General features: G+C 61.9%; 121 protein-coding genes, 3 tRNA genes and 2 pseudogenes (1 of these 126 running past the window's edge). 57 read left to right on the forward strand and 69 right to left on the reverse strand.

Annotation, left to right across the window (positions count from 1 at the left end; translation table 11 throughout):
* A protein-coding gene (locus tag AC2CGW_RS20960) for an MFS transporter (RefSeq protein ID WP_484574529.1) crosses the window boundary here: on the reverse strand, positions 1-645 show its 5' portion. 555 nt of this gene lie to the left of the window's left edge; the window shows 645 of its 1,200 coding nt (coding positions 1-645); it begins with the start codon at positions 643-645; its stop codon lies beyond the left edge, outside the window.
* Positions 646-758: 113 nt separating this feature from the next.
* Complete coding sequence (locus AC2CGW_RS20965; RefSeq protein ID WP_186711253.1) at positions 759-1,658, reverse strand: LysR family transcriptional regulator; 900 nt, start codon at positions 1,656-1,658, stop codon at positions 759-761.
* A 73-nt stretch (positions 1,659-1,731) separates the two neighbouring features.
* Between AC2CGW_RS20965 and AC2CGW_RS20970 the strand changes: the two genes are divergently transcribed.
* Entirely contained in the window at positions 1,732-2,070 is a 339-nt protein-coding gene (locus AC2CGW_RS20970) for a cupin domain-containing protein (protein ID WP_186663872.1), read from the forward strand.
* Here AC2CGW_RS20970 and AC2CGW_RS20975 read toward each other — a convergent pair.
* Positions 2,067-2,609: an RrF2 family transcriptional regulator gene (locus AC2CGW_RS20975; protein ID WP_186663871.1), complete on the reverse strand. Its 543-nt coding sequence runs from the start codon at positions 2,607-2,609 to the stop codon at positions 2,067-2,069. The genes AC2CGW_RS20970 and AC2CGW_RS20975 overlap by 4 nt on opposite strands.
* A 278-nt stretch (positions 2,610-2,887) precedes the next feature.
* Between AC2CGW_RS20975 and AC2CGW_RS20980 the strand changes: the two genes are divergently transcribed.
* Positions 2,888-4,090: an NAD(P)/FAD-dependent oxidoreductase gene (locus AC2CGW_RS20980; RefSeq protein ID WP_484574530.1), complete on the forward strand. Its 1,203-nt coding sequence runs from the start codon at positions 2,888-2,890 to the stop codon at positions 4,088-4,090.
* 247 nt (positions 4,091-4,337) lie between these two features.
* Positions 4,338-5,948 (forward strand): methyl-accepting chemotaxis protein, encoded by a 1,611-nt coding sequence (locus AC2CGW_RS20985; protein WP_484574594.1) that lies wholly within the window; start codon positions 4,338-4,340, stop codon positions 5,946-5,948.
* A gap of 43 nt (positions 5,949-5,991) precedes the next feature.
* Here AC2CGW_RS20985 and AC2CGW_RS20990 read toward each other — a convergent pair whose 3' ends face one another.
* Positions 5,992-7,395: a purine-cytosine permease family protein gene (locus tag AC2CGW_RS20990; RefSeq protein ID WP_186669146.1), complete on the reverse strand. Its 1,404-nt coding sequence runs from the start codon at positions 7,393-7,395 to the stop codon at positions 5,992-5,994.
* 318 nt (positions 7,396-7,713) lie between these two features.
* On the opposite strand from AC2CGW_RS20990, the gene AC2CGW_RS20995 reads away from it, so the two are divergent.
* The 10 genes from AC2CGW_RS20995 to AC2CGW_RS21040 all read left to right on the forward strand — a co-directional run bounded on the left by AC2CGW_RS20995 (position 7,714) and on the right by AC2CGW_RS21040 (position 17,376).
* Positions 7,714-8,199 carry a flavin reductase family protein gene (locus AC2CGW_RS20995; RefSeq protein ID WP_186669144.1) on the forward strand — a complete coding sequence of 162 codons (486 nt, stop codon included), beginning with the start codon at positions 7,714-7,716 and terminating at the stop codon, positions 8,197-8,199.
* 141 nt (positions 8,200-8,340) lie between these two features.
* Positions 8,341-9,384 carry an LLM class flavin-dependent oxidoreductase gene (locus tag AC2CGW_RS21000; RefSeq protein ID WP_484574531.1) on the forward strand — a complete coding sequence of 348 codons (1,044 nt, stop codon included), beginning with the start codon at positions 8,341-8,343 and terminating at the stop codon, positions 9,382-9,384.
* Positions 9,385-9,610: 226 nt separating this feature from the next.
* A complete protein-coding gene (locus AC2CGW_RS21005) occupies positions 9,611-10,207 on the forward strand; it encodes an amino acid synthesis family protein (RefSeq protein WP_054892016.1) in 597 nt (198 codons plus the stop codon).
* 60 nt (positions 10,208-10,267) lie between these two features.
* Positions 10,268-11,101, forward strand: a complete 834-nt coding sequence (locus AC2CGW_RS21010; RefSeq protein WP_484574532.1) for an alpha/beta fold hydrolase — start codon at positions 10,268-10,270, stop codon at positions 11,099-11,101.
* Complete coding sequence (locus AC2CGW_RS21015; protein WP_186711504.1) at positions 11,098-12,579, forward strand: aldehyde dehydrogenase; 1,482 nt, start codon at positions 11,098-11,100, stop codon at positions 12,577-12,579. The genes AC2CGW_RS21010 and AC2CGW_RS21015 overlap by 4 nt, the downstream gene beginning before the upstream one ends.
* 13 nt (positions 12,580-12,592) lie before the next feature.
* Positions 12,593-13,078, forward strand: a complete 486-nt coding sequence (locus tag AC2CGW_RS21020; protein WP_065862551.1) for a flavin reductase family protein — start codon at positions 12,593-12,595, stop codon at positions 13,076-13,078.
* A 187-nt stretch (positions 13,079-13,265) separates the two neighbouring features.
* Positions 13,266-13,655 (forward strand): carboxymuconolactone decarboxylase family protein, encoded by a 390-nt coding sequence (locus AC2CGW_RS21025; RefSeq protein WP_054892020.1) that lies wholly within the window; start codon positions 13,266-13,268, stop codon positions 13,653-13,655.
* A gap of 86 nt (positions 13,656-13,741) precedes the next feature.
* The gene (locus AC2CGW_RS21030) at positions 13,742-14,488 is read left to right on the forward strand and encodes a GntR family transcriptional regulator (protein WP_054892021.1); all 747 of its coding nucleotides are present in this window, start codon (positions 13,742-13,744) and stop codon (positions 14,486-14,488) included.
* Positions 14,489-14,509: 21 nt separating this feature from the next.
* Positions 14,510-15,073, forward strand: a complete 564-nt coding sequence (locus tag AC2CGW_RS21035; RefSeq protein WP_484574533.1) for an NUDIX hydrolase — start codon at positions 14,510-14,512, stop codon at positions 15,071-15,073.
* A 116-nt stretch (positions 15,074-15,189) separates the two neighbouring features.
* The gene (locus AC2CGW_RS21040) at positions 15,190-17,376 is read left to right on the forward strand and encodes a GAF domain-containing hybrid sensor histidine kinase/response regulator (protein ID WP_484574534.1); all 2,187 of its coding nucleotides are present in this window, start codon (positions 15,190-15,192) and stop codon (positions 17,374-17,376) included.
* 160 nt (positions 17,377-17,536) lie between these two features.
* On the opposite strand, the gene AC2CGW_RS21045 is transcribed toward AC2CGW_RS21040, so the two are convergent.
* From AC2CGW_RS21045 to AC2CGW_RS21055, 3 genes are all read right to left on the reverse strand, one after another.
* A complete protein-coding gene (locus AC2CGW_RS21045; protein WP_484574535.1) occupies positions 17,537-19,765 on the reverse strand; it encodes an ATP-binding protein in 2,229 nt (742 codons plus the stop codon).
* A 99-nt stretch (positions 19,766-19,864) separates the two neighbouring features.
* The gene (locus AC2CGW_RS21050; RefSeq protein ID WP_186669138.1) at positions 19,865-20,497 is read right to left on the reverse strand and encodes a LysE family translocator; all 633 of its coding nucleotides are present in this window, start codon (positions 20,495-20,497) and stop codon (positions 19,865-19,867) included.
* 88 nt (positions 20,498-20,585) lie between these two features.
* Entirely contained in the window at positions 20,586-21,200 is a 615-nt protein-coding gene (locus AC2CGW_RS21055; protein ID WP_186669137.1) for a LysE family translocator, read from the reverse strand.
* A 110-nt stretch (positions 21,201-21,310) separates the two neighbouring features.
* On the opposite strand from AC2CGW_RS21055, the gene AC2CGW_RS21060 reads away from it, so the two are divergent.
* Together AC2CGW_RS21060 and AC2CGW_RS21065 are read left to right on the forward strand one after the other, a co-directional pair.
* Positions 21,311-21,763 carry an Lrp/AsnC family transcriptional regulator gene (locus tag AC2CGW_RS21060; RefSeq protein WP_186711385.1) on the forward strand — a complete coding sequence of 151 codons (453 nt, stop codon included), beginning with the start codon at positions 21,311-21,313 and terminating at the stop codon, positions 21,761-21,763.
* Between the two features lie 392 nt (positions 21,764-22,155).
* Positions 22,156-22,368, forward strand: coding sequence for a hypothetical protein (locus tag AC2CGW_RS21065; RefSeq protein ID WP_484574595.1), 213 nt, complete (start codon positions 22,156-22,158; stop codon positions 22,366-22,368).
* A 105-nt stretch (positions 22,369-22,473) separates the two neighbouring features.
* Here AC2CGW_RS21065 and AC2CGW_RS21070 read toward each other — a convergent pair whose 3' ends face one another.
* Complete coding sequence (locus tag AC2CGW_RS21070) at positions 22,474-23,376, reverse strand: LysR family transcriptional regulator (protein WP_186669135.1); 903 nt, start codon at positions 23,374-23,376, stop codon at positions 22,474-22,476.
* 116 nt (positions 23,377-23,492) lie between these two features.
* On the opposite strand from AC2CGW_RS21070, the gene AC2CGW_RS21075 reads away from it, so the two are divergent.
* The 4 genes from AC2CGW_RS21075 to glcF all read left to right on the forward strand — a co-directional run bounded on the left by AC2CGW_RS21075 (position 23,493) and on the right by glcF (position 28,478).
* Positions 23,493-24,581: an AbrB family transcriptional regulator gene (locus tag AC2CGW_RS21075; protein ID WP_411382753.1), complete on the forward strand. Its 1,089-nt coding sequence runs from the start codon at positions 23,493-23,495 to the stop codon at positions 24,579-24,581.
* Positions 24,582-24,651: 70 nt separating this feature from the next.
* The gene (glcD, locus tag AC2CGW_RS21080; protein ID WP_484574536.1) at positions 24,652-26,151 is read left to right on the forward strand and encodes a glycolate oxidase subunit GlcD; all 1,500 of its coding nucleotides are present in this window, start codon (positions 24,652-24,654) and stop codon (positions 26,149-26,151) included.
* Positions 26,151-27,203, forward strand: a complete 1,053-nt coding sequence (glcE, locus tag AC2CGW_RS21085) for a glycolate oxidase subunit GlcE (protein ID WP_484574537.1) — start codon at positions 26,151-26,153, stop codon at positions 27,201-27,203. Before glcD ends, glcE begins: the two co-directional genes overlap by 1 nt.
* Positions 27,204-27,212: 9 nt before the next feature.
* Positions 27,213-28,478 (forward strand): glycolate oxidase subunit GlcF, encoded by a 1,266-nt coding sequence (gene glcF, locus AC2CGW_RS21090; protein WP_484574538.1) that lies wholly within the window; start codon positions 27,213-27,215, stop codon positions 28,476-28,478.
* Here glcF and AC2CGW_RS21095 read toward each other — a convergent pair.
* Both AC2CGW_RS21095 and AC2CGW_RS21100 read right to left on the reverse strand, forming a co-directional pair.
* A complete protein-coding gene (locus tag AC2CGW_RS21095) occupies positions 28,432-29,172 on the reverse strand; it encodes a hypothetical protein (protein WP_484574539.1) in 741 nt (246 codons plus the stop codon). The genes glcF and AC2CGW_RS21095 overlap by 47 nt on opposite strands.
* An 81-nt stretch (positions 29,173-29,253) precedes the next feature.
* A complete protein-coding gene (locus AC2CGW_RS21100; RefSeq protein ID WP_484574540.1) occupies positions 29,254-29,466 on the reverse strand; it encodes a hypothetical protein in 213 nt (70 codons plus the stop codon).
* Here AC2CGW_RS21100 and AC2CGW_RS21105 point away from each other — a divergent pair.
* On the forward strand, positions 29,465-29,947 hold the full coding sequence (locus tag AC2CGW_RS21105) for an Lrp/AsnC family transcriptional regulator (RefSeq protein ID WP_186721003.1): 483 nt from the start codon (positions 29,465-29,467) through the stop codon (positions 29,945-29,947). The genes AC2CGW_RS21100 and AC2CGW_RS21105 overlap by 2 nt on opposite strands.
* Before the next feature lie 39 nt (positions 29,948-29,986).
* Here the strand turns inward: AC2CGW_RS21105 and codA are convergent, their stop codons facing one another.
* From codA to codB, 3 genes are read right to left on the reverse strand one after another with little or no spacing between them, the layout of a single operon-like run.
* Positions 29,987-31,228, reverse strand: coding sequence for a cytosine deaminase (gene codA, locus AC2CGW_RS21110; RefSeq protein ID WP_288375149.1), 1,242 nt, complete (start codon positions 31,226-31,228; stop codon positions 29,987-29,989).
* Positions 31,229-31,232: 4 nt separating this feature from the next.
* Positions 31,233-32,450: a PucR family transcriptional regulator gene (locus tag AC2CGW_RS21115; RefSeq protein WP_484574541.1), complete on the reverse strand. Its 1,218-nt coding sequence runs from the start codon at positions 32,448-32,450 to the stop codon at positions 31,233-31,235.
* Entirely contained in the window at positions 32,447-33,706 is a 1,260-nt protein-coding gene (gene codB, locus AC2CGW_RS21120) for a cytosine permease (RefSeq protein WP_484574542.1), read from the reverse strand. The genes AC2CGW_RS21115 and codB overlap by 4 nt, the downstream gene beginning before the upstream one ends.
* Before the next feature lie 339 nt (positions 33,707-34,045).
* Between codB and AC2CGW_RS21125 the strand changes: the two genes are divergently transcribed.
* Entirely contained in the window at positions 34,046-35,050 is a 1,005-nt protein-coding gene (locus tag AC2CGW_RS21125; protein WP_484574543.1) for a 5'-nucleotidase, read from the forward strand.
* An 11-nt stretch (positions 35,051-35,061) separates the two neighbouring features.
* Here the strand turns inward: AC2CGW_RS21125 and AC2CGW_RS21130 are convergent, their stop codons facing one another.
* From AC2CGW_RS21130 to AC2CGW_RS21140, 3 genes are all read right to left on the reverse strand, one after another.
* A complete protein-coding gene (locus tag AC2CGW_RS21130) occupies positions 35,062-36,297 on the reverse strand; it encodes a hypothetical protein (protein WP_484574544.1) in 1,236 nt (411 codons plus the stop codon).
* A 135-nt stretch (positions 36,298-36,432) separates the two neighbouring features.
* Entirely contained in the window at positions 36,433-36,807 is a 375-nt protein-coding gene (locus AC2CGW_RS21135) for a DUF3077 domain-containing protein (RefSeq protein WP_186710119.1), read from the reverse strand.
* Positions 36,808-37,026: 219 nt separating this feature from the next.
* The gene (locus AC2CGW_RS21140) at positions 37,027-37,782 is read right to left on the reverse strand and encodes an AraC family transcriptional regulator (RefSeq protein ID WP_484574545.1); all 756 of its coding nucleotides are present in this window, start codon (positions 37,780-37,782) and stop codon (positions 37,027-37,029) included.
* Here AC2CGW_RS21140 and AC2CGW_RS21145 point away from each other — a divergent pair.
* Positions 37,750-38,445 (forward strand): type 1 glutamine amidotransferase domain-containing protein, encoded by a 696-nt coding sequence (locus tag AC2CGW_RS21145; RefSeq protein ID WP_186669118.1) that lies wholly within the window; start codon positions 37,750-37,752, stop codon positions 38,443-38,445. The genes AC2CGW_RS21140 and AC2CGW_RS21145 overlap by 33 nt on opposite strands.
* Positions 38,446-38,642: 197 nt before the next feature.
* Entirely contained in the window at positions 38,643-39,806 is a 1,164-nt protein-coding gene (locus AC2CGW_RS21150; protein WP_186669116.1) for an AAA family ATPase, read from the forward strand.
* A gap of 43 nt (positions 39,807-39,849) precedes the next feature.
* Here AC2CGW_RS21150 and AC2CGW_RS21155 read toward each other — a convergent pair whose 3' ends face one another.
* Positions 39,850-40,368, reverse strand: a complete 519-nt coding sequence (locus tag AC2CGW_RS21155; protein ID WP_484574546.1) for a GNAT family N-acetyltransferase — start codon at positions 40,366-40,368, stop codon at positions 39,850-39,852.
* A gap of 105 nt (positions 40,369-40,473) precedes the next feature.
* Positions 40,474-40,824, reverse strand: a complete 351-nt coding sequence (locus tag AC2CGW_RS21160; RefSeq protein ID WP_484574547.1) for a hypothetical protein — start codon at positions 40,822-40,824, stop codon at positions 40,474-40,476.
* A gap of 153 nt (positions 40,825-40,977) precedes the next feature.
* Between AC2CGW_RS21160 and AC2CGW_RS21165 the strand changes: the two genes are divergently transcribed.
* A complete protein-coding gene (locus AC2CGW_RS21165) occupies positions 40,978-41,526 on the forward strand; it encodes an RNA 2'-phosphotransferase (RefSeq protein ID WP_186720786.1) in 549 nt (182 codons plus the stop codon).
* Between the two features lie 293 nt (positions 41,527-41,819).
* On the opposite strand, the gene AC2CGW_RS21170 is transcribed toward AC2CGW_RS21165, so the two are convergent.
* Positions 41,820-42,185 carry a hypothetical protein gene (locus AC2CGW_RS21170; RefSeq protein WP_484574548.1) on the reverse strand — a complete coding sequence of 122 codons (366 nt, stop codon included), beginning with the start codon at positions 42,183-42,185 and terminating at the stop codon, positions 41,820-41,822.
* A gap of 87 nt (positions 42,186-42,272) precedes the next feature.
* Between AC2CGW_RS21170 and AC2CGW_RS21175 the strand changes: the two genes are divergently transcribed.
* Together AC2CGW_RS21175 and AC2CGW_RS21180 are read left to right on the forward strand one after the other, a co-directional pair.
* Positions 42,273-42,533, forward strand: coding sequence for a DUF7740 domain-containing protein (locus tag AC2CGW_RS21175; protein ID WP_484574549.1), 261 nt, complete (start codon positions 42,273-42,275; stop codon positions 42,531-42,533).
* Positions 42,508-43,105 (forward strand): annotated as a pseudogene (locus AC2CGW_RS21180) (hypothetical protein). The gene AC2CGW_RS21175 and the pseudogene AC2CGW_RS21180 overlap by 26 nt, the downstream one beginning before the upstream one ends.
* 54 nt (positions 43,106-43,159) lie before the next feature.
* Here the strand turns inward: AC2CGW_RS21180 and AC2CGW_RS21185 are convergent.
* Entirely contained in the window at positions 43,160-43,729 is a 570-nt protein-coding gene (locus AC2CGW_RS21185) for a GNAT family N-acetyltransferase (RefSeq protein ID WP_186669103.1), read from the reverse strand.
* 114 nt (positions 43,730-43,843) lie between these two features.
* On the opposite strand from AC2CGW_RS21185, the gene AC2CGW_RS21190 reads away from it, so the two are divergent.
* Positions 43,844-44,389 carry a phiTE_072 family protein gene (locus AC2CGW_RS21190; protein ID WP_484574550.1) on the forward strand — a complete coding sequence of 182 codons (546 nt, stop codon included), beginning with the start codon at positions 43,844-43,846 and terminating at the stop codon, positions 44,387-44,389.
* Positions 44,382-44,615: pseudogene (locus tag AC2CGW_RS21195) on the forward strand (tyrosine-type recombinase/integrase); the annotation flags it as partial. The gene AC2CGW_RS21190 and the pseudogene AC2CGW_RS21195, both read left to right, overlap by 8 nt.
* 69 nt (positions 44,616-44,684) lie before the next feature.
* On the opposite strand, the gene AC2CGW_RS21200 reads toward AC2CGW_RS21195, so the two are convergent.
* The 9 genes from AC2CGW_RS21200 to thrS form a co-directional block, all read right to left on the reverse strand.
* A tRNA-Pro gene (locus AC2CGW_RS21200) sits at positions 44,685-44,761 on the reverse strand.
* A gap of 99 nt (positions 44,762-44,860) precedes the next feature.
* Positions 44,861-45,217, reverse strand: coding sequence for a MerR family transcriptional regulator (locus tag AC2CGW_RS21205; protein ID WP_054892048.1), 357 nt, complete (start codon positions 45,215-45,217; stop codon positions 44,861-44,863).
* Positions 45,198-45,500, reverse strand: a complete 303-nt coding sequence (gene ihfA / locus AC2CGW_RS21210; RefSeq protein ID WP_003250679.1) for an integration host factor subunit alpha — start codon at positions 45,498-45,500, stop codon at positions 45,198-45,200. Before ihfA ends, AC2CGW_RS21205 begins: the two co-directional genes overlap by 20 nt.
* A 4-nt stretch (positions 45,501-45,504) precedes the next feature.
* Positions 45,505-47,886, reverse strand: coding sequence for a phenylalanine--tRNA ligase subunit beta (pheT, locus tag AC2CGW_RS21215; protein WP_484574551.1), 2,382 nt, complete (start codon positions 47,884-47,886; stop codon positions 45,505-45,507).
* Between the two features lie 33 nt (positions 47,887-47,919).
* Complete coding sequence (gene pheS, locus AC2CGW_RS21220; protein WP_054892050.1) at positions 47,920-48,936, reverse strand: phenylalanine--tRNA ligase subunit alpha; 1,017 nt, start codon at positions 48,934-48,936, stop codon at positions 47,920-47,922.
* Positions 48,937-49,046: 110 nt separating this feature from the next.
* Positions 49,047-49,403, reverse strand: a complete 357-nt coding sequence (gene rplT, locus AC2CGW_RS21225) for a 50S ribosomal protein L20 (protein WP_003250671.1) — start codon at positions 49,401-49,403, stop codon at positions 49,047-49,049.
* 28 nt (positions 49,404-49,431) lie between these two features.
* Positions 49,432-49,626 carry a 50S ribosomal protein L35 gene (gene rpmI, locus AC2CGW_RS21230; protein ID WP_003250667.1) on the reverse strand — a complete coding sequence of 65 codons (195 nt, stop codon included), beginning with the start codon at positions 49,624-49,626 and terminating at the stop codon, positions 49,432-49,434.
* 61 nt (positions 49,627-49,687) lie between these two features.
* Positions 49,688-50,239, reverse strand: a complete 552-nt coding sequence (infC, locus tag AC2CGW_RS21235) for a translation initiation factor IF-3 (protein WP_172964767.1) — start codon at positions 50,237-50,239, stop codon at positions 49,688-49,690.
* Positions 50,239-52,161: a threonine--tRNA ligase gene (gene thrS / locus AC2CGW_RS21240; RefSeq protein WP_186720904.1), complete on the reverse strand. Its 1,923-nt coding sequence runs from the start codon at positions 52,159-52,161 to the stop codon at positions 50,239-50,241. The genes infC and thrS overlap by 1 nt, the downstream gene beginning before the upstream one ends.
* Positions 52,162-52,491: 330 nt before the next feature.
* Here thrS and AC2CGW_RS21245 point away from each other — a divergent pair, with 330 nt between their 5' ends.
* The gene (locus tag AC2CGW_RS21245) at positions 52,492-52,794 is read left to right on the forward strand and encodes a hypothetical protein (protein WP_186669096.1); all 303 of its coding nucleotides are present in this window, start codon (positions 52,492-52,494) and stop codon (positions 52,792-52,794) included.
* Between the two features lie 163 nt (positions 52,795-52,957).
* Positions 52,958-53,170: a cold-shock protein gene (locus AC2CGW_RS21250; protein WP_012313861.1), complete on the forward strand. Its 213-nt coding sequence runs from the start codon at positions 52,958-52,960 to the stop codon at positions 53,168-53,170.
* An 87-nt stretch (positions 53,171-53,257) separates the two neighbouring features.
* Here the strand turns inward: AC2CGW_RS21250 and AC2CGW_RS21255 are convergent, their stop codons facing one another.
* The gene (locus tag AC2CGW_RS21255) at positions 53,258-53,581 is read right to left on the reverse strand and encodes an I78 family peptidase inhibitor (protein ID WP_186669093.1); all 324 of its coding nucleotides are present in this window, start codon (positions 53,579-53,581) and stop codon (positions 53,258-53,260) included.
* A 291-nt stretch (positions 53,582-53,872) separates the two neighbouring features.
* On the opposite strand from AC2CGW_RS21255, the gene AC2CGW_RS21260 reads away from it, so the two are divergent.
* Positions 53,873-54,085: a hypothetical protein gene (locus tag AC2CGW_RS21260; RefSeq protein ID WP_186669091.1), complete on the forward strand. Its 213-nt coding sequence runs from the start codon at positions 53,873-53,875 to the stop codon at positions 54,083-54,085.
* Here the strand turns inward: AC2CGW_RS21260 and AC2CGW_RS21265 are convergent.
* From AC2CGW_RS21265 to AC2CGW_RS21295, 7 genes are all read right to left on the reverse strand, one after another.
* Positions 54,057-55,022 (reverse strand): nucleoside hydrolase, encoded by a 966-nt coding sequence (locus AC2CGW_RS21265; RefSeq protein ID WP_186669157.1) that lies wholly within the window; start codon positions 55,020-55,022, stop codon positions 54,057-54,059. The genes AC2CGW_RS21260 and AC2CGW_RS21265 overlap by 29 nt on opposite strands.
* A gap of 136 nt (positions 55,023-55,158) precedes the next feature.
* Entirely contained in the window at positions 55,159-55,563 is a 405-nt protein-coding gene (gene rbsD, locus AC2CGW_RS21270) for a D-ribose pyranase (protein ID WP_426351835.1), read from the reverse strand.
* Positions 55,560-56,468, reverse strand: a complete 909-nt coding sequence (rbsK, locus tag AC2CGW_RS21275) for a ribokinase (RefSeq protein WP_484574552.1) — start codon at positions 56,466-56,468, stop codon at positions 55,560-55,562. Before rbsK ends, rbsD begins: the two co-directional genes overlap by 4 nt.
* Before the next feature lie 9 nt (positions 56,469-56,477).
* Complete coding sequence (locus AC2CGW_RS21280) at positions 56,478-57,500, reverse strand: LacI family DNA-binding transcriptional regulator (protein ID WP_186669085.1); 1,023 nt, start codon at positions 57,498-57,500, stop codon at positions 56,478-56,480.
* 3 nt (positions 57,501-57,503) lie between these two features.
* On the reverse strand, positions 57,504-58,496 hold the full coding sequence (locus AC2CGW_RS21285) for an ABC transporter permease (RefSeq protein ID WP_186669083.1): 993 nt from the start codon (positions 58,494-58,496) through the stop codon (positions 57,504-57,506).
* The gene (locus AC2CGW_RS21290) at positions 58,493-60,040 is read right to left on the reverse strand and encodes a sugar ABC transporter ATP-binding protein (protein ID WP_484574553.1); all 1,548 of its coding nucleotides are present in this window, start codon (positions 60,038-60,040) and stop codon (positions 58,493-58,495) included. Before AC2CGW_RS21290 ends, AC2CGW_RS21285 begins: the two co-directional genes overlap by 4 nt.
* A gap of 101 nt (positions 60,041-60,141) precedes the next feature.
* Positions 60,142-61,095: a substrate-binding domain-containing protein gene (locus tag AC2CGW_RS21295; RefSeq protein ID WP_484574554.1), complete on the reverse strand. Its 954-nt coding sequence runs from the start codon at positions 61,093-61,095 to the stop codon at positions 60,142-60,144.
* Between the two features lie 400 nt (positions 61,096-61,495).
* Between AC2CGW_RS21295 and AC2CGW_RS21300 the strand changes: the two genes are divergently transcribed.
* The 3 genes from AC2CGW_RS21300 to AC2CGW_RS21310 all read left to right on the forward strand — a co-directional run bounded on the left by AC2CGW_RS21300 (position 61,496) and on the right by AC2CGW_RS21310 (position 64,058).
* A complete protein-coding gene (locus AC2CGW_RS21300; RefSeq protein ID WP_186669079.1) occupies positions 61,496-62,584 on the forward strand; it encodes an asparaginase in 1,089 nt (362 codons plus the stop codon).
* A gap of 221 nt (positions 62,585-62,805) precedes the next feature.
* Positions 62,806-63,045, forward strand: coding sequence for a DUF1654 domain-containing protein (locus tag AC2CGW_RS21305; RefSeq protein ID WP_186669077.1), 240 nt, complete (start codon positions 62,806-62,808; stop codon positions 63,043-63,045).
* A gap of 47 nt (positions 63,046-63,092) precedes the next feature.
* A complete protein-coding gene (locus tag AC2CGW_RS21310) occupies positions 63,093-64,058 on the forward strand; it encodes an endonuclease (protein WP_186669075.1) in 966 nt (321 codons plus the stop codon).
* A 3-nt stretch (positions 64,059-64,061) separates the two neighbouring features.
* On the opposite strand, the gene AC2CGW_RS21315 is transcribed toward AC2CGW_RS21310, so the two are convergent.
* Positions 64,062-65,045: an aldo/keto reductase gene (locus AC2CGW_RS21315; RefSeq protein WP_186720998.1), complete on the reverse strand. Its 984-nt coding sequence runs from the start codon at positions 65,043-65,045 to the stop codon at positions 64,062-64,064.
* Positions 65,046-65,150: 105 nt separating this feature from the next.
* Here AC2CGW_RS21315 and AC2CGW_RS21320 point away from each other — a divergent pair, with 105 nt between their 5' ends.
* Positions 65,151-65,606 carry a MarR family winged helix-turn-helix transcriptional regulator gene (locus AC2CGW_RS21320; protein ID WP_186710151.1) on the forward strand — a complete coding sequence of 152 codons (456 nt, stop codon included), beginning with the start codon at positions 65,151-65,153 and terminating at the stop codon, positions 65,604-65,606.
* 49 nt (positions 65,607-65,655) lie between these two features.
* Here the strand turns inward: AC2CGW_RS21320 and AC2CGW_RS21325 are convergent, their stop codons facing one another.
* The 3 genes from AC2CGW_RS21325 to AC2CGW_RS21335 all read right to left on the reverse strand — a co-directional run bounded on the left by AC2CGW_RS21325 (position 65,656) and on the right by AC2CGW_RS21335 (position 67,084).
* Positions 65,656-66,081, reverse strand: coding sequence for a GTP pyrophosphokinase (locus AC2CGW_RS21325; protein ID WP_186669069.1), 426 nt, complete (start codon positions 66,079-66,081; stop codon positions 65,656-65,658).
* A 203-nt stretch (positions 66,082-66,284) separates the two neighbouring features.
* On the reverse strand, positions 66,285-66,854 hold the full coding sequence (locus AC2CGW_RS21330) for an SPOR domain-containing protein (protein ID WP_186669068.1): 570 nt from the start codon (positions 66,852-66,854) through the stop codon (positions 66,285-66,287).
* Between the two features lie 153 nt (positions 66,855-67,007).
* Positions 67,008-67,084: transfer RNA gene (locus AC2CGW_RS21335), tRNA-Val, on the reverse strand.
* 204 nt (positions 67,085-67,288) lie between these two features.
* Between AC2CGW_RS21335 and AC2CGW_RS21340 the strand changes: the two genes are divergently transcribed.
* Entirely contained in the window at positions 67,289-68,572 is a 1,284-nt protein-coding gene (locus AC2CGW_RS21340) for an NAD(P)/FAD-dependent oxidoreductase (protein WP_484574555.1), read from the forward strand.
* 99 nt (positions 68,573-68,671) lie between these two features.
* Here the strand turns inward: AC2CGW_RS21340 and AC2CGW_RS21345 are convergent, their stop codons facing one another.
* On the reverse strand, positions 68,672-69,409 hold the full coding sequence (locus AC2CGW_RS21345; protein WP_484574556.1) for a peptidase C39 family protein: 738 nt from the start codon (positions 69,407-69,409) through the stop codon (positions 68,672-68,674).
* Positions 69,410-69,568: 159 nt separating this feature from the next.
* On the opposite strand from AC2CGW_RS21345, the gene AC2CGW_RS21350 reads away from it, so the two are divergent.
* Positions 69,569-69,748, forward strand: a complete 180-nt coding sequence (locus AC2CGW_RS21350; RefSeq protein WP_186669065.1) for a hypothetical protein — start codon at positions 69,569-69,571, stop codon at positions 69,746-69,748.
* A gap of 62 nt (positions 69,749-69,810) precedes the next feature.
* On the opposite strand, the gene AC2CGW_RS21355 is transcribed toward AC2CGW_RS21350, so the two are convergent.
* A complete protein-coding gene (locus AC2CGW_RS21355; protein ID WP_186669064.1) occupies positions 69,811-70,563 on the reverse strand; it encodes a TerC family protein in 753 nt (250 codons plus the stop codon).
* Between the two features lie 15 nt (positions 70,564-70,578).
* Positions 70,579-70,818, reverse strand: a complete 240-nt coding sequence (locus AC2CGW_RS21360) for a hypothetical protein (RefSeq protein WP_186669063.1) — start codon at positions 70,816-70,818, stop codon at positions 70,579-70,581.
* Between the two features lie 137 nt (positions 70,819-70,955).
* On the opposite strand from AC2CGW_RS21360, the gene nhaR reads away from it, so the two are divergent.
* From nhaR to AC2CGW_RS21375, 3 genes are all read left to right on the forward strand, one after another.
* Positions 70,956-71,849, forward strand: coding sequence for a transcriptional activator NhaR (gene nhaR, locus AC2CGW_RS21365; RefSeq protein ID WP_186722224.1), 894 nt, complete (start codon positions 70,956-70,958; stop codon positions 71,847-71,849).
* A 133-nt stretch (positions 71,850-71,982) separates the two neighbouring features.
* Positions 71,983-73,194, forward strand: a complete 1,212-nt coding sequence (gene sstT, locus AC2CGW_RS21370; RefSeq protein ID WP_186722226.1) for a serine/threonine transporter SstT — start codon at positions 71,983-71,985, stop codon at positions 73,192-73,194.
* 67 nt (positions 73,195-73,261) lie between these two features.
* On the forward strand, positions 73,262-73,909 hold the full coding sequence (locus AC2CGW_RS21375; RefSeq protein ID WP_288375188.1) for a YceH family protein: 648 nt from the start codon (positions 73,262-73,264) through the stop codon (positions 73,907-73,909).
* 1 nt (position 73,910) lies between these two features.
* Here the strand turns inward: AC2CGW_RS21375 and AC2CGW_RS21380 are convergent, their stop codons facing one another.
* The 12 genes from AC2CGW_RS21380 to AC2CGW_RS21435 form a co-directional block, all read right to left on the reverse strand.
* Complete coding sequence (locus AC2CGW_RS21380; RefSeq protein ID WP_186669057.1) at positions 73,911-74,102, reverse strand: hypothetical protein; 192 nt, start codon at positions 74,100-74,102, stop codon at positions 73,911-73,913.
* Between the two features lie 181 nt (positions 74,103-74,283).
* Entirely contained in the window at positions 74,284-75,846 is a 1,563-nt protein-coding gene (ahpF, locus tag AC2CGW_RS21385; RefSeq protein WP_484574557.1) for an alkyl hydroperoxide reductase subunit F, read from the reverse strand.
* Positions 75,847-75,971: 125 nt separating this feature from the next.
* Positions 75,972-76,535 (reverse strand): alkyl hydroperoxide reductase subunit C, encoded by a 564-nt coding sequence (gene ahpC / locus AC2CGW_RS21390; protein ID WP_004375926.1) that lies wholly within the window; start codon positions 76,533-76,535, stop codon positions 75,972-75,974.
* Between the two features lie 152 nt (positions 76,536-76,687).
* Positions 76,688-79,153, reverse strand: a complete 2,466-nt coding sequence (locus AC2CGW_RS21395; protein ID WP_484574558.1) for a fimbria/pilus outer membrane usher protein — start codon at positions 79,151-79,153, stop codon at positions 76,688-76,690.
* Positions 79,150-79,902, reverse strand: coding sequence for a fimbrial biogenesis chaperone (locus AC2CGW_RS21400; RefSeq protein ID WP_484574559.1), 753 nt, complete (start codon positions 79,900-79,902; stop codon positions 79,150-79,152). Before AC2CGW_RS21400 ends, AC2CGW_RS21395 begins: the two co-directional genes overlap by 4 nt.
* Positions 79,903-79,960: 58 nt before the next feature.
* The gene (locus AC2CGW_RS21405) at positions 79,961-80,485 is read right to left on the reverse strand and encodes a fimbrial protein (protein ID WP_186669050.1); all 525 of its coding nucleotides are present in this window, start codon (positions 80,483-80,485) and stop codon (positions 79,961-79,963) included.
* A gap of 222 nt (positions 80,486-80,707) precedes the next feature.
* Positions 80,708-82,063 carry a glutathione-disulfide reductase gene (gene gorA / locus AC2CGW_RS21410; RefSeq protein ID WP_186669048.1) on the reverse strand — a complete coding sequence of 452 codons (1,356 nt, stop codon included), beginning with the start codon at positions 82,061-82,063 and terminating at the stop codon, positions 80,708-80,710.
* A gap of 101 nt (positions 82,064-82,164) precedes the next feature.
* Entirely contained in the window at positions 82,165-83,004 is an 840-nt protein-coding gene (gene galU / locus AC2CGW_RS21415; RefSeq protein ID WP_013973181.1) for a UTP--glucose-1-phosphate uridylyltransferase GalU, read from the reverse strand.
* Positions 83,005-83,052: 48 nt separating this feature from the next.
* Entirely contained in the window at positions 83,053-84,414 is a 1,362-nt protein-coding gene (locus tag AC2CGW_RS21420; RefSeq protein WP_484574560.1) for a UDP-glucose dehydrogenase family protein, read from the reverse strand.
* A gap of 95 nt (positions 84,415-84,509) precedes the next feature.
* Positions 84,510-85,421 (reverse strand): c-type cytochrome, encoded by a 912-nt coding sequence (locus AC2CGW_RS21425; protein WP_288375197.1) that lies wholly within the window; start codon positions 85,419-85,421, stop codon positions 84,510-84,512.
* On the reverse strand, positions 85,418-86,068 hold the full coding sequence (locus AC2CGW_RS21430; protein ID WP_484574561.1) for a c-type cytochrome: 651 nt from the start codon (positions 86,066-86,068) through the stop codon (positions 85,418-85,420). Before AC2CGW_RS21430 ends, AC2CGW_RS21425 begins: the two co-directional genes overlap by 4 nt.
* 145 nt (positions 86,069-86,213) lie before the next feature.
* Entirely contained in the window at positions 86,214-86,573 is a 360-nt protein-coding gene (locus tag AC2CGW_RS21435; RefSeq protein WP_186669040.1) for a hypothetical protein, read from the reverse strand.
* Between the two features lie 163 nt (positions 86,574-86,736).
* Here AC2CGW_RS21435 and AC2CGW_RS21440 point away from each other — a divergent pair, with 163 nt between their 5' ends.
* From AC2CGW_RS21440 to csrA, 7 genes are all read left to right on the forward strand, one after another.
* Entirely contained in the window at positions 86,737-87,039 is a 303-nt protein-coding gene (locus tag AC2CGW_RS21440) for a DUF1883 domain-containing protein (protein ID WP_186669038.1), read from the forward strand.
* Between the two features lie 8 nt (positions 87,040-87,047).
* Positions 87,048-87,218 (forward strand): hypothetical protein, encoded by a 171-nt coding sequence (locus AC2CGW_RS21445; RefSeq protein ID WP_484574562.1) that lies wholly within the window; start codon positions 87,048-87,050, stop codon positions 87,216-87,218.
* Between the two features lie 167 nt (positions 87,219-87,385).
* The gene (gene modA / locus AC2CGW_RS21450) at positions 87,386-88,144 is read left to right on the forward strand and encodes a molybdate ABC transporter substrate-binding protein (protein ID WP_186669036.1); all 759 of its coding nucleotides are present in this window, start codon (positions 87,386-87,388) and stop codon (positions 88,142-88,144) included.
* A complete protein-coding gene (gene modB / locus AC2CGW_RS21455) occupies positions 88,144-88,824 on the forward strand; it encodes a molybdate ABC transporter permease subunit (protein ID WP_484574563.1) in 681 nt (226 codons plus the stop codon). Before modA ends, modB begins: the two co-directional genes overlap by 1 nt.
* A 1-nt stretch (position 88,825) precedes the next feature.
* Positions 88,826-89,917, forward strand: coding sequence for a molybdenum ABC transporter ATP-binding protein (modC, locus tag AC2CGW_RS21460; protein ID WP_484574564.1), 1,092 nt, complete (start codon positions 88,826-88,828; stop codon positions 89,915-89,917).
* A 56-nt stretch (positions 89,918-89,973) separates the two neighbouring features.
* Positions 89,974-90,987, forward strand: coding sequence for a DNA topoisomerase IB (locus tag AC2CGW_RS21465; RefSeq protein ID WP_186711583.1), 1,014 nt, complete (start codon positions 89,974-89,976; stop codon positions 90,985-90,987).
* Between the two features lie 264 nt (positions 90,988-91,251).
* Positions 91,252-91,449, forward strand: a complete 198-nt coding sequence (gene csrA / locus AC2CGW_RS21470; protein WP_186669031.1) for a carbon storage regulator CsrA — start codon at positions 91,252-91,254, stop codon at positions 91,447-91,449.
* A gap of 70 nt (positions 91,450-91,519) precedes the next feature.
* Here the strand turns inward: csrA and AC2CGW_RS21475 are convergent, their stop codons facing one another.
* From AC2CGW_RS21475 to AC2CGW_RS21485, 3 genes are read right to left on the reverse strand one after another with little or no spacing between them, the layout of a single operon-like run.
* Complete coding sequence (locus tag AC2CGW_RS21475) at positions 91,520-91,879, reverse strand: response regulator (protein ID WP_186669030.1); 360 nt, start codon at positions 91,877-91,879, stop codon at positions 91,520-91,522.
* A 12-nt stretch (positions 91,880-91,891) separates the two neighbouring features.
* Positions 91,892-93,337 carry an ATPase domain-containing protein gene (locus AC2CGW_RS21480; protein ID WP_484574565.1) on the reverse strand — a complete coding sequence of 482 codons (1,446 nt, stop codon included), beginning with the start codon at positions 93,335-93,337 and terminating at the stop codon, positions 91,892-91,894.
* A gap of 22 nt (positions 93,338-93,359) precedes the next feature.
* Complete coding sequence (locus AC2CGW_RS21485; RefSeq protein WP_484574566.1) at positions 93,360-94,508, reverse strand: two-component system sensor histidine kinase NtrB; 1,149 nt, start codon at positions 94,506-94,508, stop codon at positions 93,360-93,362.
* A gap of 136 nt (positions 94,509-94,644) precedes the next feature.
* Between AC2CGW_RS21485 and AC2CGW_RS21490 the strand changes: the two genes are divergently transcribed.
* From AC2CGW_RS21490 to AC2CGW_RS21500, 3 genes are all read left to right on the forward strand, one after another.
* Positions 94,645-94,857: a hypothetical protein gene (locus AC2CGW_RS21490; RefSeq protein WP_186669027.1), complete on the forward strand. Its 213-nt coding sequence runs from the start codon at positions 94,645-94,647 to the stop codon at positions 94,855-94,857.
* A gap of 106 nt (positions 94,858-94,963) precedes the next feature.
* Positions 94,964-95,048: transfer RNA gene (locus AC2CGW_RS21495), tRNA-Leu, on the forward strand.
* Between the two features lie 104 nt (positions 95,049-95,152).
* Positions 95,153-95,566 carry a DoxX family protein gene (locus AC2CGW_RS21500; protein WP_186711585.1) on the forward strand — a complete coding sequence of 138 codons (414 nt, stop codon included), beginning with the start codon at positions 95,153-95,155 and terminating at the stop codon, positions 95,564-95,566.
* A 1-nt stretch (position 95,567) separates the two neighbouring features.
* Here AC2CGW_RS21500 and AC2CGW_RS21505 read toward each other — a convergent pair whose 3' ends face one another.
* Positions 95,568-95,762, reverse strand: coding sequence for a hypothetical protein (locus AC2CGW_RS21505; protein WP_054892098.1), 195 nt, complete (start codon positions 95,760-95,762; stop codon positions 95,568-95,570).
* A gap of 237 nt (positions 95,763-95,999) precedes the next feature.
* Here AC2CGW_RS21505 and AC2CGW_RS21510 point away from each other — a divergent pair, with 237 nt between their 5' ends.
* Together AC2CGW_RS21510 and AC2CGW_RS21515 are read left to right on the forward strand one after the other, a co-directional pair.
* On the forward strand, positions 96,000-96,674 hold the full coding sequence (locus AC2CGW_RS21510; protein WP_484574567.1) for a polysaccharide lyase family 7 protein: 675 nt from the start codon (positions 96,000-96,002) through the stop codon (positions 96,672-96,674).
* A 237-nt stretch (positions 96,675-96,911) separates the two neighbouring features.
* Entirely contained in the window at positions 96,912-97,238 is a 327-nt protein-coding gene (locus AC2CGW_RS21515) for a DUF2388 domain-containing protein (protein ID WP_186669020.1), read from the forward strand.
* Between the two features lie 7 nt (positions 97,239-97,245).
* On the opposite strand, the gene AC2CGW_RS21520 is transcribed toward AC2CGW_RS21515, so the two are convergent.
* A complete protein-coding gene (locus AC2CGW_RS21520) occupies positions 97,246-98,115 on the reverse strand; it encodes an AraC family transcriptional regulator (protein WP_484574568.1) in 870 nt (289 codons plus the stop codon).
* A gap of 231 nt (positions 98,116-98,346) precedes the next feature.
* Entirely contained in the window at positions 98,347-98,640 is a 294-nt protein-coding gene (locus tag AC2CGW_RS21525) for a hypothetical protein (protein ID WP_054892102.1), read from the reverse strand.
* Positions 98,641-98,987: 347 nt separating this feature from the next.
* Between AC2CGW_RS21525 and AC2CGW_RS21530 the strand changes: the two genes are divergently transcribed.
* On the forward strand, positions 98,988-99,770 hold the full coding sequence (locus AC2CGW_RS21530; RefSeq protein WP_484574569.1) for an EAL domain-containing protein: 783 nt from the start codon (positions 98,988-98,990) through the stop codon (positions 99,768-99,770).
* Positions 99,771-100,912: 1,142 nt separating this feature from the next.
* On the opposite strand, the gene AC2CGW_RS21535 is transcribed toward AC2CGW_RS21530, so the two are convergent.
* Both AC2CGW_RS21535 and AC2CGW_RS21540 read right to left on the reverse strand, forming a co-directional pair.
* A complete protein-coding gene (locus tag AC2CGW_RS21535; RefSeq protein ID WP_186722248.1) occupies positions 100,913-101,536 on the reverse strand; it encodes a hypothetical protein in 624 nt (207 codons plus the stop codon).
* A gap of 217 nt (positions 101,537-101,753) precedes the next feature.
* Positions 101,754-102,167: a phage tail terminator-like protein gene (locus AC2CGW_RS21540; protein ID WP_186722250.1), complete on the reverse strand. Its 414-nt coding sequence runs from the start codon at positions 102,165-102,167 to the stop codon at positions 101,754-101,756.
* A gap of 73 nt (positions 102,168-102,240) precedes the next feature.
* Here AC2CGW_RS21540 and ssb point away from each other — a divergent pair, with 73 nt between their 5' ends.
* From ssb to AC2CGW_RS21555, 3 genes are read left to right on the forward strand one after another with little or no spacing between them, the layout of a single operon-like run.
* Positions 102,241-102,732, forward strand: coding sequence for a single-stranded DNA-binding protein (ssb, locus tag AC2CGW_RS21545; RefSeq protein WP_186722252.1), 492 nt, complete (start codon positions 102,241-102,243; stop codon positions 102,730-102,732).
* Positions 102,733-102,734: 2 nt separating this feature from the next.
* Entirely contained in the window at positions 102,735-102,929 is a 195-nt protein-coding gene (locus tag AC2CGW_RS21550; protein WP_186720886.1) for a hypothetical protein, read from the forward strand.
* A 41-nt stretch (positions 102,930-102,970) separates the two neighbouring features.
* The gene (locus AC2CGW_RS21555) at positions 102,971-103,486 is read left to right on the forward strand and encodes a hypothetical protein (RefSeq protein ID WP_186722254.1); all 516 of its coding nucleotides are present in this window, start codon (positions 102,971-102,973) and stop codon (positions 103,484-103,486) included.
* On the opposite strand, the gene AC2CGW_RS21560 is transcribed toward AC2CGW_RS21555, so the two are convergent.
* From AC2CGW_RS21560 to AC2CGW_RS21570, 3 genes are all read right to left on the reverse strand, one after another.
* The gene (locus AC2CGW_RS21560) at positions 103,483-103,740 is read right to left on the reverse strand and encodes a hypothetical protein (RefSeq protein WP_186722256.1); all 258 of its coding nucleotides are present in this window, start codon (positions 103,738-103,740) and stop codon (positions 103,483-103,485) included. The two genes, AC2CGW_RS21555 and AC2CGW_RS21560, sit on opposite strands and share 4 nt — an antisense overlap.
* Before the next feature lie 112 nt (positions 103,741-103,852).
* Positions 103,853-104,689: a hypothetical protein gene (locus tag AC2CGW_RS21565; protein ID WP_186722258.1), complete on the reverse strand. Its 837-nt coding sequence runs from the start codon at positions 104,687-104,689 to the stop codon at positions 103,853-103,855.
* A 242-nt stretch (positions 104,690-104,931) separates the two neighbouring features.
* Positions 104,932-105,540 carry a hypothetical protein gene (locus AC2CGW_RS21570; protein ID WP_186722260.1) on the reverse strand — a complete coding sequence of 203 codons (609 nt, stop codon included), beginning with the start codon at positions 105,538-105,540 and terminating at the stop codon, positions 104,932-104,934.
* Positions 105,541-105,714: 174 nt separating this feature from the next.
* On the opposite strand from AC2CGW_RS21570, the gene AC2CGW_RS21575 reads away from it, so the two are divergent.
* Positions 105,715-106,596 carry an adenine nucleotide alpha hydrolase family protein gene (locus tag AC2CGW_RS21575; RefSeq protein WP_484574570.1) on the forward strand — a complete coding sequence of 294 codons (882 nt, stop codon included), beginning with the start codon at positions 105,715-105,717 and terminating at the stop codon, positions 106,594-106,596.
* Positions 106,597-106,849: 253 nt separating this feature from the next.
* Here AC2CGW_RS21575 and AC2CGW_RS21580 read toward each other — a convergent pair whose 3' ends face one another.
* Both AC2CGW_RS21580 and AC2CGW_RS21585 read right to left on the reverse strand, forming a co-directional pair.
* Positions 106,850-107,518: a hypothetical protein gene (locus AC2CGW_RS21580; protein ID WP_484574571.1), complete on the reverse strand. Its 669-nt coding sequence runs from the start codon at positions 107,516-107,518 to the stop codon at positions 106,850-106,852.
* Between the two features lie 80 nt (positions 107,519-107,598).
* Complete coding sequence (locus AC2CGW_RS21585; RefSeq protein ID WP_186722264.1) at positions 107,599-107,841, reverse strand: hypothetical protein; 243 nt, start codon at positions 107,839-107,841, stop codon at positions 107,599-107,601.
* Positions 107,842-107,917 lie beyond the last annotated feature (76 nt).

Genomic DNA, 107,917 nt, shown 5'->3' on the forward strand with positions numbered 1-107,917 from the left:
CAGCCCGCCCAGCGAGGCCATCAACTCGACGTAGCTGGCCTTGTGCTCCGGCACACGTCGCGGCAGGGTCACGGCCAGCAGCACGACGATTGCCGCCATCAGCACCGCCGCCCCCAGGAACACGGCACGCCAGCCGAAGTGATCGGCCACCAGGCTCGACAAGGGCCGTGCCAGCAGGATGCCCAATAGCAGGCCACCCATGATGTTGCCCACCACCCGGCCACGCTGTTGCTCCGGCGACAGATGCGCAGCCAGTGGGATCAGCATCTGCACCGCCACCGAACTGAAGCCGATCAGCAAGGCATAACCGAGAAACAGCTCACCTTGGCCATGCCCGCTGCTGCCCGCCAGGAGCAGGCTGGCGCAAGACAGCACAGCCGTGGCGATCATCAGCCGACGGTTCTCCACCAGGTCGGCCAACGGCACCAGCAACAGCAGGCCCAGGGCGTAACCCAGCTGGGTAAGCGAGACGATCAGGCTGGCACGCTCGGTGGACAGCCCAAGGTCAGGCGCAATCAGGCCGACGATGGGTTGGGCGTAGTAGATGTTGGCAACGATGGCACCACAGCAGAACGCCAGCAGCGTCACCAGGCCTCGGCTCAGTGATGTGCCGGATGTAGAGGATGTCGCTAAAGAAGCAGTCATTTCAGATTCTTCACACATGGCAAGACATGCGACGCACCTTAGCGGCCAGGGCCTGCCGAGGGAATCGGGCCACAGCGCAAAGCGCCGTTGCGCCAGGCGCAACGCCACCACGTTCAAGGCCTGAGCAACGACTCGCAGAACTCGATGAAAGCCGTTACCCGCCGCGACCAACGATGGTTGGGCAGATACAAGGCGTTGATATTGCCACTGGCAGCGATCGGATTGGCCTGCCAGCCCGGGAACAACCGCACCAGACGCCCGGCAGTGACATCGTCACGTACCAACCAGTCAGCCAGCAGGCTGACACCACTGCCCGCCACCGCCGCCTCGCGCAGTAAATCGGAGTTGGCGCAGCGCAAGGGCCCGGTCACATCCACCTCGATCAGCTCATCACCTTGGCGCAGTTGCCACGGTCGCCCCAGGCCACCATAGCGAAAGCGCAAGCAGGCATGCTCGCTCAGTTGCGCGGGGTGCTCGAGCGCAGGATGGCTGGCCAGGTAGTCCGGGCTGGCCACCAGCCAGCGCTCGAAAGTGCCCAGGGTCCGGCTGACCAGCTCGTCGCTCGGCGCCGGATCACCCAGGCGAATGGACAGGTCATAGCGCCCGTCAAGCAAATCGTCGAAGCGATCGCTCAGGTCGATATCCAGCTCCAGCGCGGGGTAGCGGGCCATGAAGCGCCCCAGGTGTGGCGCGATCATCCGCCGCCCGAACTCCACCGGCAGGCACAGGCGGAGCACGCCCACCGGTTCCTGTCCACGATCGGCGACGCTGGCATCGGCCTCGGCCAGGGCCGCAACGATAGCGCGGGCGCGCTGATAGTAGCCGACGCCCGCCTCGGTCAGGCTGACCTGCCGGGTCGAGCGGTTGAGCAGGCTGGTACCCAGCTCGCTTTCCAACGCATCGACCAGGCGCGTCACCGACGAGGTCGCGACCCCGAGCCTTCGGCCGGCAGCGGAAAAGCCCTGAGCCTCAACAGTCGCCATGAACATCTTGATGGCTAGCAGCTTGTCCATTGGCGTGGTTCCGTGCAGAAAATCCCGGAACCTTCCTACAATCACAGTCCGGAATCAAGAAAGGCAAACGTCCATGCCCGACAACCTGTTCAGCCCCCTGCCCCCGCTCGACCCTGCAACAGCCGAGCAATTCGACGAGCTGCTGCGCCGCCCGGGACTGCGCATCGAGCGCATCGTCTCCAGCGGCCAATGCAGCCCGCCCGGTTTCTGGTACGACCAGGCCGAAGGCGAGTGGGTGGTGGTACTCAGCGGCAGCGCCGGGTTACGCCTGGAGCACGAGAGCGAAACACGCATACTAAAGGCGGGCGACCACCTGGATATCCCGCCACATTGCAGGCACCGCGTAGAGTGGACGCAAGCCGATGCGACGACAGTCTGGCTGGCAGTGTTTTACGGGAGCGCCACCGACTAGAGCTGCTTGAGCGCGATTTCCGCCGCCCCACCCTTGCCATCGCGCCGCTCGCTCATCCAGTCGTTGACCTTCTGCCCGAACTCGGCCGGCGCCTTGCGCCCGAAACGCCGCGCCAGGTCGAGGATGGTCTGCTGGGCGAGTGCCTCTTCCATGCGTTTCTGCGCGCTGAGCATCACCGCATGGATGGCACAGGTGCCCTCGGTTGCCCATCCTGGCGCCGTGCCGTCGAACAGCGAGCAGCGCTCGCGGATCTCGCGGCAATCGAAGATCTTCTTCGGCCCATCGATGGCATTGACGATATCCAGCACGGTGATTTCATCCGAAGGCCGGGCCAGGCGAAAACCGCCGCGCACGCCTTCGGTGGCCGCCACCAGCCCGGCACGCGCCAACTTGGTGAAGACCTTGGCCAGGTATTCCTGCGGCACCCCTTGCAGTTCGGCGAGATCGCGCACGCTGGACTCGCGGCTGTCGCCGCGCTCGTCGATGAGAAACAGCAGGCAGTGAATGCCGTACTCGACGCCCGCGCTGTATAACGACATATCAATCTCCGACCAAATTTGTCGCAAATAGTACGCCCTTCTCCAGAAACTGGCAAAGCCGTCGGCCACCACCGGTCGCCCGCCTATTTTTTTCAATCGCCCAGAACCCCTGATTTATCGCTGCTTTACCTGCAAAGCGAGGGCCGCCCGCGACTGCCCGTTAAAAAAAAGCTTGTCGCTTTAAACTACGACCAATATAGTCGTAGTTACTCGGCAAGCGCAGCAATGCACGCCGAACCTCGACCCAAAACCCTTCGACCCTCTCGCGGAGCCTGTCCATGAATCCACACATCCTGATCATCGGTGCCGGTTTTGCCGGCGTCTGGAGCGCCCTGAGTGCCGCCCGCCTGCTCGACCTCGCCAAGCGTGGCGACATCCACATCAGCGTGCTCGCACCGCAGGCCGAGCTGCGCATCCGCCCGCGCTTCTACGAGGCCGATGTGCACTCGATGAAAGCGCCGCTTGGCGAGCTGTTCGAGGCTGTAGGGGTGAATTTCATCCAGGGCCATGCCCAATCCATCGATGCCGACGCACGCTCGGTCACCTATATCGACGCCAATGGCCAGACCCGCCACCTGGGTTATGACCGCCTGGTGCTGGCCGCCGGCAGCCAGGTCGCCCGCCCCGCCTTACCGGGCCTGGACCAGCACAGCTTCGATGTCGACCAGATGGAGTCGGCGATCAAGCTGGAGAGGCACCTGACCGACCTCGCCAGCCTGCCGGCCTCCCCGGCCCGCGACACCGTGGTGGTGTGCGGCGGCGGTTTCACCGGTATCGAGACCGCCACCGAAATGCCTGCCCGCTTGCGCGCAGTACTCGGCGAGCAGGCCAATATCCGCGTGATCGTGATTGATCGCGGCGCACAGGTCGGCGCAGCCCTCGGTGCAGGCATCACCCCAGCCATCGTTGCCGCCTCGCAGCAAGCCGGCGTGCAATGGCTCACCAATGCTTCGGTGATCGCGGTGGATACCGGTGGCGTGCCCCTGGATAACGGCGAGTACATCGCCAGCAAGACGGTGATCTGGACCGCAGGCGTCAAGGCCAGCCCGCTGACCGCGCATATCGCCGGCGAGCGCGATGGCCAGGGCCGCCTGCGCGTCGACGAGCACCTCAAGGTCATCGGTCAGCAGTACATCTACGCCACCGGCGACGTGGCCTGGGCTGCAGTCGATGACCTGGGCAACCACGCGCTGATGACCTGCCAGCATGCCATCCCCATGGGCCGTCACTCGGGCAACAATGCCATGGCCGACCTGCTCGGCGAGGCGCCGGTGGTGTATCGCCAGCCCAAGTACGTCACCTGCCTCGACCTGGGCGACTGGGGCGCGGCGTTCAGCGAAGGTTGGGAACGTGAACTGAAGCTGCAGGGTGACGAAGGCAAGCAGCTCAAGCGCCAGATCAACTCGGTGTGGATCTACCCGCCAGAGGCTGATCGCAGCAAGGCCCTGGCCGCTGCCGATCCAATGATCGCCATCGTTTAAGCGAATAAACCTGACAGATCCGTCAAAAAATGACGGATCTGTTTGTACCTGTAGTTACATTGAATGACTGGTCAATAATAGTGGCACCGTGGCATTATTGACGTCAAAAAACCCACTAAAGTTAAGGATATTGTACTTTCCCGCAGCGCACCGAGACGCCTGGCCCTTTCGCCGGTTCCGGCCCCGCGCCCCAGCGCTTGAAGCCTGCACGCCACATTCAAGGAGTAGCTCCATGCAGTTAAGGAATATGAAGATCGGTATCCGGGCAGCCAGCGTATTTACGCTGCTGGGCGTCCTGGTACTGGTCATGGGCTTGATATCGCTGTACGAAACCCGGCGCATGGACAGCGCCACCGATGAGATCCGTGTCACCTGGATTCCGGCGATCATTTATCTGAACGAGGTCAGCACCAATCTCGGTCGCGCCCGCGCCATGACTCTGCGCAGCGTGATCGAGGAAGACCCCGCCGTCCGCCAGGCAACTCTCGGCCGCATCGGCGAGATCAATGCTTCGCTCGAGGTAGGCATCAAATCCTACGAATCGACCATCATCGAAAAGGACGACCGCGCCCTGTTCGATAACTTCGTCTCCCTCGCCCAGCGCTACCACGGCCTGCAGAAGTCGATCCGCGATGCCGCGGCCAATGGCGACATTGTCGAGGCCAAACGCCTGGTCAACGGCCCGCTGGCCGAATACGCCGACTCGATGATGAAAGCGCTCGGCACCCTGATCCAGTACAACTCCGACGGTGCCGACAAAGCCTCGCAGCGCAGCAGTGACGCCTATGACGAAGCCTTTGCCCTGATCGTGCTGTCGTTGGTGGTGATCATCCTCGCGCTGGTGGCCATCGCCGTGCTGCTGACTCGCAGCATCGTCGTACCGCTGGCCGAAGCCGTGAGCGTCGCCGAGCGCGTGGCCACCGGCGACCTGACCCAGGAAATCCGCATCGTCGGTCGTGACGAGCCGGCGCTGCTGCTGCGGGCCTTGAGCCGCATGCAGGAAAGCCTGCGCGACACCATCCGCAAGATCGCCGCCTCGTCCGACCAACTGGCCTCGGCGTCCGAAGAGCTGCACACCGTCACCGAAGACACCAGCCGCGGCCTGCACCAGCAAAGTGCCGAGATCGACCAGGCCGCCACGGCCGTCAACCAGATGACAGCTGCCGTCGAGGAAGTGGCCAACAACGCGGTCAGCACCGCCGACGCCTCCCAGGGCGCCGACCAGACCACCCGCGATGGCCGCGACCAGGTCAACCAGGCACTGAGCTCGATCCAGCAACTGGTCGAGGACGTCACCGGCACCTCCAGCGAGATCGAACAGCTGGCCAACAGCGCCAACGAAATCAGCCGCGTGCTCGATGTGATCGGCTCGATCGCCGGGCAGACCAACCTGCTGGCGCTCAACGCCGCCATCGAAGCCGCACGGGCCGGTGAGGCCGGGCGTGGTTTTGCCGTGGTCGCCGATGAAGTGCGGGCACTGGCGCACCGGACCCAGCAGTCCACCGCAGAAATCGAACAGATGATCGGGGGTATCCAGACCGGCACCGAGCGCGCCGTGGGCTCGATGCACAGCAGCCAGGGCCGTGCCAGCGGCACCCTGGAGATCGCCCAGGCGGCGGGCCAGGCCCTGGAACTGATTGCCGAGGCGATCGCCGCGATCAACCAGCGCAACCTGGTGATCGCCAGCGCATCCGAAGAGCAGGCCCAGGTGGCACGTGAGGTGGACCGCAACCTGGTGAACATCCGCGACCTGGCGATGCAGACCTCGGCGGGCGCCAACCAGACCAGCGCTGCGGCGCAGGATCTGTCGCGCCTGGCGGTGGAATTGAACGGGATGGTGGCGCAGTTCAAGGTGTGAACTGAAACACCGGGGGCCGCTTTGCGGCCCTCTTGCCAACCAACTAGTCGCTCACACCTACTGCACGTCCCGCCTTCACCGCCGTGCCGCGAGTCGCCAGGCAATAATAGAGCGGCACCGTCACCAGCAACCCGAACAGCCACGACAGGTCCGCGCCCTCGACGATGTTCGAATACGGCCCCACATACAACGCCGTATTGGCGAACGGCAGTTGCACCAGAATCCCGCACACATAGGCGACGATGGCGTGGTGGTTGAAGCGCCCGTAGATCCCGCCATCGGCGCGGAAGAACGAAGCGATGTCGTATTCGCCCTTCTTGATCAGGTAGAAGTCCACCAGGTTGATCGACGCCCAGGGCACCAGCACCAGCAGCAGTGCCAGGATCAGGCCGATGAACTGGCCGATGAACCCCGCCGAGGCATTCAGCGCCACCAGCCCGCACCCGAGCAGGATCACCGACGCCAGCACTACCCGCACCCGCACGCTCGGCGTCCAGTGAGCGACGAACGTCTGGATCGCGGTGACGATCGACAGCACCGCACCATACAGGTTGAGCGCGTTGTGGCTGATGATATTGAGCAGGAACAGCACCATCAGGATCGGCCCCAGCCAGCCGGTGGCCTGCTTCACCGCATCCATCGCATCAGTACCTTCCGGCACGCACAGCACCGCCACTGCCCCGAAGCTGAAACACAGGATGGTGCCCAGGGTCGCGCCGAAATAGGTCGCCCAGAACGGCTTGGCGATACCGATCTCACGCGGCAGGTAACGCGAATAATCCGAGGTGTAGGGCGAGAAGCTGATCTGCCAGATGGTGCCCAGCGACACCGTGGCGATGAAGCCCGACAGGTTGAAGGCGCCGCGGCTGAAGAAGTCTGCCGGCAGTTCCTGGGCGAACATCATGATGAAGCCGGCCAGCAACGCCGAGCCCATCACCCAGGTACCGATGCGGTTCAGGCTATGAATGAAGCGATAGCCGATCACACCGATGGCCGTAGCGCTCAGGGCACCAATGACGATGGCCGTGGGCATCGGCACGCTCGGGGCGATACCGTGGATCGACTTGCCCGCCAGGACGATGTTGGAAATGAAGAAGCCGACATAGATCAGCGCGGTGAAGAACACGATCAGCAAGGCGCCGTAGCGCCCGAACTGGCCGCGGCTCTGCACCATCTGCGGAATGCCCAGCTGCGGTCCCTGCGCAGAGGCCAGGGCGATGACGATCCCGCCCAGCAGATGCCCCATCACGATGGCGACCAGCCCCCACAGCAGGTTCAGGTGGAACACCTGGACCACCATCGCGCCGGTGACGATCGGCAGTGGCGCGATATTGGTGCTGAACCAGAGGGTGAAGAGGTCGCGCGCCTTCCCGTGGCGCTCGGAGGGGGGAACATGATCGACCGTATGATTCTCGACAAACTGGTGTTGCGACGACGGTTGGGACATAGGATTTCAGCTCGAAAGGATCATTTTTATCGTTGTATGGAAACCGCTCGAGGCGGCCTCTCAGCTGAAGACCATATTATGGTATTCCAAACTTTTGACAACACTGCGCCGCGTTTTTTCAGCGCATCTGATCTGCCTTGTGCGCCACTGTGGCGCAGGGCTCTAGTCGTCAAGACCAATGAATACGGGGCCTTTACCGTTCATCGTGTGTTCCGGTGCGTGGAAAATTCTGCTTGCAATATAGGTATTACGGTATACCATCAGACACATCAACGATAAAAAACGCGGACCACCGCACGCCCCTTAGAGGTACACGCCATGATCGACGCAACCGTCTACAAGCACGTCCTGGGTTCCTTCCCGTCCGGCGTCACGGTCATCACCACCCTGGACGACGACGGCTCGGTCGTCGGCCTCACTGCCAGCGCCTTTTCTTCCCTGTCCATGGACCCGCCGCTGGTGCTGTTCTGCCCCAACTACAGCTCCGACTCCTACCCTGTACTGATCAAGCAGAAGCGCTTCGCCATTCATCTGCTGTCCGGCGAACAGCAGGCCGAAGCCTATGCATTCGCCAAGAAGGGCAAGGACAAGGCCAGCGGCATCCAGTGGACCCTGAGCGAGCTGGGCAACCCGCTGCTGGCCGGGGCCACCGCGATCATCGAGTGCGAGTTGTGGCGCGAATACGAAGGCGGCGATCACGCCATCATGGTCGGCAAGGTACACAACCTGATCGTGCCTGAGGACGCCCCACGACCGATGGTCTACTGCCGCGGCAAGATGGCCAGCCTGCCCGCCTTCGCCTGATACCTGCAGTTCGACGCAAGACTCTGTGGGAGCGGGCTCGTCCCGCGATCACCGGCAAAGCCGGTGTCATTCCGGACGCGGCGTGTTTCCCTGTGCCGCGCCGTCCCCACATCGACCACAACAAGCTCCGAGGAAAGCCCCATGAAATTTTCGCTGTTCGTACACATGGAACGTTGGGATGACCAGGTCAGCCACCGCCAGCTGTTCGAAGACCTGACCGAACTGACCCTGATGGCCGAGCACGGCGGTTTCAGCACCGTATGGATCGGCGAACACCACGCCATGGAATACACCATCTCGCCCAGCCCCATGCCGCTGCTGGCCTACCTGGCTGCCCGTACCGAGACCATTCGCCTGGGCGCCGGCACCATCATCGCGCCGTTCTGGAATCCGATCCGCGTGGCGGGCGAATGCGCCCTGCTCGATGTGATCAGCAACGGCCGCATGGAAGTGGGCCTGGCCCGCGGCGCCTACCAGTTCGAGTTCGACCGCATGGCCGGTGGCATGCCCGCCACCGACGGTGGCAAGGCCCTGCGCGAGATGGTCCCGGCGGTTCGCGCCCTGTGGCAGGGCGACTACGCCCATAAAGGCGAGGTGTACAACTTCCCCACCTCTACCAGCGTGCCCAAGCCAGTGCAGCACGGCATGCCACCGATGTGGATCGCCGCCCGTGACCCGGACTCGCACAACTTCGCGGTCAAGCATGGCTGCAATGTCATGGTCACCCCGCTGATGAAGGGTGACGAAGAGGTGCTGGACCTGAAGAACAAGTTCCAGGCCGCCCTGGACAACAACCCAGACGTGCCGCGCCCGCAACTGATGGTGCTGCGCCACACCCACGTGCACAGCCCGGCCGAGCCTGATGGCTGGAAGATCGGCGCCCAGGCGATCTCGCGCTTCTATCGCACCTTCGATGCCTGGTTCGGTAACAAGACCACCCCGGTCAACGGATTCCTGGAGCCCAGCCCCGAGTCCAAGTTCGCCGAGGTGCCGGCGTTCGCGCTGGAGAACATCCGCAAGAACACCATGATCGGCACCCCCGAAGAGATCATCGCGCGGATCAAGTACTACCAGGAGCTTGGCGTCGACGAGTTCAGCTTCTGGTGTGACAACAGCCTGCCGCACGAAGAGAAACGCAAATCGCTGGAGCTGTTCATCAAGGAAGTGGTGCCTGCGTTCAGCTGAATGCCTTTTGTCTGATTGATTGCGGGAACGGCCCGCTCCTGCGTGCGGGGGTGGGCATTTTTTTGCCTGTAGCAGCCCTCTCGCGCCCTGCAGAAGCGGGCTTGCCCGCGATAGGGCCCTAACAGGCAACCGTGCAAGAGAAATTCAGCATTCCTCTTGCACATCCAATATTATGGTATACCATCAGACAACAAAGCCTGATAACCCAAAAATCCAGGAGCCCCCCATGAGTTTCGAAATCCGCAAGATCGTCACCTACTCCGAAGAAACCCGCATCGAAGGCGGCAAGGCCACCGACAAACCCGTGACCATGGTCGGCCTGGCCGTAGTAATCAAGAACCCATGGGCTGGCCGTGGTTTCGTCGAAGACCTCAAGCCGGAAATCCGCGCCAACTGCTCTGAACTGGGTGCGCTGATGGTCGAGCGCCTGACCGCCGCCATCGGCGGGGCCGACAAGATCGAGGCATACGGCAAGGCGGCCGTGGTCGGTGCCGAGGGTGAGATCGAGCACGCGTCGGCGGTGATCCACACCCTGCGCTTTGGCAACCACTACCGTGAAGCGGTCCAGGCCAAGAGCTACCTGAGCTTCACCAACAAGCGCGGCGGCCCGGGCACCTCGATCCAGATCCCGATGATGCAGAAGGACGACGAAGGCCTGCGCTCGCACTACATCACCCTGGAAATGCAGATCGAAGACGCCCCGCGCGCCGACGAGATCGTCGTGGTCCTGGGCGCCTCCGACGGCGGCCGTCTGCACCCGCGCATCGGCAACCGCTACATCGACCTGGAAGAACTGGCTGCCGAGAAAGCCAACGCTCAATAACAATAAGCAGACAGGCCGGAGCCAAGCGTCACGGCACCGGCCTTTCAAGGAGCGCCATCCATGATTCAGCCTATCGCTGAACGTACACCTGCCGGGACCAGCTACCTGAGCCTCGGCCAGGGCCAACCCGTGGTGCTGATCCACGGCGTGGGCCTGAACAAGGAAATGTGGGGTGGCCAGTTCGTCGGCCTGTCCACCGACTACCGGGTCATCGCCTACGACATGCTCGGCCATGGCCAGAGCGCGCTGCCCGCGCCGGACACCGACCTGCAAGGCTACGCCACCCAGCTCGCCGAACTGCTCGACCACCTGCAGATCCCCCAGGCCACCGTCATCGGCTTCTCCATGGGCGGACTGGTCGCGCGCGCCTTCGCCCTGCACTACCCGCAGCGGTTGTCGGCACTGGTCGTGCTCAACAGCGTGTTCAACCGCAGCCCCGAGCAGAGCGCCGGTGTCATCGCCCGCGCCGCGCAGGCTGCCGAGCTTGGTCCGGACGCCAACGTCGACGCGGCGCTGGACCGTTGGTTCAGCCGCGAGTACAAGGCGGCCAACCCGGCCCAGGTCGCGGCCATCCGCCAGGTGCTGGCCAGCAACGACCCCCAGGGCTACCACACCACCTATTCGCTGTTCGCCACCCAGGACATGTACCGCGAAGCGGACTTGGGCAGCATCCAGGTGCCAACGCTGATCGCCACCGGCGAACTCGATTCCGGCTCCACCCCGGCCATGACCCGCCAGCTCGCCGCGCGCATTCCCGGCGCCCGCAGCGTGGTCCTGCCCGAACAACGGCATATGATGCCCGTTGAGGCTCCGCGCGAAGTCAACCGCATGCTGCTGGACTTCCTGAGCCAAGCCCGCACCCTCACCGAATCCGCCAAGGGGATAGTTGCATGACCCTCGTTCGTTTCCAGATGTGCATCGACGGCCAGTGGCGCGATGCCCAGAGCGGCAAGACCTTCGACAGCCTCGACCCGGCCACCGCCCAGCCCTGGGCACAATTGCCCGACGCCGGCGAGCAGGACGTCGAGCTGGCGGTACAGGCCGCCCAGCGTGCCTTCGACAGCAAGGCCTGGCGCGGGCTCACCGCCACCGCACGGGGCAAGCTGCTGCGCCGCCTGGGTGACCTGATCGCCGAGAACAAGGAGCACCTGGCCCAGCTCGAAAGCCGCGACAACGGCAAGCTGATCCGCGAGACCCGCGGCCAGGTCGGCTACCTGCCGGAGTTCTTCCACTACACCGCAGGCCTTGCCGACAAGCTCGAAGGCGGCACCCTGCCGCTGGACAAGCCCGACCTGTTCGCCTACACCGTGCACGAGCCCATCGGCGTGGTGGCGGGCATCATTCCGTGGAACAGCCCGCTGTACCTCACCGCGATCAAGCTCGCCCCGGCCCTGGCTGCGGGCAACACCATCGTGCTCAAACCCTCCGAGCATGCGTCTGCCACTATCCTGGAGCTGGCCCGCCTGGCGCTGGAAGCCGGCTTCCCGGCGGGCGTGGTCAACGTGGTCACCGGCTACGGCCCAAGCACCGGTGCTGCGCTCACCCGTCATCCGCTGGTACGCAAGATCGCCTTCACCGGCGGCGCCGCCACAGCCCGCCATGTGGTGCGCAGCAGCGCCGAGAACTTCGCCAAGCTGTCGCTGGAGCTGGGCGGCAAGTCGCCGAACATCATCTTCGCCGACGCCGACCTGGAAAGCGCCATCAATGGCGCAGTGGCCGGCATCTATGCCGCCTCCGGGCAAAGCTGCGTGGCCGGCTCGCGCCTGCTGGTGCAGGACGAGATCTTCGACGAGTTCGTCGAGCGCCTGATCGAGCGGGCCAAGCGCATCCGCATCGGCAACCCGCAGGACGATGCCAGTGAGATGGGCCCGATGGCCACCGCCCAGCAACTGGCCGTGGTCGAAGGTCTGGTCGCTGCGGCCAAGGCCGAGGGCGCCAAGCTGCGCCTAGGTGGCAAGCGCGCCGAGGTCGAAGGCGACGGCTGGTTCTACGAGCCGACCCTGTTCGAGTGCGACAGCAACTCGATGACCATCATGCAGGAAGAAGTATTCGGCCCGGTCGCCGCGGTGATCCGCTTCAAGACCGAGGAAGAAGCGCTGGCCATGGCCAACGACTCGCAGTTCGGCCTGGCCGCCGGCATCTGGACCCGCGACCTGGGCCGCGCCCATCGCCTGGCGCGCGACGTGCGCTCGGGGATCATCTGGGTCAACACCTACCGCGCGGTCTCGGCCATGGCGCCGATCGGTGGTTTCAAGAACAGCGGCTACGGCCGCGAGAGCGGCATCGATTCGGTGCTGGCCTATACCGAGCTGAAGACCGTGTGGATCAACCTGTCCACGGCGCCGATGCCCGATCCGTTTGTGATGCGTTGAGAAGGAGCACGAGATGATCGAACCTGGCATCTACAAAGACGTGATGGGCTCCTTCCCATCCGGCGTGACCGTGGTCACCACGCTCGATGGCGATGGCGGCATCGTCGGCATCACCGCCAGCGCCTTCAGCGCGCTGTCGATCGAGCCGGCGCTGGTGCTGTTCTGCCCCAACTACGCCTCCGACACCTACCCGATCCTGCGCGACAGCAAGCAGTTCGCCATTCACCTGCTGTCGGCCGACCAGACCGCCGAGGCCTACGCCTTTGCAGGTAAAGGCAAGGACAAGGCCAAAGGCATCGACTGGCACCTGAGCGAGCTGGGCAACCCGCTGCTGGCCAAGGCCACGGCGATCATCGAGTGCGAATTGTGGCGCGAGTACGACGGCGGCGATCACGCGATCATCGTTGGTGCGGTGAAAAACCTGGTGCTGCCGGCCGAGCCGGTGACGCCGATGGTCTATCACAAGGGCAAGCTGGGTGCCCTGCCCTCGCTGGGCTGATAGACCGCGCGGGCTGCTTCGCGGGTAAACCCGCTCCCACAGGGACTGCACAGGGTTCAGAATTTGTGCGATCCCTGTAGAAGCGGGTTTACCCGCGAAGAAGCCCACGCCGATGACCCTGTTTTTTGGGGCCGCGCTAATCGTCTCACCCTCGGTTGCGGCCCCTGTTTTCATTCGGAGCACTGCAATGAGCAATGAAAAGTACGAGAAGGGTCTGCAGATCCGCACCCAGGTACTGGGCGAGGACTACGTCAACCGCTCCATCCAGAACGCCGACGACTTCACCAAGCCACTCCAGGAGCTGGTCACCGAGTATTGCTGGGGCCATGTCTGGGGCCGCGACGGCTTATCGCTCAAAGAGCGCAGCATGATAAACTTGGCGATGATTTCCGCCCTCAACCGGCCCCACGAGCTCAAGCTGCATATCCGCGGCGCCTTGCGCAATGGCCTGAGCCGTGAACAGATTCGCGAAATCCTGCTCCAGGTCGGCATTTATTGCGGCGTGCCCGCGGCGGTGGACAGCTTCCGCCTGGCCCGCGAAGCGTTCGCCGAAGCCGATGCGGAGCCAACCCGTTAACAGCGGGCTGTTCGAACCACTGCAAGGAGCGCCTGGGTTCGGGGCACTCCGACGTTGGCGCAACAGCCTCATAAAGAGCGCACCTGATGAAACGCCAGCCACTCGACGACAGCTTCAAGGTCAACCGCAACCCCGTCACGCTCCGCGAAATCGTGCTCGACAAGCTGCGCGGGGCGATCATGAACTTCCACCTGCTGCCGGGCGACCGTCTGGTCGAGCGCGACCTGTGCGACCGTCTCGGCGTCAGCCGTACCTCGGTGCGTGAAGCCCTGCGCCACCTCGAGTCCGAGGGCCTGGTGGAGTTCGCCGATGCCAAGGGCCCGCGCGTGGCCATCATCACCCTGGAAGACGCCCGCGACATCTACGAGCTGCGCTGCGTGCTCGAAGGCCTGATCGTCCAGCTGTTCACCCTCAATGCCAAAGCCAAGGACATCCGCGCCCTGGAGCGCGCCCTGGACGTGAACCGCGAAGCGCTGGAGGAAGGCGAACTGCAGCAGGTGCTCGATTCGGTACAGGGCTTCTACGATGTGCTGCTCGAAGGCTCCGGCAACCACGTCGCCGCCACCCAGCTGCGTCAGTTGCAGGCCCGTATCAGCTATCTGCGCGCCACCTCGGTCTCGCAGGAAAACCGCCGCGGCGCCAGCAACCGTGAAATGGAGAAGATGGTCGAGGCCATCAAGAGCGGCGATCCGCTGGCCGCTCACCAGGCGTCGGTCGACCATGTACGCGCCGCCGCCAAGGTAGCGCTGGACTACCTGCGCCAGAAGCAGGACGACAATGCCAAGGTCCGCGACATGGTCGAGCCCCTGGCGCTGAAGGATCCACGCATTTAACCCCCACACAGGCCACCGATCATGCCCAACGCCCCGCGCTACTGCCCGCACTGCACCACGGCACTGGACCGGGGCGTTCCCAGCGGCGACACCCACGAGCGCCTGCACTGCCCCGCCTGCGGCTATATCCACTACATCAATCCGAAGATCATCGCCGGCTGCATCATCGAACGCGACGGCAAGTACCTGCTGTGCCAGCGTGCCATCCCGCCACGCCCCGGGACCTGGACCCTACCTGCAGGCTTCATGGAGGCCGGCGAAACCACCGAACAGGCGGCGCTGCGCGAAGTCTGGGAAGAAACCGGCGTACGCGCCGACATCGTCTCGCCCTACTCGATCTTCAGCGTGCCGCAGATCAGCGAGGTGTACATCATCTTCCGCGCCATCGCCAGCGAAGAGACGGGCCAGTTCGGCGGCGAGACCCTCGACTATCGTTTCTTCGCGCCCGAGGACATTCCCTGGGACGCAATCTACTACCCGGCGATCCGCCAGATCCTCGAACGCTACATCCTCGAACGCCAGGCCGGGGTGTATGGCATCTACATGGGCAATGACGACACCGGCAAAGTGCACTTCATGCGCTGAGCAGGCCCGCGCCTGTCGCGCAACGGCCCGACACCCAAACAACCCCACAAATTTCTCGCCAGCCCGACATTCTCGGTGCAACCTATCCCTTCCATGCAAACGAAGCGGCAAACCTCATGGCGAAATGGCTGGAAGGCGGCGGGCTCATGGCCGAACGCATCCGCAATCACGACTGGGCAAAAACGCCCCTGGGCCCACTGGATGCCTGGCCCGACGTGCTCAAGACTACCGTGGCCTTGTGCCTGGCCTCGCGCTTCCCGCAAGCAGTGCTGTGGGGCAATGACCTGATCACCCTGCACAACGACGCCTTCAGCGAAATCCTCGGCGGCAAGCCCCCAGCCCTCGGTCGGCCCTTCAGCCACGTCTGGCATGAAGCCTGGAACGATATCGGCGCCATGGCCCGCCGCGCCCTGGGCGGCGAGGCGGTATACATCGAAGACTTCCCGCTGGTCATCGACCGCCACAACGGGCCGGAGCGTGCCTACTTCACGTTCTGCTACAGCCCGATCCGCGACCAGGACGGCCAGATCGTCGGCATGCTCGACACTGTCACCGAAACCACGGCCAGCGTGGTCGCCAACCACCGCCTGAACTTCCTCGACGACCTCGGCCGCGCCGTGGCCAACGCCACCGACCCGGACCGGATCCTGGCCATCACCACCCGCAAGCTGGGCGAACACCTGCGTCTGTCGAGCTGCGCCTACGGCGTGATGGAGCCCGATCAGGACGGCTTCACCATCTGCGGCGACTGGGTCACGCCCGGCTCGCCACGCCTGCTCGGCCAGTACCATCTCGCCGACTTCGGCCGCCTCGCCGTGCAGCGCCTGCGCGCGGGGCTGACGCTGGTGATCAACGACAACCTAAGCGAGCTCGAACCGCAGGAGGCCGCGACCTTCCAGGCCATCGGCATCACGGCGATCATCTGCATGCCGCTGATCAAGGATGGGCGCCTGACGGCGTTGATGGCCATCCATGACAAGCAGCCGCGTGTCTGGACCGGCTACGAACAGGCGCTGATCAGCGAAGTCACCGAACGCAGTTGGGCGCACATCCAGCGGGTTCAGGCACACGCCGAAGTACACGAAGCGGTGCAGGCGCTCGAGTCGCTCAACGTTACCCTTGAGCAGCGTGTCGAAGAACGTACCGCACAGTTGCTGCACACCGAGGCCGTGCTGCGTCAGGCCCAGAAGCTCGAAGCCATCGGCCAGCTCACCGGGGGCGTCGCCCACGACTTCAACAACCTGCTGACCATCATCCGCTCGTCGCTGCATTTCCTGCAGCGCCCGGACCTCGACGACAGCCGCCGCCAGCGCTACCTCAAGACCGTCTCAGACACCGTCGATCGCGGTGCCAAGCTCACTGGCCAACTGCTCGCTTTCGCGCGGCGCCAGGCCCTGAGCCCGCAAGTGTTCGAAGTCGGGCCGCAGTTGGCGGCGATGGCCGAAATGCTCGACACCGCTACCGGCGCACGGATCCAGGTCAAACTTGAGCTGCCCGACACGCCCTGCCATATCCGCGCCGACCTCGGCCAGTTGGAAACGGCGGTGATCAACCTGATGATCAACGGCCGCGACGCCATGAGCGGCGAAGGCACGCTGCGCCTGCACCTGCAGCCTGACCAGGTGATGCCGGGGCAACGCGGGCAAGCGGGGCAGCCGGGCGTGTTCGCGGCGATCTCGGTGATCGACAGCGGCGTCGGGATCGCCCACGAACTGCTGGAGCGCATCTTCGACCCATTCTTCACCACCAAGCCCTCGGGCCACGGCACGGGCCTGGGCCTTTCGCAGGTGTTCGGCTTCGTCAAGCAGTCCGGCGGCGATGTGCAGGTCACCAGCGTGCCAGGCCAGGGCACCACCTTCACCCTGTACCTGCCTCAGGTCCCGACACCGGAAGCTGAACAAAGCCTCGCCAGCGCGGCAAACGCATCGATCGACAGCCGGCCACGGCGCATCCTGGTGGTGGAGGATAACCGCGACGTCGGCAGCTTTACCGCGCAGATTCTCAAGGACCATGGCTACCAGATCAGCTGGGCGACCAGTGCCGAGGATGCACTGGCGCAGTTGCACATGACACCACGGGGCTTCGATGTGGTGTTTTCCGACGTGGTAATGCCCGGCATGGGAGGCCTGGCTCTGGCCCGGGAACTGCGCCGCACCAGGCCGCAACTGCCGGTGATCCTCACCTCCGGCTACAGTGATGCCATTGCCGAAGGCGGCCACCAGGGCTTCGCCTTCCTGGCCAAGCCATATTCGGCCGAGCAGGTGTGCCAGTTGCTGGACAAAGTGCTGACACAACACCTGTAACGGCCTTGCACCCTGTCCGTTGGATCTGTGAGAGCTGGATCTGTAGGAGCGGGCTTGCCCGCGAAAAGGGCACCGCTTTGTATGGCACGGGCTGCGCCCGTATTCGCGGGCAAGTCGGGGCGCCGAACCGCCCCGCCCCCGCAAAACAGAAAAACCAGCGTCAGCGCTCGGCTTGCGCGCAAACCAGCGGCAGTAACCGCGCCAGGCTCTGCGCCAGCTCCGCCTGCCGGAACGGCTTGCGCAACACCTCGAAACCACAGAGCTCACTGGGCGTAAGGTTGGCAAAGCCGGTGATGATCAACACCGGCAGCCCTGGCATACGCCGCCGCAGCCCCTGGGCGAACTCGGCGCCGGTGCGCTCGGGCATCATCTGATCGGTCACCAGCACTTCCACGGCAAACCCCTGCTCCAGCACCTGCTCGGCCTCGGCCGCGCTCATGACCGCTTTCACTTCATACCCCAGGTCACGCAACTGCATTGCCGTGGCCTGAAGCACGATGGCTTCATCGTCCACCAGCAATACCCTGACCGGGCGCGTCGGCCTGGACACTTCACCCGCAGTTTCATCCCCACACAACGTCTCGGCATCGGTAATCGGCAGCCACAGTGTCGCTGTCGTGCCTTGCCCCGGCTGCGAACGAATGGCGAATCCGCCGCCAGACTGCATCGCAAGCCCCTGCACCATCGGCAGGCCAAGCCCGGTGCCCTTGCCCGTGCCCTTGGTGGAATAGAAGGGCTCGCAGCAGCGTGCCAGCACCTCATCGCTCATGCCGCAGCCGTTATCGGCCACCTCCAGCCGCACCATCGCCCCTCGCTCCGGCCCCGCCGGCCGACCTGCCCGCGCGGTGTCCAGCCCCGCACTGATCCTCAGCCTGCCACCGTCCGGCATCGCATCGTGCGCGTTGATCACCAGGTTGAGCAGCGCCAGTTCCAGTTGATGCGGGTCCACGACGGCCGCCGGCAGCGCCGGGTCGATATCGACCTGCACCTCGATGGTCGGCCCCAGCGAACGCGTGATCAATTCGTGCATGTCACCGACCCGTGCCGCGAGGGAAACAGGCTGGGGCTTGAGCGTCTGGCGCCGAGCGAAGCTGAGCAGGCGGCCGACCAGGCTGCGTGCCCGCTCCGCCGCCTGTAGCGCGCCTTCGATCAGACGCGTCGAACGCGCCGCGTCGTCCGGGCGTCGGGCGATCAGCTCCAGCGAGGCGATGATCGGGGTGAGCATGTTGTTGAAATCATGGGCAATGCCGCCGGTCAGTTGACCAACGGCCTCCATCTTGCGCGCCTCATGCAGTTGCATGAGATCGGACTCACGCTCGGCCAGCATGCTGGCAACCCGTTCCTCCAGCGTGGCATTGAGCGTCATCAGTTCGGCCAGCGTGGCCTCCAGGTGTGCGGAGCTGGCGCGCAATGCCCGCTCGGCGCGGGCGTGGATGATCGCCGACCAGGTCTGCTTGGCCGCCTCTTCCACCAGCCGGCACTCATCGTCGGCGAATACATGGGGGCGATTGAAGTAGACGCACAGCATGGCCTCGAGCACGCCGCCGCGCAGCAGCGGCACCTTCAGGCTGGCGCACAGGTCCCTGGAGGCGCCAGCCGGGTAGTCGCCATGCACCTCATGACCCGCCTGCAATTGCTCACGCAACAAGCCGACATGTTGGCGCCAGAAGTGCTCCCCCGTTTGCGACGGCACCCCATCGACCCAGTCACGGGCGACGACATAGCGTTCGTCATCGCCCAGGTCCTCGGCGAAGAACACCCGGGAGGCGCCCAGCTCCTCACCAAGCAGGCGCGTGGCATAGGTCTCGATCGCCTCGGGTTCGTCCATCTCCGGCAGCGCTCGGCCCAACGCGAGCAGAAACGACTGACGCCGCTCGAACTGCACGCGCTCGGTGGTCTCGGTGACGATGCACAGCACCCCACCCACGCTACCATCGGCCTCGCGTACCGCCGAATAGGAGACATCGAAATAGGCGGTCTCGCCCAGGCCCCGGCGCTCGATGTAGAACGGCCGGTCGCGCGCCGAGAAAGTCTCGCCGGTTTCACGCACATTGCGCAGCAACGGTTCGAGGTCGTCCCACAATTCGCTCCAGTGCTCGCGGGCCGGCCGCCCCAGTGCACGCGGGTGCTTGGCACCGATGGTCGGGGCGTAGGCATCGTTGTAGAGCGCCACGTACTCGGGCCCCCAGAACAGCACGATCTGAGCCTTGGCCGGGAGGATGGTGGCCATCAGCGTCTGCAGGCCGGATGACCAGCTGCCTGGGGCGCCAAGCGGCGATTCGGTCCATTCCAGGCTCTGCAGCAGCGAGCCGACCGTGCCGCCGTTGATCAGAAAGCCGGGCTCCGGGCGCCGAGCGTGTTCGGTATCACGGTCCTGTAGTGATTTCATGTCATGCAGACCATCAGTGTTTCCAGGCACTGTATTGAGTATCTGAGGATATGAAACCCGCGCGGCGCAGATGTTCCATCCGCCTGTGCATCAGCGCGTTCAGCGACGCCCTTCAGCCAGCATGCGCACCGCCAGCGCGGCCAATACCGTGCCCATCAACCAGCGCTGTGCCTGTTGCCACAGCGGGCGCCCAGCAAGAAACACGGCGATGGAACCGGCCATCAGGGCGATGATCGCATTGACCGTGACGCTGATGATGATCTGCGTGGAGCCCAGTACCAGCGATTGCAGCAGCACGCTGCCGTGGCCCGGCTCGATGAACTGCGGCATCAGCGACAGGTACATGACCGCGATCTTGGGGTTCAGCAGGTTGGTCAGAAAGCCCATCATGAACAACCGCCGCGGGCTGTCGGCCGGCAGGTCGCGGACCTGGAACGGCGAGCGTCCTCCGGGCTTGAGCGCCTGCCAGGCCAGGTACAGCAAGTACAGCGCGCCGCCGATGCGCAATGCGTCGTAGGCATAGGGCACGGCCATCACCAACGCAGTGATACCGAGCGCCGCGCAGAGCATGTAGAACACGAAGCCCAGGGCGACACCGCCCAGGGAAATCAGCCCGGCAACCCGCCCCTGGCAGATCGAACGGGAAATCAGGTAGACCATGTTCGGTCCGGGGGTCAGGACCATGCCCAGTGCGATCAGGGCAAAGGCCAGCAGGTGGGAGGACTCAGGCATCGGGCGCATCCTTGGCGTGCGGAGAGAGCGCAGAGTGTATCCGCAGTGGGGCCGACCTTGGAACGCCCGTCAGTGCAAGGTGCTGCGCTCAACCAAGCTGCCCGAGCATCAAGCCCAGCGCAATCGCGATCATCACCGCGCCGGAGACCCGGCCGACGATCTTCGCTGCCTGCGGCCGTGTGCCCAGCACGGCCTTGGCGCCGTAGCCCACCATCAGGTAGATCACCAGCGAACTGCACAGGTGCACCAGGCCCAACAGGAGGATCTGCAGCGGCAACGGCCAGCTTGAGGTCGGGTCGGTGAATTGCGGCAACAAGGCCAGGAACAGCAGGAACACCTTCGGGTTGAGCCCGCTCACGCAGAACCCGCGCAGCGCCCAGCGCGAACCGGTCTCCCCTGCCAGCTCCAGCCCCGCCTGTGGCGCCGCCGGCTTGAGCAACAGGTTGCCGCCCAGCCAGAGCAGGTACAGGCAACCGGCGAGGGTCAGCAGCATCAGCGCCAGCGGGTGCCCGGCAATCAGGCTGCCGACCCCGGCCGCCACCACCAGGGTGGCCATGAAATGCCCCGACAGCATTCCGGCCACCGCCGGCATCACCCAACGCCCGCGCATGCCTGCCGAGATCGCGTAAGCCCAGTCGGCGCCGGGGGTGATGACGAACAGCAACGACACGGCCCAGAACGCGGCCAATACACTGAGGGTCATTTCGGGTGTTCCTTTCAGGGGTCTGGTTGAAAGGAAGATTACGGATTCCGCCCGGGGATTATCTTTCGTATATTGCTGACAACCTTGAACAACTTGAAAGATTCTCCCCCATGGATCGCACTGATCGAAAAATCCTTGCCGAACTGCAAAAGGACGGTCGTCTGTCGGTCACCGAGCTGGCCGATCGTGTCGGCCTGAGCCTTTCACCCTGCCATCGCCGGCTCAAGGCGCTGGAAGCGTCTGGGGCGATCCTCGGTTACCACGCACGCCTGGCGCCGTCGGCGGTGGGCCTGAACTTTGCGGCGCTGGTGTTCGTCACCTTGCGCGAGGTGACCCGCCAGCCAGTGGCCGACTTCGAGGCCGCGGTGACCGAGGTGCCGCAGATCGTCGAGGCACAGCGCCTGTTCGGCGACCCGGACTACCTGCTGCATGTGGTGGCCAAGGACCTGCCGGCGTTCCAGAAGCTGTATGACGAGGTGCTGACCAGCATTCCCAATGTGAAACGGCTGAGCTCGACGCTGGTGATGAAGGAAGTGATCCAGGATCGGTTGTTGCCCATGTGAGTGAGCACCCTGAAATGTATCTGGAGGTGGCCCCGCCTTGAAACGCTTCCCTCGGACCGGTAACCTCTGCGCGCTGCTGTAAGTCCAGCAGTCGGGTTTGGTCACCTGGAATCATCAAGGCGCACTTAGCGACGCTATGCGTTTCAGCAGGAGGTATATACCCCCAGCTGTCTCGATCTATGGCGGCTGTGCGTGGGGCGCCTCCGTGCGCGCCGGTTTCCTTGATTCCCGGTTGACCAACCCGCGTACAGTCGCCACCCATTCGTTTGGTCACGTTGAGTGGCGGCTCCATTGAATCAAGGAGCGACACAATGACGAAAGGCTTGCCCGATCCCCCTACACCCACCACCGCGCCTGCGCATTTCGGTAGCTGCGACGGTAGCCATCGTGCACTGTTTGCGGTCTGTGCCGGTGTCACGGCCGAAGACGCGCTGGTGCACTTGTCCACCCTGCTCAAAGGCGCTTCAGCGGCAAACCAGACCGCCATGGAACTGGCCACCGGCATCTGTCGGGATCTGCTGCTGAGCAATGATCATGGGCTCGATGCCTGCAAGGCGCTGGTCGAATCCTTGCTGGATGGGGTCGAGCAGCACGTTCAAGGCTGAGATCGCCAGGGCCGCTGTGCGGCCCATCGCGGGCAAGTCGGGGCGCCGAACCGCCGCGCCCACAAAAGCCCCCGCAAGTCTCGGGTTGCGGTGCACTATCAGCCATCAATCCCCGCGAAAGAACCCATCCCCGGCATTTCTCAGCAACTCCACCATCGCCCCCGCCGCCGGCGGCAGATACCCTTCGGCACGTACAGTCACCCCAACCGTGCGGCGCATGGTGGTGGCCTCCAGCGGCACTTCGCGCAACCATGCCATGCCCAGCCCGTGCTCCAGCGTCTCGCGCGCGGCAAAGCTCAGCAGGCGGGTCTTGGCGATCAGCCGGGGCAGGAGCGAAATCGAGTTGGTCTCGATCTGCACCTCGGGCAGCGGCAACTGATGGCTGCTGAACACATTGTCGATCCAGCGCCGCGCCGTCACCGTCGGTGCCGCCAGCACCCAGCGGTAGGTGCACAGGTCCTTCAACTGCACCTCACCCGAGAACACCGGATGATCGGCGCTGGCCACCACCACCGCTTCGTCCTGCAGGATGGGGTAGGAACGGAACTGCGGATCGTCGACGATCAGGCCGCAGATGATCGCGTCCAGCCGGCCTGAGCGCAGCGAGTCCTTGAGCATGTCGTCCTGGCCGATCGACAGCTTCAAGGTCAGCTCCGGCGCCCGCTCCAGTAGCGAAGCGGTCAGTTGCGGCAGCAGGTGCTCGGCCATGCTCGCCGCGCAGCCCAGGCGGATATTGCCCACCAGGCCGCTGGCGAAGTCGCGTACTTCACGCTCGGTCTCGGCGATGCTCACCTGCAACTGCTTGCCACGCGCCAGCAACAAAGCGCCGGCATCGGTCAGCTTGATGCGCCTTCCGTCGCGCTGGAACAGCCGCGCGCCCAGGGATTCTTCAAGGCGCTGGATGCTTTTGCTCAGCGCCGGCTGGCTGCGGTTGAGTTGCTGTGCGGCGCGCCCCAAGTGGCCGAGTTCGGCGATGGTGGCGAAATAGGTCAGGTCACGTAGGTCCATGATCGATGAATTTCAGTTATGGATTCATAGAAAGTAGAAAATAGACTTGATCAATCCACAGGTCGATAATTTTCTCTGTCAGCCATCTCTGGCTCTCGCCGTGAAGGGAGATCGACTTGCCCCCCACCCTACCCCCCCAAGCAGCAAAGAACCCGTCCCCAACCCTGATCCTGCAATGGCTCGCGCTGATCCTTTGTGCCGGCGCCGCCGGGCAGATCCTGCACGCCCTCACCGTGCCGGCCGGGCTGTTTCTCGGCCCCATGCTAGTGGCCATCGTCTTCGGTGTATCCGGCGCGCAACTAAGCCTGCATCGCCAGGTGTTCCGTTTCGGCCAAGGCTGTGTCGGGCTGCTGGTGGCCCACTCGGTGACCTGGCCGGTGCTCGCCTCGCTGGCCGACGCCTGGCCACTGATGCTGTTCGCCACCTTCGCCACCGTCGCGCTCAGCGCGCTGGTCGGCCTGGGTACCGTGCGCTTCGGCGACATCCCCGGCAGCACGGCGGCCTGGGGCACCGCACCCGGCGCGGCCTCGGCGATGGTGTCGATGGCCGAGGACAACGGCGCCGATGGGCGCGTGGTGGCGACCATGCAATACGTGCGCGTGGTGTGCGTGGTGATGATCGGCTCGCTGGTCAGCCATCTGCTCGGCGCCACCAGTGTTGCCAGCGACGTGGCCCAGGTGCCGGTGGCCGCCGACAGCGTGCAACTGGGCAACCTGCTGCTCGGCCTGGGCGTGGTGCTGGTGGGCGTAGCCGTCGGCGCGAAGATGCCCGCCGGTGCCCTGCTGATGCCGCTGATGCTTGGCGCAGTGCTGCAACTGACGGGCCTGCTGCACGTCAGCCTGCCCAGCGAAGTGCTGGCCATCGCCTACGGTGCCATCGGCTGCTACATCGGCCTGCGCTTCGACCGCCAGACCGTGCGCTATGTGTGGAAGCGTCTGCCGACCATGATCGCCGGCGCCGTGGTGCTGATCCTGCTCTGCGCAGGCTGTGCCTGGCTGTTGGCGCGGGTCGCCGGCACCGACTTCCTGTCCATGTACCTGGCCACCAGCCCCGGCGGCCTGGATGCGATGGCGATCATCGCGGTGGAAACCCACGCCGATGTCGGCATGGTGCTGGCGATGCAGACACTGCGCCTGTTCGGGGTGATCCTGACCGGTGCGTATCTGGCCCGGCAGATCATTCGCCTCACACAGAACGCCCACTGAAGGGTGCACTAGGCCGAGGGGTAGCTATCCTTCCCCGCACAACAACGACAAGTGCCTGGTAGTCCGCCCCATGAACATCCTGTACGACGAGCGCCTGGACGGCGCCCTGCCCACGGTCGACAAGGCCGCGCTGCTGGACACCCTGCGCAGTGCTCTGCCCGACCTCGACATCCTGCACACCGCACAAGACCTGCGCCCCTACGAGTGCGACGGCCTCAGCGCCTACCGCGTGGTGCCACTGCTGGTGGTGCTGCCCCAACGCCTGGAACAGGTCCAGGCGCTGCTGAAGATCTGCCACGCGCACCAGGTGCCGGTGGTGGCCCGGGGCGCCGGGACCGGCCTTTCGGGCGGCGCCCTGCCGCTGGAACAGGGCATCCTGCTGGTGATGGCACGCTTCAACCGCATCCTTGAGATCAATCCCGCAGGCCGCTTCGCCCGGGTTCAGCCTGGCGTGCGCAACCTGGCCATCTCCCAGGCCGCAGCACCGCACGGGCTGTACTACGCCCCAGACCCGTCCTCGCAGATCGCCTGCTCGATCGGCGGCAATGTCGCGGAAAACGCAGGGGGCGTGCATTGCCTGAAGTACGGCCTGACCGTGCACAACCTGCTCAAGGTCGAAATCCTCACCATCGAGGGCGAATACCTGACGCTGGGCAGCGATGCCCTGGATGCCCCAGGGTTCGACCTGCTGGCGCTGTTCACCGGCTCCGAAGGCTTGCTGGGCATCGTCACCGAGGTCACCGTCAAACTGTTGCCCAAGCCACAGGTGGCGCGGGTATTGCTGGCCAGTTTCGACAGCGTGGAAAAGGCCGGTCGTGCGGTGGCCGACATCATCGGCGCAGGCATCATTCCCGCGGGCCTGGAGATGATGGACAACCTGTCGCTACGGGCCGCCGAAGACTTCATCCACGCAGGCTACCCGGTCGAGGCCGCCGCCATCTTGCTGTGCGAACTCGACGGCGTGGAGGCTGACGTGCAGGACGACTGCCTGCGCGTCGAGGCCGTGCTCAAGACAGCCGGCGCCAGCGAGGTGCTCCTGGCGCGCGACGAGGCTGAGCGCGTGCGCTTCTGGGCCGGGCGCAAGAACGCCTTTCCTGCGGTCGGGCGCATTTCCCCCGACTACTACTGCATGGACGGCACTATTCCGCGCCGGGCGCTGCCGGGGGTGCTGCACGGCATCGGCGAGCTGTCGCGCGAGCACGGCCTGCGCGTGGCCAACGTGTTCCATGCCGGCGACGGCAACATGCACCCCTTGATCCTGTTCGACGCCAACCAGCCCGGCGAGCTGGAGCGTGCCGAGGCTCTCGGCGGCAAGATCCTGGAACTGTGCGTGGCTGTGGGTGGCAGCATCACCGGCGAGCACGGCGTCGGGCGCGAGAAGATCAACCAGATGTGCGCCCAATTCAACGCCGACGAGCTGACGCTGTTCCATGCCGTCAAGCACGCCTTCGATCCGCTGGGTTTGCTCAATCCTGGCAAGAACATCCCGACACTGCAGCGCTGCGCCGAATTCGGCGCGATGCATGTGCACCACGGCCAGTTGCCCTTCCCCGACCTGGAGCGTTTCTGATGGATCAGGATCACGACGACAGCTCGGCCCTGCTGGAGCAGGTGCGCCAGGCACTGGTCGACTGCACGCCACTGCGCATCCAGGGCAGCGACAGCAAGGCGATGCTCGGGCGCCCGGTCAACGGCCGGCCCCTCGACACCCGCAGCCATCGCGGCATCGTCAGCTACGACCCCACCGAGCTGGTGATCACGGCACGCGCGGGCACGCCGCTGCGCGAGATCGAGGCTGCACTGCACAGCGCCGGGCAAATGCTGCCCTTCGAACCACCGCACCTGGGCGACGGCGCCACACTGGGCGGTATGGTCGCCGCCGGGCTGGCAGGGCCGCGCCGGCCTTGGGCGGGCTCGGTACGCGACCATGTGCTGGGCACCCGCGTCATCACCGGGCACGGCAAGCTGCTGCGCTTTGGCGGCGAGGTGATGAAGAACGTCGCGGGCTACGACCTGTCGCGCCTGCTGGCCGGCAGTTTCGGCTGCCTGGGGGTATTGACCGAGGTATCGCTGAAAGTCCTGCCGCGACCGCGCAGCTGCCAGAGCCTGTGCCTGACGATGGGCCTTCGGCAAGCCCTGGATGAGCTGGCGGCCTGGGGTCAGCAAGCCCTGCCGATCACGGCTGCCTGCCATGACGGCGAAGTCCTGCACCTGCGCCTGGAGGGCGGTGAAGGCTCCGTGGCCTCTGCCGCCGAGCGCCTGGGCGGTACGCTGCTGGACAACCGCTATTGGCACGACCTGCGCGAACAGCGCCTGGCCTTCTTCGCCGGTGACGAGCCCTTGTGGCGCCTGTCGCTGCCGCACAACAGCCCATCGCTCAGCCTGCCCGGCCGACAGTTGCTCGACTGGGGCGGCGCCCAGCGTTGGCTGAAGTCCGCCGCTTCGCCCGCAGTAATCCGTGAGGCGGTCGCGCACCTCGGCGGTCATGCCACCCTGCATGCCTGCCACAGCGCCAGCTTTCATCCGCTGGCCGAGCCACTGCTACGTTACCAGCGCAACCTCAAGCAGCAGCTCGACCCGAGCGGTATCTTCAACCCGGGTCGCCTGTATGCCGACCTGTGAGGGCCAAACATGCAGACCAACCTGAGCGAACAGGCCAAGCGCCTGCCACGGGCCGATGAGGCCGAGCGTATCCTGCGCAGTTGCGTGCACTGTGGCTTCTGCACTGCCACCTGTCCGACCTATCAGTTGCTGGGCGATGAGCTGGACGGGCCGCGTGGGCGCATCTACCAGATCAAGCTGCTACTCGAGGGCCAACCGGCCACAGCCAGCACCCAGACCCACCTGGACCGCTGCCTGAGCTGCCGCAACTGCGAAACCACCTGCCCTTCCGGGGTGGACTATCACAACCTTCTGGACATCGGTCGTGCCGTGGTCGACGCGCAGGTGCAGCGGTCTCTGGGCGAGCGTCTGGCACGCCAAGGATTGCGCCTGTTCGTCCCAAGGCCTGCGTTGTTCAAGGCCCTGACCCGCACAGCCAGGGCTTTTCGGCCACTGTTGCCCAAGCCGATGCAGGCCAAGCTGCCGCGCCAGGCGCGTGCCCCCAAACCACGTCCCGTCGTACAACATGCACGTCGGGTGCTGATGCTCGAAGGGTGCGTGCAACCGGCACTGTCGCCCAACACCAACGCGGCAGCCGCGCGGGTGCTGGATCGCCTGGGGATCTCGGTGATCGCAGCCCGTGAAGCGGGATGTTGTGGCGCCGTGGACTACCACCTCGACGCGCAGGCCGCCGGCCTTGATCGCGCTCGGCGCAACATCGACGCCTGGTGGCCGGCCCTCGAGAACGGCGCAGAAGCGATCGTTCAGACCGCCAGCGGCTGCGGCGCCTTCGTGCGCGACTACGGGCACCTGCTGGCGACGGACCCGGCCTACGCTGCCAAGGCCGCGCGGGTCAGCGCACTGGCATGCGACCTGGTGGAGGTCTTGCGCGATGCGCCGCTGGAGCACCTGGATATCAAAGCCGAGCAGCGTCTGGCCGTCCATTGCCCATGCACGTTGCAGCATGCACAGAAGCTCGGGGGAGCCGTGGAGGGAGTGCTCGAACGCCTGGGGTTCAACCTGACCCCGGTGCCCGACGGCCATCTGTGCTGCGGCTCGGCGGGCACCTATTCACTGACCCAACCCGCATTGGCGCAGCAGCTGCGCGACAACCGCCTGAATGCGCTGGAAAGCGGTAATCCCGAGGTGATCGTCACCGCCAACATCGGTTGTCAGTCCCACCTCGACAGTGCCGGGCGAACGCCGGTGCGGCACTGGATCGAACTGGTGGACGAGGCACTCCCCGATATCAGCAGTTGCGCAGCCGGCGCAAACGACGGCGCTGACGCAGGATGACCCAGGTCAGCCCCAGCACCAGGGTGCCCAGCGCCACTACAAGGCCGATCAGCACTTGCCCATAACGGGCCATCAGCGCCTGGAAACCGCTGACCTGGCGTATCACCTGGATATCCGCCGGGCCCTCGGCATGCACGATGCTGATGCCGCCCTGGGTGATCTGCGGGAAGTCGGCATCGAAGTACACCCACACCCGGCACACCCCGCCGGCCTCGATGGACGGGATTTCGATGATGTTGGTGGCGTTCTCGGGAATGCTGTCGTCCCCGGCGTCATCGCGCACCTGTACCAGGCCTTTGGCCGGCAGGCGGATATGCACTTGCTTGAGCGGCGTGTCGCGGGTGTTGCGCAAGGTGATGAACAGCCCGGTGCGATGGTCCACCAACCCCGCCTCGAAGGGCTTGGCGAACAACTGCATGTAGGGCGTCTGCGCCTGGGCCACCAAGGCCTCGACCTGGTCACGGCTCAACGCCCCCTTGGCCAGCGCCTCGACACCGGCGAACAGGCGTTCGTACTTGAGTTGCTCACGGGCCTGGCCGATGCGCTCGTTGAACTGGCTGGGATAGGTCAGGGCCTCGTAGGCGACATAGGCCTTCAGGCCTCGATCATCCTTGAGCGACGCATACAACACGACGACAGCGACGACGATGACCAGCAGGCCCGCAAGGGCTTTCCCGACTTTTTCCCAACTCACCTTGGCGGTTCCTTGTATCGCGGCGTGTGCGGTTGAAGACCGGGGCCAAGCGTGCCAAGTAAAGCGCCCATAGGCAAGCGTTCAGCGCCCCAGCAACACCGGCACCGACGCCACCAGCATGGCTATCCCCGACAAGGTCAGCAGCCCCAGCACCAGCCGGCGAAACGCCGCCTCGCTGATACCCAGGTAGACCCGCGCGCCCAGTACCGTGGGGATCAGCATGGCCAGGGCCACCACGCCGAACCTGGGCAGCATCGCCAACGTCACCACACCGGTGCCCAGATAGGTGAGCATGGTCACCGCCAGCATCGACACGAGCAGAACAACGCAGCGCGACGGACGCCTGACCAACGTGCAATTGGCCGAGGAAGTCGGCCTGTCGCCCTCCCCTTGCCTGCGCCGCGTACGTCTGCTGGAGGAAGCCGGAATCATTCGTGGCTATCAGGCACAGATCGACCGCGATGGCGTGGGGCTGGGGTTGACAGTATTCGTTGGCGTGAAGGTGGAGCGGCACACCGAAGCATCGTCTGTCGCCTTTCGCCAGGCGGTCTCGGCGTTGAGCGAAGTGGTGTCGTGCCACCTGGTGTCGGGGGAGTCGGATTTTCTGTTGCAGGTGGTGGTGCCGGATCTGCGGGCCTATGAGCGGTTCCTGATGGAGGCGCTGCTCAAGGTGCCGGGGGTGACGGATATCCGCAGCAACTTTGCGATCACCACGGTGAAGGAGCAGACTGGCCTGCCGCTCGGGCACCTGCCGCAGGCGGTGGGTGAACAGTGATGTGTGGGGGCAAACAAACCGTTGCCCCCACACAGCGCTTCAGGCGAATCGCTCGATCTGTGCCGGGGTACGGCGCATCAACACCTTGCCGCCCCGTACCGAAACCAGCGCATGGCCCTGGCTGCGAATCATCTCGTAGTCATCCGGCGCCGACAGCACCAGCAGATTCGCCGGGCGCCCCACTTCAATGCCGTAGCGCTCGCCCAGGTTCAGGGTACGCGCGCTGTTGTCGGTGATCAGGTCCAGCGCCCGCTGCAAGTCTTCATAGCCGAGCATGTGGCAGATGTGCAGGCCCGCTTCGAGAATGCGCAGGATGTTGCCGTTACCCAGCGGGTACCACGGATCGACGATCGAGTCCTGGCCGAAGCACACGTTCATGCCTGCACGATCGAGCTCTGCCACCCGGGTCACGCCGCGACGTTTGGGGAAACTGTCGAACCGCCCCTGCAGGTGGATGCTCTCGGTCGGGCACGACACGAAGTTGATACCCGACATCTTCAGCAGGCGGAACAGCTTGTAGCAGTAGGCGTTGTCGTAGGAGCCCATGGCCACGGTGTGGCTGGCGGTAACGCGCTCGCCCATGTTACGCACCCGCGCCTCTTCGGCCAGCACTTCGAGGAAACGCGACTGCGGGTCGTCAGTCTCGTCGCAGTGCACGTCCACCAGGCAGCCGGTACGTTCGGCCAGGTCCATCAGGAACTTCACCGACGACACGCCCTGGTCACGGGTGTTCTCGAAGTGAGGGATGCCACCGACCACATCGGCACCCAGAGCGACGGCTTCTGTCATCAGGGCGCGACCGTTGGCGTACGATTCGATCCCCTCCTGAGGGAAGGCGACGATCTGCAGGTCGACCAGGTGGCGGACCTCTTCACGCACCTCGACCATCGCCTTGAGCGCGACCAGCGTCGGGTCGGTGACATCGACGTGGGTGCGCACGTGCTGGATGCCGTGATCGACCAAGGCGCCGATGGTCTTCTTGGCACGGGCCTTGATGTCCTCGTGGGTGGTAATGGCCTTGCGCTCGGCCCAGCACTCGATCCCCTCGAACAGCGTGCCGCTCATGTTCCAGCGCGGCTCGCCGGCAGTCAGAGTGGCATCGAGGTGGATATGCGGTTCGATGAAGGGCGGGATCACCAGGTTCTGCGCCGCGTCGATGTCCTCGGCGTTGCCCAGTGCGACGGCCGCATCCTGGGGTTCGATGGCGGCAATGCGATCGCCCTCGAGCTCGATCCGGAACAGGCCGGTCTTGCCGCGCAGGCGGGCGTTGATGATGTTCATGGGGTTACTCCTTGCCTTGGCTTTCGCTCATGCGCCAGATCAGCAGCGCGACGGAAGCGTTCATGCGGAAAAGCGTGTCATCGAGCGACTGTCCGCTCAACTGCTCGATGCGTTGAATACGCTGGATGATGGTGTTGCGGTGCACCCCCAGGCGTTGCGCGGCCTGGGCGCCGTTGCCGTTTTCCTTGAGCAGCACATCGAGGGTGTGCACCAGAGCGTAGGGATGCTTGCGCCCGGTCTCGATCAGCGGGCCGAGGGTCTGGGCAACGAAGTTGTCGATCAGCGAACGGTCGGTAATCCCCTGCAACAGGCGCAACACACCCAGTTCGCTGAAATCGCACAGGCCGGTTGCCGGGCGCATGTTCTGCGCCACCTCGAGGGCCTGGCGCGCTTCTCCCAAGGCCTGGCGGTAGTGGGCGCAGTCTTCGGCCAGGCACGACAGGCCCATGAACAGCGCCATCTCGCCAGTCACCTCGGACAGCTGCCGATACAAGGCTGCGAGCGCTGGGCGCAAATCTGGGGCGTCGGCCAACAGCAGCACGAAGAGGTCACCCGGCAATTGCGCCATGACCGCCCCGGCGACCGTGCGGCACCAGGCCTCCAGTTGTTCTTCGAGCGCCTGACGAGTGTTCTGCCACAGGCGCTCGGCCTGCTCCGGTCGATGCCGCTCGAACAGGCCATCGACTGCCGAGAGTCGCAGCGCGACCACACGGCGGGGCTCGTCCAGCGCCAGTTGCAGGTGTGCAGCCCGCTGGCGGGCAATGGCCAGGCTCGGGTAGTCGCCGGTCAACAGCTGGCCGAGGATGTCGTCACGCGAGCGCCGCACCTGCCCCATCTGCACCAGCGCCGTGCCGATCAGGTGGGTGACCACCACCATCTTCAAGGCGTAGGGCTGCTCGATCAGCGGCAGCCCCAGTTGCTCGGCACGCTCGGCCACCGCCGCCGGAATATGCTGGATGAAGCTGCCGCCGGTGAGGATCACCAGGCCGGCAATACCGACAGCGTCGCCATCCTCCACCAGGCTCAGCAGGTTGGCCTCGCCACGCGGATGGTTGATACCGGTGACGAACACCAGCTCGCCCCCCATCACCCATTCGGCAATGCCTTCGTTCTCCGCCACATACGGCCAGCGCACCCGCCGCTGCAGGTTGCGTGCACCGGCTCGCACGGTCATCTCTTCGAGACCGGGCAGCCCCAGCAACTCATCGAGTGCCAGGCTCACGGCTTGGCCTGTGCCACGGGGCGCACGCGCGCACCGACTTCAAGCAGGACGATGTAGCACAGCGCCGAAGCACCGATACCCACCAGCGGGGCGACCCACGGCGAACTGTAGGCCAGCACCGCCCCCACTGCGTAGGCGAACAGACCGGCGCGGTTGTAGCGTGGCATGCTGACCGAAGCCAGGGTCGGGTACTTGCCACGGTGGCGGTACCAGAAGTCGGCCATGATCACCCCGCCGACCGGCGGAATGATCGAGCCCAGCAGCACCAGGAACGGGATCAGCCATTCATACATGCCACCGATCGCCAGCACGATGCCCACGCCGGCCGCCACCAGCGTCGCAGTACGACGACGCTCGCTGCGCACCAGGTGGCAGGTCGCCGCGGCCACGTTGTAGATGGTCGGGCCCTGAATGGTCCAGAGGTTCAGGCACAGCATCACCACCGCCGCGAACGACAGGCCCTGCAGCATCATCACTTCGACGATGTCGGCCTGCTGGTAGACCATCGCGCACCAGGCGCCTGCCACTACCATCAGGCCGTTGCCCACCAGGAACGCCACCACGCTGGCCGTGACCGCCACCCGGCCACTGCGCGACAGGCGGGTCCAATTGGTGGCCTGGGTCGCGCCGCTGGCGAAAGTGCCGAAGACCATGGTCACCGCTGCCGAGAAGCTCATCGTCTCGTGCGGCACCACGGCCATCAGCCCTTCGAAGCCACCCACATAGCGGGTGGCGATGACCATCGAAATCACCAGCAGCACGAACATCAGCGGTACCGACAGCCGCGACAGCCAGTCCAGCCCCTTGAAGCCAATGATCGCGGTGATGCTGAAACCCAGCCCGAACAACGCCATCAGGGGGATGGTCAGGCCTTCGGACAGCCCCAGCAGCTTGACCAGCACGATCGCCACCGTCGCCGTGCCCCAGGCGTACCAGCCCAGTTCCGCGAAGCCCAGCAGGAAATCGGAGAGCCGACTGCCCGACTCACCAAAACAGAAACGCCCCATCAGCACCGTGTTGAGGCCACTGCGCGAGGCGATGAAAGCCAGCGTTGCCGCATAGATCGCCAGCAAGGTGTTGCCGATGGTGGCGATCCACAGCATGTCGACGAAATTGAAGGCCATGCCCAGCTTGCCGCCAGCGAACATGGTGCCGGTGAAGAAGGTGAAGCTGAACAGGACCATGGCAATCGGCAGCAGGCCCTTGCGGGCGTGCTGGGGGGCTTCGGTCAGGGGGAATTCGCCGGGTGAGCTCATTTTTATAGTGTTCCAGTGTTAGGGGGTTGGCGCTGGCGGAGCAATAACTGGGCCGGATTCAGGGTAGACGATGATCAGGCTGGGAGTTGGGCTATAGCGATATCCATTCATGTGCTATGTGCACATAATTTATTGATTTCTGGAAAATTTTGTGGGCTTTATATCTCATTTTGACGCACGCGTGCACCTTTGGGTGGCGGACTTGCGCCAGCACGCCGGGGATTTCCAGCGCTTTGTGCCGACGAACACCTTGAGCATCACGGCTATCCTTCCTTGGCAGTACAATCCTGGCCGCACCGCGCCAGGTCTCGGTGATACCTCTCGGTTCAGGACTTCTCCATGCCCTACCCCATCGAACAGAAACTTGTCGTCGGCGTTGCCTCCAGTGCGCTGTTCGACCTCGCTGAATCCGACGACATCTATCAAAGCGAAGGCGTCGAAGCCTATCGCCAGCATCATGAAGCGAACCTCGACAATCCGTTCCCCCGAGGCGTGGCCTTCCCGTTCATCCGCCGTTTCCTGAGCATCAACAAGGCCTTCCCCGGGCAACTGCCGGTGGAAGTGGTGCTGCTGTCGCGCAACTCGCCCGAAACCGGGCTGCGGGTCTTTCGCTCGATCACGCATTACGGTCTGGACATCACCCGCGCGGCATTCATGTCTGGCCGCTCGCCCTACGAATACATCCCGGCGTTCAACGCGTCGCTGTTTCTCAGCGCCAACGAAGAAGACGTGCAGCGCGCCATCGACGCCGACTATCCGGCCGGCCTGGTGCTGCCCACACGCATCTACGACGACGAGATCGACACCGAACTGCGCGTAGCCTTCGACTTCGACGGCGTGATCGCCGACGACGAAGCCGAGACGGTCTACAAGCAGCACAACAACCTCCACGACTTCCAGGCCCACGAGTTCGCCCGCAAGGCTATCCCGCATCAGCCGGGACCGCTGGCAGACCTGTACCGCAAGCTCTCGCACATCCGGACCCTGGAAGACCAGAAGCTTGCGCAAGACCCTGACTACAAGCGCATCCTGCGCATTGCCATCGTTACCGCGCGCAACGCACCGTCCCATGAGCGCGTGGTGACCACCTTGAAAAACTGGGGCGTTTCGCCAGATGAATCGTTCTTTCTGGGCGGGATGGAGAAGGGCCGCGTGCTGTCCATTCTCAAGCCGCACATGTTCTTCGATGACCAGCGCAGCCACCTGAGCTCGGCGGCGGGTAACCTGCCGATGGTGCATGTGCCGTTCGGGGTGGCCAACCGCAACGTCGCCAGCCAGCCAGTGCAGGAGGTAATGACTCATGGCACTGGCGAAGCTACGAGTGAACAGGCGACAGGCCGATAAAGGCCGCATGCCTAGCGCTTGTCCTGCAGCATTTGCCCACGTATTTGCTGCCAGCCCATTCGCCGGTCCGCCGCCTCTTGCCACTGCGCCCGTTGCGGCTCGCGCTGCACGATTGGCAACAGCAGCGGCGGCAAGCGCTCCACCTGGCTGCTGCGGGTGAAGATGCACTGGCGGGTGTAGTCAGGCAGTTGGTGAAGCCTGGCCCCGAGCAAACTGTGCGGGCACAGCAACAGCAGGTCACCGAAGGCGAACAGCTGGTAGGCCCTGACCTGCACCTTGCCATCGTGACGCAGACGGCTGTGCCAGAGCAGCGGATCGATATCGGCCAGTGTCACCTGGCGATCGAGCACGTAGCGCTGGGAGAAACCCTGGCGTACTTCCAGGCTGCCGGCCACCGAATAGGTGATGCTCGACATCGCGCCCTTGGCGGTGGTGAGAAAGATCACGAAGAACAGCAGGGCGCCGCCGATGCCTGCGGCGACTTTGCGGTAGATATCGCCTTTGAACACGAAGTACAACATCGAAGGCAGCAGGCTCATCAGCAGCGTGAACAGTGAAAAGCCTGCCACGAACGACACCGCCGCCTCGTTATCCCGCCCGACGTAGGTGTCGATGATCAACAGCATCGACAACGAACTGGCGATGACGGCGAACACCAGGGTGAACGAAAGAAATATCCCGAGAAACCAGCGATCGGCCTTGCCCTTGTTCTTCGGCGCCGCGAGAACGAACAACGACCTGAACGACCGGGAGAAGAACAGCGCGGCGAACGCCAGCAAGGTGGCTGCCGAGATCAACAGCATGGCGACGCCGGGGCTGAGCATTCGGTGGTAGAAGAAGCCCAGGACGATGAAGGCGGCGTAGCCCACCGCCAACGGAATCACCAGCCACAGCGCGACATGGCGGGTGAGCCAGCGCACCCTGCCGAACAGCGATACCGCCGTGCCGTAGAGCCACGACGAGCCCATCAGGATGATCAGGTGGGAGAACATGACCGCGACGACCACGAACATCCAGGCGGCGAGTGACGACTTGGAATCCAGCGCCGACATGAACAGGTCGGCGCGACCGATGGCGCGGGTATAGATGTAGAGGCTGAGGCTGCCGAGGAAGGTCCCGAAGAAGACCAAAGTCACGGTGAAGGGTGTCCAGTGCTCAAGCACACGCTTTAGATTCTTGCGAAATACCTGGGCGAAGGTCGGGCGCACACGATGTGCACGGGGAGTAGGTTGCGGGGTATTGCTCATTTCACTCGCCTGTCCATGGTCTGTAACACAAAGCCCGGGAATCTATCACGCCTGCGGGCGATAGTTCCCAGCTCGGGCCTCTGCGATGCACCCTGCATCCAATGCTGGGTTTGATAGCGCTCGCGACGAAAGCCCCTAGGTGTCACTCCCTTTATCGACCGCTACCTCCCCGCGAACGATCGCCAGTTGCCCGTCGATCATCGCCTTGCTCATGCCACTCAGGTAATACATGGCACGCATCAGGGGCTCGGCGTCGCGCGGCGTGTTGAGGGCGCGATGGGTGAGTTCGGTCACGCACCCCAGCATGCTCGAAACCTCCATCAGCGTTTCCTTGGGCGGCAGCCCGGGTATCGCCTGCACCCAGGCCAACCGCGGTGGGCGGCGGATGCGCGGTACTGCGCTGACCACTTTCAGGCCAGCGTTCCTGTTCGATTGATCGTCGTTATCCATGCGTCCCCCATCGAGAATCGGTAGCGCTTCCAGCGCTGGATTGAAAAGTGCCCGCCGCATCTCTCCCGCACGCCTGTAGCCCGACCCACGCGAACCCGGCGTGAGTCTCTGCCCGTAAGCTGAAAGCGTGAAGATGAAATGCGGCGGGCACGGGCAGATTAGAAGGCCAGACGGGCCTGCACAACAGCGCAACCCAGGGAAACGTGATCCCAAGAAATACCCTACGCGACAATAGGAAGTTTCACGATATTTGTGCACATTCGTCCCTTTCCACCTCGCTTATCTGATCTGTTCAGGCAACCGGAAACGGCTGGGCGATTGTCCGACATGCTTGCTGAACGCCACGCTGAACGCGCTGGCCGAACCGTAGCCCACCCGCTCGGCGATCTCGGCGACAGACAACTGCCGGGCCCTGAGCAACTGCTTGGCGACCTCCATGCGCCAGGCCAGCAGATGCGCCATTGGCGCCACGCCCACCGTTCGCGTGAAGCGCTCGAAGAACGCCGAGCGAGAGAGCGCGGCAATGCTCGCCAACTGATCGACACTCCAAGGGTGATCGATACGTGCGTGCAACTGATTCATCACCGGCGCCAGGCGCCCATCCGCCAGCCCCCGCAGCAACTCGACCGGGGCATTCTCGATCGCGACCAGGCGCATGGCTTCGATCAGCAACAACTCGACCAGGCGCGACAAGGCGAACTCGCTGCCTGGCTTCTGCTCCACGGACTCCTCGCTGACCATCTGCACCAACTGCGACAAGCGCACCGAGCTCCTGACATGCACGACGATGGGCAGCAGGGCTATCAGTAACGCCGGATCGGTGTCGTCGAACGCGAAGGAGCCACCCAACGAGCACATGTCCGCTGGGCCTTGCGTCTGGCCATAGCGTACCTGTGAAACGTTGTGAAAATCACCCGATGGAACATCTGCCAGTCCTGGGCCTCCCACACTAACGCAGGGCGAAAGGCGCGCTGCCCATGAAAACCCGGAGGCATGTTCCGTATGAAAAAGATCCTGATGGTGCTGACATCCCACGACCAGCTCGGTAACACCGGCAAGAAAACCGGCTTCTGGCTGGAGGAATTTGCCGCCCCTTACTACGTGTTCATCGACGCAGGCGCACAGATCACCCTCGCCTCACCCAAAGGCGGCCAACCACCGCTGGACCCGAAGAGCGACGAGCCCGACGCCCAGACCGACGCCACGCGCCGCTTCCAGCAAGACACAAAGGCGCAGATGGCCCTGGCCGACACAATTCCGTTGGGAGAAATCGACCCTTACGACTTCGACGCCGTGTTCTATCCAGGTGGTCATGGGCCGCTGTGGGACTTGGCCGAGGACACGGATTCGATCACCTTGCTCGAAGCCCTGTATGCCTCGAACAAACCCATCGCTGCGGTTTGTCATGCGCCGGGCGTGCTCAAGCAGGTCAAGGCAGCGGACGGCCAGCCGGTTGTGAAAGGCAAGCGCGTCACCGGTTTTACCAACAGCGAGGAAGAAGCTGTCGGGTTGACCGATGTGGTGCCGTTTCTGGTGGAGGATATGCTCAAGGCCAACGGCGGTGAGTACTCAAAGGCAGCTGATTGGGCGAGCTACGTGGTCGAAGATGGCCACCTGATTACCGGCCAGAATCCCGCTTCGTCCGAAGCAGCGGCGCAGGCGTTGCTCAAACGTCTGGCGCACGAGCCAGGCGCCTGAGACGAATGGCACAGGCGCGATCCGCTCCCGCAGATGACGATCCCTGTAGGAGCGGGCTCGTCCCGCGATCACCGGCAAAGCCGGTGCCGTCCCCCACAACCGATACAAACGGATTCACATCACCGCCACCCGGCGGCTGGCAACCCCACCCAGCATCGGTGACAATCGCCCCTCATGCCCAAGCCAGGACGCCCCGCATGCTCACCACCCTCGCCATCGGCAACTACCGCTCGATAAAGCACCTCGTCATGCCGCTAGGCCAACTCAACCTGGTGACTGGTGCAAACGGCAGCGGCAAATCCAACCTGTACAAAGCGCTGCGCCTGCTGGCCGAAACCGCCCAAGGCGGCGTGATCGAAGCCCTCGCCCGCGAAGGCGGCCTCGACTCGACCTGGTGGGCCGGCCCGGAAACCAGCGCCCGCATGAAGCGCGGCGAAGTGCCCATCCAAGGCCAGCACCCGACCGACGTCAGACGCCTGCGCCTGGGCTTCGCCACCGAGGATTTCGGCTTCGCCATCTCCCTGGGCCTACCCATCCCGCTGCCCTACCCGAGCGCCTTCATGCTCGACCCCGAGATCAAGTGCGAAGCCATCTGGGGCGCCGGCGCCTACCGCCCCTCCTCCCTGCTGGTCGAGCGCAAGAACGCCCTGGTACGTGCCCGCGAAGGCAACAGCTGGTCCGTACTCGACCAGCATGCCGACAGCAGCGAAAGCTTCTTCAACATCGTCGGCCGCCCCCGCCAGGCCCCGGAAATCGGCGAGCTGCGCGCGTTCATCAACAGTTGGCGCTTCTACGATCACTTCCGCATCGACCGCGACGCCCCCTGCCGCCAACCGCAACTGGGCACCCGCTCACCCGTGCTGCACCACGACGGCCGCAACCTCGCCTCGGCACTGCAGACCATCATCGAGATTGGTGACGTCGAAGACCTGGTTGCCGCGCTGGATGACGCATTTCCCGGCAGCCGCCTGGAGATCGATGCACCACCCGGCGGGCTGTTCAGCGTAAGGCTTCACCAGCACGGGCTGTTGCGCCCGCTGGGCGGGACGGAGCTGTCGGACGGCACCTTGCGTTACCTGTTGCTGGTCGCGGCCCTGCTGACGCCTCGACCACCGTCACTGATGGTGCTCAACGAACCGGAAACCAGCCTGCATGCCGACCTGCTGCCAGCGCTGGCGCGCTTGATCATCCGCGCCTCGCAACGCAGCCAGGTGTGGGTGGTGTCGCACAGCAGGCCGCTGATCGACGCGCTGACCGCGTGTGAGGGGTGCAATGTGCTGGAGCTTGAGAAGGATCAGGGGCAGACGCAGTTGCGTGGGGTCGGGTTGCTGGATGAGCCGCTGTGGCGGTGGGTGGACTGAGCCTTCGAAACACCACCGCTCCCAGTGCCACTCTTCAACATTGCTAGCCCGCTCTCCAGACCATTGCACACCTGTTTCCCACGGGAAATCCGTGTTCATACTCTTCATTCAACAGTGTTGACAGCCTTTCATCGACGCATTGGTCGGATTCAATCTGAAAACCGAGACGAGCGTAGAATGGAGCATTCCACGGTACGTGTTTGAAAGTTGTGAGAGTCAGCGCATGCAGCTCATTGATCTCAACATAAGCCTGCGCCGCTTGAACGAGCTGTCGCCCTATGCCCTGCCCTTGCAGGGTGTGTCGAACGGAAAGTTCATGGATATGAAGGTCTGTACCGTAGATATCGGCACTGAGAAATCCTTGCGGACGATTTTCAGCATCGATGGCCACCCAGCACGTCGAGCGCTCGATGAGCTCAAGATGCCGTTCAACCGGCATAGGAGGAGAATCAGCGAGCCAGCTTAACCCTTCAAACACACGAAAGGCTTGCGCGGCAGAACGCTCGATTGAGAGTAAGAGGCTCGCATCCTCTGGCACAGCAACGCGGACAGTCGTAAACATAGCTACCCGAAATCTGGATCGCGGGATGAAAGCCTGGAGCCCCCTAGTATCAGCAAGGCTTTGACTATTTGCTGCGCCGCTTCGGAAGTGGCGCTGCCACTGGCGTTAGCATTCGATGCCAACGATCCATTGGGTCTTGGCCGCATTGCTGCGGTCCAGATCAGGGCGCCGCACGGCAGGCTGAGTGCAGCCCCGCGGTACGATATACGGCTGAGCGACCGCAGCCGCTTCGGCGAGCTCCATCGGCTTGCCATCGTCACGTTCGACGGTGATGAAGAACGGCTGGTAGAACGGAATGATGTAGGCATCGAGGCTATAGCGCGCACCATTGGCCTCAAGGTTGGCGTGGTACTCATCGAAACGGGTCAGGCGACTGGTGTCGAGCTTGTCCTGCACCGCGCAACCGACCATGAAAAGCCCGAGCAAGGCACCGCCGCACAATGACATCGTGTTCATTACAACTCCTTTTGAGGTTTGCCCGGATGGACGCGCCGGGACATTAAAGGCGTGCGTGGTGGCCGTCAAGCGAGCGGCACTACTTGAGCAGCGGCATGTTAGGGATCACAATCACCGCGCTAAAAAAAGGATTAAGACAAAAGGATCATTGCCTTGAACAAGAAACAACGCGACGAACTCAGTAAGTATCTCAGCTATGTGCTACGCCATGCTCCGCACTCCATCGGCTTGACCCTGGACCGCGAAGGTTGGGCCGAGGTGGATACACTATTGCGTAATGCCGCTGAGCAAGGACGCAGTTTTGACCGCGCCGCCCTGCGCGACGTGGTTGAAACCAACGACAAGAAGCGCTTCACCCTTTCGGACGATGCGCGATATATCCGCGCCGCCCAAGGCCACAGCACGACTCAGGTCGCCCTCCAACATGTCGAAAAGACCCCACCCGCCCTGCTCTACCACGGAACCGCCAGCCGTTTCATGGCGTCCATCGAGGTACAGGGTCTGGTTGCCGGTTCTCGCCACCATGTGCACCTGAGTGAAGACCCAGAAACGGCGCTGGGCGTGGGTAGACGCTACGGAGAACCCGTATTGCTGGTGATAAATACATCGAAGATGCGCGAAGCCGGCGCGCGTTTCTACCAAGCGGACAATGGTGTGTGGTTGGTGAATGAGGTACCGGTGGGCTATTGGAGTCGAGGGTAGCAGGAGCGGTAAATGGCTTCACTCTGACAAAAAAGTTTCGAGGGAATGAAAAGCATCACGATTAATGGGATCAACTAAAGCCAGCTTACTCACATCCTATAACCCAGGCATCAGCAATTAAACTTCCGTAAAGTACATCATACTCGTCACCCCCTTGAAGCTTGTCCTGGCTCTTGCAGCATCCGAAAAACAATTCCCCTATCAACATGAACGCCACCTAGGCTAGCCCCTATGGCGGCGCCACATTTCATTCAAAATTATTAACAGTCGCGAATAAATGAGCAATGACACACTCAGTACCAACATTGCGTTTTGTGTGTGTATCTCCATAGGAACAAGTCGGGCTGGCGCTCGGGAGGTAACTGAGTGGCAGTCAGCGTGGTCGCGAGTGCCCCCATCAGTACATAGCCGGCCCAAACGGCAGGGACGATGTTTTGCTGGCTTTGTTGCACAAGGTTGGCGCGATTCATCACGCTCAAGATGCCGAGCACTTTTTCCGGATCGTCTGCCCCGATGGCAGTCAGGCTTCGAGCGACGAGCTCAAAGTCCTGGGTCCGCTCGCCTGGTGCCACCTTGTCCAGAAGTGCATTGATGGTGGCGGCTCGGGTTTCCTCATTTCGGCTGCCGATCTGGCGGGTGAGTTCGCGTGCGACCAGCACACGATTAGCCTTGTCACTTCCCGCTCCAGTGCCTAGCACGGTCCCAACCACAAACAGGTCAGTGGCGGCCAGTACCGGCCTGATGACGTGGCCCTGGCCTTCGCGCTAAGCCTGCGCGTGCACGACAGCGCCGATCACCTCCGCAGGCTGGCGCGGCGCCTGGTCGACAAGGTCTGCCTCGAGCACCAGCCGAACATGAAGCGCCTGGCCCGCGAGCCGGACGACGCGAAGGTGTTCGATGCCGCGCTCAAGATCATCAACCGGGTGTGCGACCTGCTGGAGTACGCCCCAGGCACCCGCTTTGTGCGCAATGGAGGCGATGATGGCTCTGACGCAGCAGCAGCGTGACGAAAAGCGCAGGGCCAAGGCCGAGCGCTTGCAGGAAGAAGACCTGCGCTTGAAGGTTCGACCAGGGACTAAACAGGCCCTGCTGTAACTGATGGAGTGGGCCGGGATCGAGGAACAGGGCGAGGCGATGACGCTGATGATTCATCACGTCGAAGCGCTTGGGCACTATGCACTGTTCAGGATCACGCGCCACGAAATCGAAGCTCACCGGAATGTGGCGCGCACCGAGTCGTTGCGGCTTTCGGCCAGGAAGCGAACAGGCCAGCACCTGCGAGCGATTTGCGGGTGGGCCGATGCTACCCACGGGCAGATCATCGAAGCGCTGGTTCACGGCATCCATGTCCTTGGCCGGCAGCACGCGGCGAAGTTTCTGACCCCGCCGCGGCATGAGATCATGCATTTCGCCGCGCCTGGCCCTAGCCTTCGACCGGAAAAGCATGCTGATGATTCGGCATGATCCGGGCGACGAGATTATCGCACCTGGCTTAGTCCGCACTGTTGCCTTACAACTTGCCAGCGAAGATTCTGCCTATGACCGTGGCGTCCACAATGGGCGCGCTTTTCCCATGTGAACCGGGCAAGGCACAACTAGCCTCACTAAGCAACAACACCTGAGCTATCAACGACTACTTTTTGAGGGCGTCATCTAGGCGCAGTCTAGAGTCTGTAGAAAGCAAACTATATTGATGGAGACTTAAGAACCTCCCATCTTTGAATTCCACATCGCGCAAAGTCCCTTCAAGCTTGAATCCAAACTTCCTCAAAAGAGCGCAACTGGGCTCATTCTCCGGCTCAACATCTGCATGAATACGGTGCAAGCCCATTGTGTTGAATCCGTAGTCAATCATTGACGGCAGAGCCTCAGATAGTAGACCGCGACGCCAGTACTCCGGCATCAACCAGTACCCTATCTCTGCTTTTCGGTGGTCATGGCACACATTGTTAAAGCCGCAAGCCCCTATCAATGATTGGTTGTTGATTAGTGATATTCCCCACCATATGCCAGACCTCTCGGTGACGATCCGCTCAAACCACCGCATTTGCTCTTCAGTCTCGGCAAGGCTCGAATATGAAACACCATAGTGGGCGATCACTTGGGGGTTGGAAAGCGCCTTGTACACATCGCTTATGTGTGAAGGAAGTATCTTTCTAAGTGAAATTCTTCCTAACAAAAACTCGGGAAATACTGTGAGCACTTCGATAAGTCCGCTGACAATGTGTCGTTAAGTTAACACAGGCGCTGCCCATTTTTACCATCTAACCCATGCCGCATCCGGCCACGGAGGGCGGCGCATGCATGGAGTACCGCAATGCAAGTCGAGACCTCGACCGTCACCAAGCTGCTGATCACCGGCGCCGAAGGCCTGGACCCGATCAGCGTCTACCTCGAAGACTTCGAACCCTGCAAAGGCAAGATCACCGTCAGCTGCTACGACAAGACCTGGCACGCCTACTGGGGCGGCATGTGGGATGGCCTGACCATCGGCCAGTTCTTCTGCAAGCTGCACGACGCCTACATCATCGGCTACTTCGACCGGTCGCTGAGCTCTCGCCGGTTCAGCGCCGAGGCCCTGGCCGACAAAGCGCGGAAGGTGATCGTGCAAATGCGGCGTGACCGGGACCTGGACGCAGAAGACGCCCGGAACATGCTCGACGAGGCCGAGGATGTTCGCCACACCAGCTCGCTTGATGAGTGCGGCGGCGCCCACCGCGAGTTCATGCACCGCGTGTTCGGTGACGACTGGTGGAACCTGCCGGCCGACGCCATGGACCCCAACCCGGACTGGGTCTACCTCTGCCGCATCATCGCGACAGTGCAGCTGGCCCTGGCCAAGCAGTACCCGATCGCCGCCTGACGCATCGATCAGGATTCATGACTTGAAGCACACCTTCGGTCGCCGACTGCGCGCCGCAGGCGTTACTGAAGAAGATCGGAAGTCACTGCTCGGGCACAAGAACGGCAGCATCACCAGCCACTATTCCGGCGCTGAGCTGGGCAAGCTGATTGAGGCTGCGAACATGGTATCAACAACTGACTCTCGCGGGCCGGTGTTGACGATCTTGAAGAGGAAAATCGGATGAAGTCCCGAAAAACTCCCCACACGCAGAAATGAAAAAGCCACCCTAAGGTGGCTAAGTCATTGGGATTATTGGTCGGGACGGAGTGATTCGAACACTCGACCCCTTGCACCCCATGCAAGTGCGCTACCGGGCTGCGCTACGCCCCGACTCTATTCTCAATACCGCTGAGAACGGTAAGAAATCTAACCTAACCTTTTGAATAATGGAAGCTTTTTTTTAAAAAAATCCACTCATCGCCAAGCAGGTCACTTCTTCAACACCACCAGCACATCCTCCAACTCCGCAATCATCTGCCGAATCAGCTGCTTGTACTGGGTCGTGTCATCCTTGGCCTCATCACTGGACATGCGCAGGCGCGCACCGCCGATGGTGAAGCCCTGGTCATACAGCAAGGCGCGGATCTGGCGGATCATCAGCACGTCTTGACGCTGATAATACCGTCGGTTTCCGCGGCGCTTGACCGGGTTGAGCTGCGGGAACTCTTGTTCCCAGTAACGCAGCACATGCGGTTTTACCGCACAGAGCTCGCTGACTTCACCAATGGTGAAGTAGCGTTTGCCCGGAATGGGGGGCAGCTCGTCGTTATGGCTTGGTTCCAGCATAGGCCTCAACCCGGGCTTTCAGTTTCTGCCCTGGACGAAAGGTGACGACGCGCCGCGCGGTGATCGGGATCTCTTCCCCTGTCTTGGGGTTGCGGCCCGGCCGCTGGCGTTTGTCGCGAAGGTCGAAGTTGCCGAATCCGGACAACTTGACCTGCTCGTTCTCCTCAAGCGCGTGACGAATCTCTTCGAAAAACAACTCGACCAGCTCCTTGGCCTCGCGCTTGTTAAGCCCCAGCTCCTCGTACAGCCTTTCGGCCATCTCAGCTTTCGTCAGAGCACCCATGCCGTTATTTCCTTAACGTGGTGTTCAACCTTTGTTCGAGCGAGGTGAGGATATTTTGCAGGGTGGTGTTCACCTCATCGTCGTTAAGAGTGCGCGATGGATGCTGCCAGGTCAAGCCGACCGCGAGGCTTTTTCTATCAGGATCAATACCTTTACCCTGGTAGACATCAAACAGCCTGAGGTCTGTGAGCCATTCCCCTGCATTGTCACGAATTACTTCAAGCACGGCGCTCGACGCCACGTCACGTCCTGCGATCAACGCCAGGTCACGACGGGTTTCAGGGAACTTGGACAGTTCGCTGAATTTCGGCAGCCGGCCTTCGACCACTTCACCCAGCACCAGCTCGAAGACGAACACCGGACGCTCAAGGCCCAGGGTCTTTGCCAGCTCCGGGTGGATAGCGCCCAGGTAACCCACTTCCTTGCCGTCGCGCTCGATGCGGGCGGTCTGGCCGGGGTGCAGGGCTGGGTGCTTTCCTGCGCTGAAGCTGAAGTCGGCGAGCGCGCCGGAGTAGCCCAACAGGGCTTCGACGTCGGCCTTCATGTCGAAGAAATCGACACTGTCACGGCCGTTGGCCCAGCCTTCCGGCAGGCGGCTGCCGGTAATCACGCCGGCGATCATCGGTTGCTGCTTGAGGTCGCCCAACTGGCCGACGAAGCGCAGGCCGCTTTCGAACAGGCGCACGCGGTCTTGCTGGCGGTTGAGGTTGTGCTGCAGCGCCTTGACCAGGCCCGGCCACAGCGAGGCGCGCATCGCGGCCATGTCGCTGGAGATGGGGTTGGCCAGCATCAGCGGCTCGACGCCAGGGGTGAACAGCTCGAACAGCTTGGGGTCGATGAAGCTGTAGGTGATGGCTTCCTGATAGCCGCGGGCGACCAGCAGGCGACGCAGAATCGGCAGTTCTCCGCGCGATTCCGAGCGAGCCTTGGGGGCCAGGCGGGCTTGCGGGTAGCGGACCGGCAGGTTGTTGTAGCCGTACAGGCGTGCCAGCTCTTCGATCAGATCGACTTCGAGGCTGATGTCGAAGCGGTGGCTCGGGATCTCGACAGTCCACACCCCTGCCCCATTGGCGCTGGTTTTCAGCTCCAGGGCGTTGAGCAGCTGTTCGACCTGGGCCGGGGCCATGTCCATGCCGAGCATCTGGCTGACGCGTTCTGCGCGCAGGGTGACCGGGGCAACCTTGGGCAGGTGCTGCTCGCTCACGGCTTCGACGATCGGGCCGGCTTCGCCGCCGACGATCTCGAGCACCAGGGCGGTAGCGCGCTCCATGGCTTCGCGGGCCAGTTGCGAGTCGACGCCGCGCTCGTAGCGGTGCGAGGCATCGGTGTGCAGGCCATAGGAGCGGGCCTTGCCAGCGACCGATACTGGCTCGAAGAAGGCGCTTTCCAGGAACAGGTCGCGGGTCTTCTCGGTGTTGACGCCGCTGTGTTCGCCACCCATGACGCCGGCGATGGCCAGGGCGCGAGTATGGTCGGCGATGACCAGGGTGTCGCTCCGCAGGGCGACTTCCTGACCATCGAGCAGGACGAGCTTCTCACCCTCCTCGGCCATGCGCACGCGGATGCCGCCGTTGATTTCAGCGAGGTCGAAGGCGTGCATCGGCTGGCCGAGTTCGAGCATCACGTAGTTGGTGATGTCGACGGCAGCGTCGATGCTGCGCACGTCGCTACGACGCAGGCGTTCGACCATCCACAGCGGGGTCGGCTTGCTCAGGTCGACGTTGCGGATTACACGGCCCAGGTAACGCGGGCAAGCAGCGGGGGCGCTGATTTCAACCGGGCGCACTTCGTCGTGGGCAGGCGCGACGGCCGGAACCACCGGACGGCTGACCGGGACGTCGTACAGTGCGCTGACATCGCGCGCCAGGCCCGCCACCGACAGACAGTCGCCGCGGTTGGGGGTCAGGCCGATTTCGATGCTGGCGTCGTCCAGATTGAGGTACTGGCGAATGTCTTCACCCACCGGCGCGTCGGCTGCCAGCTCCAGAAGACCGTCGTTCTCTTCGCTGATCTGCAGCTCGGCGGCCGAGCACAGCATGCCGAAGGACTCGACACCGCGCAGCTTGGCCTTCTTGATCTTGAAGTCGCCGGGCAGTTCGGCGCCGATCATGGCAAACGGAATCTTGATGCCGGGACGTGCGTTGGGGGCGCCACAGACAACCTGGAAGGTTTCCTGGCCATTGCTGACCTGGCAGACGCGCAGCTTATCGGCATCCGGGTGCTGTTCGGTGGCGAGGATCTCGCCCACCACGATGCCCCTGAACTGGCCAGCCGCCGGGGTGACGCTGTCGACTTCCAGGCCGGCCATGGACAGGCGGGCGACCAGTTCGTCACGGGAGACTTGCGGGTTTACCCAACCGCGCAGCCACTGTTCACTGAATTTCATGCTGTTCTCCTGAAGATTGCGTCGAGGTGTGGCCTAGCGGAATTGCGCCAGGAACCGCAGGTCGTTGTCGAAGAACAGACGCAAATCGTTGACGCCATAGCGCAGCATGGCCAGGCGCTCGACACCCATGCCGAAGGCGAAGCCGGAGAATTCTTCCGGGTCGATACCGGACATGCGCAGTACGTTCGGGTGGACCATGCCGCAGCCCATCACTTCCAGCCAACCGGTCTGCTTGCACACGCGGCAGCCTTTGCCGGAGCACATCACGCACTCCATATCGACTTCGGCGGACGGCTCGGTGAAGGGGAAGAACGACGGGCGGAAACGCACTGCCAGCTCTTTTTCGAAGAACACCCGCAGGAACTCTTCGATGGTGCCCTTGAGGTCGGCGAAGTTGATGTCGCGATCGACCAGCAGGCCTTCGATCTGGTGGAACATCGGCGAGTGGGTGATATCCGAGTCGCAGCGGTATACGCGGCCGGGGCAGACAATGCGGATCGGCGGCTGGGTGCTTTCCATGGTCCGCACCTGAACGGGCGAAGTATGGGTGCGCAGCAGCATGTTGGCATTGAAGTAGAAGGTGTCGTGCATCGCCCGGGCCGGGTGGTGGCCTGGGATGTTGAGCGCTTCGAAGTTGTGGTAGTCGTCTTCGACCTCTGGGCCTTCGGCGATGCCGTAGCCGATGTGGGTGAAGAACTGCTCGATGCGCTCGAGGGTACGGGTGATCGGGTGCAGGCCACCGGTGGCCTGGCCACGGCCTGGCAGGGTGACATCAATGCATTCGGCAGCCAGGCGAGCGTTCAGCTCAGCCTCTTCGAAGGCGGCCTTGCGTGCGTTGAGCACGTCAGTGACGCGTTCCTTGGCGTCGTTGATCAGCGCACCGACCTTGGGGCGCTCTTCGGCTGGCAGGTTGCCCAGGGTCTTCATCACCTGGGTCAGCTCGCCCTTCTTGCCGAGAAATTGGACCCGGATCTGTTCCAGGGTATTGATGTCTTCAGCGCGCTCCACGGCCTCTAGGGCTTGGGAGACCAGCGCGTCCAGGTTTTCCATGTACAGACTCCAGATACGAAAATAGGGGAAGAGCTTTGAAGGCTCTTCCCCTATCGATGACGTTTTACACCCACCGGCACAGGGTGCCGGCGGATGATTGTCGCGGGTACTTAAGCCAGAACGGCTTTAGCTTTCTCGACAATCGCAGCAAACGCCGCTTTTTCGTTCACTGCCAGGTCGGCCAGAACCTTGCGGTCGATTTCGATCGACGCCTTTTTCAGGCCAGCAATCAGACGGCTGTAGGACAGACCGTTGGTGCGGGCACCGGCGTTGATACGAGCGATCCACAGAGCGCGGAACTGACGCTTCTTCTGGCGACGGTCACGGTAGGCGTATTGGCCTGCCTTGATGACCGCTTGCTTGGCAACGCGGAATACGCGCGAGCGTGCACCGTAGTAGCCTTTAGCCAGTTTCAGAATTTTCTTGTGACGCTTACGAGCGATGACGCCACGCTTTACACGAGCCATGAGTAACTTCCTCTATCTTTGACCGAAATTAACGTACGCGCAGCATGCGCTCGACTTTTGCCACGTCAGACGGGTGCAGCAGGCTGGCACCGCGCAGTTGACGCTTACGCTTGGTCGACATTTTGGTCAGGATGTGGCTCTTGAAAGCGTGCTTGTGCTTGAAGCCGGAAGCGGTTTTCAGGAAACGCTTCGCAGCACCGCTCTTGGTTTTCATTTTTGGCATGTTGGAACTCCGCATTCGATAAAATTACACAATAATCATCAGGCCTGCCGTGCCCGGGAGATTACTTCTTCTTTTTGGGAGCGATGACCATCATAAGCTGGCGTCCTTCCATCTTAGGATGCTGTTCGACGGTCCCGTATTCGACGAGGTCGGTTTCGACCCGCTTCAACAGTTCCATACCCAGCTCCTGGTGGGCCATCTCACGGCCGCGGAATCTCAGAGAGATCTTGGCCTTGTCCCCATCGGTAAGGAAACGTACCAGGTTGCGTAGTTTTACCTGGTAATCCCCTTCTTCCGTCCCTGGACGAAACTTGATTTCTTTAATCTGGATCTGCTTCTGATTCTTCTTCGCTTCGTTGGCCTGCTTCTTCTTCTCGAAGAGGTGCTTGCCGTAGTCCATCACCTTGCAAACAGGCGGGACTGCGTCAGCGGAGATTTCCACCAGATCCAGCTTCGCTTCATCAGCGATACGAAGCGCTTCATCAATCGAGACGATGCCAATCTGCTCGCCATCAGCGCCAATTAACCGAACCTCGCGTGCCGAGATATTCTCGTTGATCGGTGCCTTAGGTGCAGTTCGTTTATCGTTTCTCATTTCACGCTTAATAGTCATTACTCCGATTCTTGGCGACCACGCCGGGAAACCGCATGCGACAAGAGCTCAGCGAATTGCGCGACAGGCATGGAGCCCAGGTCTGCGCCTTCGCGAGTACGCACAGCGACGGTTTGCGTTTCGACTTCGCGGTCCCCTATAACCAAAAGGTACGGGACCCTCAGCAACGTATGCTCGCGGATTTTAAAGCCGATCTTCTCATTTCTCAAGTCGGACTTGGCACGGAAACCGCTTCCATTCAGCGTTTTTTCCACTTCGAGGGCGAAATCGGCCTGCTTGTCGGTGATATTCATGATCACCGCCTGGGTCGGCGCCAGCCATGCAGGGAACACACCAGCGTAGTGCTCGATCAGCATGCCGATGAAGCGCTCGAAGGAGCCGAGAATGGCGCGGTGCAGCATCACAGGACGCTTACGGGCGTTATCTTCGGCGATATAGCTGGCATCCAGACGCTCCGGAAGGTTCGGATCGTACTGCAGGGTACCGCACTGCCAGTTACGGCCGAGGCAGTCGCGCAGGGTGAACTCGATCTTCGGACCATAGAAGGCGCCCTCGCCCGGCTGGTATTCCCAGGCCAGGCCGGATTCGTTCAGGGCGTCGGCCAGCGCGCCTTCGGCGCGGTCCCACAGCTCTTCGGAACCGACACGCTTGGCCGGACGAGTGGACAGCTTCATGGCGACGTCGGTGAAGCCGAAGTCCTTGTACACGTCCAGGGTCAGCTTGATGAAATCAGCCGCTTCCTTTTTTACCTGCTCTTCGGTGCAGAAGATGTGCGCGTCGTCCTGCACGAAGCCGCGCACACGCATGATGCCGTGCAGGGCGCCGGACGGCTCGTTGCGGTGGCAGGCGCCGAATTCGGCCAGGCGCAGCGGCAGGTCACGGTATGACTTCAGGCCCTGGTTGAACACTTGCACGTGGCATGGGCAGTTCATCGGTTTTACCGCGTAGTCGCGGTTTTCCGACGAGGTGGTGAACATGTTCTCGGCATAGTTGGACCAGTGGCCGGAACGCTCCCAGAGGATGCGGTCGACGACCTGCGGGGTCTTGATCTCCTGGTAGCCATTCTCGCGCTGGACCTGGCGCATGTACTGCTCGAGTACCTGGTAGACGGTCCAGCCGTTGGCGTGCCAGAACACCATGCCCGGGGCTTCTTCCTGCAGGTGGAAGAGATCGAGCTGCTTGCCGATCTTGCGATGGTCGCGCTTTTCGGCCTCTTCGATGCGCTGGATATAGGCCGCCAGCTGCTTCTTGTCAGCCCAGGCGGTGCCATACACGCGCTGCAGCTGTTCGTTCTTGGCGTCGCCGCGCCAGTAGGCGCCAGACAGCTTGGTCAGCTTGAACGCCTTGAGGAAGCGGGTATTCGGCACGTGCGGGCCACGGCACATGTCGACGTATTCTTCGTGATAGTACAGGCCCATGGCCTGCTCGTCCGGCATGTCTTCGACCAGACGCAGCTTGTAGTCTTCGCCACGGGTGCTGAACACATCGATGACTTCGGCACGCGGGGTCATCTTCTTGATGACGTCGTAGTCCTTGTCGATCAGCTGGTGCATACGCTGTTCGATGGCAGTGAGGTCCTCGGGGGTGAAAGGACGCTCGTAGGCGATGTCGTAATAGAAGCCTTCGTCGATCACCGGGCCGATCACCATCTTGGCGGTCGGGTACAGCTGCTTCACCGCGTGGCCGATCAGGTGGGCGCACGAGTGACGGATGATCTCCAGTCCCTCTTCATCTTTGGGGGTGATGATCTGCAGGGTGGCGTCGTGTTCGATCAGGTCGCAGGCATCGACCAATTTGCCGTCGACCTTGCCGGCCAAGGTGGCCTTTGCCAGGCCTGCACCAATGGATGCGGCAACTTCAGCTACGGTTACGGCCTTGTCGAACGAACGTTGACTGCCATCGGGAAGAGTAATGGTGGGCATGGCGCCTCCTCTCCTAGTGGTGACCCCTACCAAAGGTCACGTGGGTTGGGATGAGCCAGTACAAGATCCGACCTGCCTTTCCCGGGGGAAAGCCTGCCTCACAGCGGCAGAAGCCTTTCGGCCTGTCAGGGGCGAACCAGAGTGACTGGAAAGATAACTTGCGCGCTGGACGTGAGCAGCTGCAAGCCGGGCATGCTAGCACGCGGCCTGCGCCTGACGCAGAAATATTTGGAATTTACGCCGGGGCGGTGAACTTGTACGGAAAAATTCCTATCAGACCCTCTGAAGCATCCTACTCTTGATGAGACCTAAACCAAGGAGTGTCTGGTTATGCGAGTTCAGTCTCTTCTGGCCGCGTGTGCCGCGAGCGTCCTGCTGCTGCCACTGGCCGCCAACGCAGGTAACTTCCCCGCCGGCAAGGAGCAGGCGTACATGTCTCAGTGCCAGCAAGTCGCGACCGGCCAGGGCGTGGACGCCGCGACGGCGAAGAAGCACTGCGATTGCGGCGCCCAAGCCATCAAAAAGAATTTCACCGACAAGGAGATCCAGGACCTCGACAGCAAGGACGGCGTCGACGCTGCGCTGATGCAGAAGGCTCAGACCGTAGTACAGGCCGCCTGCAAGCCAAAATGATGACCCGCCGAGCCGTACCGATCGCGCATTGTTTGCGCCAGATCAGTATCCGGCTAAGGTAAAGAGCGCTACATAAGCAGAATTAGACTATGATGTTGCCGGTGCTCCGTAGCCTCGGCCGCATTGCACCACTGAAAAACTAAATGTTCTGGAGATTCACCTCATGTCCAATCGCCAACAAGGCACCGTCAAATGGTTCAATGATGAGAAAGGCTACGGCTTCATCACCCCAGCAGGCGGCGGCGACGACCTGTTCGTACACTTCAAGGCCATCGAATCCGACGGCTTCAAGAGCCTGAAAGAAGGCCAGACTGTTTCCTTCGTAGCCGAAAAAGGCCAGAAGGGCATGCAGGCTGCTCAGGTTCGTCCGGAGTAATTCGGATACCGCAGTAAAAAAACCCGCCTTCACCGGCGGGTTTTTTATGGGCTCGAGCTACCTGGACAGGCCAGCCCTCACAGGCGATCAGCCACAGTTGGCGCGAATGACCTTGCCCTGCTCATCGACGTTCAGGTTCAAACGGTCGGAGCGGTATTCCAGGGTGACGACATCATGGGGCTTGAGGATCCGGGCGATCTGCGCGCCAGTTGCCTTGCGGGCCTGCTCCAGCAGCTCGGGCGTGCCCGGCTTGCCGACGGTGAAATCGGCGCCGCTGGCACTGCAACGGCCATCACCACCGGCGGGGGTCGCCGGCGCGGCGCTGCCGCCATCAGACGAGCCACCGGTGCTGCAGCCAGCCAGGACGGCAGCCATCAGCAAGGTCGCCAGGGAAGCGCGGGTACGGAACATGAATCCTCCTAATCGATCTTGGGAACTGTCATATGCGACCGCTCCGCTTACAGTTTGTTGCAAAACCGCTCAAGTCTGCCTGATCTCGCCAGATGAGGCCAAAAGCAATCGTGACCGGATTTTGCACCGTGGCGATTGGTTAGGGCGAGCGGCCTGCTTATGCTTAAGTCGCAGCGCAACGGCTGCAAAGGCATGATTTACTTGGCAGACGTGGAGTGCGTCTCGCCTCCCCCGCGAACGCCAGGAGCCGGTGTTCGACCCCAGGCACCAGGCACAGTCGCGAGTACCCGCATGAACACCCACAGCATAGACGCCGACATCAAGGTCAAATGGGCCGAGGGCCAGAGTGCCTACAGCCCGGGCACTCCGGAAGAATTGTTGCTGATCGCCATCGACCTGCTGGTGCGCGATCGTGGCAGCGAGGCGGCGCGCAGCTTCATCGAACAGGTGTTCGAGCGCTACGCGCCGCACGACACTATTTCAATCGAGCCAGGCGCGCGCTGAGCAGGTCGAAGAAGCCCTGGGCGTCACCATTTTCGATCCACATCACGTTGGCCGGCTGCTTGAGCACGCCGTACCAGTCGGCGACAGTCTGGGCGAAGGTCGGGCCTTCGCGGCTGTCGACGGTCATGTGGATCTGCTTGCCACTGAACAGCTCTGGCTTGAGCAGGTAGGCGATGACGGTGGCGTCGTGTACCGGGCCACCGCTCATGCCGTACTTGTCCATGTCGTACTTGATGTAGGCGTTGAGGATGTCCACCACCTTCTTGCTGGCGTCGTTGCCGACAGCGGCGAGCTGCTTGAGACGTGCGTCGCTGGTGATGATCTTGTGGGTCACGTCCAGCGGCAGGTACGTCAGCTTGACGCCGCTGGCCAGCACCACTTCGGCAGCGTGCGGATCGGCGTAGAGGTTGAACTCGGCCACCGGGGTGATATTGCCGCCATTGAAGTGGGCGCCACCCATGATCACCACTTCCTTGATGCCCTTGACGATTTCCGGCTTCTGGATCAACGCCAGGGCCAGGTTGGTCTGCGGGCCGAGCATGGCGATGGTGATGCTGTGGGGCTCGGCGGCATCGAGGGTATCGACCAGATACTGCACGGCGTTGCCTTTGGCCAGAGGCTGCTTGGGCTCATGCACCGCGACACCCGTCAAGCCTTCCTCGCCATGGACATCGGCGGCGTAGATCGGCGCACGCACCAGTGGGCGCCCTGCCCCGGCGTATACCGGAATGTCTTCACGACCGGCCCATTCGCGCGCCAGGCGCGCGTTGCGGGAGGTCTTGTCGAGGCGCACATTGCCGGCGACGGTGGTGATGGCGCGGATCTTCAGCTCCTCGGGCGAAGCCATGGCCAGGAACAAGGCCACGACATCGTCGGCGCCGGGGTCAGTGTCGATGATCAGGTCACGCGGGGCGGCGAATGCACTGGCAGCAGCCATCGTGGACATAAGCACGACTCCTTGTAGCAAACGTTTGGCTTTGTTGATCAACATCCCGCTTCACTCCTTTGCTTTTATTGTTTGGTCTGTTTCAGAGGGCGCGTCACGCGATAGGCCGGCACATCCGCCGACTACCTCAGAACGTGACGCCCGCAATCAACGCAATATTGCTGTAGGGCTTGCATTCCCCCGTGCGAATCACCGCCCGCGCCCGTCGGCTCAGGGCCTTGAATTCATCATGGGGCATACGCTCGCGCTCACCGAGCAAGCCCAGCGCATGTTGCTCCTCGACCCCCACCAGCCCAGGCGGTGCGGCACTGAACATCTCGTCGGCCAACACATGCCGCTCCACCTGCATTTCGCTGAGCACCACGCGCAGAACGCTGGCAAAGTCCGGAATGCCCGGCGTCAATGCCAGGTCGATCAGCTCCACACCTGGCGGCACCGGCAGGCCGGCATCGCCGATCACCAGGATGTCGCCATGCCCCAGACCGGCAATGGTGCGCGAGAGGGCGATATTGAGCAGTGCGGTCTTCTTCATGGCGCCAACTCCTTGAGGAAGGGAATGGATGGCTGCGCCCCCGCGCGGGTGACCGAGATGGCCGCAGCCCGCTGGCCACGCATGATCGCCTCGCCCTCCTGCAGCCCGTAGGCAAGCCCCGCAGCGAAGCCGCCGACGAAGGTGTCGCCTGCCGCCGTAGTGTCCAGTGGCTTGACCTTGGTTGCCGGGAAATGACGGCTGCCGCCCTCACTGACGAACAGCGCCCCTTCGGCACCCAGGGTGACGATGACCTTGCTCGCACCCCATTCGCGCAGGCGCTCGGCGGCGCAGCGAGCACTGTCGATATCGCTCACCGACAGGCCGGTCAAGGCCTCGGCCTCGCTCTCGTTGGGGATCAGGTAGTCGATATGGGCGAACCACTCCCGCGGCAGTGGGCCCGTTGCCGGTGCCGGGTTGAGGATGACCGTCTTGCCCAGCTCGCGACCGCGGGCCAGCGTCCACTCTACAGTGGCAGGCGGCACTTCGAGCTGGCAGATGATCACCTCGGCGTTGTGCAGCAACGCATCGAAGCGCTGCACCGACTCGGGGGTCAGCAGCCCATTGCCGCCCGGGATGATGACGATGGCGTTCTGGCTGGTGGCATCCACCACGATCAGCGCCACACCGCTGGATACGCCTGCACAGACGCTCACGGCCTGGCAATCGATCTTTTCTGCCTCCAGCGCTTGGCGCAACTGCTGGCCATAGGCGTCATCGCCGACATTGCCGACCATGGCCACGCTCGCCCCCAGGCGCGCGGCAGCAACGGCCTGGTTGGCACCCTTGCCACCGGGTACGGTGAAGAAACTGTCGCCGGCGAGGGTTTCGCCGCCACGCGGCAGACGCTCGGCACGGGCCACCAGGTCCATGTTGAGGCTGCCGACCACTACGACCTTGGCATGCATGGGTCTTCCTTAGCGGTAATCATTGAACAGGTCCGGGCGCGGCCCGGTGGATTCGCGCAGCACGATACGCGGCGCGACGATACGTTGCTGCGCCGCATCGCGACGCGGTGTGGCGATGCGCGACAGCAGCAACTGCGCGGCACTGTCGCCCAGCTCGCGGATCGACTGGCCGACAGTGGTCAGCGGCGGATACACATAGCGGCTCAGCTCGATGTCGTCGAAACCGATCACCGATAGCTGGCCAGGGACGTCGATATTGCGCTCGGCCGCAGCGCGCAACACGCCGAAACCGATCATGTCGTTGCCAGCGAAAATCGCCGTCGGCGGCTCATCCTCGAGCAACTGTGCGGCCGCTGCGTGGCCACCGGGGCTGGTAAAGTCGCTGTGCAGCACGCGATTGTCCGCCACGTTCAGCCCGGCCTCGGCCATGGCACGACGAAAACCGCTCACGCGCAGTTGGCTGACGCCGGTCTCGGCCGGGCCGCCGATGCAGGCGATGTCGGTATGGCCGAGCTCAAGCAGGTGGCGCGTGGCCAGATAGGCCCCCAGCTCGTGATCGATACGCACAAGGTCGGCATCGACGCCTTCCAAGGCGCGGTCGACGATGACCATTGGCGTGCGCACGGCAGCCAGGCTCTCGAGCAGGTCACGGTCCTCGCCCACCGAGGCGACGATCAGGCCATCGATGCGTTTTTCCAGCAGCACCCGCAGGTAGCTGCGCTGCTTCTTCGGATCATCGTCCGAGTTGCACAGGATCACGCAATAACCGTTGCGCTCGCAGCCGTCCTCGATACCGCGAGCCAGCTCGGCGAAGTAAGGGTTGACGCTGCTGGGCACCAGCAGGCCAATGGTCGCGGTGCTGCGCGCCTTGAGCGAGCGCGCCACGGCACTGGGCACGTAGTCCAGCTCGGCGATGGCGGCCTCGACCTTCAGGCGCACGTGTTCGCTGACCGGGCGGGTCTTGTTCAGTACATGGGACACGGTGGTGTAGGAAATACCCGCCAGTGCCGCGACATCTTTGATGGTTGCCATGGGTCAGTTCCGCCGGGTCGCGCGTCGGCTGCGGTAGGTGTCGAGGACCACGGCGATGACGATCACAGCGCCCGTGATGATACGCTTGGTTGGCTCGGAAGCTCCGATCTGCGCCAAGCCTGCGGCCAGCACGGAAATGATCAGCACACCGAAGAAGGTGCTGATGATCGAGCCTCGCCCACCCATCAGGCTGGTGCCGCCGATCACCACGGCGGCAATCACCTGCAACTCAAGGCCAGAACCGGCGTTCGGATCTGCAGCTTCAAGGCGCGAGATCTGGAACAGCGCGGCCAGCCCCGCCAGCAGGCCCATCAAGGCAAAGACCCCGATCTTGTACGGACGCGGATCGATACCTGCCAGGCGCACGGCTTCTTCATTGGTGCCGATGCCGATCAGGTAGCGACCGAACACCGTGCGGGTCAGTACCAGCTGGGCGAGGATGATCACCAGCAAGGCAATGATGAAGGCCGGAGAAATACCGAAAGCGATCGGGTTGGAGAACCAGGAGAACGCGTCGCCAATGTAGGCGGTGCGCGAATCGGTGAACTGGTAGGCCAGGCCACGGGCCATTTCCAGCACGCCAAGCGATACGATGAACGACGGAATGCGCCAGGCCACGGTGACCGCGCCGGTGATGCTGCCGGCCAGGGCGGCAATGGCCATGCCCAACAGCGCGGCAGGCAATACGCTCCAGCCCCAGCCGAGGATGGCGACGCTGACGGTCGAGGCAGCCAGCGCAAGCACCGAACCGACCGACAGGTCGATGCCACCGATGATCAGCACGAAGGTCATGCCGACGGCCAGCACCATCAGGTCAGGGATCTGGTTGGCCAAGGTGCTGAAGGTGGCATAAGAGAGGAAGTGGCTGCTCAGGAACGAGAACAGCACGATCATCGCCAGCAAGGCACCGGCCAGGCCCAGGTAGGTGCCCAGGCCGAAATAGGTGCCGCTGCGGCGTACCGGCGTACCGGCGGAGTCGAGGGTGGGAGTCTTCATGCGTCCATCCTGGGAGCTGCGTCGTGCAGCAATGCGTCACGTTTCTGGTAACCGGCGAAGGCAGCGGCAAGGATCTGGTCCTGGCTCCAGCCATCACGGTCGAAGGTCTCGATCAGTTGGCCAGCGGAAAGCACGGCGATGCGGTCGCAGATCAGCATCAGCTCGCGCAGGTCGCTGGACACCACCACCAGGGCCTTGCCCTGGCGGGCGAGTTCGGCCAGCAACCCGTAGATATCGAACTTGGCGCCAACATCGATGCCGCGGGTGGGCTCATCGAACATCAGCACCTGGCAGTCGCGCTCCAACCAGCGACCGATCACCACCTTCTGCTGGTTGCCACCGGACAGCTCACCGACCGCCTGGGCGGGGCTCGCGCTGCGGATACGCATGGCGCTGATCTGCCGCTCGGCAAGCTGGCGCTCGGCGTGGGGGTCGAGCACTCCAGCGCGGGAGACCGCGCCGAGGTTACCCAAGGCGACGTTGGCGCTGATCGAGTGCGGCAACAACAGGCCTTCGCCCTTGCGGTCTTCAGTGATCAGGGCAATGCCGGCACGCACGGCAGCCTTGGGCGAATCGATGTTGACCGGTTGTAGCGGGCGCCCCAGCTGAATGCTGCCGCTGTCGGCGCGATCAGCACCATAGATCAGCCGCAACAACTCGGTACGCCCGGCGCCAATCAGCCCGGAAATACCGAAGATCTCCCCTGCCCTGACCTCGAACGACACATCGCGCACCTTGTCGCCACGGGTCATGTGCTCCACCTTGAGCAGCGGTGCGCCGATTTCGCGGCGACCAAGGTCGATGTGCTCGCCGACTTCGCGCCCCACCATCAGATTGACCAGTTCGTTGCTGCTGTAGCGAGCGATCGGCTCGGCGCACACCAGCTTGCCGTCGCGCAGCACGGCAATACGCTGCGATACGCGCTGCAGCTCTTCGAGCCGGTGCGAGATATAGACGATGGCCACACCCCGCTGACGCAGGCGCTCGATCTGCGTGAACAACAGCTCCACCTCGCGCGCAGTGAGCATCGCGGTGGGCTCGTCGAAGATCAGCACAAGGCAGTCGCCGATCAGGTTGCGGGCGATTTCGACCATTTGCTGATGGCCGATGCCCAGCTCGCCGACCGGGGTGTCCGGATCGATGGCGTCCAGCCCGACCTGGGCCATGGCCGCGGTCGCCAACTGACGCAGGCGTTTCTGACTGATCCAGCCGGCACGGCTGGGCAGGTTGTCGAGAAACAGGTTCTCGGCAACAGTGAGCGTGGGCAGCAGGTTGAGTTCCTGCATCACCATGCGCACACCGAGGCGCTCGGCCTCGCTGCGACTGCCAGGGCTATAGGGCTGGCCGCGGTAGGTCATCTGCCCGGTGGTGGGGGTTTCCAGGCCACTGATGAGCTTGGACAAGGTGCTCTTGCCGGCGCCGTTCTCGCCGGTCAAAGCGAGCACCTCGCCGCCGCGCAGGTCTAGCGTGACATCACCGAGCACGGGCTGGGCGTACGTCTTGCCCAGGCCGGTGACACTGAGCACGGATTCATGGGCCGACATGGCCACCTCTCTCATGGAACGAGCTGCAACTGCTTGAACTGGCGCTGACTCTGCGTAAGCGGCGAACCACCACTGCCATCGGACTCAGCGCACTGTCAGCATCACTTGGTGATCAGTTCTACCGGTGTCTGGATGACATTGTCGGCATCGACATCAGGCTTCTCGCCCTTGACCATCTTCAGCGCCGCCTGGATACCGAACACAGCCTGCTGGCTGGCGGCCTGGTCGAGCGTGGCGAGCACGCGGCCATCCTTGAGCATCGGTTTGATGGCGTTGATGTTGTCGTAACCGACTACCTGCACCTGGCCAGTCTTGCCAGCGGCACGCACGGCCGAGACAGCGCCCAGGGCCATGCTGTCGTTACCCGCCAGCAGCGCCTTGAGGTCGGGGTATTCGTTGAGCATCGAGGCGGCAACGGCGTTGCCCTTGTCGATCTCCCAGTTGCCGGACTGCACCGAGACGATTTTCATATGCGCGGCTTCCATCGCATCCTTGAAGCCGGCGGTGCGCTGCTGGGCGTTGGTGGTGGTCGGCACACCTTCGATGATGCCAACCTGATCGCCAGCCTTGAGCTTCTCTTTCGCCAGGTAGTCGCCGACCAGACGCGCGCCCTTGCGGTTGTCAGGGCCAACGAACGGCACGCTGATGCCTTTGCTCTTGAGCACTTCGGGGTCGAGACGGTTGTCGATGTTGACGACAGTGATGCCGGCATCCATGGCTTTCTTGATCACAGGGACCAAGGCCTTGGAGTCGGCCGGCGCGATGATCAGGGCGTTGGCGCCGGTGGCGATCATCTGCTCGACGATGCGGATCTGGTTGCCAGTGTCGGTTTCGTCCTTGATGCCGTTGGCGACCAGGTCGAATTCATTCGGATGTTCTTTCTGGTAGGCCTTGGCGCCATCTTCCATGGTGCGGAAGAATTCGTTGGCCAGCGATTTCATGACCAGTGCGACCTTGGGCTTGTCCTCGGCATGGGCCTGGGACAGCGGAATGGCGAGAGACAGGGAGGAGAGAACGGCAATAGCCAGCAGACGACCGGGGAACGGCAGCTTCATGGGATTAACTCCGAATCTTGTGATTTTTATCGGACCGCAAACGTTTGCGCTGCCTTACTATGGGAACAGGAACAGGTTTTGTCAAATGACTTTCCGGCGTTCCAGGCCCGGTCGTGTTAGTCGGAGATTATCCGGCAAATAGTCGGAAAACCGAATAGCCCTTGTAGGTATTGTTCGGGTTTCCGAATAGCAAAACACCTGCCACCCTCTTCTTGGACAAGCCCATCCCTCCACTGGCAACGCCATGCTTGCGCTCTCCACACACGGATGGGAGCGGGCTTGCTCGCGAAAAATCCGACTCAACTCGTCCCGCACCTCGCGGCTACTGCACCCTTGGTACGGAACCTGCCTACAACCTGTTGCGAACAAACATCTCATTTGGAAGAGAGAAGAAAAAATAATGAACACCGCACTGAAAACCTTCGCGCCGGGCGCCCTCGCCCTGCTGCTTGCACTGCCGATGGCCGTTTCCGCCAAGGAAGCCGAACAACAGCAGAAGCTCGCCAATGTGGTCATCCTCGCCACCGGCGGCACCATTGCTGGCGCCGGCGCCAGCGCCGCCAACAGCGCGACCTACCAAGCTGCCAAGCTGGGCATCGACAAGCTGATTGCCGGCGTGCCGGAACTGGCCGACATTGCCAATGTGCGCGGCGAACAGGTGATGCAGATCGCCTCCGAGAGCATCAGCAACGACGACCTGCTCAAGCTGGCCAAACGCGTCGCGGAACTGGCCGACAGCAAGGACGTCGACGGTATCGTCATTACCCACGGCACCGACACCCTGGAAGAGACTGCCTACTTCCTCAATCTGGTCGAGAAGACCGACAAGCCGATCGTGGTCGTCGGTTCCATGCGCCCGGGCACAGCGATGTCTGCCGACGGCATGCTCAACCTGTACAACGCGGTGGCTGTGGCTGGCGACAAGCAGTCGCGCGGCAAGGGCGTGCTGGTGACCATGAACGACGAGATCCAGTCCGGTCGCGATGTCAGCAAGTCGGTGAACATCAAGACCGAAGCCTTCAAGAGCGCCTGGGGCCCGATGGGCATGGTGGTGGAGGGCAAGTCCTACTGGTTCCGCCTGCCAGCCAAGCGCCACACCACTAACTCCGAGTTCGACATCAAGCAGATCAGCAGCCTGCCACAGGTGGACATCGCCTATGGCTACGGCAACGTGACCGACACCGCGTACAAAGCCCTGGCCCAGGGCGGTGCCAAGGCGATCATCCATGCTGGCACCGGCAATGGTTCGGTGTCGTCGCGCGTGGTGCCGGCACTGCAAGAACTGCGCAAGGACGGCGTACAGATCATTCGCTCCTCGCACGTCAACCAGGGCGGTTTCGTGCTGCGTAACGCCGAGCAGCCGGACGACAAGAACGACTGGGTCGTGGCCCATGACCTGAACCCGCAGAAAGCGCGGATCCTGGCCATGGTGGCCATGACCAAGACCCAGGACAGCAAGGAGCTGCAGCGGATCTTCTGGGAATATTGATCCAGCCATGAGCAAGGCTGCAGGTATGACGGCCCGGCTCACGATGTAAAGAGTAAAGCTGCCGCGATCTCTCCCTAGAGGTTGCGGCAGCCTCATCCTTCGGGGCGGCCTACTCGTGCCAGCCCCTCCAAGCGCCATAGATGCTTTTTGCCTGACACGCTGTTGCGAAAAAACTGACAGTGAAATACTGTACGCACATACAGCAAAACAAGGAAAGCTCCATGGCCAGCCCCGCCGCAGCGCCCAGCAGTTATGAACAACTCGGCGTACGCATCCAGAAGATCATCAACAGCCCCACCGCCCAGCGCAGCCGAGCAGCGCTGATCTTCCGCCTGGAGCACGAGTCCCCCGATGACTGGGAAACGCTGCTCGAGGAAATTGCCGAGAACGACAACGTCACCCTCGCCCATCGCGACGATGGCGGTATTCAGATCTTCTGGACCATCCCCAAAGAAGACTGATCCTTTCCCCGCCCCCTCTTCCACCGAAAGATGATTTGCGCTCGCCCATGAAAAAACTGCTGTCTGCCGTAGCCCTGCTCCTGTCCGTCGCCACTCCAGCGCTCGCCAACCCTCCCGCCACCTTTGCCGAAGCCAAGGTCGTGGCCAAACAGAAGATCTATCTCGACCAGGCCAGCAGCGCCATGGGTGAGCTCTACTGCGGCTGCAAATGGACATGGGTGGGCAAGTCCGGGGGGCGTATCGACCCCGCCTCCTGCGGCCTGCAAGCCCGAAAGCAACAGACCCGCGCCGACCGTACCGAATGGGAACACATCGTGCCGGCCTGGACCCTGGGCCATCAACGCCAGTGCTGGAAGAACGGCGGCCGCGAGCATTGCGCCGACGACGACCCGGTATTTCGCGCCATGGAAGCCGACCTGTTCAACCTGTACCCGGCGGTGGGCGAGGTGAATGGCGATCGCAGCAACTTCAACTATGGCATGGCCTCGGGTGTGGGGCAGCAGTACGGCCAGTGCAAGACCCGCGTCGATTTCAACCAGCGCGCTGCCGAGCCGCGCGATGAAGTCAAGGGCCTGGTCGCCCGCACCACCTTCTATATGTTCGATCGCTATGGCCTGAACATGTCGCGCCAGCAGCAACAACTGCTCATGGCCTGGGACAAGCAGTACCCGGTCACCGCCTGGGAGCGCGAGCGCGACCGCCGTATCGCCGGCATCATGGGGCACGCCAACCCGTTCGTGAGCGGCGAGCGACGCTGGACAGCCGGCTACAAGACCGTCGGCGACGGTGTTGTCAGCAGCCTTGCCGACAAACCTACCAAGGCCGCACCTCAGCCTACCCTGGCCAAGGTCAGCGTGACGGGTGCGATCATCGGCAACCAGAACAGCCACCTCTACCATTTGCCCAGCGGCTGCCCTGGCTACAATCAGGTGTCAGCCAAGAACCAGGTCAGCTTCGAGTCCGAGTCGCAAGCCCAGGCCGCCGGTTACCGCAAGGCCGGCAACTGCCGCTGACCCTCATGCCACCGGGGCGCGGGAGGTCCGCTCGACGGGCAGCGACACGAACTGGCTGACGTCATCCAGGCGCTGCAACTGCTCGCTGCTGAGTTTCACCTCAAGGGCCGCCAGGTTCGACTGTAACTGCACCAGCGAACGCGGCCCGATCAGCGGCAGCGTGTCGTGACTGGCAGCCCAGGCGATCGCTACCTGATCTGCCGGGACGCCATGCTCCTGTGCCACGTCCAGCAGCGCATCGAGGATCGCGCTGCGCTGCGGCGAATTCTCCGGCTGGAACACTTTGCCGCCCAGGCCCTGGGCGCGCCCCGACTCGCCCTGGCGGTACTTGCCGGTCAGCATGCCGCCACCCAAGGGCGAGAAAGTCATCATGCCCAAACCCAATGCCCGACAGGTCGGCAACAGGTCAAGCTCGCATTCGCGGCGCACCAGGCTGTGTTCGAACTGCGCAGCCGCGATGGGTACGGCGCGAGAAAGCTGGGCATAGGTGGCCGCGTGAGCCACACGCCAGGCGGGGAAGTTGGAAAGGCCGACATACAGCACCTTGCCTGATCGCGAGAGGTCTTCCAGGCCACGCAGCAGCTCTTCGGTCGGGGTCACATGATCGGGGAAGTGAGCCCAGTACAGATCGATACGGTCCGTGTTCAAACGCTTGAGGCTGGCCTCCAGGGAGGTGACCATGGCCTTGCGGCTATTGCCGGTGGTCAGCACCCCCGCGGCGGGCGACGCACCCTGGGTGAACTTGGTCGACAGCACCACCTCATCGCGGCGCCCCGCCAGCAAGCGCCCCAGATGTGTTTCAGATTCGCCGAACTGATAGATGTCCGCCGTGTCGATGAGGTTGCCGCCCGCCTCCAGGTAGGTGTCGAACATCGCCTTGCACGCCTCGGGGTCGGCGCCATGGCCCCACGCGGTGCCAAAGTTGCCTGTACCCAATGCCAGCTGGGACAGTCGTAATCCGGTCTTGCCAAAGGGTGTGTAACGCATGAATGCTCCTGACCTGATGAATACCGTTCCAACAGCCGCCAGGAATGATCGCTCCCGGTTGACAGAACATTTGCATATACAGATGTTGCAGGTACAATATTTCACATGAACACACCAATCAAGCCCTCCGGCTGCACAAATCTCAAACTGCGCCAGTTGACGCGCATGGTCACCCGTCACTACGACCAGCACCTGGCTGCCATAGGCCTGAAGAACACCCAGTACGCCCTGCTGTCCCACGTGCTGCGGCTCGGCCCGTTGCGCCCGGGCGAATTGGCCAAGGCCATGCAGATGGAGCCTTCGACCCTGACGCGCAACATGCAACCGTTGGTAGCTCAGGGCTGGCTGACGATTTCGGCAGGCGGCGACGCGCGCAGCCGTGCGGTGCAGATCACCGAGGCTGGGATAGATAAACGCGAAGAAGGTAATCAGGCGTGGCAGGCGGCACAGGATTCATTACAGGATGCGCTGGGGCTGGAACGCATCAGCGCGCTGCATGTACTGATGGATGCGTGCATGACCACGCTCAATGATCCGGAGGCTGAAGCTCACCCCCTGTAGAATCGGCCCCGTAGCGTAACCAGGCGCTCCTGCGAAGGGCGTGGCGCCATCACGCCAGTGCCAGCAGATAGGCGCTGGCCTCACGATAACGACTCAACCGGGCGATGTCCGCGGGCCCCGGACACAGGATTCGCGAGAGGTCACTATTGTCGGCGAGGTCAGCCAGCTTCACCTCGCGCGCCAGCGGGTCACTGCCCAGGCGCACGACGAAATCCTCGTAGCGCTCACCCTCACGCCGACTCAACGCCAACAGCGCCGCCAGGATCTTCAGGGTGAAGCCTTCACGAGCCAGGTCTGACAGGGTCAGCGGCGTATCCTCCAGCACATCGTGAAGCACCGCGACGATCCGCTGCTCGGGCGTCGAGACCCGCTCCATCACCCGTAGCGGATGCAGGATATAAGCCGCGCCCCCCTTGTCGAATTGCCCTTCATGGGCCCTGGTCGCCACTACGATCGCTCGTTCCAGGTTGGACATGCTCCCTCTCCCCACTCAACCCTCTGGGTACCGACGATGCCCGATGGCAGGCGCATCGGCAAATACACCGTCACCTGAAGCATAGTCGGAAAAATACCGTTCGAGTTCAAAGCCCTGGCGCCAATGAATGTTCAGCGCCAGATCCTTGTCATCACAGGCATGCACACCACAATGCCTGCAACCTTTACATGAGGGAGAAGCCGTCAGCGCTTGGCGCCATGCTGGATGACGATCGAGTCGGTACCCAGGCGCGCCATGACATCAGCCTTGCGTGCATCCGCTTCGCCCTTTGTAGGGAACGGCCCCATCAGCACCACAGGTTTGCCGTCGCGGTATTCGACCCAGGAGGGAATGCCCTTCTCGATCAGGCGAGCGGTCATGTCGGTGAGTGCGCCCATATTGGGCCCCTGCACCACCTCGACATCCCAGCCTTCCGGGGCCGGCTCGCCAGCCAGGGCATCGGCACGACGCTGCAACTCAGCACCGCCACAGATCTCACGGATGCGCAGGTTGTTGCCGCTGTCGTCGACCAGGATTTCGTATTGGCCATCGTGCTTGATTGCCACATAGCTGCGATAGGCTTCGAACTGGCCGGCGTCGTCCTTGCCGCGGACCTGGCCGCAGATGGAGCCCTGGGTGTCGATCCGCACGTTGGCGAACTTGGCCGTCTTGGGGTTGTGCAGGTGTTCGGCCACCTGCTTGTGCACACCCTCGACCTCGTTTTCACAGCCCGCCAGGGCCAGCACCGCCATTACCACCGCCAGTTTGCGCACGCGTTCATCTCCCGATTCGAAGGGCCGGATTCTAGCATGGCGGGTCGGGAGCGCCGACGGCCAGGCTGTCGCAGGGCGTGTCACGCCCAGGCCGGTGTTTCCTGAGGCGAATGCAAAAAGGGCGATCCTTTCGGATCGCCCTTTTTGTCGATTTGGTAGGCACAATTGGACTCGAACCAACGACCCCCACCATGTCAAGGTGGTGCTCTAACCAACTGAGCTATGTGCCTGTCGATGAGGGCGCATTCTACGCGCTAGAAAATCCCTGTCAACAGTTTTTTTCGAGCTAACCTACTGATTCTAAAAATATTTGCGCCCATGACTAGCAGACAACACCCCTGTAAAGGATTTTCACCATACGACTAGCGGGTGTTTATTATTATTGATAGCATCGGTACATTCGTTAAAAATATAAAACACGAGGTTTTCCGAGCATGGCTAACACCCCCTACCCCCAGTCCTACTACGCCGCCTCGGCCAACCCGGTGCCGCCACGTCCGGCGCTGCAGGGTGAGGTGGAGACCGATGTATGCATCATCGGTGCCGGCTACACCGGCCTTTCCAGCGCACTGTTCCTGCTGGAGAACGGCTTCAAGGTGACCGTCGTCGAAGCCGCCAAGGTCGGCTTCGGCGCATCGGGCCGCAATGGTGGGCAGATCGTCAACAGCTACAGCCGCGACATTGACGTCATCGAACGCACCGTCGGCCCCAAGCAGGCACAATTGCTGGGCGAGATGGCTTTCGAAGGCGGCCGTATCATCCGTGAGCGCGTGGCCAAGTACAACATCCAGTGCGACCTGAAGGACGGCGGCGTATTCGCGGCCCTGACCAGCAAGCAGATGAGCCACCTGGAGTCGCAGAAGCGCCTGTGGGAGCGCTTCGGCCACACCCAGCTGGAACTCATGGACCAGAAGCGCATCCGTGAAGTGGTCGCCTGCGACAACTATATCGGCGGCATGCTCGACATGAGCGGCGGCCACATCCACCCGCTGAACCTTGCCCTGGGCGAGGCCGCTGCGGTCGAGTCGCTGGGCGGCGTCATCTATGAGCAGACCCCTGCCGTGCGCATCGAGCGTGGCGCCAACCCTGTGGTGCATACCCCACAGGGCAAAGTGCGCGCCAAGTTCATCATCGTCGCGGGCAACGCCTACCTGGGCAACCTGGTGCCGGAACTGGCCGCCAAGTCCATGCCTTGCGGCACCCAGGTGATCACCACCGAGCCACTGGGCGAGGAACTGGCCCGCACCCTGCTGCCGCAGGACTACTGCGTCGAGGACTGCAACTACCTGCTCGACTACTACCGCCTGACCAGCGACAAGCGCCTGATCTTCGGCGGCGGCGTGGTCTACGGCGCACGTGACCCGGCGAACATCGAGGCGATCATTCGTCCGAAGATGCTCAAGGCCTTCCCACAGCTCAAGGACGTGAAGATCGACTACGCCTGGACCGGCAACTTCCTGCTGACCCTGTCGCGTCTGCCGCAGGTCGGTCGTATCGGCGACAACATCTACTACTCCCAGGGTTGCTCGGGTCATGGCGTGACATACACCCACCTGGCGGGCAAGGTTCTGGCCGAAGCACTGCGTGGCCAGGCCGAGCGTTTCGACGCCTTCGCCGGCCTGCCGCACTATCCGTTCCCGGGTGGTCAGTTGCTGCGTGTGCCGTTCAGCGCCATTGGTGCGTGGTACTACAGCCTGCGGGATCGCCTGGGGTTCTGATGTAGCACCGGATTGCTCATTTCGCGGGCACGCCCGCTTCCACAAGCGTGCATCTGTGGGAGCGGGTTTACCCGCGAAATGTAATCAGTACCGCCGCAGCTACTGCCCGAGGCTACGCAGCGCCTGCTTCGCGGCAACCTCCTGGCCATCGCGCGCCAGCTCGTCGGCAGCCTTCAGCCAGCGCTGGCGGTCGACCTGGGCCGGCAGGCGCTGGGGCGGTTGCACCAGCACCGCCCAACTCCCCTCCTTGGCCCAGGCGCTCTCGAAGGTATCGAAATCCAGCAGATGCCGCCGCGCCATCCCTGAACGCAGCAATACACGCTGCTTGTAACGGTCGTAGCCGATCAGCACCGCATAGCGTGGCTCGCCCCACAGCGCCGAACCATCGTGATAGCGCAACAACACCGGATGACCGGCCGCCACTTGGGTGAGCAAGGCATCCAGGCGCTTGTCCAGCGGATAGACCACCATGCCGTACTCGCGGGCCACCCGGGGAATGCCGGTTTCCAGCGACGCCGCGCCCTGCGGCAGATTCAGCGATTTGTCCAGCAGGCCAGGCGTGATCGGCGCGCCCTGCTGCGAAAGCACGGCCGCCAGAGCCATCGAACCACTCAGATTGGCATTACCGCGATAGAACGGCACGCTGCTGATCTCGACCCGCTGCGGCAGTTTGTCGAGCGCCGCCGGTGGAGAACCGGCGCAACCGGCAAGGCTGGCGACCACCAGGCAGGCCGCCAGCAGGCGGCGCGGGCTCAGGGAGGTGAAGAAATGCTGCGACATGGACACTCGCTTGTTTCGACGCCCGGCAGACAGCGCCCGGCACTGGGCTCCGATCATAGGCGCCTGCGCGGCCCAGGTATAGCCCGCTTCGGGCTTGGAACGAAATGGCCCAAGCAATAGACCTTCGGTCAATGGAACGTCACACGCGTGCGGCTAGACTAAGAAAGTGTCTGGAGGGAACAGCCCACAGTTGTCCCGAGAGAAGGAGGCACGCACATGAGCCTGACAATGGCAATCTTCATGCTGGTCGCGATGTGGTTGAGCGTCGCCGCCGCCATGCTCTGGGGGGTACTGCGCATCGCGCGACGCCATGCCCGACCGCATCACACCCAAGCCGCCACCGCGCCCAAGCCTCAGCCGCTGCATCGCACCCGCCGGCACGCCGGGGCACATTGACCTGATCCGCAAAAGAACAAGGGGCTGCCTGGCAGCCCCTTCTCTTTTGCGTCAGCCCGGTGTCAGCCTTCAGCCGCCTCGCGCTTCAGGCGTGCCCGGCGAACCATGATGTTGAGGATCTCGATCACCGTGGAGAAGGCCATCGCTGCGTACACGTAGCCTTTCGGTACATGGGCGCCGAAACCTTCGGCGATCAGCGTCATGCCGATCATGATCAGGAAGCCCAGCGCCAGCATCACCACGGTAGGGTTGTCGTTGATGAACTTGGCCAGCGGGTCGGCGGCCACCAACATCACGATCACTGCACTGATCACGGCGATGATCATGATCGGCAAGTGCTCGGTCATGCCCACGGCGGTGATGATGCTGTCCACCGAGAAGACGATGTCGAGCAGCAGGATCTGACCGATCGCCGCAGCAAAGCCGAGGGTCACGGTGGTGCCGGCCTTGGATTCTTCCTTCGCACCATGCGGATCGACGCTTTCGTGAATCTCCTTGGTTGCCTTCCACAGCAGGAACAGGCCACCGGCGATCAGGATCATGTCCTTCCAGGAGAAGGCGTGGCCGAATACCTCGATCACCGGCTCCGTCAACTGGACGATCCAGGCCACCGTCGAGAGCAGTGCCAGGCGCATGATCAACGCCATGCTGATACCGATCCGTCGAGCCTTGGAGCGGTAGGCCTCAGGCAGCTTGTTGGTGAGAATCGAGATGAAGATCAGGTTGTCGATACCCAACACGATTTCCATTGCCACCAGTGTGGCCAGGGCGACCCAGGCGGTGGGGCTCGCAGCAAGTTCCAGCAAGTATTCCATTTAGTGTTCCTTCGCTCAGATGTCCTGGGTGTCGTTCTTGTCTTGCTTGCTCTCGGTTTTTGGCTCGCTGCCACCGAGGGTTTCGTTCAAGGCTTGCTGGGCGGCTTCGTTGGTCTTGTCGATCGCCTGCTTGGCCGACTCGGCGGCCTGGTTCAGCACCTGCTGGGCCGACTTCTCGGCCTGGTCGCAACCCGCCGTGGCCAAGAGCGCCAGCACCAGTACCAACGGAGTGCCGATGGATTTCAGTTGTAGCATAAGGTCCTCGCTTATCGATGTTCGGCTGGCGCACGCAGCGCGCCTGATGGAGTCGAATTCTAGAGAGGCCGATAGTTCAGGAAAATTCGTATTTTCAGCGGTTATACTTCGGTTTTTACGAATCGAGTCGTACCTCCATGCTCAACTACCGTCAGCTTCACTATTTCTGGGTAGTGGCCCGCACTGGCAGCATCACCCGCGCCAGCGAGCAATTGAACCTTACGCCGCAGACCATCAGCGGGCAGATCAGCCTGCTGGAACAGACCTACAACCTGGAGCTGTTCCAACGCGTCGGTCGACAACTGGAACTGACCGAAACCGGCCGCCAGACCCTCGCCTATGCCGAGCAGATGTTCCAGATTGGCAGCGAACTCGAGACCCTGTTGCGCGCCGGCCCCCAGGAACAGATCCTGTTCCGCGTAGGGGTCGCGGACGTGGTGCCCAAGTCCATCGTCTATCGTTTGCTGGCACCGACCATGGAGCTTGACGAAGTACTGCGCATCAACTGCCGTGAAGACAAGCTGGAGCGCCTGCTCGCGGACCTGGCGATCCAGCGCCTTGACCTGGTGATCTCCGACAGCCCCATGCCCAGCCATCTGGACATCAAGGGGTACAGCCAGAAACTGGGTGAGTGCGGCCTGAGCTTTTTCGCCACCGCAGCCCTTGCCACTCGGCTGAAGCAGCCCTTCCCCGGCTGCCTCGACGACGCACCGCTACTGATCCCCGGACAGGAAACGGTAGTGCGCAGCCGCCTGTTGCGCTGGCTGGCCGAGCAGCAGGTGCAACCGCGCATCGTCGGTGAATTCGACGACAGCGCCTTGATGCAGGCATTCGGACAATCGGGCAGCGGCATCTTCGTGGCGCCCAGCGTGATCGCCGATGAGGTGTGTCGGCAGTACGGCGTGGAACTGATCGGACAGACCGAGGCGGTGCATGAGTCGTTCTATGCGATTTCTGTGGAGCGCAAGGTGAAGCATCCGGGGATCGTGGCGATTACCGAAGGCGCGCGCAGGGAGCTGTTCAACTGGTGAGTCCATACTGGCCCTTATCGGGCCAATAGCACTGCCATCCCTAGCGTAAATGCGGGAAACAATACCGTCAGCCATGTATTACAGCTCCTGTGCTACAGTCCGCGGTTCGTTCAAACCCGAGACCCCGCTGCACATGACCCCTGTTTTTCGCCTTCTCAGCCGCACCAGCCTGGTGACCCAGATCATCATTGGCCTGGCTGCCGGTATCGCCCTGGCGCTGGTCGCCCCGAGCCTGGCCCTGGATCTTGCATTCCTCGGCAAGGTGTTCGTCTCGGCCCTCAAGGCCGTGGCACCGATCCTGGTGTTCGTGTTGGTGATTGCCTCCATCGCCAACCATCAACAAGGTCAGCAGATCCATATCCGCCCTATCCTCTGGCTCTACCTGCTGAGCACTTTCGGTGCCGCCGTGGTCGCCGTGGTAGCGAGCATGGCCTTCCCTTCGACTCTGATACTGAACCCACACGAAGCAACGCTGAGCGCCCCCGGCGGCATCACCGAAGTGCTGCAGGGCCTGCTCCTGAGCGCGGTGGACAATCCAGTGAGTGCCCTGGTCAATGCCAACTTCATCGGCATCCTGACCTGGGCCATCGGCCTGGGCATAGTGCTGCGCAAGGCCGGCAAGGCAACCCGCGGAGTGATCGACGACCTGTCCAAAGGCATCACGCAGCTGGTTCGCGTGGTGATTCGCTTCGCTCCACTGGGGATCTTCGGCCTGGTCAGCTCGACCCTGGCCGAGGCGGGCCTGGATGCCCTGCTCGGCTACCTGCATCTGCTGGGGGTGCTGATCGGTTGCATGCTGTTCGTAGCATTGGTGATGAACCCGTTGATCGTGTTCTGGAAGATTCGCCGCAACCCTTACCCCCTGACCCTCCTGTGCCTGCGTGAAAGCGGTATCACCGCGTTCTTCACCCGCAGCTCGGCAGCGAACATTCCGGTAAACCTGGCGTTGTCGGAGCGCCTGGGCCTGCATGAAGACACCTACTCAGTGTCGATCCCGCTGGGTGCGACCATCAACATGGCCGGGGCCGCGATCACCATCACCGTGCTGACCCTGGCGGCGGTGCATACCCTGGGGATCGCCATCGATCTGCCGACCGCGGTGCTGCTCAGCGTGGTGGCTGCGGTCTGTGCCTGCGGCGCCTCGGGCGTGGCCGGCGGGTCGCTACTGTTGATTCCTCTGGCTTGCAGCCTGTTCGGCATTCCCAGCGAGATTGCCATGCAGGTGGTTGCCGTCGGTTTCATCATCGGTGTGTTGCAGGACTCGGCGGAAACCGCGCTCAATTCATCGACCGACGTACTGTTCACTGCGGCTGCGTGCGAGGCCATGGAGCGGCGTACTGCCTGAGCCGCAATTGCTTAAGCCAGACGCAAGGCCTAGGCTAATGGCCTTTTCCTAGTAACGAGACAGGGCCATGTCAGAACACGAAACCGCAGGCGAAGGCCGCCTCAACAGTATCGAGGTCCGTATCCTCGGCGCGCTGATCGAAAAGCAGGCCACCAGCCCGGAAAGCTACCCACTGACACTCAATGCGCTGGTCCTGGCCTGCAACCAGAAGACCAGCCGGGAGCCGGTGATGAACCTCTCCCCCGGTCAGGTCGGCCAGGCCCTGCGTGCACTCGAAGGCCAGGACATGGCCCGCCTGCAGATGGGTAGCCGCGCCGACCGCTGGGAACATCGGGTAGACAAGGCGCTGGAACTGGTACCGGCGCAGTTGGTACTGATGGGGCTGATGTTCCTGCGGGGCCCGCAGACCCTCAACGAACTGCTGACACGCAGCAACCGTCTGCACGAATTCGAAGACGTCGATCAGGTCCAGCATCAGCTGGAGCGCCTGGTTTCGCGCGGGCTGGCCTTGCATCTACCGCGTCAGGCAGGCCAGCGCGAGGACCGCTACACCCATGCCTTGGGCGATCCGGCCGAGATCGAAGCGATTCTTGCCGCGCGTCAGCAGGACAGCGGGCCACGCAGTGGTGCAGGCAGCGTTTCGGAGGATCGAATCGAAGCGCTGGAAGCGCGGATCTCGGCACTGGAGGCGCGGCTGGCTCAGCTCGAGGGCTGAGTCAGGTCTGGTCGGGCTCGGGGAAGTTACGGCAGCTCTTGCGCTCGGCCAGTTCCTGGTCGCTGGGGCGCTGGTCGACGAACACGGTACGACCGTCGGGGTAGATTTCCAGGTAGCCCCAGTGCAGATCCTGCTCCTGTTGGCCAGGCTTGGGTGGCACCAACCACCAGGGTTCTCGACTGATCGGGGTCATGGCGCGATTCCTGAGAGCGTCTTCTTCAAGCATAGACACCCTCAGAGAATGCTTTGTTTCTGCGGGCCTCATCGCGGGACAAGCCCGCTCCCTCCGGTAACAGCTTCAAGAGCTGTGCGCTACACCGGTGGGAGCGGCGGTTCGGCGCCCCGACTTGTCCCGCGATGAGGCCCGCGCTGACTTACGCCGGCGCCGAAGTCCGGATCAGGTGATCAAAGGCCGCCAGCGAAGCTTTGGCGCCCTCGCCCACGGCGATGACGATCTGCTTGTATGGCACCGTGGTCACGTCACCGGCCGCGAACACACCAGGGATGCTGGTCTGGCCCTTGGCGTCGACGATGATCTCGCCACGCGGCGACAGCTCGACCGTGCCCTTGAGCCAATCAGTGTTCGGCAGCAGGCCGATCTGCACGAAGATACCTTCGAGCGCCAGCTCATGGATCTCGTTGCTGGTCCGGTCCTCGTAGCGCAGACCGGTAACCTTCTCGCCATTACCCAGCACTTCCTTGGTCAGGGCGCTGGTGATCACCTTGACGTTCGGCAGGCTGTGCAGCTTGCGCTGCAGCACCGCATCGGCACGCAACTGGCTGTCGAACTCGATCAGCGTCACCTGAGCGACGATACCGGCCAGGTCGATGGCCGCTTCCACGCCAGAGTTGCCACCACCGATCACCGCCACGCGCTTGCCCTTGAACAGTGGGCCATCACAGTGCGGGCAGTAGGCCACACCACGGGCGCGGTATTCCTGCTCACCGGGGACATTCATCTCGCGCCAGCGGGCACCGGTGGCGAGGATCACGGTCTTGGCCTTGAGCGAGGCACCGCTGGCCAGGCGTACTTCATGCAAGCCGCTCTCGGTGGCCGGGATCAACGCTTCACCGCGCTGCAGATTCATGATGTCGACGTCGTACTGCTTGACGTGCTCTTCAAGCGCACTGGCCAGCTTCGGCCCTTCGGTCTCCTGCACGGAGATGAAGTTCTCGATCGCCAGGGTATCAAGCACCTGGCCGCCAAAACGCTCAGCGGCAACACCGGTACGAATGCCTTTGCGCGCAGCGTAGATGGCCGCCGCAGCGCCAGCAGGACCACCGCCGACCACCAGCACGTCGAAAGCGTCCTTGGCATTGATCTTTTCCGCCTGGCGGCTGCCGGCACTGGTGTCGATCTTGCCGAGAATCTCCTCCAGGCCCATGCGGCCCTGGCCGAACACTTCACCGTTCAGGTAGATGCTCGGTACCGCCATGATCTTGCGCGATTCGACTTCATCCTGGAACAGCGCACCATCGATGGCGACGTGACGAATATTGGGGTTGAGCACCGCCATCAGGTTCAGGGCCTGGACCACGTCGGGACAGTTCTGGCAAGACAGCGAGAAGTAAGTCTCGAAGCTGAACTCGCCTTCCAGGGCCTGGATCTGCTCGATCACTTCGGCGCTGGCCTTGGAGGGGTGGCCACCGACCTGCAGCAACGCCAGTACCAGGGAGGTAAATTCATGGCCCATGGGGATGCCGGCGAAACGCAGGCTGATATCGCCCCCAGGACGGTTGAGCGAGAACGAGGGGCGACGGGCATCGCTGCCGTCCTCGCGCAGGGTAATGAGGCTCGACAGGCCGGCGATTTCAACCAGCAGGTCGTGCATTTCACGGGACTTCGCGCCGTCGTCGAGAGAAGCAACGATCTCGATCGGCTGGGTGACCCGCTCCAGGTAGGTTTTCAGTTGCGATTTAAGCGTGGCGTCCAACATACGGGGCGATTCCTTTTTTAAAACTCGGATACAAAAACGCCCAGGCGAGGTCGCCCGGGCGTTTGACGGGGCAGTGAGTACTTCAGCTTTGGCGGCTGCTCACCGCCCGCGATTGATGCATGACCTTAGATCTTGCCGACCAGGTCCAGCGATGGCGCCAGAGTGGCCTCGCCTTCTTTCCACTTGGCCGGGCAAACTTCGCCTGGGTGAGCGGCAACGTACTGGGCAGCCTTGACCTTGCGCAGCAGCTCGGCGGCATCGCGGCCTACACCACCGTCGTTCAGTTCGACGATCTTGATCTGACCTTCCGGGTTGATCACGAAGGTGCCGCGATCAGCCAGACCGGCTTCCTCGATCAGCACGTCGAAGTTGCGCGAGATGACGTGGGTCGGGTCACCGATCAGCGGGTATTGGATCTTGCCGATGGTGTCCGAAGTGTCGTGCCAGGCTTTGTGGGTGAAGTGGGTGTCGGTGGACACGCCGTAGATTTCGACGCCCAGCTTCTGGAACTCGGCGTAGTTGTCAGCGAGGTCACCCAGTTCGGTCGGGCAGACGAAAGTGAAGTCGGCCGGGTAGAAGAACACGACGGACCATTTGCCTTTCAGGTCGGCTTCGCTTACCTGAACGAACTCGCCTTTGTGGTAGGCAGTGGCGTTGAACGGTTTGACCTGGCTGTTGATGATTGGCATCAGAAACGCTCCTTCGAGGGTTAGTTAACTTGGGGTGGGTAACTTTCGATGGAGTAATCCTATCCAATGACCTCGACAATGGCTCATTGGTAAACCTCATGTTGGTGATTGGTTTTGGCTATAAGCTGCGCAGCCGATAGATTTTTTCATTCCTATGCTTCTTCGTCCTGCGAGGCGACACAGGCTGACGCGGCTCCATCTGCATAATCCAGCCAGCACGATGTATCGGCACGCGTGCCCCAGGAGACCTTCACCCGCCCCTGGCCAGCGGCTGAGCGAAGATGCAGGCGGCTGCCCTGCCCGACCATGCCCACTTCCTCTCCCTGAACATCGAATATCTGGGCACCGAAGGGCAGCGTCTGCCCTTGACCGTCTCGAGCCTCGATTAACAGCAGCTTTCCGCTGCGCGTCGGATAGTGCAACAGCGTCGCTGCACCGGCCCGGGGCACCACCGACTGACCGCTGATCTGCAGCTCCACATCCTGCGACATGCCCTTGGGGTCGATGTCGACGGTATTCACGCTGTAGGGGCTCAACGAGGGGACGACCGCAAAGCCCTGGGCATTCAACCGTACACTCGGGTGCTGCTGAATACGCGCCGCTTCGGCGAAGGGGGCATGAACGATGGCGAAACTCTCGCCCAACGGTTGCGCCAACAGCACGCCTCCCGGATGACCGACCACCGAGCCGCGCGCGCCGATTGCAAACTGACGGGACTCCTGGCGTTGGGCCACAGCCCCGCTCAGCTCCCCACTCGAGCTGCGATGCACCAGGTTCGCGTCAAACCCTGCGCCACCTTGCACTCCCTCCTGGTACACACTGGACAGGCCATAACCCCACTGCCCATCCTCGCCGGCCGTTGCGCTCCAGCGCACATTCGTCGTTGCCCTGCCTTCGGAGTCGCGGTTCATGCTGGTGCTCAGCGAACCGCGACGCTGTACCCCCAACGGCAGACTGGCCGTCAGTGTCAAAGTGCTCACTGCCTGTCCGTTGCCACGATACTCGCGCCCAAGTGTTACGCCGTAGGAAAGCGAGCGCAGATTGTTGTAGTACCCCACGTTGTACTCACGGTTGCCCACCGCAGATCCCCACTGCTCGCCAGCGCTGGCCCTAAGGCTAAGACGACCGGTCCCGGGCAGCCGCTGCTGAAGTGCCATCGCCGCCCGCCAGCGCTGAGGCGAACGCGGATTGATGCGCTGAGTTTGCTGACTGATGCGGGCGAACTCGTCAAAGCTGTAGTAGTCAGCGTCGTTACGATGGGTAAGGCTGGCACTCAGGTCGGTGCCCGTCGTTTCCACCCGCTGGCGCCAACTGAAGCGCAGCGCCTGCGCCTGCCCCTGCGCGGAGCGGCCCTGGCCAAGCGATGCCTGGGCATGATATCCGGTCACTCCAAAGGCGCCGAAGCGGCTGTTGATCGCGCCACCCATGGCGCTGGCCAGATAGTCCTCTGCCAGCCAGGCGCCTCCATGCACGCTGAAGGTGTTGTCCAACCCTTGTTGCCAGCTGCCTTGCACATGGCCTGGGCCAGGACGACCAAGGTCGTCGCGCCACACCCCTGCACTGAGGTCAAAGCGACTCGCCCCTTCTCGTAAGGCCAGTGGTGCGGCTTGATAGGGCAAGGTAAAGCGACGTACGCTGCCGTCGGCCTCCTCCAGGGTGACCTCCAGATCGTCATTGAGCCCGCTGGCATACAGGTCGTCGATCTCGAACGGCCCCGGCGGCACCGTCGACTCATGCAGCAGCGCCCCTCGCTGGCGAATGCTCAACAACGCAGTGCTGTTGGCGACACCTCTGACCACCGGTGCGAAACCGCGCTGGGACCTGGGCAACATGCGCTCATCGGTGGACAGCTGTACCCCGCGAAAAGCGCTGCTGTCGAAGACATCGCCAGTTGCATGCCCATCACCCAGGGTAAGCTGGGCCGCCCATGAAGGCAGGTCCCGCCGCACCGACGTCGCGCCGGCCTGATAGCGAACCGCCCGCTCATCACTTATCTGCGCGCTGCCTTCGTGGCGCCAATACCATTGCCCGGTGTTCAAACCGGCGCGCACGCCCAGAAACCCTTGCCGACGCTGGCCGCCTCGCCGGAGGTCTTGGTATTCATAGGCATTCAGTCGGTAATCGACAAAACCCGCGGTGACACCCGAATCCCAGGTTTGCGGCGGCAAGTGATCCTGAGGCTGGCGACGCAAGGCAGACTGGGCAATCTCCAGGTGCAGTTGCAAAGCGCCGAAATCCAGGTTTTCGCTGGCAGTCATCTGCAACTGCGCCAAGCTCAGGCAACTGCCGGGCTCGGCCAGTCGCTCACGCACGTCCTTCGCCAGCCCCTCCATGTTCAACCCCAACCCTTCGAGTAACGACGAGTCGTAACAGGGTACAGCCTGGCCGGACGTGCCAAAGGTGCGCAAGGAAACCGCACGGCGTCCTACCCATTGCTGGTTGAGAACGACGTCCAGGGTATAGTTGCCTTCAGGGACAGCGTCGATGACTTGATAACGCCCCAGATCGACCGTGCTTCCTTGACGCAGCAACCCTGGGTCGAACTCCACGGCACTGACGAGTTCTGCGTGTGCACCGGCCATCCCCAATGCAACCCACCACCATCGAACAGCGATCATGGGACTAACGGACCATTGAAGGGTTGCACGACGGAAGTGGCCTTCTGCAAGGCGCCATAGTCGTCCAGATATTGATAGCGCACTTCGGAAACCGGCCCCAACCCCGATGGTGCCGCTTGCAAAGCGAAACGCGCGCTGTCACGAGGTGGAATGTGCCCAACCTCCGCCGCCAAGGTCGAGTCCGGGCGGGCAACTTCGAGCACGGCCAGGTTGACGTGGTACTGGGTAGGATTGTCAGCCTGCAAAGCCCAGCCTTGCGCGTCCTTGACCAGTCGCCAGGTCACCTGTGCATGGGCTTGTTCAGCCTTGCCTGCCAACCCTTGTGGCCGATAGAACAGTTTGATTCGGGTGCGCAGGGAGATCTGCAGGCTGTTACCGCCACCACCCTTTGGGGGAACGTCCAGCACATTCAACCAGTAGAGGCTCTCCCGATCCTCAGGCATGCGGCGTCCGTCGTGGAACAACCTCAGGCTCTGACGCTTGCCCGGATCGAGTCGAAACAGTGGTGGTGTCAGGCTGAACGGCCCTTGCAGCTCGCCCTCTGGGTCCTCTGGGCCTCCCTCGTCGACCCAGACCTGTACCAACGACGGATGACGCCCCTCGTTGCTCAACCTGACAGTGATTTCGGGACTCTCGGCGGGATAGATAACTCGCGTGGTGGCAATCACCACGCTGGCACTTGCCGGCGCGCACACGAAACACGCAGCCAGCAGCGCTGCGCACCCCAAGGTGCTCAGTGAAAGCTTCATGACGATTTACTCGAAAGGAAAAGGAACCGCCCCGTACAGGGCGGCTTTTCATAACGGCTTAGAGGTAGTCCAGCGAGTAGCGGACTTTGGAGCTGACGAGGCCTGGGGTGGTGTTCCCAGTCGAGTAGTACTGAGCGTAGTAGCGCAGCGTGGCGTTACCGTCGACGATGGTTACGGTCTGGGAGTTCTGGGAACCCTTGGCTGCCGCCAGGTTGATGGGCCTCTTGGCACTGTTGAGCAGTTCCAGCTCGACATTGCGGCTGCCACCCTCATCGACGATCAGGCGCCCGGCATCACCGATGCTTGGACCTGGCTCGAAGAAGGTCGAAACGCTGCCTACATGGGTGCAGTTGCTCAGGTGTAGCTGGAACGGAGTTTCACCCGCTACGTCACCAGGGCGAACCAATCTCGAAGCATTGACATCCGGCAGAGTGACGGGCAGATTGCCATCACCACCATTGACGACGCAGGTCGGCGCCAGTACACGTCCCTGGAACGTGATTTCACCGTGGTCGGCGTGGGCGACACCCGCCATCAGCAACGAGCCACAGAGCCCGAACACAACCTTAGAAGTTTTGCTCATATTCTTCTTCCTTCAAACCAGCGGTCAGGCACATGCCTGACCGGTGCCGTAGAACGGCACGGCCACAGTATTGTCACGGGGGGGTACTGCGACACTGTCGGAAATAAAGGATCAAATACCGGATTCAGGTATCACAAGCGTAGGATTTGATTCCTAAGTTTGAATGAAACATCGCTGGGCTAGGCAATGCCAAACCCAGCAGATGCCGGTGCTGCCTGAGTGTCAGCGCGTTGCGGTGCGCATCGTGACGAACTCTTCGGCCGCTGTGGGGTGTACACCAATGGTTTCGTCGAATTGCTGCTTGGTGGCGCCAGCCTTGAGCGCAATGCCCAGCCCCTGGATGATCTCGCCCGCGTCCGGCCCGACCATATGGCAACCCAGGACCTTGTCGGTCTCGGCGTCGACCACCAGCTTCATCAGGGTCTTTTCCTGCAGGTCGGTCAGCGTCAGCTTCATGGCGCGGAAGCGGCTCTCGAAAACCTGCACCTTGTGTCCGGCTGCCAGCGCTTGCTCCTCGGTCAGGCCCACGGTCCCGATCGGTGGCTGGCTGAACACCGCCGTTGGAATGTTCTGGTAGTCCACGGCACGATACTGATCAGGCTTGAACAGATGACGGGCCACCGCCATGCCTTCGGCAAGGGCGACCGGAGTAAGCTGCACCCGACCGATCACATCCCCCAGGGCGAACACCGAAGGTTCGGTGGTACGGTACAGGTCGTCGACCCGGATATAACCGCGCTCATCGAGCTCCACACCGGTATTTTCCAGCCCCAGATTGTCGAGCATCGGACGGCGACCGGTGGCGTAGAACACACAGTCGGCCACAAGCTCCCGACCATCCTTCAGGGTAGCCTTCAGACTGCCATCGGCCTGTTGGTCGATGCGCTGGATATCAGCATTGAACTGCAGGTCCAGGCCGCGTTTTTCCAGCTCTTCCTTCAGGTGCTTGCGCACTGACCCATCGAAGCCGCGCAGAAACAGGTCACCGCGGTAAAGCAAGGTGGTGTCGGCGCCCAGGCCCTGGAAGATGCCGGCGAACTCGACGGCGATGTAGCCTCCACCCACCACCAGCACCCGACGTGGCAGCTGCTTGAGGTAGAACGCCTCGTTCGAGGTGATCGCCAATTCCTTGCCCGGGATGTCAGGCACCTGTGGCCAGCCGCCTGTGGCGATGAGGATGTTCGCCGCGCTGTAGCGCTGACCTTCGACCTCCACCTCATGGGCACCGGTCATGCGTGCATGGCCTTGCAGCAAGGTAACGCCGCTGTTGACCAGCAGGTTGCGGTAGATGCCGTTGAGACGCTCGATCTCACGGTTCTTGTTGGCGATCAGGGTGCCCCAGTCGAAATGACCTTCTTCGAGAGTCCAGCCGTAACCGGCCGCCTGCTCCAGCTCATCGCTGACATGTGCACCGTACACCAGCAACTTCTTCGGCACACAGCCGACGTTGACACAGGTGCCCCCCAGGTAGCGACTCTCGGCTACCGCCACCTTCGCACCGAAACCCGCTGCGAAGCGCGCCGCACGCACACCGCCGGAACCGGCACCAATCACGAACAGATCAAAATCGTAGGCCACTTTCCAGACTCCACAAAAAAAGCCACCCGAGGGTGGCTCTTTTCGTGACGCGCTGCAAGCGCCAGACAACAAGAAAATGGCGCTGCAGCGCAGGCTCGGACTCAGTAGGCCTTGCCAGTCTTGTAGTAGTTCTCGAAGCAGAAGTTGGTGGCGTCGATATAGCCTTCGGCGCCGCCGCAGTCGAAACGCTTGCCCTTGAACTTGTACGCGATGACACAGCCGTTCTGTGCCTGCTGCATCAGCGCGTCGGTGATCTGGATCTCCCCACCCTTGCCCGGCTCGGTGTTGGCGATGATATCGAAGATATCCGGGGTCAGGATGTAGCGGCCAATGATCGCCAGGTTCGATGGCGCATCTTCAGGCTTGGGCTTCTCGACCATGTTGGTCACGCGGAAGATGTCGTCGCGGATCATGTCGCCAGCAATCACGCCGTACTTGTTGGTTTCCTGCGGATCGACTTCCTGGATGGCGACGATCGAGCAGCGGAACTGGTTGTACAGCTTGACCATCTGCGTCAGTACACCGTCACCTTCAGGGTTGACGCACAGGTCGTCCGCCAGGACCACGGCGAACGGCTCATCGCCGATCAGAGGACGACCGGTGAGGATGGCGTGGCCCAGGCCCTTCATTTCGGTCTGGCGGGTGTAGGAGAACGAGCACTCGTCGAGCAGACGACGGATACCGACCAGGTATTTTTCCTTGTCGGTGCCCTTGATCTGATTTTCCAGCTCATAGCTGATGTCGAAATGGTCTTCCAGCGCGCGCTTGCCGCGCCCGGTGACGATGGAGATCTCGTTCAGACCGGCGTCCAAGGCCTCTTCAACGCCATACTGGATCAGTGGCTTGTTCACCACCGGCAGCATTTCCTTGGGCATGGCTTTGGTAGCGGGCAGGAAGCGGGTGCCGTAACCGGCTGCCGGGAACAAGCATTTTTTGATCATATACATCCTTAAACAAGGGCTGGGCCTGTGGTATTCGGCGCAGTCTAATCAGGCGGCAGTCACCTTACAATGCCCCACCTGTGGCCGACCGATGCCATGATAGAGATAACCCAGTGTAGATAGTTCCGACGGATCGTAAATATTACGCCCGTCGAACAGTACCGGCATACGCATCAGGCCCCTGATCCGACGAAAATCTGGCTGGCGGAACTGCTTCCATTCGGTCACCAGAACCAGTGCATCCGCGCCCTCCACGCAAGCATAGGGATCATCGCCCAACTGCAATTGACCACTGGCCAGCGCCTGCGGATAAGCCGCCGCCGCCCCTGCCAGCGCGGCCGGGTCACAGGCCCGGACCCGTGCCCCGGCTGCCAGCAGGGCGTCGAGCAGCACCAGGCTGGGTGCTTCGCGCAGGTCATCGGTGCCAGGCTTGAACGCCAAGCCCCACAACGCCACATTGCGCCCGCGCAAGCTGCTGCCGAAGTACTGCTGCAGCGCCTGGAACAACAAGGTCTTCTGCTGCGCGTTGCGCGCCTGGACCGCACGCAGGATCGCCGGCTGGTAGCCGTGCTGCTCGGCCGTATGGATCAGCGCACGCACATCCTTTGGAAAGCATGAACCGCCATAGCCGCAGCCCGCGTAGATGAAATCGCTGCCGATGCGCCGGTCGCTGCCGATCCCGCGACGTACCTGCTCGATATCCACGTCCAGCTCGGCACACAGGCCCGCCAGTTCGTTGACGAAGGAAATCTTGGTGGCCAGGAAGGCGTTGGCAGCATACTTGCTGAATTCGGCGGCACGCGGGCTCATGACCAGCACGCGCTCCCGATTACGCACAAAGGGCGCGTACAGGCGCTGCAAGCATTGAGTGGCGGCATCACTGTCGGTGCCGATGATGATGCGCTGGGGACGCATGAAGTCCTCGACGGCGCTGCCCTCCTTGAGAAACTCCGGATTGCTCGCCACCGACACCGTGAAACTGGCCCCTCGCTCGCGCAGGCCACTGTTGACCTGGCGCGCGACCCGCTCGGCCGTTCCCACCGGCACGGTCGACTTGTTCACCACCAGGCATGGGCGCAGCAGGTGCCGCCCAAGGCTGTCGGCCACCGCCAGCACATGCTGCAGGTCCGCCGAGCCGTCTTCATGGCTGGGCGTGCCCACGGCGATGAACACCACATCGACCCGCGCCACCGCATGATCCCAGTGCTCGGTGAAACTCAACAGGCCACTGTGCAGGCCCTCCTGCACGAGCGTAGCAAGCCCGGGCTCGTAGATCGGGCACTGCCCCTGACGCAACTGGGCCAGGCGCGCGCGATCATGCTCCAGACAGACCACGCGATTGCCCATTTGCGCAAAACAGGCCGCCGTGACCAGCCCCACATACCCCGCCCCGATCACACAGAGTTCCATGGCCGCACTCCTTCAGGAAGATGCGACATTGCAACCTGCAGGCGATTGCAGGGCAGTGACAGCGGCACGGCGAGAATATGACAGGTGCGCGGTGTTCAGCCGCCCGTGCCCTGCCCGATCAATACACCCTCGACCTTTTGCCCATACAGGTTGACGCCGTCGTTGGCATGAAACTTCACCCGGGTCTTCTCGATGGAGCCCTCCACCAGACGCGGATCCTGCGGGCGCTCATGGCGATTGATCCATGCCGCGACGTCCCACGCCTGCTGGTCACTCAGGCTGCCCGGCTTGCCCAGCGGCATGTTGTGCTTGATGAAGGACGCGGCGGTGTTGATCCGGTGCATCCCGGCCCCCCAGTTGTAGGCATCACGTCCCCACAACGGCGGCATGACGTATTCACCCGCGACCTTCTGCCCCTCGCCCTTGCCACCGTGGCAGATCGCACATTGCTCGCTGTACACCTGTTCGCCGCGCTTGAAGTCATAGCCGTCCTTGGGTTGCGGCACCTCCGGATAACCACGACCGGGCGTTTCCACTCCCGTGCGGGTGCCGGTCGCCAGCCAGTAGCTATAGACGCTGAGCGCGGTCATCTGCGGGCTGTCGGCGGCCGGCGGCTTGCCGTTCATGCTGAACTGGAAACAGCCCTGGATACGTTCGGCGTAAGTGTTGACCTTGTCGTTTTTCTTGCGATAGGCGGGATACATCGGATAAGCGCCCCACAGCGGCGCGGAGTGAGCCATGCGACCCTGGTCGAGGTGGCAGTTGCTGCAGTTCATGCCATTTCCGACAGCCTCAGGCATCAAGCGGCGGGTATCGACGAACAACGCATGCCCCTGGCGGACCATCTGGCCGAACGCGTTGTCCGGCAACTCGCTTTCTGCGGGCGGCACGAATACCGGCGTGGCCTGGCTGCCGGGCACCTTGAGCTGCGACTGGTCTGACATGGCGATCTCCGCCGCCTGGGTGACGCCTGCGCTGAGCCACAATACTGCGATCAGGGCTTTCATGGCGCGACCTCCTGGTGGGCGGCGTGGGCGAAGTAGTCGGCGATTGCCGTCACCTCGGCATCGGTCATGGCCTTGGCAACACCGACCATCAGTTGGTTGGGGTCATTGCGCCTGCTGCCGTCGCGCCAGGCATTGAGCTGTGCAACCAGATAAGCCGCCGGCTGTCCGGCCAGCGGTGGAAAGTGCTCGCCAACTCCCGCACCACCTGGGCCATGGCACTGCACACAACCAGGAATCTCCCGATTCCAGTCGCCATACAAGGCCAGGCGCTCGGTGGGATTGCTGGCTATTTGCTGACGGCGCGCCCCCGTAACCGGGTCGGAAGGCTGAGTGGACAGCCAAGCGCTGACCGCACGAATTTCCTCGTCGCTCAGCGCCTTGGCCAGCGGCTCCATGACCGGCTGCTTGCGGCTGCCCGAACGAAAGTCATCGAGTTGCTTGCTCAGGTACCCGGCAGACAAGCCGGACAGGCGGGGAAAACCGGCGGCGGCGATACCCTTGCCGTCCGGGCCGTGGCAACCAAGGCAGGCCATTGCGGCAGGATTCTGCCCGCCCTGGGTGAAGATTTTCTGGCCATCGACGGCATGCGCCGCGGGCCAGGCCAGGATCAGCAGGCTGCCGATCATGACGCGACTCATCGGGTTCATCAGGGACACTCCATTTCCTTGTTATAAGCTTAGTCTTAAAAGACATAAGGAAATGGATACTAGTCCGGATAGGTAAACCGGAACAATGTCCCTACAAGTCACAAGGCCTCGATTGCCCGCCTAACGAGGTATTGCTTGCGCTGGATCAAGAACCGGAGATGCACTGGGTGGCTGCGCTGCGCACATCACCCAGGCGCAGGGGGAAGTTGTTCAACCGTTCATGCAGCTTGATGGCGCTACCGCTGCCACGCTTGTCGATATCGACGAGGGCTGCCGGGCCGACACCGGCACTGAGCTTCTGCGGCACGATCAGACGCAGACCTTCACCACGTGACTCTTCCACCAGCGGATCACGGCTGTCGCCCAGCTTCTGCTTGACGCAATCGGCATACGCACGCGGCGTCTTGCCGGAGATTACGTCCAGCGTCTCTCGCGACTGCTCCAGTTCCGAGACGCTGACGCAACCACCCAGTACCAGCGTCACCGCCGCCATCACCCACTTCATCCGTTGCACCTCTGCCAATCAAAGAAATCGTTCGACAACGTCCGGGCGGTTTTGCTCCCTGCTTTGGCAGATTTCTCCCTGGCCCGGCCGTCCAGCCCGCCAGTGTACCCTGACATCGTGGTATCTTGGGCGTTTGCAGAATTCCAACCTCGCGGAGCCCCACATGAAATTCGTCCACCAGCGCGAGCACCTCAACGAGGATGACATCGTCGTTATCGAGTGCTCTCAGCGCTGCAACATCCGCCTGATGAACGACGCCAACTTCCGCAGTTTCAAGAACGGCGGCCGCCACACCTACCACGGCGGGCTGTTCGAGCGCTTCCCGGCGAAAATCACCGTCCCCAGCACCGGCTTCTGGAACATCACGCTCGATACCGTGACCACGCGCCCGATCTCGGTGACGCGCAAGCCAAGCTTCACCCACAAGATCAAGATCATCCGTCGCTCGTCGTCGAAACTCGGATAAGCCCTGCCATGACCCAGAACCTCAAATACGTGATCAAGTACAAGCTCGATGGCCAACGCCGCTGGGACTTTGCCGTGATGCCCGATGCCTCTCAGGAGCAAGCCCTGGTGGCGTTGCGCAAGATCCATGGCGAAGACGCCGAGAAAATCAGCGACATTCAGGTCAGCAAGGCGCTGTAACCCAACAGCTACACCGCTCAGGGCGCGCTCGCCGCCCTGTACGCCTGCACCGTTGAAACAGGCTTGGCGCGTCGATAGCACCCTGCCATGATTTCACCTCTTCCCGGCGAACGACTTATCGCTATATATTTCGCAATATAACGATAAGCCTCCGAGGAGTCGTCTTCATGCGTATTCGCCTGTCCCACCTGGCCGCCACCGCCCTGGCCAGCCTGATTTCACTCAACAGCGCCTGGGCCGATGAAGTTCAGGTCGCCGTGGCGGCCAACTTTACCGCGCCGATCCAGGCGATCGCCAAGGACTTCGAGAAAGACACCGGGCACAAGTTGGTTGCAGCCTTTGGCGCCACTGGACAGTTCTACGCACAGATCAAGAACGGCGCGCCGTTCGAAGTGTTCCTCGCCGCCGACGACAGCACGCCTGCCAAGCTTGAGCAGGAAAAGGAAATCGTCGAAGGCTCGCGCTTCACCTACGCCATCGGTACCCTCGCCCTGTGGTCCGCCAAGCCCGGTTATGTCGACGACAAGGGTGAAGTACTGAAGAAGAACGACTTCAAGCACCTGTCCATCGCCAACCCCAAGGCCGCCCCCTATGGCCTGGCCGCCACCCAGGTGCTGGACAAGCTCAAGCTGACTGACGCCACCAAGGGCAAGATCGTCGAAGGCCAGAACATCACCCAGGCCTTCCAGTTCGTCTCCACCGGCAACGCCGAGCTTGGTTTCGTCGCCCTGTCGCAGATCTACAAGGATGGCAAGGTCGAGAACGGTTCGGCGTGGATCGTCCCGTCCAGCCTGCACGAGCCGATCCGCCAGGACGCCGTCATTCTCAACAAGGGCAAGGACAATCCGGCGGCCAAGGCCTTGGTCGAGTACCTCAAGGGCCCGAAAGCCGCTGCGGTGATCAAGTCGTACGGCTATGAAATCTGATGCCACTCGACGCCAGTGACCTGGGGGCAATATGGCTGACCTTCAAACTGGCCAGCCTGACCACACTGATCCTGCTGGTGGTGGGCACGCCCATTGCCTGGTGGCTGGCCCGCACCCGCTCATGGCTGCGCGGGCCCGTCGGGGCAGTCGTGGCGCTGCCCCTGGTGCTGCCACCGACAGTGATCGGTTTCTACCTGCTGATCGCGCTCGGCCCCCACGGCTGGCTTGGTCAGGCCACGCAGGCGCTGGGGCTGGGCACCGTGGTGTTCAGCTTTACCGGGCTGGTGATCGGCTCGGTGGTGTACTCGATGCCCTTCGTGGTCCAGCCACTGCAGAACGCCTTCAGCGCCATCGGCCAGCGCCCGCTGGAAGTGGCCGCAACGCTGCGGGCCAGCCCTTGGGATACCTTCATCCACGTGGTGCTGCCACTGGCCCGGCCCGGCTTCATCACTGCCAGTATCCTCGGCTTCGCCCACACCGTCGGCGAGTTCGGTGTAGTGCTGATGATCGGTGGCAACATTCCCGACAAGACCCGCGTGGTTTCGGTACAGATCTTCGATCACGTCGAAGCCATGGCCTATTCGCAAGCGCACTGGCTGGCCGGTGCGATGCTGGTGTTCTCCTTCCTGGTGCTGCTGATGCTCTATGCTGGCCGCCGTGGCAAGGCTGGCTGGAGCTGAGATGAGTTCACGCATGCACGCGCGCCTGAAACTGGCACGCGACGACTTCACCCTGGACGTCGACCTCGACCTGCCGGGCCGCGGGATCAGCGCACTGTTCGGCCATTCGGGCTCAGGCAAGACCTCCTGCCTGCGCTGCCTGGCCGGCCTGGAACGCGCCAGCGAGGCCTACATCGAGATCAACGGCGAGGTGTGGGAAGACAGTCTTAATGGCACCTTCCTCGCCCCGCATCGACGCCCGGTAGGCTATGTGTTCCAGGAGTCCAGCCTGTTTGCGCACCTCTCGGTGCGCGGTAACCTGGAATTCGGCTGGCGACGGGTCTCGGCCAGCGAACGCAAGGTCGGACTGGACCAGGCCTGTCAGTTGCTGGGGATCGGGCACCTGCTCGAACGCAAGCCCATCACTCTCTCCGGCGGCGAAGCGCAACGTGTCGGCATCGCCCGCGCCCTGCTCAGCAGCCCCCGACTGCTGCTGATGGACGAGCCCCTGGCCGCCCTCGACGGCCCGCGCAAGCGCGAGATTCTGCCCTACCTCGAACGCCTGCACGACGAACTCGACATCCCCGTGGTGTACGTCAGCCACTCCCAGGACGAGGTCGCACGCCTGGCCGATCACCTGGTGCTGCTGGAGCAGGGCAAGGTCATGGCCAGCGGTCCGATCGGCCAGACGCTTGCGCGCCTCGACCTCTCGCTGGCGCAGAGCGAGGAAGCGGGCGTGGTGCTTGAAGGTGTGGTGATCGGCTACCAGCCCGACTACGAACTGTTCGACCTGCGCCTGCCGGGCAGCGACGGTGCGCTGCTGCGCATCGCCCATCCCGCCCTGCATGTCGGCAGCACCCTGCGCCTCAAAGTCCAGGCCCGCGACGTCAGCCTCACCCTCACCCACGACGGCACCTCGAGCATCCTCAACCGCTTGCCGGTGACCGTGCGCGAATGCCGCCCGGCCGACAACCCGGCGCACGTGCTGGTCAGCCTCGACGCTGCCGGCAGCGCCTTGCTCGCGCGCATCACCCGGTACTCGGCAGACCAGCTCGGACTGCAGCCGGGCCAGGCGTTATGGGCGCAGATCAAATCGGTGGCACTGTTGGCCTGAGCAACTCAGGCGCTGCCGTTGTCCACCGATAAGACAACTGGTCGATGGACTGCGCCATGCCCGAGATCACCCTGCCCCGCACCCTGCACTATGTCGACGACACCCAACCTGGCCTGAGCCGACGCCTTTGGCGCGGACGCTTCATCTACCTGACCCCTGATGGCACGCGGGTGCGCGACGCGAATACGCTGGAACGCATTGCCGCACTGGTCATCCCGCCCGCCTACACCGATGTGTGGATCTGCCTCGACCCGCAGGGCCACCTGCAAGCCACCGGTCGCGACGCCCGTGGGCGCAAGCAGTACCGCTACCACGCCGAGTGGCGCACGCTACGCGACGAGCACAAGTACGGGCGCATGCTGGCCTTCGCGCAGGCGTTGCCAAGGCTGCGCCAACACCTGGACCAGCATCTGGCACGCCCCGGGATGGACCGGGAAAAGGTCATGGCACTGGTGGTCAGCCTGCTCGACAACACCCTGATCCGCATCGGCAACCGTCAATACCTGCGCGACAACCAGTCCTACGGACTGACCACCCTGCACAACCGGCATGTCGAGGTCAGGGGCAGCACCATTCGCTTCCAGTTTCGCGGCAAACGCGGCGTCGAGCACAGCATCACCGTGCGCGACCGGCGCCTGGCGCAACTGCTCAAGCGCTGCATGGAGTTGCCTGGCCAGGAACTCTTCCAGTACCTGGATGAGGACGGCCAGCGCCATCGCATCGGCTCCAGTGACATCAACCTGTTCCTCCAGCAACTGACAGGTGCCGACTTCACCGCCAAGGACTACCGTACCTGGGGCGGCAGCGCCTTGGCCCTGAGCCTGCTGCGCCCGCTGGCCTGGGAGCCGGAGGCCGAGGCCAGGCGCCAGGTCGCGGCCATCGTCCGCGAGGTGGCCACGCGTCTTGGCAATACGCCGGCGGTGTGCCGACGCTGCTACATCCATCCAGCGCTGCTCGAACACTTCCACCTGGGCCGTCTCGCCGAACTTCCGCGAGCCCGGGCACGCAAGGGCCTGGAACAGGAAGAGGTGGCCTTGCTACGTTTTCTGCAGGCACTGGAAGCGCTCTGAAGTTTCATTGACCAGGGCTATTTACAACATAAAGCAGAGAAATTTCCCATATTCGCTCCAGCCCCCTATCCTTGCCACCGAGCACCTTCGCCGATTGACCTGACCCGGTTGATTTCGGCACCTGCAACTGAAGACCGCCAACAGATTTTGTCCGCTCAGGAATTAATATCTTCCGAAAGCGTCTTTAATGAGAAGGAAGAGGGACAGGCTCCCACCGCTGCGGCACATGGCCCAACGGATTTCTACATCACCAAGGAGAACTAAATGCTGATACTCACCCGCAAGGTTGGCGAAAGCATCGTCATCAACGATGACATCAAAGTCACCATTCTGGGCGTCAAGGGGATGCAAGTGAGGATCGGCATCGATGCGCCAAAGGATGTCCAGGTCCATCGTGAAGAGATTTTCAAGCGCATTCAGGCCGGCAACCCCGCCCCGGAGAAAGCCGACGACCAACACTGACCACCCTCGCCTCAAGCCGCACGGACGCGCTTGATAATCCGGCACGTCCCAGCGGGATACCGCCTGCATTTCAGGTATGGAGCAGCTCGCGTACCTTGGCGATCATTCTGTCCATGTCGAACGGCTTGTCGAACACCGCCTCGAACAACCCCGGGCTGTCGCGCCCTTGGCTGGCCTGCGCGCCACTCATGAGAATGACCGGCAGGTCGACCAGCTCCAGTTCGTCGCGGATCGCCCGCGCCAACTCCTCGCCATTGAGCACCGGCATCATGTAGTCGGTGATCACCAGGTCCACCCGCTTGTCCCTCAGGGCCTCGAGCGCCTTGCGCCCGTTGCTGGCCTTTTCTACCAGAAACCCCTCATCCTCCAGGGCGAATCCGAGGATGTCGGCGATCAGGTATTCGTCATCGACGATCAGGATGGTGTTCATTGCACGGTACCGTCAGCGGTCCCCCTGGGGTACGGCCGTTCCCGACAGCACACCGCTGGCCCCCGCGAATGCGTTGCGCAGGGTAATGCCATCGGCGCCAATAGCCAGCTCGTGGAGTGCCGGATCATAGTGGCTGTCACGTACCTTGAGAATCGACAACACGCGCCGCAACTGCGAGTCCAGTTCGACAAAACGCATGAGGAACAGGTTGTCGACGATGCTCGAGAGGTCCGGCGCCGGCGAAGTGATTTCCGAGCCGAACAGGTCGCGCATCTCCCAGGTCAGCATCACGCTGACACCCCGCGCCCGCAGCTCGCCGGTCAGGGCCCGAAAGAAGCCATTGAGCCGCGCCTGATCGAAAGCGAGTCGCCCGAAGGCGCCCAGGCTGTCAATCACTACACGCCGCGCCCCCAAGGCTTGCACCTGCGCCAGCAAGCGTGCCCCAACCTGATCGAGAAGGCCCTCGGTGGTCGGCTGCCAACTGAGTCGCAAGGCACCCTGGCGTTCCATTTCGGCAAAATCGTAGCCCAGCGAAGCCGCCTTCAACCTCAGGCGCGCCGGCGGCTCATAGAAACCAAAATGCAGCGCTGGCGCCTCAGGCGTGGCCGCCGCAAGAAAGCCGAGCCCAAGGGATGACTTGCCCGCTCCCGATGGCCCCATGAGCAGGCTCACCGACCCTTCGGCCAGGCCGCCATCAAGCATCTCGTCCAACGCTTTCACACCCGTAGTGATACGCACCAGGGTGTCAGAACCCAGGTTGCTCGGGTGGCTGTACAACGCCTCCAGGCGCGGATAGACCTGCAGCCCCGCTTCGTTGATCAGGCATTCATGAACGCCAGACAACGCGCCGCTGCCTCGGGTCTTGCGCAACTGTATGTGACGCACGGCGCGGCTGCCCTCGAGCTGTTCGCCCAACTCGATGACGCCATCGACCATGGTGTGCTCTTGGCTGCCCTCATCGAGGCGGGCGCTGGTCAGCAGCAGCACCGTGCAGCCGGCAAAGGCCGCGTGCCCTTGCAGTTCGGCGACGAATTTCTTGGTATCGAGACTGGTTTCGGCCCGTGCCCGAGCATTGAGCAGGCCATCGACGATCAACAGGCTGGCCTGCTGCCTGGCGATCTCCTGGCGCAACAGACGCACCACCGCCTCCAGCCCTTCGTCCTGCAGCGTATCGAAGGCACTGACGAACTGGATCTGGTCACCCACCAGCGCCGGGTCGAAGAACTCCAGGGTCGAGAGGTACTTGAACAGACGCTCATGCGATTCGCTGAGCAGCGTCGCCACCAGCACCCGCCCACCGTCACGCACATGACCGCAGGCCAACTGGTTGGCGAGGATGGTCTTGCCCGCCCCGGGCGGCCCCTGGACGATGTAGGAAGCCCCTGCCACCAGGCCGCCCTTGAGCAGCGCGTCCAGACCTTCGATACCGGTCGCCAGTCGCTTGAGTGTTTCTACCATGACGTACTGTGCACCTCGTGTCTCAGGGTTCAGGCACATTCGATGAAATCGGCAGGTAAAGGCTCATGCACGTGCCCTCACCGACCGAACTTGCAACGCAGATCGCGCCATTGCTCTGCTTGGCAAAACCATAGACCTGACTCAGCCCCAGTCCGGTTCCCTTACCAAAGGCCTTGGTGGTGAAAAAAGGCTCGAATATCCGCGGCAGCACCTGCGCATCGATCCCGTGCCCGCTGTCCTGCACATCGAAACGCAGGAAACGCCCGTGCAACGCTTCCACCTCACCCGCCAGTTCGACGACTGCCACGTCCAGGCCGATTGCCCCGTTGCCGCTGATGGCATCACGGGCATTGAACAGCAAGTTGAGCAGGACCATCTGCAACTGTCCGGCATCCACTTCGATTTCCGGCAACTCCGGCGCCACGCGCACGTTCAGCTCGATGCCGTCAGGCAGGGCGTGCTCCGCCAGGCTACGGGTGGACGCAACCAACTCCTCAGGGGAGATTGTGCTGATGTCCAGTTGCCGATGGCGAGCGAAGCTGAGCAACTGGCCTGTCAATTGCGCGCCACGTTCCCCGGCATCGAGGATATGCTCGAGCAGGCGCTCTATCCGCTGCGGATCGCCACTGGCACGCGCCAGGCGCGCCGAACTGAGGATGATGGTCAGCAGGTTGTTGAAGTCATGGGCCAGACCACCGGTCAGTTGCCCCAGTGCTTCGAGCTTCTGCGCCTGGAACAGCTGTACCCGCATCGAGTCGAGCTGCAACGCCGAATCCCGTCGATCCGTGATATCGCGCGTCACCTTGGCCAGACCAATGATTTCGCCATGCTCATCGCGCACCACATCCAGCGCCGCCAGAGCCCAGAATTGCGTACCGTCCTTGCGCACCCGCCAGCCTTCGTCCTGTGCCACGCCCTGTTCCAGCGCCTGGCGCAACAGGCGTGCCGGGCGGCCGTCGGCGCAATCCTGTGGCGTGAAGAACAACGAGAAATGCCGACCGATCACCTCGTCGGCACAATAGCCCTTGATCCGCTCGGCCCCTGGGTTCCAGGACACGACGTGGCCGGTCGGATCGAGCATGTAGATGGCGTAATCCACCACCGCCTGCACCAGCTGTTCGTAGCGATTGGCGGTCATGAGCGGCGGGGCAGGACGATCGGTCGAAACCATGCGGGCTCCACGAGCACGACAAGAGGAACTGTAGAGGAGCTTAGTGCACGGCATCACTGTCGGATACATGGCGCAATGACAGCAAGCCGGGGATTACCCTATAGTACCCCAGCCCCCCACTTGTCATGGAACCTATATGGCCATCAATTTCCGTCTGCTGGGCCTGCAGGACGACCTACGCCACACCGCCCGGCAGATCGACCACCTGTGCCAGGCACTCGATGGCCATACCCGTTTTCTGCGCCACTCGGTGCATCAGGACGATGCCGCCGCCATGGGCGAACAGGTGCAGGAGCTTCGCGACAGCGCCGACGACATGCGCGAAATCGCCCAGTTGATTCGCCCCTGAACCGGCAGCGCGGTTGACTCACCTATAACGATGGGTTATAAAGCGCGCTTGATTGTGTTGCCCTTCAGCATTGAAGCGTGCCGGTCCCGGTGACCCGATCAAGTGTGCGAGTGTGGTGGAATTGGTATACACAGCAGACTTAAAATCTGTCGGCGCAAGCCTTGTGGGTTCGAGTCCCACCACTCGCACCATATTCCTCGTCCAAGGCGCCTGAACAGGCGCCTTTTTCGTTCGTGCAGCAAAGGCTTGCGCAGCTGCTAGAGTGGATGCTGACACTGTCCACCGGAGCACTGACATGCGCTACACCCTCTTCGACGGTCAACGCGATGCCATCATCTTTCTGGCGCGCATCCTCCTGATGATCCTCTTCGTCCTCTCTGGCTGGAGCAAACTGACCGGCTTCGAAGGCACCGTGGGCTATCTCGCCTCCCTGGGCGCCCCTGCCCCCACGGTCGCGGCGGCGGTCGCAGTGATCATAGAGTTCTTCGTCGCCATCCTCCTGATACTCGGTTTCTACACCCGGCCGCTGGCGTTGCTGTTCGCCCTGTTCGTGCTTGGCACGGCGCTGATCGGCCACCCGTTCTGGAACATGGTCGAGCCTGCGCGCGCAGCCAACATGACCCAGTTCTTCAAGAACATGAGCATCATCGGCGGGCTGCTGCTATTGGCTGTGACAGGCGCCGGACGCTTCTCGCTGGACCGGCGCTGACTCAGTCGTCAGGGTGGTCATGCCAGGCAGGATGGTCTTGCTCGTCATCGTCGAGATCATCCTGTAGCGCCTCGTCTTCCTCGATCTCATCCTCGGCGCCCTGGGCATCGGCCTCAGGGTCGAAGTCCTCGTAGAGAAATTCGTGATCGAGCAAGTGATCGTGCTCAGGTTCGGGGAGATCGTCTTCTTCGTGCATCGCGCAGCTCCGTGTTGGGGGGCCTGTATAGGCTTATCGGAAGTCGCGGTCAATCATTGAACCGGTTAACGCTCGCTTAACTGCGCAGGCCGTAATCTTGCGCTGCTCCCTTCAGAACGTCTTGCCCGCCGCCATGGCGGGCGTTTTTTTTGCCGCTCATGGATCAGCTGAAACTTGCGCCGCTCCTCCAGGTTCGCACTAGGTGTAGGACCTGTCTTTTTTGCAAGGAGAACAGCAATGGCCGTGAACATGGAAAACCTCATCATCACCACGTCCGTGCCCAAGTCACCCAGCAATCCGGTGGCGCTGGAACTGACCGGGGCCCAGGCCCTGGCCACCCTCACCCAGGTAATCGCCCGCCTCAGCGACGGCTCGATCCGCATGAGCGCTCCGACCCGCGGCGCGTCGAGCAAGAGCACCCACCGCACCCGCTGCGAGTGGAAGGAAGCGCGCTATTGGTCCCTGACCAGCGCCACCCGCCACAGCAATCATCAGCGCATGACCCTGGAAAAGGTCAATTCGGCGCAAAAAGTGGTGATTTCGCAGATGCACGTCAAGGACGACGACAGCCCTGTGATCAAGGTGTTCTGGAACAGGGGCAAGATCACCCTGGGGTTTCGCCAGGACTTCAACCAGCTCACGCCGCTGAGTAGCAACGTACTGGCCGACGTGCCGCTGAACACCCCATTCGAGATCAGCATCGAAGTCACCAGCGCCGGTGCGGCAACGCTCAGCGCCACCTGCAACGGGCGCACGGGCAGCACCGGCGTCCTACAGATGACCCAGAGCTGGAACGTCCGCGCCTTCAATTTCCATGGCGGCGTGTATAACCAGGTGGACTACAGCGACTCCACCGCCGCCGAAGACGGCTCGGTGTGCGTGATCAGCCGACTGGAACTCAGCCACATCTAGAAACAGTCTGTCGACATGCCTTTCACGAAATGCTGACATTCACAGGGGCATAGTGACCTGGCTTCGATACGTTCTTGAACCCGCCCAAATGGCGGGTTTTTCTTTTTCTGCGTCACGCCGCTAACTGCTTCAGGCTAAACCTTCCCCGACGAAAAGCGCATGGCAGGCTGTGCCCTAATGGGTTCGCCCAGCGTCCCCAAGCGCGTACTTGCACAAGAACGGAAGCGACAGACAAACATGCACGCACGGACAGTCATCGGCATCGCCCTCCTGACCACCGTCAGCCATATGGCCAATGCCAACGAAAACGCCAATCCTTTCGAAGTGGCGCTGATGCTTACAACCCTGGCACCGACCATTGTTTTCGCCGGCACCAGTGCACTCACCTCCGATGGCGCCGACGCCATGAAATCGTCCAAGGACGATGCACTCGCCTTCATCGGCTCCGACGGCGCCATTCGCGGAGCTCGCTTCGAACAGGCACGCCGTGAATACCGCGCCAGCGCCACACCCCCCTTCATGAGCGACCGACAACTGGCGCTGGCGATCACCGCCACCTATTGATCAGCTCTCAACGCAGGGGGATGTAGATATCCGTCTGCCATTGCTCGAGCGGCGTCTGCGGATACACGCTCAAGTACTCGAAGTACAGCGGATGGTCGCGCAGTTCCTCACCACTGCCCGGCAACCAGTCGCGATAGACCGGATAGATAGTCTCGCCAATGGCATGCGGCGAGCCGACATGACGCACCACCGCACAACGCCCGGCAGGGATGATGAGCTCTCGCACCGCTTCGTCACCAGGCACCAGCGGCTGATTGATCTCGCCACAGATGGCAAAGCGAAAATCCTGCGCTGGTGTGGTGTCGGGGTTGCCGTATGGGATGCCGAATGTGCGACTGCTCTCCACCGGCGACTGGCCCGTGCGCTTGCGCCAATCGATGAAGCGCCCGACCGTCTGGTCCAGCAATGCCGGTGCACCATGGTGCTCCAGCGCTACAACCTTGACCTCGACAAAGTCCACGATCCGAACTTGCATGACGATACTCCTGGAAAAATGAGGAATGGCAAATACCGCATTCCACAGCTGCCAGCTCGGCGCCTGGCGAAAGGTGCTCGGCGACATGCCAAAGGCCCGGCGAAACGCACGGCTGAACGCCTCGGGGCTTTCGAAGCCGGCGTCCAACGCAGCGTCCAGTACCGAATGGCTGTCATCCCCCGCCAGTCGTTGCCCAGCCCGACGCAGTCGCATCAGCTGCACGTATCGCGCGACGGGCACGCCGACGTACGCAGTGAACTGCCGATGGAAGTGAAAGGTCGAGAAGTTCGCGATCTCGCTCAGGGTATTCACCGACAGGTCACCTTCGAGATTGGCCTGGATATGGGTGAGCACCGCTTCGAAGCGCTTGGCGTAGATCGCGTTGGGAGGTGTGCAGGACATTGGTGGCAAGGCCCAGTGGTTACGGTGAGGCAAGGATCGTCGATGCTCGGAAAGCGTACCTAGCCGGGTTTGCTCAATGCATCCGGCGATGAGTATCCAACCACGCCGGGCATGGCTAGCAATGCGAGCAGTATTTCATGTATCCCCCTTTGAGAGAGCACTGTGGGGGCGTAGTGTCGCCAGATGCAAAAAGCCCAGCGCGGAGCTGGGCTTCGTGGTTGACCTCAAGGGTCATGCCCTGGCTGCAATCTTCCTGGGCGCACCCTCCATCGCAATCCTCCTGGCGCGTCCCACACCCCATGCAAGAGCGCGGGTCATCGACTCTCCAGGACGTTCATCGTAGGCCTCTTCAAGAAGCCTGGCGCCTGAAGACGAGTAAACGCCGATGAAAAGCTGCGTGCCCCCTATTCGAGACAGCCTCGCCTGAACATCGATCACGGTTCCGTCATCCAGCGCCTCTACGTGATCGCGGTGATGCAGGGTCGGGTCGGCCCAGCCCCAAAACACCTCTCCTCTGATAATCATGTCGGCCTCCTTCGACATACGCGTTTATGTAGGTGACGTACCCACATTAGCGCTGCCTCCGGCGACATCCATAAAATAGGCGTCAAAATCCGTCGCAGTCTGACAGGCGGCCCTGAATCTTGTACGCCAGCGACGACCATGTATAAGAAACAGGTTTCTAGCCCACAAATAAGCTCCCGAAGGTCCGATGCCGTTAGAACACAGTTCGCCCTAACGCCAGGTGGACGCGTCTACAGACTGAGCCTCACGGCAGACTGCCCCTGAGCCAGGGCGAGTGGGTACAAATTGGAACTTGCTGTGGATTCAAGCGCTCTCAACATCGTACTCACGCACCTCGGCGATAACCCATGAGCAAGCCCGTTTTCCCCCATCCCTTTCTAGCGATTGGCTGCTCCCAATGTCGCGACCTTGCGAGCCTGGGTTTCGACATTACGATGGCCTTCCAGCCCATCATTCACGTTCCTTCAGGTAGGCCGTTTGCCTATGAGGCATTGGTTCGCAGTCCAAGCGGTGAAAGCGCTGCGCAAATCCTGGCCAAGGTGTCGCCCAATAATCTGTACCGTTTCGATCAGGCCTGTCGAGTGAAGGCCATCGAGCAAGCGGCAGCACTAGGACTGGGACGGCATGCGGACTGTAAATTGAGCATCAACTTTCTGCCCAACGCCGTCTACCGTGCCAGTACCTGTATCCGAGCTACCCTGGAAGCCACCCGGACATTCGATTTCCCTGCCAATCAGCTCATGTTCGAAGTGACCGAAGGTGAGCGGATCGACGATACCGAGCACTTGAAAGCAATCTTCAAGGAATACGGCCGACAGGGCTTCACCACTGCGATAGATGACTTCGGCTCGGGTTACTCAGGCTTGAATCTCCTCGCAGAATTTCAGCCAGACGTACTGAAGCTGGATATGGCACTCACGCGGAGAATCAGCCAGGATCCGGTTCGGCAAGCCATCGTCGCAGGTATCGTTCTGGTAGCCGAACGGCTGGGCATCACGCTGATCGCCGAGGGGATCGAGACAGATGCAGAGTGCCAAGCATTGGCAGCATTGGGGATTGATTTGATGCAAGGATTTCTCTTCGCTCGACCACAGGTAAATGCACTGCCATTGGTCGAACGACTTTCTTAGTTTGACCTGCTTGTAGCAGAAGGCATTCAGCGCAGCCCAACCCCGAGCCTTCGAGGCTCGAGGGTTGGTAATGCCATCTAGCGGACCTGAGAGAGCCGGATGCGATAGCAAACGGCTTTTACCTGAATGCGGTTCGGCCCAAAGCAGCGGCCTGAAAGCTGTGCGCGTCAATCATGCTCAGCCGTTCTGACTCTGCACGTACTGTTCGACCATTACCTTTCCTTCGATAACTGCTTCAAACGGGGAGGAGAATGGGCGATTCACACGCATGGTGCGCGCCGTAGTGCCTGGTCTCCCTACTTCAACCAGCATCCCAGTGGGAAAATCAAGGCTAGCCTCCCACAGCACGTAGATAGATGCCTGATACCCAAGGTAGGTGTGCTCGTACAGGTTATGGCTTATGGACTGAAGGCTCATCATTTTCTCCAATTGTGCGCCTCAAATGCGCCTCCGATGCAGATACGACCGATGGCTTTTCAAGAGCGTTCCGTTTTCCAGCATCCTTATCTGGAAGTACGTGAAGGCCTGCGTCCAGAGGGTTTAACTTCAAGGCCGGTAGGCGCAGGCGAAAAGCTCTCGGTGATCCAGTCCAGGGCGCGCTGCCGCCCCCACGCCATGGCAGCAGTCATGGTCTGACGCAATCTCCCTCTCTCACAAACTTTTTCAACTGCCGCGATATGGCCTTCTGTTGCGGGTCCGCTGTAGCGCATGCCCCATGCCTTTTGTTTCGGAACTCTTGGCTTTTTGGGCCCATAAAGAAAAACCCCGCAGACGTTAATCTGCGGGGCTTTCGAATGGTGGAGGCCGAGGTCGGAATCGAACCGGCGTAGACGGATTTGCAATCCGCCCTGCATTTCCTTGAATTTCAGTAGCTTACCAGCCTTTCAGTTCCGCATAGAAGCTTTTTTAACAACGTTGCAGCCCTTTAAAATCAAGGGGCATACCAGGAGTTGCGGAATTGATTTTCGAGCCTGATCAGCGCTTTTCAAGACCGCAGCGTAAAACCAGAACCCATGTCGCTTGTGTGGCTGAAGCGTGCGGCCATGGTGTTTTCCTCTTGGGTAGAAACGAAAAAGCCCGCACGCGGCGGGCTTGATGGATAAATAGGGTCTTGCAGTGGTATCACCCCGGAAGGCATTGGGCTACTGGATGTTGCACAATCCTTTTTGCAGGACGTCCTCAGCGTTTACATTAGGCCAGCCTGGGAATGTCATTGTTTGTGAGCGATTGGAAATGACCGCATTCGCCAAGAACGGGTGCGCTTTCTTAACAACCGCAATCGCGTTTGAGTAATCATCTTTTCCGTAGAGACACATAAATAGCGAGTTAGCGTGAAAACTGCCAATATATGCTACCTCACCAGGCTTTACGGTGAACTCAAGTTTCTTGTTTTGCTTCACACTCAGACCGTCATAATAGGTGTAGTACCAGTGCGTCAACTCATATGTGCCTGCAGGCACTTCGTATACAAAGCTATTTCCCAGCACATTACTCTTTAGTATGTCGTCGCCAGTGACTTCATTTTTCCGCCCTAGCGTATCAAGAGATATACGGGTATCCACCGCATCTTTATTAGGGTCTTGATATTTCAGCATAACTTTAAGCCCATGGGGCTGCGTGAGGAAAGCTTCGGAAACAAAGCCGACAATTACAGCCTTATTAGGATCGAGAGGCTTAGTTTCGTCCGCACGCTGAATTAAATTTAAATTGCTCGCGCAAGCACCAAGCACCATAAAACTCAAGAGCAAAAACATCCTTACCAACATCTAAAGGTCCTTATTCGCTTAACTGGTCCGACCCAGTGTATTTAGTTTTAAAGAGACGGCCTTATGGTACGGTGCCGAGCTCAGCGGCATGTTGCCTTAGATACCAGAAATAGAAAACACTTAACGTGCTACTAAGGCGCGCCTTTGCAGGCGAGCTTGAGACCCAAAATCCCGGAAATCGCTTGGCTCCTTGCTACTCCCTTGCGCGGGAGAGAACTTATGAGTCAGCTACGCCGCGGTAGGTGAAGCTGGCCGGGACCGTGTAGGTCGCCGACTCGGTGATGGCTGGGCCCTGTCCAACCGGTTCGGTGACCAGGCCCTCGAAGCCGTTGCGGCTGAGTTCCGAGTCCACGCGGAAGAGGCTCGAAAGCTCATCGACCAGGCTCTCGGCGGTAGCCAGTGGCTGGCCAGCCGGGCAGACGATGCTCACTTGGTAAACGCCAGAGTACTCGTAGGCATCGCCGCCCAAGTAGCGGCACGTGGTTCCCGCCGGCAATTGGAACGCCTGCAGATACGTTTCGTCAGCCCCGGCCTCGAATCCTTGCTCGAAGTTCGCGACCCGGATCGGGCGCGCCGTGGCCCAGGCCATCAGCTTGATCTCGATGACCTGTCGGGCGAGTGCCTGGCTCATACCTGGTTGTTCCTGATGGCTTGATCGACGATCGCTTGGAATTTGGCCAGGGTCACCCGGACCATGCCATTCGGTGCCTGAGTTGAGTGGCCATATCGGCCGCATTGGCCGCGACGCAGAACTGCGCTACACCCCGAACGGCGACCCCGTGTGCAACTTGGCAATCGCCTGCGACTACGGCCGCAAGGGGCAGGATGGCAAGCGCCCCACGCAGTGGGTGGATGCCACGCTCTGGGGCAAGCAGGCCGAGTCCATGGCCCAGTACCTGGTCAAAGGCCAACAGGTTCACTTCACCATCGACGACGCACACGTCGAGGTTTTCACCAAGTCCGATCAGACGCAGGGGGTGAAGCTCACTGGCCGGGTGATCATCATCAAGTTCGCCGGCAGCCCGCCGCAGCAATCGCAGAGCAGCCAGCAGGCACAGCAGCCACGCCAGCAACAGCGCGCTCAGCAGCGGCCGCCCGCCCAGCAGCAGAACCAACAGGGCGGCAATGGCCCGGACTACGAAAGCTTCGACGACGATATCCCGTTCGCCCCACTCCACCACCTGCTAGGTGCATAGCCATGAGCGATTGCGGCGAGCATCCCAGCGTCTACTACCTTGGCCGGGAATGTCGCCGCAACGGAGGCGGCAAACTGGCCAACCCATTCGCTTCTCACACGTTCCACGGCTCATGGTTCCTTGCCGGCTGGAACGACATGGACATGGAAATTGAACAGAAAAATCCGAAGCGCGCTGCAAAGAACAAGGCGGCGTGAGCAGTTCAACCTACCGCCCAGCGGATTGAAGGAGGTGCCGTATGGCGATGTCTCAGAAGGACCGCGACGAGAAGCGCCGCGCCAAGGCCGAGCGCCTGCAGGAAGAAGACCTGCGCTTGAAGGTTCGACCAGGGACTAAGCAGGCCCTGCTGGAGCTGATGGAGTGGGCCGGGATCGAGGAACAGGGCGAGGCGATGATGCTGATGATTCATCACGTCGAGGCGCTCGGGCATCACGCGCTGTTCAGGATTGCGCGCCACGAAATCGAAGGTCACCGAGTTGTGGCGCGGACTGAGTCGCTGCGGCTGTCAGCCAGGAAGCGAACCGGGCAGCACCTGCGAGCGATATGCGGGTGGGCTGACGCCACCTACAGCCAGATGATCGAGGCACTGATCCACGGCATTCACGCCCTAGGCCGACTGCACGCGGCGAAGTTTCTCACCCCGCCGCGTCATGAAATCAGCATATCGCCGCGCTTGGCCCTGGCCTTCGATATGAAGAGCATGCTTATGATTCAGCAGGATCCGGGCGACGAGGTCATCAGTCCAGCCTTTTAACCGTTGCCGCGTTCATACCAATCCGCTGCGCTCTCAACGGCCATGCTCTCTGCCTGTTCCAGGCTATCGAAGGGTCCCTTGATATCGTCAATCCATTTTTCGCCCGAATCCGTATTGACGAAGACTTTCATGGCAACCGGGATTGGATCTTTCGGCTCTCCCCACACAGGATGAGCAAGCACTTGCTTTCCGTCACCCTTCCCACCTTTGATAGTGATGAACTTCGCACGAGGACGATCGATTCCAAGCTGCATACACGCTCCTTGACCCGGTCCCATGCCGGTCACCCGTAATACCCCATCCCAAACCAAATTGCCACCATGCCGCAGACAGCGACCGCGCGCAGCGCGTGCATGGAGGTATCAATCAGGAAGGCTCTAGATCCTCCCTGGCCTCCAGTCCTGCGAGACGGCCCCGAGCGGTGACCTTGGTTTGGACGACCTTCGCTAGGTCAAGAAAGTACCGGCCTTTACTAAAGTCTTCCAACGTCAGCACGGTACTTGCCCCCATGAGCGTATGCGCGGTTATCAAGTTTTTCCCGATATGTCGCCCAAGAAGAAGGGTGAAGCGAATACCCAGCAAATTGAATATATGCGCCCTTCCGCCTTGTACTTTCTTAGATACAGGCAGGCTGAACATGCCACCCAGATCGCCTGAGTCCACCTCGATAAAAAAGAAAGCACCCAACGGCCGATCGCCTCCGAGTAGATAACTACGGATCTTTTCCGAGTATTCAGCGCCAAGCGCTTTACGATAAGGATCACCTCCCCTAGCCCATCTCCACACATGTGCCCTCCAGAAGATGCTGAAAGCCGTGAACTCGAGAGCAAACAGGTCAGAGGGTGCGAGCGAGCCGGGACTGAAAATGGATATACGCTCGTCACTGGCAACCGGTTGAGTTGCCAAGAGCTGATCACGAAGTGGAAATACGCCGTGCTTGTTCCAGAGGCGGGAGACAGGGGTTTCTCCTAGTCTGCTTAGCCTTTGTTCGCACGCTAGACATAGCAGATGGATCCTGATCTGCGTATCACCGAAGTTTGCGGAGCCAGCTCCGACGTCAATTTTCACGGGTGAGCGCCCATATTGTGGGTCCTGAGACGCCGCATATTTATATGCCGATTTGGGCAGCAAATGGCTATCCTGCAACTCGCCATGTTCAAGGCATAACTCGCAAACCCCATTTCTATCGATCTTGCTGACCATCTCCAAATGCTCCTCCTAAACCTTCGGCGGCACCGTCACCGCCTCTTGACCTACGCCTAATTTACCGCCTACCCGGCGAGGGCGGCGCCTGCCCTGGAGAGAACGTTGAAGACTTTCGGTAACATCACCGCGAACGAAGGTCTACTATATCCCGCCGTGGTGCCAGAAGATCGGCTCTGGATAGACCAGAACGGGCACACCGAGTCGACTTCGGCACGTTAATCCGGATCCAATGATCCTTCCTAAGTAATTTCACCAACATCTTTTTTAATCTCACACCAAGTGTCATGAAGCTTGATTCTGAGCAAATCTTTAAAATTATTGATACTTTTAATTGCCGGCTGCGCGTCATCACCAGAATTCATAGCCAAAATTATTTTTGAAGTCTCATTTTCCGTATTTCTTAAAATTTTGGAATCCTCTTCCTCACCCGTTAACAGCAAATCGAACTTCGCCCCCAAAGCCATTAGCTTTAGATACCCTTCATAGTGCGCTTTCGAGGTGCGAAAATTCGGATCCTTTTGCGTCTTTACAGCCATATCAAGCATTACTATTAAGTATTCAGACGCACACACCCTCAAATCAGTCATCCACTGACTTCGAAAGTTACTCAAATTTGCTTTAATTTGAGTCTTCTGAACCCTCATAGTTAACCATGCAGCAATAAGTGCAACAACCACACCAGCAATTGATGGTGAAAGACCAGCCCAATCAGTATCGGAATCCGTATGAATATACAAAGGCTCCGCCTTTGAACCGACACTAGCCTGATATTTATTGTCGTTACTTAGGCGGTTCCCGTCATAACTAATCCCTTGCGTGCTCAACTCGAATTTTTCAAACAATTCCATAGCGCCCCCTTTTTTTGCGTAGGATGATACAGCAAATAGCCATCATTTATTGACCAGCTGCAGCAGCCTCGAAGCTGACAGTCGCCTGAACCCGCTGGGCTGCCCCCCCCCCCCCCCCGATACCCAAATCCCACTTCAACGAAACACGCCACCCCGGCGAGAGCGGCGTCTGCAATGGAGATTGCCATGAACCCCTATCAGATCACTGGGCCCGCGCAGATCGGTGTCAGTGGTGGCCGCACTAGCGGACACATGCTCTGGAAAATTCTGGAGGCCCACGGCGGCAAGCTACCGGCAGATGTGCACGCGTTCTTTCAAAACACCGGCAAGGAGCGCGAGGAGACGCTGGTCTTCATCGACGCCATGGCCAAGCACTGGGGCGTCAACATCGTCTGGATGGAGTGGTGCCGGGTGTACGGCCAGCCGGACGACGCACCCTGGTACAAGATCGTCGACTTCGAGACGGCCAGCCGCAACGGCGAACCGTTCACGATGATGCTCGAGTATTGCCAGGCCTACCGAAAGGTAGAAAAGAACTTGCCGGCCGTGCTGCCGAACTTCAGCAACAACATGTGCACCGCATACCTGAAGGTGAAGATCGGCGAGAAGCACATGCGGGCCTTGGGCTATGACGAGTGGGATTGCATCGTCGGCATCCGCTACGACGAGCCCCGCCGCTACAGCCGGATGATGACAGCCAATGAGCGAGGCAATGCACGCTGGGACAACGTGTGCCCATCCTACGTCGCCGGTATCATCAAGGATGACGTAGCAGCTTTCTGGGCCGACCAGCCTTTCGACCTGGGCATGGATTCGGACTACGGCAATTGCGACCTGTGCTGGAAGAAGAACGAGGCGAAGCTGATCAGGACCATCCAAGAAGACCCATCCAGGGTGATCTGGTGGTCTGGCACCGAAGAACGTTTTGGCCAGGTGTTCCGACAAGATCGCCCCAACTACCGAGCATTGGCCTGGTCAGCAGATCAGCGCGCAAGACAAACCGACTTCGACTTCGATTACCAGGCCGAAGACATCGACTGCTTCTGCGGCGATTAATCAGAGCGCGTCCTCTGAAATACGTATTAGCTCAGACTCTAAATGCTCCTCATGAAGCACACGACAATAAGAGCAGACGTACTCTTCGATTTCCTTAAAGCCTCCACTCATAGGCGGAAGCTCAAGTAGACTTGGTCCGAAATTATTAAAATATGGATAAATCCCATGAATATAAACACGATCAGGCATCGCTGACCGGAAGTCCTTCCAGTAGTACCTTCTGTAAATTTCAGCGTCATCGAATGCAATCGGCTCAAGTGGGGGGTTTATTCGTTTCGTACACTTGCGACCTCATTTGCCCTGGAGTAACGTCCGGTGACTTGACCCCCTGCGGAACCGGCAGACGAGATCTTATTAGTCCGACAAGATCGCGCTTGGCCCGTAGCACACGGACAACATCAGGTTCGGAGTGCCCACCTGATTTCATCCATTCAGGTATCTTCGATGCTACATGGGCCCCGAAGCCGACGGCATCCTTGAGATAACTGAGGTCTTTAGCTAACTGGGGAGTTAGCTCGGCAACGGGTATTTGTGACAGCTGGTCAATCAAGGCCTGCCAATCACGGTTACGATGAAAAGTTTCGTACCGCATCATTTCTCGTCTTTCGCGTACAGGGCAATAAAATGCTCCGCTCAACAAATGAAGCGATTCAACTGCATCATCAGATAAAACTCGAAGTATCTCTGCAAGCGATTTCTGCCTGCTTTCTAGCGCTTTCTTAGAATGCAGGATAGGGAAATATGCGGCAACGATGATTGCTAAAATAGAGCCGAATGCTTGCACCCAACTGGCTATCTCAGAGCTATTTAGTCCATAAGTTCTTATTGCTAATCCTGTGACGAATAGGAAAGCCAGAAATAGCACCACGTTTTGCACGGAACACCAGGGCTTGAATAGACTTTTCCCGTAGTCGTTTAACATTTTCGTCCCTTCCTTTAACTGGTCGCATCATACGCGACGAGGTATCCCATGCCCACAGAAAACCGATCCAGCAACACCGATCACCCCGGAACGTAGGGCATGAAGTCACCGAGCAGCTCGCGAGCGGCAGGCACGGCGTACTCGAGCAGCTCCAAAGGGACATCACGTTCGAATAGCGTCACTTCAAACTTGAGCGTCTCATCGTTTCGGAAAATCTCGAAGATGATTTGGTCGCCGCGCGAGCACTCAAGGCCCAAACCATCGTGCCCTTCGGTGACGCTTGAGGCTCGGCAAAAAGCGTACTCAATTCCATGAACTATCACCGGGTGTCCTCCTGAAAAGGCTGAACGTACCCGGAAACACTCCAGCTGTAACCCCTCTCCCCTCTATTCACTGCCG

The sequence above is a fragment of the Pseudomonas sp. SYWMCR5 genome (assembly GCF_057197165.1).

What these genes read in the sequence shown, in the direction of transcription:
- AC2CGW_RS21475 (WP_186669030.1), bottom strand. Translation starts at nt 91,879, where the DNA reads ATGAACACCATCCTGATCGTCGATGACGAATACCTGATCGCCGACATC.
- AC2CGW_RS21530 (WP_484574569.1), top strand. Translation starts at nt 98,988, where the DNA reads ATGAGCAAGCCCGTTTTCCCCCATCCCTTTCTAGCGATTGGCTGCTCC.
- AC2CGW_RS20990 (WP_186669146.1), bottom strand. Translation starts at nt 7,395, where the DNA reads ATGTCCCAACCGTCGTCGCAACACCAGTTTGTCGAGAATCATACGGTC.
- glcF (WP_484574538.1), top strand. Translation starts at nt 27,213, where the DNA reads ATGCAGACCAACCTGAGCGAACAGGCCAAGCGCCTGCCACGGGCCGAT.
- codA (WP_288375149.1), bottom strand. Translation starts at nt 31,228, where the DNA reads ATGAACATCATCAACGCCCGCCTGCGCGGCAAGACCGGCCTGTTCCGG.
- thrS (WP_186720904.1), bottom strand. Translation starts at nt 52,161, where the DNA reads ATGCCCACCATTACTCTTCCCGATGGCAGTCAACGTTCGTTCGACAAG.
- glcE (WP_484574537.1), top strand. Translation starts at nt 26,151, where the DNA reads ATGGATCAGGATCACGACGACAGCTCGGCCCTGCTGGAGCAGGTGCGC.
- rbsK (WP_484574552.1), bottom strand. Translation starts at nt 56,468, where the DNA reads ATGCATGCCAAGGTCGTAGTGGTCGGCAGCCTCAACATGGACCTGGTG.
- AC2CGW_RS21360 (WP_186669063.1), bottom strand. Translation starts at nt 70,818, where the DNA reads ATGCTACAACTGAAATCCATCGGCACTCCGTTGGTACTGGTGCTGGCG.
- AC2CGW_RS21510 (WP_484574567.1), top strand. Translation starts at nt 96,000, where the DNA reads ATGGCCGTGAACATGGAAAACCTCATCATCACCACGTCCGTGCCCAAG.
- AC2CGW_RS21445 (WP_484574562.1), top strand. Translation starts at nt 87,048, where the DNA reads ATGACCCAGAACCTCAAATACGTGATCAAGTACAAGCTCGATGGCCAA.
- AC2CGW_RS21435 (WP_186669040.1), bottom strand. Translation starts at nt 86,573, where the DNA reads ATGAAGTGGGTGATGGCGGCGGTGACGCTGGTACTGGGTGGTTGCGTC.
- AC2CGW_RS21260 (WP_186669091.1), top strand. Translation starts at nt 53,873, where the DNA reads ATGAACACCCACAGCATAGACGCCGACATCAAGGTCAAATGGGCCGAG.
- nhaR (WP_186722224.1), top strand. Translation starts at nt 70,956, where the DNA reads ATGCTCAACTACCGTCAGCTTCACTATTTCTGGGTAGTGGCCCGCACT.
- glcD (WP_484574536.1), top strand. Translation starts at nt 24,652, where the DNA reads ATGAACATCCTGTACGACGAGCGCCTGGACGGCGCCCTGCCCACGGTC.
- AC2CGW_RS21050 (WP_186669138.1), bottom strand. Translation starts at nt 20,497, where the DNA reads ATGCCTGAGTCCTCCCACCTGCTGGCCTTTGCCCTGATCGCACTGGGC.
- AC2CGW_RS21325 (WP_186669069.1), bottom strand. Translation starts at nt 66,081, where the DNA reads ATGTCCAACCTGGAACGAGCGATCGTAGTGGCGACCAGGGCCCATGAA.
- ihfA (WP_003250679.1), bottom strand. Translation starts at nt 45,500, where the DNA reads ATGGGTGCTCTGACGAAAGCTGAGATGGCCGAAAGGCTGTACGAGGAG.
- AC2CGW_RS20980 (WP_484574530.1), top strand. Translation starts at nt 2,888, where the DNA reads ATGAATCCACACATCCTGATCATCGGTGCCGGTTTTGCCGGCGTCTGG.
- AC2CGW_RS21505 (WP_054892098.1), bottom strand. Translation starts at nt 95,762, where the DNA reads ATGCACGAAGAAGACGATCTCCCCGAACCTGAGCACGATCACTTGCTC.
- AC2CGW_RS21290 (WP_484574553.1), bottom strand. Translation starts at nt 60,040, where the DNA reads ATGTCGGCCCATGAATCCGTGCTCAGTGTCACCGGCCTGGGCAAGACG.
- AC2CGW_RS21125 (WP_484574543.1), top strand. Translation starts at nt 34,046, where the DNA reads ATGCCCTACCCCATCGAACAGAAACTTGTCGTCGGCGTTGCCTCCAGT.
- rpmI (WP_003250667.1), bottom strand. Translation starts at nt 49,626, where the DNA reads ATGCCAAAAATGAAAACCAAGAGCGGTGCTGCGAAGCGTTTCCTGAAA.
- AC2CGW_RS21060 (WP_186711385.1), top strand. Translation starts at nt 21,311, where the DNA reads ATGGATCGCACTGATCGAAAAATCCTTGCCGAACTGCAAAAGGACGGT.
- AC2CGW_RS21135 (WP_186710119.1), bottom strand. Translation starts at nt 36,807, where the DNA reads ATGCGGCGGGCACTTTTCAATCCAGCGCTGGAAGCGCTACCGATTCTC.
- AC2CGW_RS21555 (WP_186722254.1), top strand. Translation starts at nt 102,971, where the DNA reads ATGGCGATGTCTCAGAAGGACCGCGACGAGAAGCGCCGCGCCAAGGCC.
- AC2CGW_RS21035 (WP_484574533.1), top strand. Translation starts at nt 14,510, where the DNA reads ATGCCCAACGCCCCGCGCTACTGCCCGCACTGCACCACGGCACTGGAC.
- AC2CGW_RS21550 (WP_186720886.1), top strand. Translation starts at nt 102,735, where the DNA reads ATGAGCGATTGCGGCGAGCATCCCAGCGTCTACTACCTTGGCCGGGAA.
- AC2CGW_RS21565 (WP_186722258.1), bottom strand. Translation starts at nt 104,689, where the DNA reads ATGGTCAGCAAGATCGATAGAAATGGGGTTTGCGAGTTATGCCTTGAA.
- AC2CGW_RS21000 (WP_484574531.1), top strand. Translation starts at nt 8,341, where the DNA reads ATGAAATTTTCGCTGTTCGTACACATGGAACGTTGGGATGACCAGGTC.
- AC2CGW_RS20985 (WP_484574594.1), top strand. Translation starts at nt 4,338, where the DNA reads ATGAAGATCGGTATCCGGGCAGCCAGCGTATTTACGCTGCTGGGCGTC.
- modA (WP_186669036.1), top strand. Translation starts at nt 87,386, where the DNA reads ATGCGTATTCGCCTGTCCCACCTGGCCGCCACCGCCCTGGCCAGCCTG.
- AC2CGW_RS21205 (WP_054892048.1), bottom strand. Translation starts at nt 45,217, where the DNA reads ATGCTGGAACCAAGCCATAACGACGAGCTGCCCCCCATTCCGGGCAAA.
- AC2CGW_RS21345 (WP_484574556.1), bottom strand. Translation starts at nt 69,409, where the DNA reads ATGATCGGAGCCCAGTGCCGGGCGCTGTCTGCCGGGCGTCGAAACAAG.
- AC2CGW_RS21295 (WP_484574554.1), bottom strand. Translation starts at nt 61,095, where the DNA reads ATGAAGCTGCCGTTCCCCGGTCGTCTGCTGGCTATTGCCGTTCTCTCC.
- AC2CGW_RS21480 (WP_484574565.1), bottom strand. Translation starts at nt 93,337, where the DNA reads ATGGTAGAAACACTCAAGCGACTGGCGACCGGTATCGAAGGTCTGGAC.
- pheS (WP_054892050.1), bottom strand. Translation starts at nt 48,936, where the DNA reads ATGGAAAACCTGGACGCGCTGGTCTCCCAAGCCCTAGAGGCCGTGGAG.
- AC2CGW_RS21155 (WP_484574546.1), bottom strand. Translation starts at nt 40,368, where the DNA reads ATGTTTACGACTGTCCGCGTTGCTGTGCCAGAGGATGCGAGCCTCTTA.
- modB (WP_484574563.1), top strand. Translation starts at nt 88,144, where the DNA reads ATGCCACTCGACGCCAGTGACCTGGGGGCAATATGGCTGACCTTCAAA.
- AC2CGW_RS21320 (WP_186710151.1), top strand. Translation starts at nt 65,151, where the DNA reads ATGAACACACCAATCAAGCCCTCCGGCTGCACAAATCTCAAACTGCGC.
- AC2CGW_RS21285 (WP_186669083.1), bottom strand. Translation starts at nt 58,496, where the DNA reads ATGAAGACTCCCACCCTCGACTCCGCCGGTACGCCGGTACGCCGCAGC.
- ahpF (WP_484574557.1), bottom strand. Translation starts at nt 75,846, where the DNA reads ATGTTGGACGCCACGCTTAAATCGCAACTGAAAACCTACCTGGAGCGG.
- AC2CGW_RS21485 (WP_484574566.1), bottom strand. Translation starts at nt 94,508, where the DNA reads ATGGTTTCGACCGATCGTCCTGCCCCGCCGCTCATGACCGCCAATCGC.
- AC2CGW_RS21515 (WP_186669020.1), top strand. Translation starts at nt 96,912, where the DNA reads ATGCACGCACGGACAGTCATCGGCATCGCCCTCCTGACCACCGTCAGC.
- AC2CGW_RS21425 (WP_288375197.1), bottom strand. Translation starts at nt 85,421, where the DNA reads ATGAAAGCCCTGATCGCAGTATTGTGGCTCAGCGCAGGCGTCACCCAG.
- AC2CGW_RS21245 (WP_186669096.1), top strand. Translation starts at nt 52,492, where the DNA reads ATGCGAGTTCAGTCTCTTCTGGCCGCGTGTGCCGCGAGCGTCCTGCTG.
- AC2CGW_RS21400 (WP_484574559.1), bottom strand. Translation starts at nt 79,902, where the DNA reads ATGAAGCTTTCACTGAGCACCTTGGGGTGCGCAGCGCTGCTGGCTGCG.
- AC2CGW_RS20975 (WP_186663871.1), bottom strand. Translation starts at nt 2,609, where the DNA reads ATGTCGTTATACAGCGCGGGCGTCGAGTACGGCATTCACTGCCTGCTG.
- ahpC (WP_004375926.1), bottom strand. Translation starts at nt 76,535, where the DNA reads ATGCCAATCATCAACAGCCAGGTCAAACCGTTCAACGCCACTGCCTAC.
- AC2CGW_RS21280 (WP_186669085.1), bottom strand. Translation starts at nt 57,500, where the DNA reads ATGGCAACCATCAAAGATGTCGCGGCACTGGCGGGTATTTCCTACACC.
- sstT (WP_186722226.1), top strand. Translation starts at nt 71,983, where the DNA reads ATGACCCCTGTTTTTCGCCTTCTCAGCCGCACCAGCCTGGTGACCCAG.
- AC2CGW_RS21025 (WP_054892020.1), top strand. Translation starts at nt 13,266, where the DNA reads ATGAGCAATGAAAAGTACGAGAAGGGTCTGCAGATCCGCACCCAGGTA.
- AC2CGW_RS21315 (WP_186720998.1), bottom strand. Translation starts at nt 65,045, where the DNA reads ATGCGTTACACACCCTTTGGCAAGACCGGATTACGACTGTCCCAGCTG.
- AC2CGW_RS21190 (WP_484574550.1), top strand. Translation starts at nt 43,844, where the DNA reads ATGCAAGTCGAGACCTCGACCGTCACCAAGCTGCTGATCACCGGCGCC.
- AC2CGW_RS21575 (WP_484574570.1), top strand. Translation starts at nt 105,715, where the DNA reads ATGGAGATTGCCATGAACCCCTATCAGATCACTGGGCCCGCGCAGATC.
- AC2CGW_RS21305 (WP_186669077.1), top strand. Translation starts at nt 62,806, where the DNA reads ATGGCCAGCCCCGCCGCAGCGCCCAGCAGTTATGAACAACTCGGCGTA.
- rplT (WP_003250671.1), bottom strand. Translation starts at nt 49,403, where the DNA reads ATGGCTCGTGTAAAGCGTGGCGTCATCGCTCGTAAGCGTCACAAGAAA.
- AC2CGW_RS21005 (WP_054892016.1), top strand. Translation starts at nt 9,611, where the DNA reads ATGAGTTTCGAAATCCGCAAGATCGTCACCTACTCCGAAGAAACCCGC.
- AC2CGW_RS21265 (WP_186669157.1), bottom strand. Translation starts at nt 55,022, where the DNA reads ATGGCTGCTGCCAGTGCATTCGCCGCCCCGCGTGACCTGATCATCGAC.
- AC2CGW_RS21380 (WP_186669057.1), bottom strand. Translation starts at nt 74,102, where the DNA reads ATGACCCCGATCAGTCGAGAACCCTGGTGGTTGGTGCCACCCAAGCCT.
- AC2CGW_RS21560 (WP_186722256.1), bottom strand. Translation starts at nt 103,740, where the DNA reads ATGCAGCTTGGAATCGATCGTCCTCGTGCGAAGTTCATCACTATCAAA.
- AC2CGW_RS21500 (WP_186711585.1), top strand. Translation starts at nt 95,153, where the DNA reads ATGCGCTACACCCTCTTCGACGGTCAACGCGATGCCATCATCTTTCTG.
- pheT (WP_484574551.1), bottom strand. Translation starts at nt 47,886, where the DNA reads ATGAAATTCAGTGAACAGTGGCTGCGCGGTTGGGTAAACCCGCAAGTC.
- AC2CGW_RS21015 (WP_186711504.1), top strand. Translation starts at nt 11,098, where the DNA reads ATGACCCTCGTTCGTTTCCAGATGTGCATCGACGGCCAGTGGCGCGAT.
- AC2CGW_RS21150 (WP_186669116.1), top strand. Translation starts at nt 38,643, where the DNA reads ATGCTCACCACCCTCGCCATCGGCAACTACCGCTCGATAAAGCACCTC.
- AC2CGW_RS21465 (WP_186711583.1), top strand. Translation starts at nt 89,974, where the DNA reads ATGCCCGAGATCACCCTGCCCCGCACCCTGCACTATGTCGACGACACC.
- AC2CGW_RS21160 (WP_484574547.1), bottom strand. Translation starts at nt 40,824, where the DNA reads ATGAACACGATGTCATTGTGCGGCGGTGCCTTGCTCGGGCTTTTCATG.
- AC2CGW_RS21130 (WP_484574544.1), bottom strand. Translation starts at nt 36,297, where the DNA reads ATGAGCAATACCCCGCAACCTACTCCCCGTGCACATCGTGTGCGCCCG.
- AC2CGW_RS21420 (WP_484574560.1), bottom strand. Translation starts at nt 84,414, where the DNA reads ATGGAACTCTGTGTGATCGGGGCGGGGTATGTGGGGCTGGTCACGGCG.
- infC (WP_172964767.1), bottom strand. Translation starts at nt 50,239, where the DNA reads ATGACTATTAAGCGTGAAATGAGAAACGATAAACGAACTGCACCTAAG.
- AC2CGW_RS21350 (WP_186669065.1), top strand. Translation starts at nt 69,569, where the DNA reads ATGAGCCTGACAATGGCAATCTTCATGCTGGTCGCGATGTGGTTGAGC.
- AC2CGW_RS21030 (WP_054892021.1), top strand. Translation starts at nt 13,742, where the DNA reads ATGAAACGCCAGCCACTCGACGACAGCTTCAAGGTCAACCGCAACCCC.
- AC2CGW_RS21540 (WP_186722250.1), bottom strand. Translation starts at nt 102,167, where the DNA reads ATGAGCCAGGCACTCGCCCGACAGGTCATCGAGATCAAGCTGATGGCC.
- AC2CGW_RS21070 (WP_186669135.1), bottom strand. Translation starts at nt 23,376, where the DNA reads ATGGACCTACGTGACCTGACCTATTTCGCCACCATCGCCGAACTCGGC.
- AC2CGW_RS21045 (WP_484574535.1), bottom strand. Translation starts at nt 19,765, where the DNA reads ATGAAATCACTACAGGACCGTGATACCGAACACGCTCGGCGCCCGGAG.
- codB (WP_484574542.1), bottom strand. Translation starts at nt 33,706, where the DNA reads ATGAGCTCACCCGGCGAATTCCCCCTGACCGAAGCCCCCCAGCACGCC.
- galU (WP_013973181.1), bottom strand. Translation starts at nt 83,004, where the DNA reads ATGATCAAAAAATGCTTGTTCCCGGCAGCCGGTTACGGCACCCGCTTC.
- AC2CGW_RS21100 (WP_484574540.1), bottom strand. Translation starts at nt 29,466, where the DNA reads ATGCTCACCTATCTGGGCACCGGTGTGGTGACGTTGGCGATGCTGCCC.
- AC2CGW_RS21010 (WP_484574532.1), top strand. Translation starts at nt 10,268, where the DNA reads ATGATTCAGCCTATCGCTGAACGTACACCTGCCGGGACCAGCTACCTG.
- AC2CGW_RS21255 (WP_186669093.1), bottom strand. Translation starts at nt 53,581, where the DNA reads ATGTTCCGTACCCGCGCTTCCCTGGCGACCTTGCTGATGGCTGCCGTC.
- AC2CGW_RS21145 (WP_186669118.1), top strand. Translation starts at nt 37,750, where the DNA reads ATGAAAAAGATCCTGATGGTGCTGACATCCCACGACCAGCTCGGTAAC.
- AC2CGW_RS21525 (WP_054892102.1), bottom strand. Translation starts at nt 98,640, where the DNA reads ATGATTATCAGAGGAGAGGTGTTTTGGGGCTGGGCCGACCCGACCCTG.
- AC2CGW_RS21040 (WP_484574534.1), top strand. Translation starts at nt 15,190, where the DNA reads ATGGCGAAATGGCTGGAAGGCGGCGGGCTCATGGCCGAACGCATCCGC.
- modC (WP_484574564.1), top strand. Translation starts at nt 88,826, where the DNA reads ATGAGTTCACGCATGCACGCGCGCCTGAAACTGGCACGCGACGACTTC.
- AC2CGW_RS21570 (WP_186722260.1), bottom strand. Translation starts at nt 105,540, where the DNA reads ATGGAATTGTTTGAAAAATTCGAGTTGAGCACGCAAGGGATTAGTTAT.
- AC2CGW_RS21405 (WP_186669050.1), bottom strand. Translation starts at nt 80,485, where the DNA reads ATGAGCAAAACTTCTAAGGTTGTGTTCGGGCTCTGTGGCTCGTTGCTG.
- AC2CGW_RS21395 (WP_484574558.1), bottom strand. Translation starts at nt 79,153, where the DNA reads ATGATCGCTGTTCGATGGTGGTGGGTTGCATTGGGGATGGCCGGTGCA.
- AC2CGW_RS21020 (WP_065862551.1), top strand. Translation starts at nt 12,593, where the DNA reads ATGATCGAACCTGGCATCTACAAAGACGTGATGGGCTCCTTCCCATCC.
- AC2CGW_RS21490 (WP_186669027.1), top strand. Translation starts at nt 94,645, where the DNA reads ATGGCCATCAATTTCCGTCTGCTGGGCCTGCAGGACGACCTACGCCAC.
- AC2CGW_RS21375 (WP_288375188.1), top strand. Translation starts at nt 73,262, where the DNA reads ATGTCAGAACACGAAACCGCAGGCGAAGGCCGCCTCAACAGTATCGAG.
- AC2CGW_RS21340 (WP_484574555.1), top strand. Translation starts at nt 67,289, where the DNA reads ATGGCTAACACCCCCTACCCCCAGTCCTACTACGCCGCCTCGGCCAAC.
- AC2CGW_RS21250 (WP_012313861.1), top strand. Translation starts at nt 52,958, where the DNA reads ATGTCCAATCGCCAACAAGGCACCGTCAAATGGTTCAATGATGAGAAA.
- AC2CGW_RS21580 (WP_484574571.1), bottom strand. Translation starts at nt 107,518, where the DNA reads ATGTTAAACGACTACGGGAAAAGTCTATTCAAGCCCTGGTGTTCCGTG.
- AC2CGW_RS21300 (WP_186669079.1), top strand. Translation starts at nt 61,496, where the DNA reads ATGAACACCGCACTGAAAACCTTCGCGCCGGGCGCCCTCGCCCTGCTG.
- AC2CGW_RS21440 (WP_186669038.1), top strand. Translation starts at nt 86,737, where the DNA reads ATGAAATTCGTCCACCAGCGCGAGCACCTCAACGAGGATGACATCGTC.
- AC2CGW_RS20995 (WP_186669144.1), top strand. Translation starts at nt 7,714, where the DNA reads ATGATCGACGCAACCGTCTACAAGCACGTCCTGGGTTCCTTCCCGTCC.
- AC2CGW_RS20965 (WP_186711253.1), bottom strand. Translation starts at nt 1,658, where the DNA reads ATGGACAAGCTGCTAGCCATCAAGATGTTCATGGCGACTGTTGAGGCT.
- AC2CGW_RS21105 (WP_186721003.1), top strand. Translation starts at nt 29,465, where the DNA reads ATGGTCACCGCCAGCATCGACACGAGCAGAACAACGCAGCGCGACGGA.
- AC2CGW_RS20970 (WP_186663872.1), top strand. Translation starts at nt 1,732, where the DNA reads ATGCCCGACAACCTGTTCAGCCCCCTGCCCCCGCTCGACCCTGCAACA.
- AC2CGW_RS21430 (WP_484574561.1), bottom strand. Translation starts at nt 86,068, where the DNA reads ATGAACCCGATGAGTCGCGTCATGATCGGCAGCCTGCTGATCCTGGCC.
- AC2CGW_RS21310 (WP_186669075.1), top strand. Translation starts at nt 63,093, where the DNA reads ATGAAAAAACTGCTGTCTGCCGTAGCCCTGCTCCTGTCCGTCGCCACT.
- AC2CGW_RS21520 (WP_484574568.1), bottom strand. Translation starts at nt 98,115, where the DNA reads ATGTCCTGCACACCTCCCAACGCGATCTACGCCAAGCGCTTCGAAGCG.
- csrA (WP_186669031.1), top strand. Translation starts at nt 91,252, where the DNA reads ATGCTGATACTCACCCGCAAGGTTGGCGAAAGCATCGTCATCAACGAT.
- rbsD (WP_426351835.1), bottom strand. Translation starts at nt 55,563, where the DNA reads ATGAAGAAGACCGCACTGCTCAATATCGCCCTCTCGCGCACCATTGCC.
- AC2CGW_RS21055 (WP_186669137.1), bottom strand. Translation starts at nt 21,200, where the DNA reads ATGACCCTCAGTGTATTGGCCGCGTTCTGGGCCGTGTCGTTGCTGTTC.
- AC2CGW_RS21535 (WP_186722248.1), bottom strand. Translation starts at nt 101,536, where the DNA reads ATGTTGGTAAGGATGTTTTTGCTCTTGAGTTTTATGGTGCTTGGTGCT.
- AC2CGW_RS21355 (WP_186669064.1), bottom strand. Translation starts at nt 70,563, where the DNA reads ATGGAATACTTGCTGGAACTTGCTGCGAGCCCCACCGCCTGGGTCGCC.